General features: G+C 39.1%; 87 protein-coding genes and 1 pseudogene (2 of these 88 only partly in view). 34 read left to right on the forward strand and 54 right to left on the reverse strand.

The annotated features are described in order from the left end of the window. Both ACQY77_RS08205 and ACQY77_RS08210 read right to left on the reverse strand, forming a co-directional pair. Positions 1–135 carry the beginning of a SusC/RagA family TonB-linked outer membrane protein gene (locus tag ACQY77_RS08205; protein ID WP_421938461.1) on the reverse strand. It extends 3,183 nt beyond the left edge of the window, so 135 of the gene's 3,318 nt are visible here — the first part of the coding sequence; the start codon lies at positions 133–135; its stop codon lies beyond the left edge, outside the window. A 237-nt stretch (positions 136–372) separates the two neighbouring features. Continuing rightward, the gene (locus ACQY77_RS08210; protein WP_421938460.1) at positions 373–3,858 is read right to left on the reverse strand and encodes a polysaccharide lyase family 8 super-sandwich domain-containing protein; all 3,486 of its coding nucleotides are present in this window, start codon (positions 3,856–3,858) and stop codon (positions 373–375) included. Positions 3,859–4,357: 499 nt separating this feature from the next. On the opposite strand from ACQY77_RS08210, the gene ACQY77_RS08215 reads away from it, so the two are divergent. The 3 genes from ACQY77_RS08215 (at position 4,358) to ACQY77_RS08225 (ending at position 9,375) form a co-directional block, all read left to right on the forward strand. Next, on the forward strand, positions 4,358–8,392 hold the full coding sequence (locus tag ACQY77_RS08215) for a two-component regulator propeller domain-containing protein (protein ID WP_421938459.1): 4,035 nt from the start codon (positions 4,358–4,360) through the stop codon (positions 8,390–8,392). Positions 8,393–8,483: 91 nt separating this feature from the next. Further along, a complete protein-coding gene (locus ACQY77_RS08220; RefSeq protein ID WP_421938458.1) occupies positions 8,484–8,927 on the forward strand; it encodes a hypothetical protein in 444 nt (147 codons plus the stop codon). A gap of 25 nt (positions 8,928–8,952) precedes the next feature. After that, a complete protein-coding gene (locus ACQY77_RS08225; RefSeq protein WP_421938457.1) occupies positions 8,953–9,375 on the forward strand; it encodes a secondary thiamine-phosphate synthase enzyme YjbQ in 423 nt (140 codons plus the stop codon). A 670-nt stretch (positions 9,376–10,045) separates the two neighbouring features. On the opposite strand, the gene ACQY77_RS08230 is transcribed toward ACQY77_RS08225, so the two are convergent. The 5 genes from ACQY77_RS08230 to ACQY77_RS08250 all read right to left on the reverse strand — a co-directional run bounded on the left by ACQY77_RS08230 (position 10,046) and on the right by ACQY77_RS08250 (position 15,063). After that, positions 10,046–10,477: a hypothetical protein gene (locus tag ACQY77_RS08230; RefSeq protein ID WP_421938456.1), complete on the reverse strand. Its 432-nt coding sequence runs from the start codon at positions 10,475–10,477 to the stop codon at positions 10,046–10,048. A gap of 1,089 nt (positions 10,478–11,566) precedes the next feature. Continuing rightward, on the reverse strand, positions 11,567–12,073 hold the full coding sequence (locus tag ACQY77_RS08235; protein ID WP_421938454.1) for a hypothetical protein: 507 nt from the start codon (positions 12,071–12,073) through the stop codon (positions 11,567–11,569). 132 nt (positions 12,074–12,205) lie between these two features. Continuing rightward, entirely contained in the window at positions 12,206–12,892 is a 687-nt protein-coding gene (locus ACQY77_RS08240) for a hypothetical protein (protein ID WP_421938453.1), read from the reverse strand. A 62-nt stretch (positions 12,893–12,954) separates the two neighbouring features. Further along, complete coding sequence (locus ACQY77_RS08245; protein WP_421938452.1) at positions 12,955–13,983, reverse strand: pentapeptide repeat-containing protein; 1,029 nt, start codon at positions 13,981–13,983, stop codon at positions 12,955–12,957. 243 nt (positions 13,984–14,226) lie between these two features. After that, a complete protein-coding gene (locus tag ACQY77_RS08250; protein WP_421938451.1) occupies positions 14,227–15,063 on the reverse strand; it encodes a LytTR family DNA-binding domain-containing protein in 837 nt (278 codons plus the stop codon). Positions 15,064–15,269: 206 nt separating this feature from the next. Between ACQY77_RS08250 and ACQY77_RS08255 the strand changes: the two genes are divergently transcribed. Beyond that, positions 15,270–15,737: a hypothetical protein gene (locus ACQY77_RS08255; protein ID WP_421938450.1), complete on the forward strand. Its 468-nt coding sequence runs from the start codon at positions 15,270–15,272 to the stop codon at positions 15,735–15,737. 108 nt (positions 15,738–15,845) lie between these two features. Further along, a complete protein-coding gene (locus tag ACQY77_RS08260; RefSeq protein WP_421938449.1) occupies positions 15,846–16,190 on the forward strand; it encodes a hypothetical protein in 345 nt (114 codons plus the stop codon). Positions 16,191–16,221: 31 nt separating this feature from the next. Here the strand turns inward: ACQY77_RS08260 and ACQY77_RS08265 are convergent, their stop codons facing one another. The 3 genes from ACQY77_RS08265 to ACQY77_RS08275 are packed head-to-tail and all read right to left on the reverse strand — an operon-like array spanning position 16,222 to position 21,346. Next, a complete protein-coding gene (locus ACQY77_RS08265; RefSeq protein ID WP_421938448.1) occupies positions 16,222–17,589 on the reverse strand; it encodes a RagB/SusD family nutrient uptake outer membrane protein in 1,368 nt (455 codons plus the stop codon). Positions 17,590–17,600: 11 nt separating this feature from the next. After that, positions 17,601–20,765 carry a SusC/RagA family TonB-linked outer membrane protein gene (locus ACQY77_RS08270; protein WP_421938447.1) on the reverse strand — a complete coding sequence of 1,055 codons (3,165 nt, stop codon included), beginning with the start codon at positions 20,763–20,765 and terminating at the stop codon, positions 17,601–17,603. Continuing rightward, positions 20,762–21,346 (reverse strand): TlpA family protein disulfide reductase, encoded by a 585-nt coding sequence (locus tag ACQY77_RS08275; protein WP_421938446.1) that lies wholly within the window; start codon positions 21,344–21,346, stop codon positions 20,762–20,764. Before ACQY77_RS08275 ends, ACQY77_RS08270 begins: the two co-directional genes overlap by 4 nt. Positions 21,347–21,879: 533 nt before the next feature. On the opposite strand from ACQY77_RS08275, the gene ACQY77_RS08280 reads away from it, so the two are divergent. Then, positions 21,880–22,122, forward strand: coding sequence for a helix-turn-helix domain-containing protein (locus ACQY77_RS08280; RefSeq protein ID WP_421938445.1), 243 nt, complete (start codon positions 21,880–21,882; stop codon positions 22,120–22,122). 86 nt (positions 22,123–22,208) lie between these two features. Here the strand turns inward: ACQY77_RS08280 and ACQY77_RS08285 are convergent, their stop codons facing one another. After that, positions 22,209–23,528 (reverse strand): DUF3887 domain-containing protein, encoded by a 1,320-nt coding sequence (locus ACQY77_RS08285; RefSeq protein ID WP_421938444.1) that lies wholly within the window; start codon positions 23,526–23,528, stop codon positions 22,209–22,211. Positions 23,529–23,837: 309 nt separating this feature from the next. Beyond that, positions 23,838–24,254, reverse strand: coding sequence for a VOC family protein (locus ACQY77_RS08290; protein WP_421938443.1), 417 nt, complete (start codon positions 24,252–24,254; stop codon positions 23,838–23,840). Between the two features lie 158 nt (positions 24,255–24,412). Here ACQY77_RS08290 and ACQY77_RS08295 point away from each other — a divergent pair, with 158 nt between their 5' ends. Beyond that, positions 24,413–25,399 carry a GlxA family transcriptional regulator gene (locus tag ACQY77_RS08295; RefSeq protein ID WP_421938442.1) on the forward strand — a complete coding sequence of 329 codons (987 nt, stop codon included), beginning with the start codon at positions 24,413–24,415 and terminating at the stop codon, positions 25,397–25,399. Positions 25,400–25,611: 212 nt separating this feature from the next. On the opposite strand, the gene ACQY77_RS08300 is transcribed toward ACQY77_RS08295, so the two are convergent. Together ACQY77_RS08300 and rpiA are read right to left on the reverse strand one after the other, a co-directional pair. Beyond that, a complete protein-coding gene (locus tag ACQY77_RS08300; protein ID WP_421938441.1) occupies positions 25,612–26,001 on the reverse strand; it encodes a LiaF transmembrane domain-containing protein in 390 nt (129 codons plus the stop codon). Positions 26,002–26,171: 170 nt separating this feature from the next. Continuing rightward, the gene (gene rpiA, locus ACQY77_RS08305; RefSeq protein WP_421938440.1) at positions 26,172–26,861 is read right to left on the reverse strand and encodes a ribose-5-phosphate isomerase RpiA; all 690 of its coding nucleotides are present in this window, start codon (positions 26,859–26,861) and stop codon (positions 26,172–26,174) included. A 67-nt stretch (positions 26,862–26,928) separates the two neighbouring features. Between rpiA and ACQY77_RS08310 the strand changes: the two genes are divergently transcribed. The 3 genes from ACQY77_RS08310 (at position 26,929) to ACQY77_RS08320 (ending at position 29,182) form a co-directional block, all read left to right on the forward strand. Continuing rightward, on the forward strand, positions 26,929–27,144 hold the full coding sequence (locus ACQY77_RS08310; RefSeq protein WP_421938439.1) for a hypothetical protein: 216 nt from the start codon (positions 26,929–26,931) through the stop codon (positions 27,142–27,144). Continuing rightward, positions 27,131–27,547: a putative toxin-antitoxin system toxin component, PIN family gene (locus tag ACQY77_RS08315; RefSeq protein WP_421938438.1), complete on the forward strand. Its 417-nt coding sequence runs from the start codon at positions 27,131–27,133 to the stop codon at positions 27,545–27,547. The genes ACQY77_RS08310 and ACQY77_RS08315 overlap by 14 nt, the downstream gene beginning before the upstream one ends. A gap of 279 nt (positions 27,548–27,826) precedes the next feature. Beyond that, entirely contained in the window at positions 27,827–29,182 is a 1,356-nt protein-coding gene (locus tag ACQY77_RS08320; RefSeq protein WP_421938437.1) for an ATP-binding protein, read from the forward strand. A gap of 273 nt (positions 29,183–29,455) precedes the next feature. On the opposite strand, the gene ACQY77_RS08325 is transcribed toward ACQY77_RS08320, so the two are convergent. The 17 genes from ACQY77_RS08325 to surE all read right to left on the reverse strand — a co-directional run bounded on the left by ACQY77_RS08325 (position 29,456) and on the right by surE (position 57,759). Continuing rightward, positions 29,456–31,801: a TonB-dependent receptor gene (locus ACQY77_RS08325; RefSeq protein ID WP_421938436.1), complete on the reverse strand. Its 2,346-nt coding sequence runs from the start codon at positions 31,799–31,801 to the stop codon at positions 29,456–29,458. A 70-nt stretch (positions 31,802–31,871) separates the two neighbouring features. Next, on the reverse strand, positions 31,872–33,827 hold the full coding sequence (locus ACQY77_RS08330) for a c-type cytochrome (RefSeq protein WP_421938435.1): 1,956 nt from the start codon (positions 33,825–33,827) through the stop codon (positions 31,872–31,874). Positions 33,828–33,839: 12 nt separating this feature from the next. Beyond that, on the reverse strand, positions 33,840–35,246 hold the full coding sequence (locus tag ACQY77_RS08335; RefSeq protein WP_421938434.1) for a 3-keto-disaccharide hydrolase: 1,407 nt from the start codon (positions 35,244–35,246) through the stop codon (positions 33,840–33,842). Positions 35,247–35,477: 231 nt separating this feature from the next. After that, positions 35,478–37,766: a GH92 family glycosyl hydrolase gene (locus ACQY77_RS08340; protein ID WP_421938433.1), complete on the reverse strand. Its 2,289-nt coding sequence runs from the start codon at positions 37,764–37,766 to the stop codon at positions 35,478–35,480. Positions 37,767–37,804: 38 nt separating this feature from the next. After that, complete coding sequence (locus tag ACQY77_RS08345; protein WP_421938432.1) at positions 37,805–38,476, reverse strand: basic secretory protein-like protein; 672 nt, start codon at positions 38,474–38,476, stop codon at positions 37,805–37,807. 132 nt (positions 38,477–38,608) lie between these two features. Beyond that, the gene (locus ACQY77_RS08350; protein ID WP_421938431.1) at positions 38,609–39,649 is read right to left on the reverse strand and encodes a basic secretory protein-like protein; all 1,041 of its coding nucleotides are present in this window, start codon (positions 39,647–39,649) and stop codon (positions 38,609–38,611) included. A gap of 19 nt (positions 39,650–39,668) precedes the next feature. After that, on the reverse strand, positions 39,669–40,562 hold the full coding sequence (locus ACQY77_RS08355) for a DUF1735 domain-containing protein (RefSeq protein ID WP_421938430.1): 894 nt from the start codon (positions 40,560–40,562) through the stop codon (positions 39,669–39,671). A gap of 21 nt (positions 40,563–40,583) precedes the next feature. After that, positions 40,584–42,083 (reverse strand): SusD/RagB family nutrient-binding outer membrane lipoprotein, encoded by a 1,500-nt coding sequence (locus tag ACQY77_RS08360; RefSeq protein ID WP_421938429.1) that lies wholly within the window; start codon positions 42,081–42,083, stop codon positions 40,584–40,586. A gap of 16 nt (positions 42,084–42,099) precedes the next feature. Further along, complete coding sequence (locus ACQY77_RS08365) at positions 42,100–45,210, reverse strand: SusC/RagA family TonB-linked outer membrane protein (protein ID WP_421938428.1); 3,111 nt, start codon at positions 45,208–45,210, stop codon at positions 42,100–42,102. A 397-nt stretch (positions 45,211–45,607) separates the two neighbouring features. Beyond that, positions 45,608–46,495, reverse strand: a complete 888-nt coding sequence (locus tag ACQY77_RS08370) for an ROK family protein (RefSeq protein ID WP_421938427.1) — start codon at positions 46,493–46,495, stop codon at positions 45,608–45,610. Positions 46,496–46,545: 50 nt separating this feature from the next. After that, positions 46,546–48,813, reverse strand: a complete 2,268-nt coding sequence (locus tag ACQY77_RS08375) for a GH92 family glycosyl hydrolase (RefSeq protein WP_421938426.1) — start codon at positions 48,811–48,813, stop codon at positions 46,546–46,548. 446 nt (positions 48,814–49,259) lie between these two features. Continuing rightward, entirely contained in the window at positions 49,260–50,264 is a 1,005-nt protein-coding gene (locus tag ACQY77_RS08380) for a LacI family DNA-binding transcriptional regulator (RefSeq protein ID WP_421938425.1), read from the reverse strand. A gap of 175 nt (positions 50,265–50,439) precedes the next feature. Then, entirely contained in the window at positions 50,440–52,095 is a 1,656-nt protein-coding gene (locus tag ACQY77_RS08385) for a RagB/SusD family nutrient uptake outer membrane protein (RefSeq protein WP_421938424.1), read from the reverse strand. 11 nt (positions 52,096–52,106) lie between these two features. Then, positions 52,107–55,310, reverse strand: coding sequence for a SusC/RagA family TonB-linked outer membrane protein (locus ACQY77_RS08390; RefSeq protein ID WP_421938423.1), 3,204 nt, complete (start codon positions 55,308–55,310; stop codon positions 52,107–52,109). 180 nt (positions 55,311–55,490) lie between these two features. After that, positions 55,491–56,603 carry a lipid-A-disaccharide synthase gene (lpxB, locus tag ACQY77_RS08395; protein WP_421938422.1) on the reverse strand — a complete coding sequence of 371 codons (1,113 nt, stop codon included), beginning with the start codon at positions 56,601–56,603 and terminating at the stop codon, positions 55,491–55,493. A gap of 33 nt (positions 56,604–56,636) precedes the next feature. Beyond that, positions 56,637–56,909 (reverse strand): stationary phase survival protein SurE, encoded by a 273-nt coding sequence (locus ACQY77_RS08400; RefSeq protein ID WP_421938421.1) that lies wholly within the window; start codon positions 56,907–56,909, stop codon positions 56,637–56,639. 4 nt (positions 56,910–56,913) lie between these two features. Beyond that, the gene (gene surE, locus ACQY77_RS08405; protein WP_421938420.1) at positions 56,914–57,759 is read right to left on the reverse strand and encodes a 5'/3'-nucleotidase SurE; all 846 of its coding nucleotides are present in this window, start codon (positions 57,757–57,759) and stop codon (positions 56,914–56,916) included. A gap of 282 nt (positions 57,760–58,041) precedes the next feature. On the opposite strand from surE, the gene ACQY77_RS08410 reads away from it, so the two are divergent. Further along, a complete protein-coding gene (locus tag ACQY77_RS08410) occupies positions 58,042–60,975 on the forward strand; it encodes an insulinase family protein (RefSeq protein ID WP_421938419.1) in 2,934 nt (977 codons plus the stop codon). A 79-nt stretch (positions 60,976–61,054) separates the two neighbouring features. Here the strand turns inward: ACQY77_RS08410 and ACQY77_RS08415 are convergent, their stop codons facing one another. Together ACQY77_RS08415 and ACQY77_RS08420 are read right to left on the reverse strand one after the other, a co-directional pair. After that, positions 61,055–62,104 (reverse strand): glycoside hydrolase family 130 protein, encoded by a 1,050-nt coding sequence (locus ACQY77_RS08415; RefSeq protein ID WP_421938418.1) that lies wholly within the window; start codon positions 62,102–62,104, stop codon positions 61,055–61,057. Positions 62,105–62,161: 57 nt separating this feature from the next. Further along, positions 62,162–62,347, reverse strand: coding sequence for a CsbD family protein (locus ACQY77_RS08420; RefSeq protein WP_090884810.1), 186 nt, complete (start codon positions 62,345–62,347; stop codon positions 62,162–62,164). Positions 62,348–62,545: 198 nt separating this feature from the next. On the opposite strand from ACQY77_RS08420, the gene ACQY77_RS08425 reads away from it, so the two are divergent. Both ACQY77_RS08425 and ACQY77_RS08430 read left to right on the forward strand, forming a co-directional pair. Next, complete coding sequence (locus tag ACQY77_RS08425) at positions 62,546–65,557, forward strand: SusC/RagA family TonB-linked outer membrane protein (protein WP_421938417.1); 3,012 nt, start codon at positions 62,546–62,548, stop codon at positions 65,555–65,557. A 14-nt stretch (positions 65,558–65,571) separates the two neighbouring features. Next, entirely contained in the window at positions 65,572–66,948 is a 1,377-nt protein-coding gene (locus ACQY77_RS08430) for a RagB/SusD family nutrient uptake outer membrane protein (protein ID WP_421938416.1), read from the forward strand. A 55-nt stretch (positions 66,949–67,003) separates the two neighbouring features. Here ACQY77_RS08430 and acs read toward each other — a convergent pair whose 3' ends face one another. Further along, the gene (gene acs / locus ACQY77_RS08435) at positions 67,004–68,962 is read right to left on the reverse strand and encodes an acetate--CoA ligase (protein ID WP_421942391.1); all 1,959 of its coding nucleotides are present in this window, start codon (positions 68,960–68,962) and stop codon (positions 67,004–67,006) included. 152 nt (positions 68,963–69,114) lie between these two features. Here acs and rpmB point away from each other — a divergent pair, with 152 nt between their 5' ends. From rpmB to ACQY77_RS08465, 6 genes are all read left to right on the forward strand, one after another. Beyond that, the gene (gene rpmB / locus ACQY77_RS08440; RefSeq protein ID WP_090884816.1) at positions 69,115–69,348 is read left to right on the forward strand and encodes a 50S ribosomal protein L28; all 234 of its coding nucleotides are present in this window, start codon (positions 69,115–69,117) and stop codon (positions 69,346–69,348) included. A 44-nt stretch (positions 69,349–69,392) separates the two neighbouring features. Further along, a complete protein-coding gene (rpmG, locus tag ACQY77_RS08445) occupies positions 69,393–69,575 on the forward strand; it encodes a 50S ribosomal protein L33 (RefSeq protein WP_010599807.1) in 183 nt (60 codons plus the stop codon). Positions 69,576–69,657: 82 nt separating this feature from the next. Further along, entirely contained in the window at positions 69,658–69,813 is a 156-nt protein-coding gene (locus ACQY77_RS08450) for a DUF4295 domain-containing protein (RefSeq protein WP_010599808.1), read from the forward strand. 83 nt (positions 69,814–69,896) lie between these two features. Continuing rightward, positions 69,897–70,859 carry a signal recognition particle-docking protein FtsY gene (gene ftsY, locus ACQY77_RS08455; RefSeq protein ID WP_421938415.1) on the forward strand — a complete coding sequence of 321 codons (963 nt, stop codon included), beginning with the start codon at positions 69,897–69,899 and terminating at the stop codon, positions 70,857–70,859. Between the two features lie 63 nt (positions 70,860–70,922). Further along, on the forward strand, positions 70,923–72,254 hold the full coding sequence (gene rimO, locus ACQY77_RS08460) for a 30S ribosomal protein S12 methylthiotransferase RimO (RefSeq protein ID WP_421938414.1): 1,332 nt from the start codon (positions 70,923–70,925) through the stop codon (positions 72,252–72,254). A gap of 136 nt (positions 72,255–72,390) precedes the next feature. Next, positions 72,391–72,900 carry a hypothetical protein gene (locus tag ACQY77_RS08465; protein ID WP_421938413.1) on the forward strand — a complete coding sequence of 170 codons (510 nt, stop codon included), beginning with the start codon at positions 72,391–72,393 and terminating at the stop codon, positions 72,898–72,900. 52 nt (positions 72,901–72,952) lie between these two features. Here the strand turns inward: ACQY77_RS08465 and ACQY77_RS08470 are convergent, their stop codons facing one another. The 4 genes from ACQY77_RS08470 to ACQY77_RS08485 form a co-directional block, all read right to left on the reverse strand. Then, the gene (locus tag ACQY77_RS08470; RefSeq protein WP_421938412.1) at positions 72,953–73,294 is read right to left on the reverse strand and encodes a hypothetical protein; all 342 of its coding nucleotides are present in this window, start codon (positions 73,292–73,294) and stop codon (positions 72,953–72,955) included. Positions 73,295–73,529: 235 nt separating this feature from the next. Continuing rightward, the gene (locus ACQY77_RS08475; protein ID WP_421938411.1) at positions 73,530–74,528 is read right to left on the reverse strand and encodes an NAD(P)H-dependent glycerol-3-phosphate dehydrogenase; all 999 of its coding nucleotides are present in this window, start codon (positions 74,526–74,528) and stop codon (positions 73,530–73,532) included. Positions 74,529–74,603: 75 nt separating this feature from the next. Next, on the reverse strand, positions 74,604–75,941 hold the full coding sequence (locus ACQY77_RS08480) for an efflux RND transporter periplasmic adaptor subunit (protein WP_421938410.1): 1,338 nt from the start codon (positions 75,939–75,941) through the stop codon (positions 74,604–74,606). A 24-nt stretch (positions 75,942–75,965) separates the two neighbouring features. Then, complete coding sequence (locus ACQY77_RS08485) at positions 75,966–77,321, reverse strand: TolC family protein (protein WP_421938409.1); 1,356 nt, start codon at positions 77,319–77,321, stop codon at positions 75,966–75,968. A 74-nt stretch (positions 77,322–77,395) separates the two neighbouring features. Between ACQY77_RS08485 and ACQY77_RS08490 the strand changes: the two genes are divergently transcribed. After that, the gene (locus ACQY77_RS08490; protein WP_421938408.1) at positions 77,396–78,013 is read left to right on the forward strand and encodes a polysaccharide deacetylase family protein; all 618 of its coding nucleotides are present in this window, start codon (positions 77,396–77,398) and stop codon (positions 78,011–78,013) included. A 122-nt stretch (positions 78,014–78,135) separates the two neighbouring features. On the opposite strand, the gene ACQY77_RS08495 is transcribed toward ACQY77_RS08490, so the two are convergent. Beyond that, on the reverse strand, positions 78,136–79,077 hold the full coding sequence (locus ACQY77_RS08495) for an erythromycin esterase family protein (RefSeq protein ID WP_421938407.1): 942 nt from the start codon (positions 79,075–79,077) through the stop codon (positions 78,136–78,138). A 324-nt stretch (positions 79,078–79,401) separates the two neighbouring features. On the opposite strand from ACQY77_RS08495, the gene ACQY77_RS08500 reads away from it, so the two are divergent. After that, positions 79,402–82,167 (forward strand): bifunctional aconitate hydratase 2/2-methylisocitrate dehydratase, encoded by a 2,766-nt coding sequence (locus ACQY77_RS08500; protein WP_421938406.1) that lies wholly within the window; start codon positions 79,402–79,404, stop codon positions 82,165–82,167. A 55-nt stretch (positions 82,168–82,222) separates the two neighbouring features. Further along, positions 82,223–84,502 carry an aconitate hydratase gene (locus tag ACQY77_RS08505; protein ID WP_421938405.1) on the forward strand — a complete coding sequence of 760 codons (2,280 nt, stop codon included), beginning with the start codon at positions 82,223–82,225 and terminating at the stop codon, positions 84,500–84,502. Positions 84,503–84,660: 158 nt separating this feature from the next. Here the strand turns inward: ACQY77_RS08505 and ACQY77_RS08510 are convergent, their stop codons facing one another. The 6 genes from ACQY77_RS08510 to ACQY77_RS08535 form a co-directional block, all read right to left on the reverse strand. Then, positions 84,661–85,092 (reverse strand): DUF2007 domain-containing protein, encoded by a 432-nt coding sequence (locus tag ACQY77_RS08510; RefSeq protein ID WP_421938404.1) that lies wholly within the window; start codon positions 85,090–85,092, stop codon positions 84,661–84,663. 66 nt (positions 85,093–85,158) lie between these two features. Continuing rightward, positions 85,159–86,496 carry a GH1 family beta-glucosidase gene (locus ACQY77_RS08515; RefSeq protein ID WP_421938403.1) on the reverse strand — a complete coding sequence of 446 codons (1,338 nt, stop codon included), beginning with the start codon at positions 86,494–86,496 and terminating at the stop codon, positions 85,159–85,161. Between the two features lie 88 nt (positions 86,497–86,584). After that, entirely contained in the window at positions 86,585–87,979 is a 1,395-nt protein-coding gene (locus ACQY77_RS08520; RefSeq protein WP_421938402.1) for a c-type cytochrome domain-containing protein, read from the reverse strand. Position 87,980: 1 nt separating this feature from the next. After that, the gene (locus ACQY77_RS08525; protein WP_421938401.1) at positions 87,981–88,913 is read right to left on the reverse strand and encodes a sugar phosphate isomerase/epimerase family protein; all 933 of its coding nucleotides are present in this window, start codon (positions 88,911–88,913) and stop codon (positions 87,981–87,983) included. Between the two features lie 64 nt (positions 88,914–88,977). Next, a complete protein-coding gene (locus ACQY77_RS08530; RefSeq protein WP_421938400.1) occupies positions 88,978–90,489 on the reverse strand; it encodes a DUF1501 domain-containing protein in 1,512 nt (503 codons plus the stop codon). Between the two features lie 4 nt (positions 90,490–90,493). Then, positions 90,494–93,232: a DUF1553 domain-containing protein gene (locus ACQY77_RS08535; RefSeq protein ID WP_421938399.1), complete on the reverse strand. Its 2,739-nt coding sequence runs from the start codon at positions 93,230–93,232 to the stop codon at positions 90,494–90,496. Between the two features lie 316 nt (positions 93,233–93,548). Here ACQY77_RS08535 and ACQY77_RS08540 point away from each other — a divergent pair, with 316 nt between their 5' ends. Further along, a complete protein-coding gene (locus ACQY77_RS08540) occupies positions 93,549–94,346 on the forward strand; it encodes an AraC family transcriptional regulator (RefSeq protein WP_421938398.1) in 798 nt (265 codons plus the stop codon). Position 94,347: 1 nt separating this feature from the next. On the opposite strand, the gene ACQY77_RS08545 is transcribed toward ACQY77_RS08540, so the two are convergent. Continuing rightward, positions 94,348–96,162 (reverse strand): MutS-related protein, encoded by a 1,815-nt coding sequence (locus ACQY77_RS08545; RefSeq protein WP_428430128.1) that lies wholly within the window; start codon positions 96,160–96,162, stop codon positions 94,348–94,350. Positions 96,163–96,262: 100 nt separating this feature from the next. Here ACQY77_RS08545 and rlmH point away from each other — a divergent pair, with 100 nt between their 5' ends. Continuing rightward, a complete protein-coding gene (gene rlmH / locus ACQY77_RS08550; protein ID WP_421938396.1) occupies positions 96,263–96,736 on the forward strand; it encodes a 23S rRNA (pseudouridine(1915)-N(3))-methyltransferase RlmH in 474 nt (157 codons plus the stop codon). A gap of 227 nt (positions 96,737–96,963) precedes the next feature. Here rlmH and ACQY77_RS08555 read toward each other — a convergent pair whose 3' ends face one another. Both ACQY77_RS08555 and ACQY77_RS08560 read right to left on the reverse strand, forming a co-directional pair. Then, the gene (locus ACQY77_RS08555) at positions 96,964–97,503 is read right to left on the reverse strand and encodes a DUF5606 domain-containing protein (protein ID WP_421938395.1); all 540 of its coding nucleotides are present in this window, start codon (positions 97,501–97,503) and stop codon (positions 96,964–96,966) included. Positions 97,504–97,569: 66 nt separating this feature from the next. After that, positions 97,570–98,031 (reverse strand): peptidylprolyl isomerase, encoded by a 462-nt coding sequence (locus ACQY77_RS08560; RefSeq protein ID WP_421938394.1) that lies wholly within the window; start codon positions 98,029–98,031, stop codon positions 97,570–97,572. Positions 98,032–98,266: 235 nt separating this feature from the next. Between ACQY77_RS08560 and ACQY77_RS08565 the strand changes: the two genes are divergently transcribed. Continuing rightward, positions 98,267–99,448, forward strand: coding sequence for an asparagine synthetase B (locus ACQY77_RS08565; RefSeq protein ID WP_421938393.1), 1,182 nt, complete (start codon positions 98,267–98,269; stop codon positions 99,446–99,448). A 278-nt stretch (positions 99,449–99,726) separates the two neighbouring features. Beyond that, positions 99,727–100,425, forward strand: coding sequence for a porin family protein (locus ACQY77_RS08570; RefSeq protein ID WP_421938392.1), 699 nt, complete (start codon positions 99,727–99,729; stop codon positions 100,423–100,425). A gap of 56 nt (positions 100,426–100,481) precedes the next feature. Here the strand turns inward: ACQY77_RS08570 and ACQY77_RS08575 are convergent, their stop codons facing one another. Genes ACQY77_RS08575 through lpxK form a run of 3 tightly spaced genes read right to left on the reverse strand, consistent with a single transcriptional unit; the run spans position 100,482 to position 104,335 of the window. After that, the gene (locus tag ACQY77_RS08575) at positions 100,482–102,485 is read right to left on the reverse strand and encodes a putative porin (RefSeq protein ID WP_421938391.1); all 2,004 of its coding nucleotides are present in this window, start codon (positions 102,483–102,485) and stop codon (positions 100,482–100,484) included. Position 102,486: 1 nt separating this feature from the next. Beyond that, a complete protein-coding gene (locus ACQY77_RS08580) occupies positions 102,487–103,302 on the reverse strand; it encodes a purine-nucleoside phosphorylase (RefSeq protein ID WP_421938390.1) in 816 nt (271 codons plus the stop codon). Next, positions 103,274–104,335: a tetraacyldisaccharide 4'-kinase gene (gene lpxK, locus ACQY77_RS08585; RefSeq protein WP_421938389.1), complete on the reverse strand. Its 1,062-nt coding sequence runs from the start codon at positions 104,333–104,335 to the stop codon at positions 103,274–103,276. The genes ACQY77_RS08580 and lpxK overlap by 29 nt, the downstream gene beginning before the upstream one ends. 186 nt (positions 104,336–104,521) lie before the next feature. On the opposite strand from lpxK, the gene ACQY77_RS08590 reads away from it, so the two are divergent. From ACQY77_RS08590 to ACQY77_RS08610, 5 genes and pseudogenes are all read left to right on the forward strand, one after another. Beyond that, positions 104,522–105,703 (forward strand): sterol desaturase family protein, encoded by a 1,182-nt coding sequence (locus ACQY77_RS08590; RefSeq protein ID WP_421938388.1) that lies wholly within the window; start codon positions 104,522–104,524, stop codon positions 105,701–105,703. Positions 105,704–105,806: 103 nt separating this feature from the next. Then, on the forward strand, positions 105,807–106,355 hold the full coding sequence (locus ACQY77_RS08595) for a LytR/AlgR family response regulator transcription factor (RefSeq protein WP_421938387.1): 549 nt from the start codon (positions 105,807–105,809) through the stop codon (positions 106,353–106,355). A gap of 12 nt (positions 106,356–106,367) precedes the next feature. Beyond that, a pseudogene (locus ACQY77_RS08600) lies at positions 106,368–106,511 on the forward strand (hypothetical protein); the annotation flags it as partial. A 127-nt stretch (positions 106,512–106,638) separates the two neighbouring features. After that, complete coding sequence (gene pruA, locus ACQY77_RS08605) at positions 106,639–108,273, forward strand: L-glutamate gamma-semialdehyde dehydrogenase (protein ID WP_421938386.1); 1,635 nt, start codon at positions 106,639–106,641, stop codon at positions 108,271–108,273. Positions 108,274–108,467: 194 nt separating this feature from the next. Further along, the gene (locus ACQY77_RS08610) at positions 108,468–108,722 is read left to right on the forward strand and encodes a hypothetical protein (protein WP_421938385.1); all 255 of its coding nucleotides are present in this window, start codon (positions 108,468–108,470) and stop codon (positions 108,720–108,722) included. 59 nt (positions 108,723–108,781) lie between these two features. On the opposite strand, the gene can is transcribed toward ACQY77_RS08610, so the two are convergent. The 3 genes from can to ACQY77_RS08625 form a co-directional block, all read right to left on the reverse strand. Next, the gene (gene can, locus ACQY77_RS08615) at positions 108,782–109,441 is read right to left on the reverse strand and encodes a carbonate dehydratase (protein WP_421938384.1); all 660 of its coding nucleotides are present in this window, start codon (positions 109,439–109,441) and stop codon (positions 108,782–108,784) included. A 4-nt stretch (positions 109,442–109,445) separates the two neighbouring features. Next, entirely contained in the window at positions 109,446–111,050 is a 1,605-nt protein-coding gene (locus ACQY77_RS08620) for a SulP family inorganic anion transporter (protein ID WP_421938383.1), read from the reverse strand. A 145-nt stretch (positions 111,051–111,195) separates the two neighbouring features. Continuing rightward, complete coding sequence (locus ACQY77_RS08625; RefSeq protein ID WP_421938382.1) at positions 111,196–111,540, reverse strand: hypothetical protein; 345 nt, start codon at positions 111,538–111,540, stop codon at positions 111,196–111,198. Between the two features lie 446 nt (positions 111,541–111,986). On the opposite strand from ACQY77_RS08625, the gene ACQY77_RS08630 reads away from it, so the two are divergent. The 3 genes from ACQY77_RS08630 to ACQY77_RS08640 all read left to right on the forward strand — a co-directional run. Then, the gene (locus ACQY77_RS08630) at positions 111,987–113,528 is read left to right on the forward strand and encodes an acyl-CoA carboxylase subunit beta (RefSeq protein WP_421938381.1); all 1,542 of its coding nucleotides are present in this window, start codon (positions 111,987–111,989) and stop codon (positions 113,526–113,528) included. 78 nt (positions 113,529–113,606) lie between these two features. Next, positions 113,607–114,779, forward strand: coding sequence for an MFS transporter (locus ACQY77_RS08635; protein ID WP_421938380.1), 1,173 nt, complete (start codon positions 113,607–113,609; stop codon positions 114,777–114,779). Positions 114,780–114,782: 3 nt separating this feature from the next. Next, on the forward strand, positions 114,783–115,343 hold the 5' portion of the coding sequence (locus ACQY77_RS08640) for a hypothetical protein (protein ID WP_421938379.1). It continues 30 nt past the right edge of the window; only the first 561 of its 591 coding nucleotides appear in the window; the start codon lies at positions 114,783–114,785; its stop codon lies off the right edge, out of view.

Genomic DNA, 115,343 nt, shown 5'->3' on the forward strand with positions numbered 1-115,343 from the left:
TACTTTAACAGATTGGGCAAAGGCAGTAGATAAAACAATATTGAATAAAAAAATAAGCGAGAGCAATTGGACAGGAAATCGATTGGTATACGATCTCAACTGTTTTAACCTGGGATGATCATAGCGTGTATCCATGTTATTAGTTAGTTATGTTGGTTTATAAAGTTTCCGGGAGAAAAAAGTTCGCAACTATTATTTGGTTATCGTGGCTCTTCCTGGCGGAGCCGCGTCTATTTGGTTAGTCCAAAAATCTCATTTCGGTTGAAATGAGCAGGGGTGGAATTCTTAAAGATTGGGGGTGGAATTCTAAAAAAAAAGCTGGATAACGTTTCCGTTACCCAGCTTTTAAGCAATTAAAGAGAAATTTAAGGATTATTTAAAATTGCTAATCACATTCAGCACGCCTTTCACCAAAGGTGTCTGATCGCCTTTATCAATGATGTAAACATAAGCACCATCTGTCAGCGGAGCACCATTGTATGTGGCATTCCAGCTGTTATCATAATTTTGCCTGCTGTAGATTAACTGGCCATTGATAGAGAACACCTTGACCGAATTCTTTTTATAGTTGTCAATATTCCTGATTAACCAGGTATCGTTACGCCCATCACCATTGGGCGTAACCAGGTTAGCGGGGAAAATCGCAGTGTCATTTGCTAACTTCTGTTCTTCAGCCGTTTTCATACTGGTTAAAGCGTTTTGTAAACGCGATTTCAGGGCAAGCATATCCGTTTGTGCCACCATCATCAGCCCATTGTTCCCTGTGGTATCTACCAGATATTCGATACTTGGCCTAAGGCTTGCATTAGAGGCCTGCTTACTGGAGAATGAACTGTAAACATTGGCGGTTGCCACAATTTTAAAGCTGAGTAATCCATCTCCCGGAATACTCTTAAGCAGGTTAACGATGTCAAAATATACTGTCCCTGCTACCGCATTTATCGTTGTAATTAAACTGTCTGTTCCTGTTGGTTTATTGTTCCAGGTAATTCCTGTTTCTGTCCAGCTGTTATTGTTTACCTTATACAACTGCCATTGGGTTGCAGCGCTCCCCAGGCTGTTGAGTTTGAGCTTTGCTCCTACCACTTTTCCGGCTATGTTATTCAAATCGAACTGAAGATAACTTTCGTAAAACCCATTTTGTGCAGCGAGATAACCTGCATTACCAAAATTAGTATTCACATTGGCCGTTCCGCTTTTAACATAAGCATCGCCAACACCGCCCAATTGCTCAACTTTAGGAGCAGTGTCGTCAATAATTATCTGAGGCACGAAGGCACTCTCTTTTGAACCAAAACCAGCATCTCCTAAAGAATTTACTGTGGTAGCAACCAGTTTCAGTGATAAAAGGCTATCGGGATGCAGGCTATTGATTAATGTAGTGATATCCCAATCTACATAGCCTGTAGTGCTTTGCCCCTGTGCCGTGGCAATCAGATTCTTTTGAGCAGGTTTATTGTTCCAGTTTATTGTGCTTTCGGTCCAGCTGCTATTGGTTTGGTAAACGGCCCATTGACCGGAGCCTGCCTGCGAATTTGCATAACTAACGTATAAATGTAATTTCGCAAGGCTAACCGGGCGTTGGATGCTTCTGGGATCAAACTTGAATATCGCTTCCCGCGAATATCCCGCACCACTCTCCTTTTTTACCACTAACATGGTTGCCGATCCGTAATTGGTTCCGGCATAAGTGCCATCTCTCATATAAGCATCTGCAATGGAATTAAGACTTGATGGCGGCTCTAACGGCAGGCTCTGGTTTAACAAATACCGTGTTGATGCACCCGCCAAATCTCCGGTAGGTAGCGTTGCTGATAAATATCTTGTTCCACCAGCAATACCAGGCAAACTAAAAGTTACATTGATGTTTCCGTTTTGCTGGGCTGGATCGGCGATTGAAAGAAGCACGTTCGCTGTACTTAACTGCTTAAATAAAAGTGCACAAGGTGCATTAACTGTTACCGAAATGGTCCCATCAGTGACTGTGCCTGCCTTGTAAAATATTACCTGCATCATATCTAATCCTAAATGCCTCACTGCCTGCACCGTATCGGAGTTTTTGACAATCTTAATATTCGTACTGTTATAGTTCTGCATTGCTGTAACATCATTGATATTGGGTACAACGATATAGGCATATTTCGCATTCCCAGGTGCAACTCCGTGGTTAATCCACATGTTAAATACTGCACCTGATAAGCTGGTGGTTGACTGCGTATTGTTAATGCGGCTCCAGCTACCAGTTTGCACTTTATTATTAATAGTAATATTGCCTCCGGTTGGAAAGAAATAACCTATCTTATCGTGCAATACCCAGTTAGGAGTAGTTAAAGCAGTACTGGTATTGGAGGCACTATCAATGGTAGCGGTAACTCCTGCATTACTGGTTTGAATATTGCCGAACAACCAACATTGGTTAATACTGGTTACCAGATTTTCTGTTGCCGTGGTCGTAATATTGGTACCCAGGCAAACCACTTCCTGATCAAAAAAGAACCATGTTTTTTTTGCCTTTACGCCATTAAAATCCATATCATAGGCACTGGCACTATATAAGCTGTCGCTTACTCCGCCAACAAAAGCGGTAACTCCGGGAACAGAACCCCAATCTGCTGCCGTAATGGTAGCACCGGCATCACCTGAGAAATCTCTTGCTGTAGTTCCCGGAATTTTGTCCCATTCCCATATGGGATAAATGTTCTGATATTCAGGACCTATCCGCTGGATATTCGTTGCGCCATCTGACAGGAATTTCCCTAATAAGTTCTCTCCGTTCCCTTTTTCTGCTCTTACCGTCCGGTTAGAAACCGTTCGTACTCCAAAGGTATATCCAGGGCGGATATGCAAATCGTAATCGCCCCTGAAATAGCGGTTATGTACCGGTTTAAGCTGATGGGTTCCGGCAGCAACAGAATCTAAAACGACTGTCAATGTCGGATTTACTGTTCTCACATCTCCCAGATAAGCGCTAAATACCCCCGAACTGCGGGAATGGGTAATCCCCGATCCTCTGCTTATCCCCCTGCCTCCGGTATTAAAATCACGGTGACTCCCTCGTCCGGCCTTAACAAAAGTATTCAGGTAAAGCTTATTGAGCATAAGTTTTTTAGAACTGCTTAAGGCATAACTGGTACCCTCTAAAAATGTGGCTATATTATAAGCAGTTTTGATGAATTCGCCACCATACCCATTAATATACAACTGTTTCCCATGTGCAGTAAATGAATTGTCTTCATTCATCCCTTCGGTAAAACTGTAACTAATGCCTTCAAAAGAAAAAGTTGCTGCCGAATCCAGTGTCACGGTATTCTGGGTTAAACATGCCCGATATAGATAATGCAATGATTCATCCGTTGTATTGGCACCATCTCCTTTCTTAAATGTCTTGATTTTCATGCGCGATACCAGCTGGTTTTCGAGTGTGGTACCAATTGGGCTAAGTCCGTAACGCATCAGGATTAATATCTGCCCTATAGACTGTGGGTAATTGATATCATCGTACCACCAGTTGTCGTGATCTGGTTTTAAAGTATACCAAGTATTAAGTGCAAGTACAATGGCATTATAAACCCTTACGCTGTCTTTATAAGTAGAGCCAACCCGGCTGTAGGCCCTCGCCATATCCCTAACCCTACTTAAATGCACACCATTCTCGGCATTGGTATAATTGTTGATATCTGAAAATTTCCCGTCTGCCTGGAGTTTGGTTAAGGCACTGGCTACATTTGCGTTAAGCGTTGCAGTAGTAATTCCGGATTGTATATCTTCGTTTATCCGGGGTAAAATGGTTTCAAAAATAGTCTGACCGAAAGCCATATGGCTTATCAAGATCAAACAGCAAAATAAAAGCTTTTTCATAACTTGGTTTGTTTGAATTAATAATGATCAGCTTCACTTATCTTTTCCGTTTAATACTGATTGAAAAGGGGTAATTTTTGAGCGGTTTGCAATTAAGCTGCAGGCTCATGGGTTGTGGGATAACGGGTGGTAAAGTCTATCCATTTTAATTTTGGTTTAGGTTATAATTGTTTCAGTTTTTTAACAAATTTTTCCCCACTAAGCATTCATTCATCATCAAATGATTGCTCCTTCAAACGCAAACTATGGAATAATGAGCCTTTGAAAAACAAGGCCCTGTATATTTGGTTAGCTCAAATTTGTTTATTAAACGGATATTAAATGGGATAAAATCCTTAATAAGATGGGGTAAAATTATAAATCCCAACTTATTGCTATTTCCTGCAGATAAATGCTACTGTTAAAATCCATATCCAATAGTCTTCCATTTCAATAATTAAAACATAATTGTACTTTTAACCCATTAAAACAACGACCAAACATCCCCAATTTGTTTTACATGAGAATTTTCATCCTATTGCTTCTTTCATTTGCCACCAATGTTGTACGCGCACAGGATAATTATGCATTTAAGCACCTCAATGTAGAAAACGGTTTATCACAAAGTTCTGTTCTATCTATAACGCAGGATGCAAAAGGCTTTATTTGGATGGGAACCCGGTTTGGCCTGAATAAATATGACTCACAAACCTTTAAAATTTATAAACAGGAGCCGAACAATCCCAAAAGCTTAAGTGGTTCGGAATATATTGCGGCTATGTTACCTGCAAAAGACGGTTCGTTATGGATTGGAACTCCACATGGGTTAAACAGGTACAATGAGGCAAGGGATAATTTTGACCGGGTGCTTGCGGATAAAAGCAATCCTACCGCAATCAGCAACAGCCTGATCCATTGTATATTTCAAGACAGTAAGAAGAGGATCTGGGTGGGTACAGGTAATGGATTAAACCTGTTAACTGATCAGGAAAACTACAGGTTCAGGCAATATCTATCACATCCAAAAAGCGGACAAAGGATTTATACAGTTGCCGAAGATCATACCGGAACCATTTGGATCAGCTCATCAGGCGGCTTAATGAATATGCGCATTGTAAATGGCAAAGCGCAGTTTAAATACTTTAAGAATTTTAGTGATGCCATTAACAAGGCAATAGATAACCATGTTACCAGCATAGTTGAAGATAGTGATCATAACCTGTGGATTGGCACTAAACAAACAGGTTTATACCAATGGAATTTAAGAACGGCTAAAATAACGGCTTACACCTATTCCAGCTTAAACACCAATGGCATCAGCAGTAATAATATCCGGAAAATCATTATTGATCAGCAAAACAGATTGTGGATAGGCACCCTCCACGGCATCAACATCTACAACCCCAAAAATCACACTTTTAGCAGTATCCAGAACGAGCCGGGTAATCCAGCAAGCCTGAGTCAAAACTCTGTTTACGATATTTTTCAGGATCGCCAGGGCATTATCTGGATCGGCACTTATTATGGCGGTGTTAATTTACTTTACCCCAATTACACCCCCTTTAAAGTTTACCAGAGCGCCAAAGGGCAAACCGGTTTAAGCAGCAATGTGGTTAGTGCCATTACCGAAGATAACGACCATAACCTTTGGATAGGTACAGAAGGTGAAGGATTAAATTATTACGACCGCAAACGCAATATTTACACACATTACCGCTACAACCCCAATAACAGCACGAGTTTAAGTTCTAACCTGGTTAAATCCATCATTAAAGATAATAAAAACCGAATCTGGGTAGGTACACATCTGGGTGGCCTTAACCTTTTTCAACCGGCCAGCCATACGTTTGTACGCTATACCAGTAAGAAAAATGATGTTTCATCTATCAGCAATGATGAAATTACCGCCATTTTCGAAGACAGTAAGGGCAGGTTTTGGGTAGGTACTAACAACGGCTTAAACAGTTTTAACACCAGTACCGGAAAGTTTGTACGCAATATGATAAATGGCCTCTCGGATGCCGTTTCTTATATTTTTGAAGATTCGAAACATAACCTATGGGTAGCAGCTAACTCGGGTTTATATCAACTTAAAGGAGATGCCAGTCGTTTTACACCGCGAAGAGCAGACCGTCCCAACCTGTTGCCTTATAATAATGTGAGCAGTATTGCCGAAGATAAAAAAGGAAACCTGTGGATCGGCACTTTTCGCAATGGCCTTTTTAAGCTTGATGCCGAAAAGCACCATTATACCCTGGTGGATAAAAAAGCGGGACTGCCCAGCAACAATATTGTAGGCATACTGGAAGATGAGCAGCAAATACTTTGGGTAAGTACCGACAATGGTCTTTGCAGGTTCGATCCGGCGAAAAGAACCTTTAAAACTTACAATGTAAAAGATGGTTTGCCTGGAAATGAGTTTAATTATAAATCATTACTGAAAGATGCCAGCGGAGAGCTTTTCTTTGGTAGTTTAAGTGGTATGATCAGCTTTTTTCCCTCACAGATCAGGGAAAACAAAAGTGCAGCAAAGGTTATTTTTACGGGCTTGAAATTGTTTAACAAGCCTGTACAGATTGATGAAGAAAACAGCGTTTTAGATAAAAACCTGAGTGTCGCTCCCGAACTTACCCTTAAATCAGCTCAAAACGTTTTTACCATAGATTTTACGGTTTTAAATTTCATCAAATCTGATAAAAATAAATATGCCTATAAACTGGTCGGATTTGAAAATAACTGGAACTATGTTGATGTTCCCGCAGCAAGTTATACCAATATTTCTCCAGGTAATTATAAACTGTTGGTTAAAGGCAGCAATAACGATGGCTTATGGGCAAAAGAGGCCAGTGTTTTGAAATTAGAAATACTCCCTCCTTTTTACAGAACCTGGTGGGCCTATCTTTTCTATTTGCTGGTAACCGTTGCAGTTTTGGTGCTTGTGCTCCGCTACCTCCTCGTTAAAGCGCTTCTTACGCAGGAAAAAGAAGTAAACGAGCATAAGCTGGAGTTCTTTACCAACATTTCGCACGAAATTAAAACGCCTTTGACCCTCATTACCGGGCCATTAGACAAAATGATTAGCGATGCGCAGGATGATCCTGCACTGCACCGAAGCCTCCAGCCCATAAAAAATAATGCAGACAGGTTAATGCACCTGGTAAATGAATTGCTCGATTTCAGGAAAACAGAGAGTGGCAAAATGCCCTTGCAGGTTAGCCCGGGTAATCTGGTTAAATTTTGCAGGGAAATTTACCTGGCCTTTCAAAATGTGGCTATTACCAAACATATTGAGTACAGTTTTTATACTGAGGTAGAGGATATAACCATTTACTTTGATAAGGTACAGCTGGAAAAAGTAATGTTCAACCTGCTTTCCAACGCTTTTAAGTTTACTCCTGATGCCGGGGAAATTAAAGTAGCGCTAAAAACAGAAGAGAACCACATCAAAGTACTGGTAAGCAATACCGGAATGGGCATTCCTTTAGAAGATCAGGGCAACTTGTTTAACAGCTTTTATCAATCTAAATCACATACCAGTATTGGAACCGGTTTGGGTTTATCGCTTTCCAAAAGCATCATTAACCTGCACCATGGAAACATCAGTTTTACCAGTAAACCCGCAACGGTAGAAGCAACTGGATTTACCTGCTTTACTTTCCAGTTGAAACAGGGCAAAGATCATTTTGATGCTAAAGATTTTATTCAGGATTATGTTTATTATGATGATGCTTCAAACTACAGTCTAAAACCGGCACTGCAGCCAGAAACCCCGGTTATAACTGAACAGACAAGCACTGAAACTAAAAAACGATATCAAATCCTGCTGGTAGAAGATAATGCCGAAGTTCGTCATTTCGTTAAAAATGCATTGATAGATGAGTATGAAATTCAGGAGGCAGAAGACGGCGTTAAAGGTTTAGATGTTGCCATAGAGCTGATTCCAGATTTAATACTGAGTGATGTAATGATGCCTAACATGGATGGACTGGAACTGTGCCGCAGGTTAAAAACCGATGAGAGAACCAGCCATATCCCCGTGGTTTTGCTCACGGCAAGATCGGCCTATGTCCACCAGATTAACGGTTTGGAACAGGGTGCCGATGCCTATATTATGAAACCTTTTAACCTGCAGGTTTTAAAGCTGAACATTCAAAACTTACTTCAGGCACGGGAAACCCTTAAACAAAAATTCTCTCAGGTGGTAACCCTCGAGCCTAAAAACCTGATCATTAACCAAACCGATCAGAAATTTTTAAATAAGATTATCCAGATAATAGAAGACCGGATTAGCGATACGGAATTCGATGTGCCCACATTGGCAACAGAAATTGGAATGAGCCAGCCGGTATTGTACAAAAAGATACGGGCTTTAACCGATCTTTCTGTTAACGATTTTATTAAATCTATCCGTTTAAAACGTGCAGCTCAGCTTTTGGGTACAACCCGGAACATTGCAGAGGTTGCCTATAGTGTGGGTTTTAACGATCGTAAATACTTCAGCCTAGAGTTTAAAAAGTATTTTGGCAAAAGCCCAACGGAGTATATTCAACAATAAGTACATTCATTTTAAAACAATTTTAGCTTTATATCCTTTTTATTAATGAGTATGGGTTGCTCAGATCGGGGTTAAATTAATTCGCTAAAAGATGAAAATATTAAAAGCATTGCTCGCAGGCTTCGCCGGATCGGCAGCCTTAAACATCCTTCATGAAACGGTAAGGCGATTCGATTCGGATGCGCCACGCATTGACCTGATCGGGGAAGAGGCGCTTTACCGCTCTTTAAATAGCCTTAACATTAATGCCCCTACGGGTAAAAACCTTTATCTGGCTACCCTGGCAAGCGATTTCATCAGCAACGGAATTTATTACAGTGCCATCGGCTTTGCAGGAAAGAAAAACTTATTTCTTAAAGCTGCTGCATCTGGCTTAACGGCCGGCTTGGGTGCCGTTAACCTGCCCGATAAAATGGGTTTAGATGATGAACCGGTTACCCGTTGCAATAAAACCAAAGTACTTACAGTAGCCTGGTACCTTATTGGTGGATTAGTTACCGCTGCAGTATTTAGTAGTTTAACCCGGAAAGGTTAATTTTGCGCCATATCAAACCTTATTCATGAACATTTTCCAGCAAACACTCTCCCTTCGCGAAAGAAGAAGGGGTTTCCACATCATCACCACAGAAATTGAAAATGCTCTACCCGAAATTGCGCAGTTGAAAATGGGCATGTGCCAGGTATTTATCCAGCATACTTCGGCATCTTTAACCATTAATGAAAACGCTGATCCAACTGTAAGGGTAGATTTTGAAACCTTCTTTAACAAAAACGTACCCGAAAATGATCCTGATTATGAACACGATTATGAAGGATCGGATGATATGCCGGCACATCTAAAATCATCTTTATTGGGAAGTTCGGTAAGCATTCCTATCCGCAATGGCCGTTTGGCATTGGGAACCTGGCAAGGCATTTACCTTTGCGAGCACCGCAATCATGGCGGGCAGCGTAGGTTAGTGGTTACGGTTTGGGGAATGTAAACGGGGCTTATGGTCACGCCAATATTGGTTTGGTATTAAGTTTAAGCTTTTACAAATTTATATGCGATATAGCGATAAGCGGGTAAGGCCAATATCTAAAACCTGAACATGCGCAGCCAGAGAATGGAGAAATCAAGAAAAGATGGAAACCTGAAAAGTATAAACCCAAGGAAATAAAACTTGTATAACCCATACGGGAATAAGAAATTTAAGACTATAATCAATGTCAAACTAATTCAACTACCTGTATAGCTATAAGAGAGTAAGACAATCTATCCCAGGTTGCAGCCTCAACCGATATTGAAGCATAGATAAGCCATACTTGAGCCGTAGTAAGTCCACATCAAGTCCACCTATAACATACTAAACCTAGATAAAAGGTGGACTTCGGTGTATTCTTTGGATACTTTGCGATCCTTTAAAAAACGGATTTATTAAATATACGTAAAATGCAGTCAATATGGAACTGCATAATATACCATAGAGAAATTATCTCAGGAGCAGAGTGCAATAGCGATACTGAATTGACATCCTGAGGCATGATGGATCTGAAGGCGAAGAAATACCGACCAGGGAAAGTTTGCTAAGCAAGATAGCCTTTCCCAATAATCTTATTGATTAAACGTACTGCATAGATCAGCTACCCAGCGAATTATAGCAGGGGGTATAATTATAAACGATAATCCTGACTTTGCGAAAAGTCCGGATCTTGTTTAAGTTCTAGTTTAAATCCTGTAGAAAAAAAACTAATCCTACCAACATTTGTGTTCACAACATATTCATGTTCTGTCATTAAGCCATTTGGAGTACTCCTTTCTTTTTCTCTGAATATATCTTCAATGATCAAATCAGCCATATCACCAAAAGATATATTTATTTCTAGGGATGAAACGTTATAAAAAAAAAGCATTGCTGGAGCTACCCAATAACCATTAAAGTTTTCTTCCCATTTATAGATGTAATCAATAGACATGCTAATCGCATAATCCTGATGTTCGAAAAACAGCGCTCGAATTCTGTTATCATGCCATCCAAGGTCATTAAAGTCCCTTTCATTCCAAGTATATCTATCTGGATTCATGCTTTTAGCTATACCTTCCATATTGTTTGTATACAGTGTCCATCCAATAATTAATTCGTGATCGCTTATCTTCACTCTCCCTCCCTCTCTGCTTTAAGTATTACACAGAATCACTTAACCCTGTTGAAAAACAAGGTTTACAGATCGGAGTAAAGTGCATACCTACCTGTATACATTAGCTTTGCGAATGCATCCTTTAAAATTTAGGTTTATTAAATGCGATAGACGAAAACTTATACCAGAGAGGAAGTTTTAACGCTAGCAGCATTATTATTTCTGTAATAGTACAAAAAAGTTAAACAGAGACAAAGTGATATTAAATTTACGCCTAAACTAGAAAAGTCGGAATCAAGGAATTTAAAATTAAATGCAAAATTAAAATTCTCGAACAAAACACCTACAGTGAGTAATTTACTTACATTTTCCATTTGAACATAGCAGATTACTTCCAAACCTTGATTATAGTTAAATTGAAATCCATTAAACGTAATATAAATTACCTGAAAAACACATATCCAAAAATTTAACAGCACCTGTTTATTTTTGATATTGGATGTATTATTTAAGATCAAGAGGTTATTAATAATTGATGCCAGTATTACTCCTCCACACAACAATACAGATGTCCAACCGATAAAATCGACAATTAGCCCCTGAATCAAAATTGCAAACAAATAAAAGGCACTTATTAAACCAGTAAGTAAAACATATACACAGCTTGCCACTACTATTCTTTTAAAGCTCATTACCTATTTATCAAATCTTTTTTGAATGTACTTTTTTTCTTTTGTCCATTTAGCCTGTTATTGTTCATGTGTTCCGTAAGATCACTTAAATATCTTTACAAACAAGCCCTGCAGACTGAAATAAAACCTCACAAATATAGGTGTTGCCGCATATAGTTGAGGCGCATTGGGAATCAAGAGTGATTTTAATGACCACTGAAATAGCGAACTCTTAAGCCAGCTGGGAAATGTTAGCACATACTTGCAACAATAGAGGCCTCCTTTGGAAAAAATAACAACAGACAGCAGCTAAAATAACAAAGTCCTAAGTTATATACTTGATTTATTGGTCACGAAAAGTGAACGCTTAAACCAAGGCTTCTGGTCAATAGGACTTTGCCAATCGATAGAAGTTTTCCTTTACAATTATCTTTTCTTTTTCTATGGGCAGTTCTAAATCCGGAACCAGTAAGCTTGTTACTGTAAACCGCCTACCATCTTTTAGATGTATATAGGAATGGTTATAGCCCTCCCATGTAAATATAAAAGACCTTCTGGCCGCTTTGTTCCAGGACATGGAACGCTGAACATAATCTATATCATCAAAGCTAAAAGTTGTTGACTTACTATTATGGTAAATCGTTATTTGTTTCTTTTGGTCAAAATATTCAAATACATCGCCAAAATTTACAATATAGTAGTTAATATGAATGATCAAGGCCGGTAAGGCTCCAACAAAAAAGATTAATATTCCAGTCCAATTAAATGACTCTATATCCTCGTGTTTAATCCAAGACATGAAATAAGGGAAAAACACTCCTATCCCTATTACTAAAAGTATTCCCCATCCGTTGTTAATATGATTGCTAAAATTTACCCTGTATCTTTCCATTTTTTTACTTCCACATTGTGGCATTAATTATTGAATTTCCTGTAGATTTTTCTCGTTGCAATTTAGTCTCGTTCTCAGTAATTGTCTTGATAAACAAAGTCTCCAAACCCGAATAAACATGCATACTTACTGCTAACCTTTATTATTTATATAACTTGAAAAATCAAATCTGCCACTCATCAATTCAGAAACAAAACCCTCTATACTTTCGAATAATGCATCTATTTCATAAGGATCATGAATCATTCCATATACTTTTCCTAAATTATCTACAGAAATATAGTTTCCGTCCCCTAAATCTTTAATTACGAAATAATCTTTATCATGAATGCTGATCTTAAATGTATTTTCAATGTCTAACCTTGCCAGCACTTCAGGGTCAGTATTAATGAATAGCTTATCTACATTATGCTTTTCCTTATTAAGGAAGTTTTTTTCTTTAACATGAGACATAGAGATTCTATCTAAATCCAAAACTCTGGAATCACAATCGAGACGATAGCCTGCCAACATGCCTTGAACAATATGCAACTCAACAATTTCATTTTTGTCTGTAATTTTATTCCAAACCAATATATCCTTAATGATGATAAGATTTGGCAATTCATGATTGACATATTGATGCTCTAAATTCGCATTGAGCAGAATAGTGTAAGTTTTTCCCTTACCCAAAATGTTTGGTTCTTTACCAATTAAAAATTCAGCATTAATCTGGTGCAATAGATACTCATATTTGGTTGGTAACTGGCCAACTATTTTGTCTAGGAAGATGAGATCATCCCTAGATATTTTGCTTTTGTTTTTCAGGAAACCGAACATTTTACTTCCATAATAAAAAAGAAAAAATATTTAGAACAAATACTAATTTGAGTGTATACATATCAATTAGCTAAATTAGTTTGCTTATTTACTAAATCTGACATCAAGTCAAAAAAGCGAAACCCAAGTCCATCATGATCTTTAAGGATCTTTTTATCAATAACATCCGCATCCTGCTCTTGCTTATCTTTATTAAAAAAGATACTATCAATTAGATTTAATCCTACCCTTTTACTGTCTCCTACCCATTCTTTTTCGATTCTTTCTGCAGCCATAGAATAGATCGACTTGATATTTTTGATTAATAATAGATTATCGTCTTTAGGAAATTTGCACTTATCTAAATTTATGCCATTCATGAAAGAAACACCATACAAATCTGCATCTATAAAATCAACGTTATCCATTAAATTTGGAAAATTATGTGGAGTTACGCGATTGAAAAGCCATAAAATTGATGTTGTAGCTGCTTTCGAATATCCTCTGAACCAACATGAATTTACTTTACCTACAAATTTAGTATTTCGTATCCGAGCCCCATCAAAATTGGTTGCATGTAAATTACAATCTTCAAACAAGCAATTATCGATAATAGGAAAGGTAAACACACATTCGTTTAGTTTCGATTTAATAAACTTACAATTCAAATAAGAGCCAGCACGTTTACCAACATTACTATTCATGAACGAGTATGAAAACTCTACGGATTCAAAATGGCACATATTAAAATCGCAGTTGTAAATAGCTATCTCCCTGGCCCTTGATCTTAAAAACAAACAATTGTCTATCTGGCACTCCTGTAATACGCTGTGACTAATATCTGCATAAGTAAAATCTATATCGCTAAATGCATAATTCTTTACATTAAAAGAACCTGTAACAAGATTGATTTGATGTTTCGAATTGCCAAGCTTTTGCTGGTCCACTATATAACAAAGTGGGGCTCCCCTTAAATCCCAGCGATTTTCATGTTTATTTAAATTTAAAACTGTTTCAAGTTTCCTTCCCTTAGCAAAAGCCTTTAAAACATTACTTAGCAAAATGCTCCCTTCATCAGAATACCACCGATTAATAAGTTGCGTTCTTCTCATTTTCAAATTTAAGAAAACAGCCCTTTATTACCACTTCCTTATTTGGCCACCTGTCTTCCCATATTTTTTAATTGTTGTAAGATCAGCGATTTCATCAAACTCTGAGTCTGCAGTTAAAATATTAAATTTTCCACTATAATTTGTTTTAAAATCCTAAATATCATAATTAGCTTCAACACTAACTTATTTCGTTAATTACACTGAAACCTACAAACAGCTGATGTATTTTGCCAGCAATTTTCCCTACCCGGCTCCCCCACTAAACCACCGCTTAAAAGCTACTGCCCTTCTTTGGCTTACTGTAAGCTGTTTTTCATTTAAAACATGAAGCGTTATTTCAATCGTATTTGAGCTTCCTTTTCTAAGCGATTTGATAAACTTTCGCTGAACAATATATCCCCTCTGTATTTGAAAGAACTGCGCCTGATCCAATAATACCAGACATTGCTTCATTGATAAACTACAATAATATTTGTTGCCTTGCTGATCAAATACAAACACATCACGATCATGCACTTCTATAAACACAACCTCATCAGTTGCAAGGGGAAGTTTAAGATTAGGTTTTAGCAGATTATGAAGTGAAAGTCTTTTGTCTTTTATTACTTCTTTAAAATATTCAAAATGCGTTCTGTAAAGGTACAATACCATATAGTATAAATTGAACGCAATGAGTAGCCACCTCACCAGGGGCAAATAATACCTCAGATAGGCCGTTTGCTCCAGCTGGAGATTAAATGCATGGAAGTACAACCGGGCCAGTAAAGAAGCCAGTAAAGTCATCAGCCACACACCTAACACCAGTTGTGCTCCCAACCGATATGGTAAAAAAACTTTCCAGGGCAAAAAATAATCCAATAACCGGGTTATGAGATATACTCCGTTGGCAAGTAAAATAGCAATAATGAAACTACCCAGTAATGAAATATAGTAATAAGGCATAGCCAATAGCTCCGCTAAGCTCTCGGGCTCTCCATAGCTAACCACTGTATGAGCAGCAACTAAAGCTAAAAAGGTTCTTAACAGATAATCAGAGTAAGGCACCGCTGTTCCCTTCTGCCTTAAAAAATAGGTATCCATAAAATCGCGTAAGCACAAAGATATCAGGCATCCCTGGCACTAGTCGGTTAAAAACGACTATAAAGTTGCGGTCCTATCGCTCAGTCGTTAATCATGATATCGCTTAGTGTAAATTGGCTATACAAGTCTGAAAAGCAGGTATTTTTCAGCCATACATTTGATCACCGCGGAAATAACTATTTAAACCAAAAGCTAAATAACGAACGATGAAAAAATTTCCTTTCCACGCTACAGGGTTACAAAAGTGCCTAGCCAATTACTACAATGAAGGCGACGAACAATTACAGGCACAGGCCATGTTATTGAAAAATGATTTCAAAACCTGGCTCATCACACATTTTGAATTTACCAACAGGCAAGTCAGTTACCTCCATTCGTTAAACCATGAAATGATTGATTTTTTGGCAAACAACTGCAGTTATGCTTTTAAAAACAGACTGCCCATAAACCTAATCAGGGACGTAATTACAGCTCCGTATGATAATGATCAGGGAAAACTGATTCGCCCTACAAGTAATCTTCTCGCTATCGCAGATGGCAAAGGAAGCTTTAAGGCTTCAGGAGAATTGTACATAGAAATAAAACACTTGGAAATTAATGCTCTTCAGCAAGACAATGCTGATTTTCCTAATGCCTGGATATTTAAAGAAGGAGGTGAAGCGCTAACATTGTGAAACAGACATTCCCTTTTGCTTTTCAGAAAAGAGAAAGGAGTTTAAAATCAACTAAAAAACAAAACCTTTTTTGCTTGCTTTTTCAACGCAATAAAGCAAGAACAAATCATGAAAAATATTGCAAAACTAAAAATCACTGTCATTGCATTGATTATCGGATTAGGATTAGTCACCCTGCACAGTGCATTTAAAACCGAAAAGAAAACCGGGTATAAATACTGGAGATTTGATTCAAATGATCCATCAAACATTCGTGTTGCAAACGAATATACCTTGATCTCCAATCCGCAAGGACCAACTTGCGATAATGCTGATGAAATACCTTGTGTTTTAAAAGTAGATGAAAGTATCGATACCCGTATGGAGCTCGGCACTTATTTGCAGAACACCACCTTATTTCCTGATGATGAAGACATAACCTCATCTGCAGAATATACAAAGTCTGCCAACTAGCGTAAAGAAAGCGCAGTTTAACTGCGCTTTCTCATCTCAGATTCTGACTGATTCCCGCTAAAGATATGATATCTTCGGGAATAGCCAGGGCATAGTTTAAGCTGTTGGGCATTAAGGTTATTGTTTCTCCCCCAGCAGTCCGGCTTAATACAATCCCATCTCCCTCCGCGTTCCAGCGTTTAATATCTGTCCATCTAACCGACCTGAATACCAACTCTTTTCGCCTTTCTATTTTTATCCTGGCTAACAATAACCTGGCATCGTTAAGCTGCAAAGGTGTAAACTTGCCTGTTTTATACCTGTTTTTAAGCAAGCGATTAAGGTCTGCCAAAGCCTCATTTATCTTTCCGTTCCGCACATGGCATTCGGCACGGGTTAAAAGCAGTTCATCTGTAGCAATACCATTAAAATAACCTGTGGTACCGGCATAATATCCTTTAAATATAAAATCCGCTCCACTCGGTTTAAAGAAAACGGTTTTTCTTAGATCGTCATTTTCGTATAAGCCATATAGTTCAGGATTAATCAATGCCCTGGTTTGAGACAGCGGCCCGGCACCACTGGCCCTGCTTTCAAAAATCACTTCTGCATTGAGTTGTAAAATCGGAAAACTTGCAGAAGTACTCAGTTTATTAAAGTCCATGAGCTCAGCATGAATCTGAAGGCAGCTATCCGCATATTTTCCGGCGGTTGTGTAATCATGCAACTGGAGCATAACCCTACTTAAGATACCATATGCCGCAGCTTTGGAAGCCCTTACCGGAGTGCTTGCTTTTGCCGGGAGCTTAGGCAAAACCTCACGCAGGTCTGCAATCACCTGTCTATAACTTTCAGCCACACTCGCCCGCGTAGTTTGTGCATTAAAATCTGCCTTTAACCTTAAGGGTATTCCTAAATCTGTATCGGAACTGGAGGGTTGATAGGCTAACGTCCAAACATTAATGATGTTTAGAAAAGTTCGTGCGCGCAGAAACTTGGCTTGCGCCGAAATAAAATCCAGGGATACCGCATCTACTCCTTTTCCTCGTTTTTTATCAACTGCATCGAGAACCGTATTGCAAATGTTAACCACATAATAAGCATCCTGCCAGGCATTGTTTTTAAGACTGAAAACCTTCGAGCCTCTTCTCATATACAAATTCCGGTCATATTCGTCACGGGCATTATAAACAGCATCAGTTAAGAAATAATCATCCGCACATATATTATCTGCTGCCGGATCTTTATAATTTACCCGAAGATAATAATCAAGTAAGCCTTGCATATCTTCAAGGGTTTCTACTGTTGCCAATTTTTGGTCGGGCTTTTCATCCAGGAATTTTTCACATCCCGTCAAATTCAAAATGGCCAGGATTATTAATAATCCGCCAATTGGAAATAAACATATTTTTCTTTTCATCTTCTGATCATTTAAAAGTTAAGTCGGCCGCCAATTGAGAGTATCTTAGCCGGAAGGGTTGATGATGGAGATAAATACTCAGGATCTATATTCAAATGATTGGCACGCCATATGACCCCCAAATTACTCGCATTCAAATACAATTCAACTGTACTATCCTTGCCTTTGAACCATCTTTGCGGGAGTTTATAACCCAGATTAATGTATTGTAGCCTGAAGTGATTTCCTTTTTCTACAAGTTGTTCCGAACCACTGTAAAAAGCATCTCTAGAGCTTACATTAGGATATACAAAAGCCGGTACAACGGTATTTAATTCATCACCAGGTTTTTGCCATCGTAATGCAAAATCACTATGTCCGGTATCGTATCGGCCAAGGCCAGTATAACTGATGGAAGGTCTTCTAAAATAATAACCTAATTTATAACTGATACTGAAGCTCAAATTGAACTGATTAAGGGAAATTCTGTTCTGAATATTACCATAGCAGGTAGGTAGTGCCGAACCGTGAAAGCGCAATTCATCAACCTTTGTTCCCGAAGTAGTGATGCTTTGATAATCTTTACTTGGCTCACCCTTTAAAACCCCTACCGGATCGCCCTTTGCATCTAACCCCGTGCTTTTAAACGAATATATGCTATAAACCGGTGCGCCCACCATACCGCTAACCCTGGCGGTATATCCACTAATAAAGTTTCCTGCATTTTCACTGGCAGCAAAATAATTCGTAATCCGGTCCCGATTAACACTCAGGTTAACTTGTGTACTCCATTTTAAGGCGCCAACCAGGTTTTGGCTGTTCAGCTGAAAGTCAATCCCGTGGCCCCTCATATTGGCTACGTTTCTGATCAGGTAAGGCCCAACACCTGTTGTATAATCAATTGGAAAGGCAGTAAACAGGTCTTTACCGCTTTTCAGGTAATAATCGAGGCTTCCACTTAACCTACTGTTGAGTAAAGCAAAGTCGATCCCAAAATTTGTGGTCCTCACAGTCTCCCATCTTAAATCCGGGTTCGTATGGCGTTCAATTTCTGCCCATTGGGTCTGGGTGAAAGGCGATATCCCGGCAAAGGCAATGGTAGTGATTGCAGTTTGCGTAGGATCCGCATTTCCGCTAAAACCATAGCTCGCCCGCAATTTTAAAAGACTGACGGTCCCAGGTTTAAAAAATGATGCATTAGAAACTATCCATCCCAATCCTGCTGACCAAAGCGGTTTCCATTTTTTATTGGTGTTTACCCCAAAAAAGTTCGAAGCATCTCTCCTGGCACTTCCGTAAAAAAGATATTGCGATTGATAAGTATAACTCAAATTTGCGTAAGCGCCTAAGAAACGGGTATTGCGCTGTTGCATACTTCTTGAAGAGGGGATATTGCTATAAGAACCGGTGATGTAATTTGGATACTGATTTACGTAATCTACATTCACATCGCTCAGCAACTTGGGATCATACCCGTAAACTTCCAAAGCCTCCGTCCTGCCTATAAGCTCGCGCCGCTCTCCTCCTGCCATAAAATCTACTGCATGTACCCCCCAGGTTTTGTTATAATTAAGCTGTAAACGTAAATCCTGGGCTTTCAATAAACCATTTGACCTGTAATCAATTCCACCTTTTGGCATCGGATAAGTAATCACATTCCCATTAATCTGGCTGAAACCGTTTACCATGTTTCGTACCGCATAACTATCTATTGTCTGTAAAAATTCAGTACGCGATGATTGCCGCTGAAAACGATAATTCACAGAAAATTTAAAATCCTGCAACTGGTAGCTTAAGCCTGTATTGACGTTTAAATCGTCAACTCTCCCTTCCGTTGTGCTGTACTCATAATCCGTTAGCGGATAATATTTCCAGTCCAGTAACCTGGCATTTAAATCTTTGAGGTAACTTAAGCGATAGTCTCTTGCCACAGGCAAGGGATTTCCGGCATCATCAGCGAAACGCGCATAAGGGTAAATCCCACCCTGATGCCCTTGCACTGAACCGTATTGAGGTTTGCCACTTTCATTATCATTACCGGAGTATTGGAGTCCAAGTTGAAGCCCCAGCCCCTTCAGCACCTGCAAATTAAGGGAATAGCGTAGGCTTAACCGTTTATTAAGTGCATCCAGATAATCGCGTTCATGATCATAGCCTGCAGAAGCGAGCCAGTTTGCGCTTAACCCACCAGCACTCGCCTGTACAAAATATTGTTGCGCCCTGGCCGTTTGATAAAAATATTGGGTAAAATCGTCTCTTACATCCCTTGTTTTGAATGCATCAATCATCTTTTGCTTTTCAGCCTCAGAAAGCGAGGAATTGTACATCACTTCCACCACCGGACTTACACCTACGCGATTCACATCATTATAATCGTTTTGATATAATCCCTGATTAAACAGAAAACGCTCCACTTCAATATAATCGCTACTGCTCATTTGTGGCAAGCGATAAAGCGATGGCGCGGGACTAAAATTCTGCATAACTGATGCGTTAATCTTCAATGGCTGCTGGTTCTTACCTTGCCTGGTACTAACCACAATCACGCCATTACCGGCACGGCTTCCCCATATAGAGGTAGCAGCAGCATCTTTTAATAAGGTTATGCTTTCAATATCATTGGGATTAATGGTACTTAAATCTCCTTCATAAGGGAAATTGTCCAATACAATTAACACATCCCCTGGTCCACTAATGGTACTTAAACCCCTCACGCTTATTCGGCCACGGCTCGCACTCTCCCGATCAATACTTAAGCCATTACCCAATGCTTCTAAACGTTGCAAAATATTTGTACCCACCTGCTCTTGCAAACTATTGCTTGTAATCTGTTGATATGAACCGGTTAGCCGCTCCTGCCTCAGCCTTTGATAGCCCGTACTAACGGTAACTTCCTCCAGCTGCACACTTGCAGGTAACAGTCCGAATTCATAAAACTTACCATTCATGATGATAATGGTATCGAGTCTTTTATAGCCCAATGAAGAAATAACCAATTGATGTTTTCCAGCAACAAGGTTGGTTTTAAAATAACCATTGCTATCTGTGCGAAACTTCAAAAGGTCAATGCTGATGTTGGCAGACAATCGCTTCTTGGTGTTTTTGTCAAATACCCGACCTTCAAAACTGGTTTGGGCACTTAGCTGTCCGGCTGTGCATAAAATGAATGCAAAAATGAGCTTATATATTTTCTTCATTTGTGTTTTGAATTACGTTTATTAATGATTTGATCGAGCAGATTTCTGCGGTCTAAACAGGCCTCGATATTAGAAGGGGAAAAAAATTCTGATCCGCCAATGGCTCTCAATTGCCCTTTTTCTATCCACACATAATGTGGGATAACTGCATGTGGGAAAAGTCTGGTTAATACGGTATCGGCAGTGATCGTACTTAGACCGTTTTGATAGGGCTGCAATCTCGAAACTATTTTTTCCTGCAGGTCGCCCGTATTGGCGGCATTTACAAGTACAATGGCCAATCGCGATTTATTAACCCGCTGAATACTGTCTGCAAAAGCAAATTTTTTAATGCAAGACCCACACCAGCTGGCCCAAAAATCCAGTATTAGCAATTTATCTCGGTAGCCACTTAAATTCCCTTTTTGCAATTTGCCTTCAAAATAGAATTGATGCTGCCGCATCCAGAAGGTTTCAGGCATTTTATCTCCAATTCTCAAGGGAGCTATCGAATCGGAAAGCCTATTGATCCCTTCAGCCTTCGCAATGGAAAAGCATAGCAAGCCCATGGCGATAACTATCGTCGTTTTTTTAAACATCATTTGAGTTTTTGATTGAGAATAGCCCTAAAAAGAGCAGTATTATCCGATTAGCTTTCTAAATGATCAAACAGATACTGCTTCATCACTTTATGTTCAAAGAAAGCTTTAAAAAACCTACGGTCCCCCTGCTAAGACTTAACGCGATCCTATGATGCAGGGGGTGTAGGCAATCAAACAAACCTAAACAGGTTGCTTAGGTTTTATTGCAAATAACCGATCAAATGGGCAAGAAATAGTACAGACATCATGGGATTGAATAGAGATAATTACAACAATAGGGCTAAGCGAATATTCAGCTTTTAAACTATGGAAATCTGCTTGTCTTGGGTTCATACTTAACGCATTTTACAAGGCTAAACACAGATTCGTCATTGGGGATATGAACCTTAGTTTTACAGCTTCAATCTGGGAATTTGAAACCGCTAGACTCTTAAATATTCTTTAATAATTTTTCGTTGCTCAAACATAATAAAATATTTAAAACTAAACAAATATGTTTAGTTGTTTTCTTGAAAATATTTTGAGTTTGCAGCATGACTGAGTTAAACCTTTTTAAAATCAATCTGGGAAAGCGCATCGCTTTTTTAAGAGAGCAAAGAGGTCTTACCCAGGCACAACTCAGTAGTTTCATTAATAAAGATTTTCAAAGCCTGAGCAGAATAGAAAACGGTAGAACCGGTATTTCTGCTTTTGCTTTAAAACAGCTGGCCGATGCCCTTTCGGTTACCATGAACGAAATAGTAGATTTTACTGAAATCCGCAGCACAATAAAATAGTTAACCAGCTACTTATTTTCTAAAAATACAGGCATAAAAAAAGCCTGAATAATCAGGCTCTTAGAGGTTAATTTATAGAGAGTATCTTATTGTTTTGTTTTTATCCAGGCAGATAGGTCATTAATTAACGTTTCGGACACGGAAGCGGGAATTTGGTATTGCGCCATCGTTCCTTTTTCAGTCTGCGGACTTAACAAATGATTAAGTTCGGGGTAAAACTTAACCAAAACATTCTTCTTTTTACCTAAAGCAGTATTCCAAAGATCAAAGTCTGTTTTATTTACCTGAAAATCATTTCCACCCTGAAGGATATAAATTCGCTGTTTAAGCATTTTAGCCGTATTAACCTGATTATAATTATTTAAATCTATCCAATAAGACGCAGGTAAGCCAACAATAATCGAATCGCCTTTTAAGGTAGGGCTCAATTTGGTAATTCGGCTCTTATCTATCTCTGCAAGGGCATCTGTTAATTGCTTTTTACCCGCAGTTGTAGTATCTTTTGTCAATTCGAACATGTATTTGTTCTGGTCTACTATAATATCACTTAATTTTCTTGCTGGTGCAGCAGCAAGTATTATTCCGGCAATATCTGGTGTTGCCAAAGCAATTTTTGGTGCCAACATCCCCCCCAAGCTATGTCCAAATACAAATATCTGTTTTGGGTTTGCTCCTGAAACAGTTCTTGCTAAGGCAATTGCAGCGGCGGCATCGTCTAAAACCTCCTCCTTAACGCTGAAAGATTTATAAAATTCCTGCGCATAAACCAAGGTACGTTTTACATAGCGAACAGAGCCTATTCCTTTTGCAGCTAAACCTGTAGCCAAATCTTTAAATGGCTTGTTTGCTCCAACGGTTTCATCCATATCGGCCGGACCTGAGCCATGCACCATTACCACAACTGGAAAATTCTTAATATTCTTTGGGCTTGTTATAATTGCGGCAAGCTGATGCCCGGGACTATTGAGGTAAACAGATTTTTCTGCATATAAATTGGTATCAGCATATACAGGTTTTGCGTAAGCAGCAGCACTTTTTCCTGGTACCAGAAATAAGCCCACTATCTTTTGGGTTTTATCAAAGCCAAGCAGAAAATTCTGATCGCCGTTTGCAAATTTTCCCTCTACAGTTACGGCAAAAAATTCGCCTTGCGCTTTACTCTGCACCGCATCGAACGAATTCGCTTTGCCATATTTTGTTCCTAAATCTGTCCACAGTTTTTTAAGATTATCTTCTGTTACCTTACTCTTCATATTATCATCGAACCGTGCATGGGCTTCAGTAAATTTCTCTTCTTGCAACAGCTTAAAGAAATCGCCAGCACTATTAAACAATTGAATAACATTTTGAGAAAAGGCAGAAGTACTCATCAAGAGTACAATAATCAATAGGAAATGTTTCTTCATTAAGGTTAGAAATAGGATTGGTTTACAGTGTATTGATCAAAGTTAACAATATTTAATTCTCTGAAGCGTATTTTTAAACTAAACGATTAGTTTTAACTTTTTTTAACATTTTAGAGAATTTGAAGAGGTAAAAAGCACTTAAAAGACATGAACGATTCCCGGCTAAGAAATCCCGGATTAAGATTGCTTTGGCTTGCACCTACCCGGCCTCGCAAGAACGCCCCGGATGATTTATACTTTCAACTTTACACTTTCAACTTTCAACCTTACACTTTCAACTTTCAACTCCATCCGCCCAACTTTCAACTCTTATCCTTTTCGGTCATAGCTCAGCAACCAATGATTACCAAATTTATCGGTAAGGTTACCAAACAGGCTACCCCAAAAACTCTCTACAAGTGGATGTGTAGCCTGTCCTCCTGTTGAAAGTTTTTGATAATAATCTCTTACTTCATCGGCTGTGCTGCAATTAAGCATCATAGAAATTGAATTGCCCTTAATCAATCCCTGCTCATCAACCAGATCGGTTCCCATAATTAATAAACCGTCTTTAACCAATGCACTGTGTAATATGCAATCACCAATTTTGCCGGGCAAATTCTCTGCCAATGGCGATTCGGCTATGGTTTGGAAACTTAACTCCCCTCCCAGGCAATCATGATAAAAAGTCATGGCTTCCCGGCAGTTACCACTAAAGGTTAAGTAGGTATTTATACTAACAGCCATTCGTTTTTTTATTGAAGTACACTTACTACAACAAAATTACGGGGCAAGACCAAAATCTCCATTGTGTAGAAACGACAATTGCAGGGGTTGTTTACGACAAAGCACAACACTATATTTGTATAGATGGACTAACCCCATCCTAACCTTAATCTGTTCAGATGAAACATGTATCTATCTTGGTTCCCGAAACAGCGGTAATTGAAGCCATAGCTGATCCACGCTATCTTTTTACTGCAGTAAATGAATTTTTACAGGCAAGCGGTAAACTACCCTTGTTTAAAGTGGAGTTGGTGGGGATGACTAAAGAAATCAGATTGAATAACAATCTCTTTTCTGTTCATACAGATAAGCTTCTAGAAGATGTTGCCCATACCGATCTTATTTTTGTTCCGGCCATAAGCGGAAACATGGATTACGCCTTAGAAATGAATAAAGGCATGTTACCCTGGATTGTAAAACAACACGCAAAAGGCGCTGAAGTGGCTTCGCTTTGCATGGGGGCCTTTTTATTAGCATCTACTGGCTTGTTAAAGGGAAAAAAATGCTCTACGCACTGGCTCTTTGCAGCACAATTCAGGGCCTTGTTTCCAGATGTGGAACTGGTTGATGGAAGTATCATTACCGATGCCCAGGGAATCTATTCGAGCGGTGGCGCTAATTCTTACTGGAATCTGCTCTTATACCTGGTAGAAAAGTATACCGATCGGGACACCGCCATATTAGCCGCCAAATATTTTGCTATCGACATTGACCGGGAGAGCCAACTGGCCTTTATGATGTTTCAGGGACAAAAAGGGCACGAAGATGAGAAAATTAAACAAGCGCAGGAATTTATCGACCTCAACTATCAGGAAAAAATTACGGTAGATCAACTGGCAGATTTGCTTGCCCTGGGACGCAGAAGTTTTGAGAGGCGATTTAAACAGGCCACTAAAAATACTGTAGTCGAATACATCCAAAGGGTTAAAATTGAAGCTGCAAAGCGCAGTTTCGAGTCTAGCCGCAAAAATATTACAGAGGTTATGTTTGATGTAGGTTATACAGATACGAAATCTTTCAGGGATGTTTTTAAAAAAATTACCGGTTTAACACCCATTGAATACAGAAATAAATACCACAAAGAGGTTCCGGTGCTAATGGCATAATCCAATTGCCCTAAAAAAAATAAAAAAAAATTATAGCCAACACAATAAAGCCGAAAAATATCGTTTATATATACGAGAGCGTTAATTTAGATGACGGGGACACTGCTTAGGCGGGGTCTCCGTTTCTTTTTTTATAGGGTATTGCAAAAAGAAAAAGGGATACTTGTTCAAATAAAGCATCCCTTTTAATCTATGATGGGGTTAAGAATTTTCTATTTTTGAAACGACGCTGAGTCTGCAGCTTGTTTTTGTTCAAATGGAGGGAAATGATGTACCTTCTTTGGTTTAAGGATGAAATATAAGCCCCAGCCAATTAACAGCATCGGAACAGTGATCCTGGATAAATGAAAGTCGAATAATGAGATATCCCTCAAGGTGAAAATACCACCAATTATGACCATGGCTATCCAGCTTCCGCTTTTGAAATCGTTGCGATATCCAAACCACAAACCAATTGCTAACAGAATTGTGTGCCAGCTAAACAACCAATGTGGCAGATCAAAACCGCTGTTTCTTAATAAAAAGATTGAACCTATTGCAATGATTGCAATGCCTAAACCAAGTTGTTTATCTGTGTGGTGTTTTTTGATTAGATTTTCCATGACCGTTTGTTTTTATATTCAAATGTACCATGATTAGGAAAGCAGGAGAATGGCTTTTCCTTTAACAACTTTCAATTGTCGGTAAATGAAATAAAATGGTCGGTGAAAAAATTGACCTGTTTTATGGAGCAGATAAAATACCGGTGAAATTCCTTTTGATTGTGAAAAACCTAATCAAAAATGATAATGTGGCTTCCCTGGCTCATAATTACCTTTTGGGTGAGACCGATAAATAATCCGTGCGCCAATAAACCATCAATTTGGTTGAGGGCAATAGCCAATTGATCTGGAGCAGCAATCAGACCAAAATCTGCATCAATGATGTAATTGCCATTATCTGTGATAAAATTTTTATTACCAGCTTTTCTCAGTCTGGCTTTACCGCCAAGCGATTCGATCTGATCAAAAACATATTGATAAGCTAGAGGAATTACTTCTATTGGAACGGTAAAAGCACCCAGCTGTTTAACTTTTTTAGTGGTATCGGTTATGATGATGGAGTTCTTACTTAGTGAAGCGATAATTTTCTCCCTGAACAGGGCACCTCCTCCGCCTTTAATCAGGTTAAGGTCTTCAGTAAATTCATCTGCGCCATCAATGCTGATATCTAATGAACTTACCTGTCCAAGATCAACGATTTCTATTCCGTAAGATTGAGCAAGCTCGGCCGTGCGGATGGAGCTGGCAACGGCTTTAATCTTTAATCCTCCCTTTACCATTTCGCCAATTTCCCTGATGGCAAATGTAGCAGTAGACCCTGTACCCAACCCAACAAAATCTCTGTCTTTTATAAAAGCAACTGCTGCCCGGGCAGCAGCTAATTTTTCAGCATCTTGCTCATTTTTATCGATTGGCTTCATAAAGTAAATATAAATAAGATATTCATCTCATAAATAGAAAATTGATATGTTTTATGTAAATTTGGTTATGAACACAGTTAGAATAGATATCTTAAATCCAAAGGCTGCTAAGCTCTTAAAAGATTTAGCAGATTTAAAACTAATTGCAATTAAAGAGGATTCGGGAAGTAGCTTTGAAAAGCTTTTAGAAAAACTTCGGTCTAAAGCTGATTCAGCCCCTAGCCTTGATGAAATTAGTTCTGAGGTAGCGCTTGAGCGAAAAAAGCGCTATGAAAAAAGATAAAATAAGCGTAATTATTGATACGAATCTTTGGATTAGCTTTCTCATAACCAATGATTTCTCTAAACTTGATGAAGTTCTTTTTTCACGTAAAATTATTCTAATTTTTAGTGAAGAGCTCAGAGATGAATTTCTAGCTGTTGTTGGCAGACCAAAATTTAAGCGATACTTCTCTTCCAGCAATATTAAAAAAGTATTAAAAGTTATTGATGAATACGCTGAGATTGTATTGGTAAAATCTAACGAGGATGCTTGTAGAGATTTTAAAGATAATTTTTTATTATCGCTAGCTGTGGATGGGAAGGCTGATTATCTATTAACCGGAGACAATGATCTTTTAGCTTTAAATCCATTTAAGGATACCCATATAGTTACCTTCTCTGCTTTTCTTGAAAAAATTAAATAATCTTACCCCCTACACAATATTTCCTTTTTATCACGTTTATATATACGAGAGCGTTAATTTAGATGATGGGGATTCTGCAATAGTGGAATCCCCATTTCTTTTTTTCTCTGTCTGGAATTAAAGTTAAATCAATGGTTCTTCTCAACCTACTCAACTATATTTTTTGTATAAATCAGCACCAAACACCCCTGACTTTGTTACAAAAAAAAGGAAAAATACCCCTGACTTTGTTACAAAAATTGACGATATTTGGGTTGACTTTGTTACAAAACACGCCCTATGTCTTTTAAAAGAACTATAGAAGCTAATCTATTTCAATGGAAAGAAAGCTTGAAAAGAAAGCCGCTCATTATAAGGGGTGCTCGCCAGGTTGGAAAAACAACTTTGATTAAAAGTTTTTCTGAAAGCTATTCAAGAACGATCATGTTAAATCTTGAAAAACCCGCTCACCGACGCTATTTTGAAGATTTTGATGATGTTCAAAGTATTATTGAAGCTTTGTTTTTAGGCCATGGGATACCATCTTCAGAAATTAATAAAACATTACTTTTTATTGATGAAATTCAGGAAAGCCCAAAGGCCATACAGCTTCTGAGGTATTTTTATGAAGAAATTCCTGCACTTCATGTTATAAGTGCCGGTTCATTATTAGAATTTGTCCTCCAAAAAGTTGAAAGTTTTCCCGTTGGCAGAGTAGAGTTTTTATACCTCCACCCGCTGAATTTTGAAGAATATCTTCGTGCAAATAATAAAGCAGAACTCGTAAAATATCTATATCAGGTTCCCATTAAACCCGTTGCACATCAATTATTAATAGATGCATTTCATCGCTATTCCATTATTGGAGGCATGCCCGAAATTATCAAGATAGATCAGGAACAAAAAAATCTTTCAGATCTTCCTATGGTGTATGAAAGCATATGGGGGACGTATAAAAATGACGTGGAGAAATATACTTTGAATGATACTTCGAGGCGTATAATTAATCATATTATGAACACTGCGCATTTGTTTCTCGACAAACGCATAACATTTCAGGGATTTGGAAATTCTAACTATAAATCAAGGGAAGTTGGTGAAGCTTTTAGGATTTTAGATGATGCTAAAATAATTCGGTTGATTTATCCCTCCACAGATATTGAAGTGCCTATCATACCAGATTTAAAAAAGTCGCCCAGATTACAGTTTTTAGACACAGGATTGATTAACTATACACTGGGGATACAAGCCGAGATGCTGGCGCTGGATGATTTGAGTTCAGCCTACAAAGGAGCAGTAATACCTCACCTCTTTACACAAGAGATAATATCTTTAGGAAAAATTTCAGAACACAAACCTAATTTTTGGGTAAGAGATAAAAAACAATCAAGTGCAGAGGTTGATCTTTTATATCCTTATAAAAACTTAGTCATTCCAATTGAAATAAAATCTGGCAGTACTGGAAGTTTGAAGTCATTGCATCAGTTCGTTGATACAGTTTCACATCCCTATGCTATCCGGGTGTATGGTGGGCAGTTCAAATTAGAAAGATCAGTAACTCCAAATGGAAAACCTTATCTATTGCTTAACATACCGTATTATCTAGGGACACGTATTGCTGAATGTGTAACATGGTTGATTGATCAAACTTTATAATACCTATTAATTGTAGTCCCATTTACCGCTCGTAGCGTCAACCTAAGATCAAAAAACCGGTAACCAATCCTCAGAATGTACAAGTAACCAATCTGCTTGAAAATGAGTTGAATTGAAAAAACAATAGACCCATTGCTTCAGCATTCGACTCAGTTTCACTACATCACTTCCGTCGAAACAAGCTCTTATTCAAACCATTATACTAAAAAGGTAAAAGCCCTGGGGTTATTATCCAGGGCTTTCATTTATTCAAAAATTTTTCCTTCTATTTTTCTAAAATCTTCCTACCAAACTCAATCCGTAAGTTTTAGGATTTCCCAGGTGTGCTGCGCCAAAATCATAAGCATAATCTACATAGGTTTTGTTGCTCAGGTTTCTTCCCCAAAAAAACAAATCAAATGTTTTGGCTGAGAAACCTACTTTGGCATTGTAGACATTATAGCCTTTCTGCTGAATGTCATTGCTTAAATCGAAAAATTGATTTCCTGTAAATGCCCATTCGCCACGTGCGATAACATTTAGTTTATAACGTGTATCAATCTCGTAAGCATATTGCAAAGCCAGCATTGAAGTTACTTCCGGGGTATAAATCTGTTTGTTACCACTTAAATCAACCATGGCGCCGCCTTTTGAGAGGTTGAGCGATTGGTATTTTGCATCGGTATAACCAAAGTTATAATCTACATTCAGTCCCTTTAGGGGTCTTGCAGAAAGCTCTATATCAAAACCCTTGCTGCTAAGTTTTCCGGCATTACGCGTAGTGGTAACAGCATCGGGTAAAATTAAAATCGGAATCTGCGCATCTGTTACCTGAATATAGAAAGCGGCAACATTCACAATCAATCGTTGATCGAAGAAAGTATTTTTGCTTCCCAATTCTATGTTGTTACTGTATTCTGGCTTATAAGCATCCAATGGCTTTACGCTCGGATCAGAGGCCAATTGGGTAATTCCTCCTGCGCGATAACCGCGACTATAACTCGCATAAATTTGATTACCAGAGGCAAGCATATAACTTAAACTCAGTTTTGGAGAGATGGCATGAAAATTGGCTTTAGCAGAAGTATCGCTCCGGGTAACGATTGGATCCATTCCTGGAATCAGGTATTCTCCGGAGGCGCTTAGTTGTTTATACTCATAATCATATCGCAATCCGGCAGTTGCAGTCAACTGATCTGTTAACTGATAGGAAAGCTGACCAAATGCGGCTAAACCTGCGCCTTTACCTGAATTGATATTTACAGCAGTAGTAAATGGCTCTGCGCCCATGATAGCCCCATCAGCACCGAAATAAGTTCCTTGCTTAACCGGGTTCTTTTGGTAAAAACCATACAAACCGCCCAACCATTTTAATCTGGAAGTACTGGCAGCCGCTGAACTAAATTTGATTTCCTGCGTATACACTTCTACCTTATTCCAATCTTTACCATAATCGTTTACAATGGCTACCGCATCTAAAGGAGAGAAATCTCCATCAATAGGTTGTTTGTAATACCGGTAATTAGATTGATAAGCCGTTTGTGAGCTGAAGTTAAAATGCTCACCGGTATAATTGGCAGATAACGATGCATTGAATAAATTATCAACCATTTCAGTTGTGGCATTCTGACTTAGTTTAAAAGGATTTGCTAAGGCATCATCAACCGATCCAGCTAAAGGAAAAGTTCCGTTGTTCCTGTTCTCATTATGCTTAACATTTAGCGTTAATGAAAATTTAGATGAGGCCAGAAATTTCAAATAATAATTACCTAAAAAACCTTGAAGTTTATCAAAAGGAGCATTGTTAAACTGATTGGTATAAAAACCATTCTGCTTATTAAATAATCCCGCAGCACCGAAAAATAACTTGTCTTTAACTAAGGCCGTTCTAACACCTGCACTGTATCGCTGCTGCCCAAAGTTACCTACATCTACACCAGCAAAACCTGTAGTGGTATTACTGGGTTGTTTAGTAATGATGTTGATTACACCACCCATCGCATTTCGACCATATAGTGTTCCTTGCGGGCCACGGAGTACTTCAATACGTTCCACATCAAATAAGGAGGCAATGTAGGTATCGAGTCCAAACTGGTTTACTCCATCAATATAGGTAGCAATTGCCGGATCATAAGAGGTGGTACCAATACCCCTGATAGAGGTTACGTTTCTGCCATCGCCCGGATTACTGCTGTATAAATTGGGTACAATAGCCGATAAATCGCGGGTATTTACCAGTCGATAATCATTCACCTTTGCTGCTGATAATGCAGTAATACTTGCGGGGATCGACTGAACTTTTTCTTCTATTTTCTGGGCAGACACTGTAACCTCATCTAATTTCGAACTACTTTCTTGCAGTACAATCTCTATCGATTGGGTATTTACCGTTTTAACCGCAATGGCATAGCCCAATGCGGTAACTTTCAGACTAAGCTTTCCGGCAGGTACTCTTGCAAACTCAAATGTTCCATCGGCTTTGCTCACAACGCCTAAGTTGGTATTTAATACCTCTACAGATACCTGTCCCAGCGGTTCATGCTTACTATTTGTAATCCTTCCCGAAAGGGCATTTTGCTGTGCATTCGCTGCAAAGCAGGTTAGTAAAAATACGTTTACTAACAATAAAATTCTCATCATCTTCTTACAACTATATTCAAAAATAAAGCGGTCGGCGTTTCCACCAACCGCTTAAACAAACTAAACTAACTTATTTTAAGGTATTGATCCATGCGGCAATTTTGTAGGCTTCGGCCTTGGTAACCTGTGGCATTGGAGGCATCTCAGTTGAATATCCAGGCCAGTTTTGTGGCTGTGGATTATGGATTAACTTAAAAATCTTCTCTGCACTATAGTTTCTTTTAGCAATTTCTACAAAGGGAGGACCAATCTGTTTCTTGGTGGTATTGTGGCAAGCCAAACAGGTATTTTTGGTAAGTAAGCCCTCTACTTCTTTGTAGGTTGGCGCCTTAGCACTTACAGCAGTTGTTTTAGCTGGAATAGCTTTGGCATCTGCCTTTTTTCCGGTTGCTTTAGCCGGAACAGTTGCTTTCTTTGCAGGCGTTGGCGCCAAAGCTTCAGAATTCTTAGTGCTCACCTCATTCATAGCCAGTTTGGAGCCATCAGGAATCTGGTTTAAGGTATAATAAGCCACCGGATGAATTAATGAATAAAACCCGTCCTGCGACCTGATGCCATCTAAGGTTAGGGTATGAATATAATACTGACGCAGATTCTGAACGATAATTCTTGCTTTTAATCCGTCTGCTGAAACCTTAACACCTGCGATTTTCAATTTTTCGGTATTTACAGGAGGGGAACCATAAACCGGATGATATTTGTAAATAAAGCTCTCTGCATGGTAAGAAGCTAAATCCTCAGCAGATTTACGGTCAACAGGCATGGTGAATTCTACTTCAAAACCATCAGGCATAGCCTTAACCGTTTTCATTTCGAAAGGCATTTTGTTATTGTAAACCAGTCTTTCTAAACCTTCATTCGCATCACCAGCTGATCCCCAGCCGCGATTGGTTTCACCTACAAATAAGGATCCGTCAGTACCCCAGGCCATTCTTAATACGCCCGAACGAAAACCCTGGCGGAACATAAACGCTGCACCTTGTTCTTGTCCTTTTACCGTTTCTAAGAAAACCCTCGAGATGATGCTCATCCCCTGGTCGCCTACCAAAATTTGTCCGGCAAATGGACCAAATGTATTTTCAGGAATTTTGATTGGCTCTGAAGAAGAGATTCCCAAAATACCATAAGGTAACCAGGCTGATGGTAAACGCAGTTCAGGAAAATCCTTTTTCATTTCGAACAAGGTTTTGAAAGTTTCATTTACCCTGTTTTCTGGCTTTATATAACGTCCTTGCTCATTTTTGATCCGGCGTTCATCCATTTTAGAATAAAAGAAATCGGATTGCAGTTTTACAGGTGAATCAGATCTGCCTGTCCACCTTAAACTGGCAGGATGGCCCATAAAATCACCTCTGTTTACTTTCCAGATTCCTCCGGATCCTACCCAATCGCCCTGGTTTTCGGTAAAATAAAATTGACCATCAATGGATCCGATACCTGCAGGAGACCGAAAACCCGCTGCATAAGGCTTCATTTTACCATCTTCGGTAATGTTCATTGCCCAACCTCTCATCGGAACGCGGCTTTCAGCCCGCCACCATTCTTCATCTCCAAAGGCAACGTTTCCGGTAACCATAAATGTACCATCGGGCATTAACACCGGCCCAAAACTATACTCATGGTAATGTCCGCTTAAAGGCCAGGCATAAATGGTTTCATAAACGTCTGCCTTTCCATCCATATCTTTATCTACCAATTTGGTGAGTTCGCCACGTTGTGCTACGTAAATAGCACCATTTTTATAGGCTATGCCCAATATTTCGTGTAAGCCATAAGCAAACTTCTTAAAATAAGGGCGGGCGCTGGTTGGATTTTCAACAATATATACTTCTCCCCTACGGGTAGAAATACCTAAACTTCCATTAGGAAGGGTAACTAAACCACCCACCTCTAAAATGGGGCCTTCAGGAACCCTAACTTTATTTATTTTAAAGAAATCCTCTTCTTTCGGAGTTTCCTGAGCATTAAGTGCAGTAAAACTGAAACTCAATGCCAACATTGCAAGTGTTTTAAATGTATGTTTCATGATCAATCAGTTTTAAAATAATAAAGAATAACTCAACTTATTTCCAACAGGTGCAACCAATTGTTTTTGGCCATCAACAGATCTGATAACGGGTTTAGCTACTCCATCAGCCAGTTGAATATAGTATGACTTATCTCCGATGAGGTACATGCCTTTTCCTAAATCTTCGATGTTTTCGGCCTGAGCCAATAGAAAATATAGATCCGAAGTTCCTTTTTCGAGGATGATATCCCGAGTTAATCCTTTTCCATTTTCCATTATCTTAACTGCATCAGTCACCTTGTTTCCGTAGATTTCGTATTTGAACTCCGGACGTTCCTGGCTATCCATTACATAGCCCTTTGGTTTAAAACCTGTACCTGTGGTATCGGCAATCCAGGCACCCTGATTGTTGGTTAATTTAGAAATGGCTAAAACCGGTTTTTGGGTAAAGCGGGTTACGCTACCCAATGGACGCGATGTTCCGTTCCCACGGCCATCCCACATTGGCGTAGCATCAATGAAACCACCGTGCCAGCCATGTAATAATGTTCCGTTGTCTAAATCATAGCTAAAAGCTAATTTTTCTGGCCCACCTACCGAAATGGCATGTACAGAGCGTACCCCACGAACAACATCCACAAAACTGCGGATCATGGTATTGGCTGGTGCATCAATGTAAATTGGATCAGCTCCAGAACCCTGGTTTGCTTTGGGGATTTCTGTTAAAGGGGTAATCTGAATGTTTTTAAAAGCTACAGTTCCGTGGTCTCCCTGTAAGCGTAACGGCCCGGTTGCTTTCTCTGCTGAGGCCGCACCTCTGGTGGCACCGAAAAGTTCTACATTTTCATGGATGGTAACCCCATTTAATTCAATGCTTACAAATTTCGCATTCAAAATTTTATTCCCTGCAGCATCAAATTTGGGCGCCTGAAATATAATTTTAATGTGCTGCCACAAGCCAGGGGCCTTACTTACATTTTGACGCGGAGCAATTCCGCCGAAACCTTTTTCGCCTTCAGGCTTAGCATCGTCCCAACGTTCATAAATACCACCATTGTTTGCTGAAGTCGCATTTTTTAATCCCCAGGCATCATCAATCTGGATTTCATAATTGCCTTGCAGATAAATGCCCGAATTGGTTCCTTTCGCAGTCAGGTAATCTAACTCTACAGCAACATCGCCATATTCAGCTGCTGTATACAAATCGGCCCCGTGTTTTTTGGAAGTGGATTGGTTAAGCAGAATGCCTGTTCCTTTAAGGTTTTTAAGTGTACTTTCAGTATTAAGATCGGCAAAAACGTTCTCTACTATAGTCCAGGAAGCAGCTGGTGATTTAAAAGCAGAGAGATCGTTAAGCGCAATGCGCTGACCGAAAGACAAGAAGGTTGAACAAAGCAATAATGCTGTTCCTCCCGTCTTTAAGACGTTGATTTTCATATTTGGTTGGTTCTGGATCAGCCTTAGTTAGGGGCTAATAGTTTTTATTAAAAAGAGGCTGTATCATAATTTGATTATCATCCTAACTGGTCTTGATGTCATCCTGAGCCTGTCTGGTGTCATCCTGAGCCCGCCTGGTGTCATCCTGAGCCCGCCTGGTGTCATCCTGAGCCTGTCCCATGTCATCCTGAGCCTGTCGAAGGATAATTTTACAATACAGCCCCTATAATTTTATTTTTCTGTAGATAAAGAATAAGGGAAATCAGCAGGATTAGACCCTCTGGTTTTATTAGGTGTTGCACTCATGTTAAAGTTCAATACCGCACCTTTTTGAAGACCACTATGGCTAATCCAGTTTTTAGAATATGGTTTACCGTTCATTAATAAAGATTGAACATAACGGTTATTATCGCTGTTGGCAGCAGCATTAATGTTTACTGTTTTACCATTTTCTAATGTAATGGTTACCTTTTTAAACAAAGGAGCGCCCAATACATATTGATCTGTAGCTGGTGTTACCGGATAGAATCCCATTGCTGAAAATACATACCAGGCAGAAGTTTGTCCATTGTCCTCATCGCCGCAATAACCATCTGGCGTAGCTTTATACATGCGGTTCATGGTTTCTCTTACCCAATATTGCGTTTTGTAAGGTGCGCCACCATAATTGTATAAGTAAATCATGTGCTGAATAGGCTGGTTACCATGTGCATACTGTCCCATATTGGCAATCTGCATCTCCCTGATCTCATGGATTACACCATGATAAGCACTCTCATCAAATACCGGAGACATAGAGAAAACAGAATCTAACTTGGTGACAAATTTCTCATGGCCACCCATTAATTTAGCTAATCCGTCAACATCCTGGAAAACAGACCAGGTATAATGCCAGCTGTTACCTTCGGTAAAGGCACCACCCCATTTAAACGGACTGAACGGGCTTTGGAAAGTACCATCCTGATTTTTCCCACGCATCAGGCCTGAAGCCGGATCGAAGAGATTTTTATAATTCATCGATCTCTTTTTATAGATATCGATCTCTGAAGCAGGTTTACCCAATGCTCTTCCCAATTGATAAATGGTAAAGTCATCGTAAGAATATTCGAGTGTTTTAGCCGCATTTTCGTTCTTTTTCACATCGAACGGAACATAGCCCAATTCATTGTAATATTTTACACCATCACGGCCAACAGCTTCCATCGGGCCTTCGTTGTTGGCACCGTGTTTTAATGCTTCCCATAAGGTTTGAATATCATAACCTCTTAAGCCTTTAATATAGGCATCAGCTACTACAGAAGCAGAGTTATTGCCTACCATGATGTTGGCATATCCCGGGCTGCTCCATTCTGGTAACCATCCTCCTTCTTTATAATCGTTAATTAAGCCTTGTTGCATCTCTTTATTAATAGATGGATAAACGAGGTTTAAGAAAGGATATAATGCACGGAAAGTATCCCAGAAACCAGTTCCTGCGAACATGTAACCAGGCAATACCTGACCGTTGTATGGACTCCAGTGTACAATTTGGTTTTGTGCATCCACTTCATATAATTTGTTCGGAAAGAACAAAGTACGGTACAAACAAGAGTAGAAAGTACGGGTCTGATCGATAGTACCGCCCTCTACGGCAATGCGGCTTAAAGTTTTGTTCCAGATGGCTCTGCCTTTTGCCTTTGTAGCATCAAATCCATCGGTACCTACTTCTCTTTTCAGGTTTAATTCTGCTTGTTCAAAACTAATGAATGAAGAAGCTACCCTTGCAGTAACCTGCTCTCCTTTAGCTGTTTTGAAGCCAATAACAGCTCCTGTATGATCGCTTTCCAGCTCCAGTTCTTTTTCTTTAAGGTCTTTTCCGCTCCAGGTTTTCGCCAGCTGAAAATCTTTGTTGAAATAAATTACGAAATAGTTTTTGAAGTTTTTAGGGAGCGGGCCACGTGCATATTTGGTAGTATAACCGATGATCTTGCGTTCAGCGGGAATAATTTTTATGTAAGATCCTTTATTTTGCGCATCTACAACAACATAAGAACTATCTGTTTTAGGGAAAGTAAATCTAAATTGTGCTGCTCTTTCTGTTGGGGTAATTTCTGTAGTTACATCTGCATCAGCTAAATAAACACTGTAATAGTAGGGCTTTGAAACCTCTGCTTTATGGCTAAACCAACTTGCGCGTTCGTCATCCGTAAACTTTAATTTACCGGTAACAGGCATAATAGCAAATGCGCCATAATCATTCATCCAGGGAGAAGGCTGATGGGTTTGTTTAAAGCCGCGGATTTTATCAGCATCGTAAACGTAGGCCCATCCGTCGCCCATCTTACCTGTTTGCGGTGTCCACATGTTCATCCCCCAAGGTAATCCAACTGCCGGATAAGTATTTCCATTAGATAAGCTAGGCTTAGATTGCGTGCCCATTAAAGGATTGATCCAATCAACAGGATCCGTAACCTTACCCACGGTTTGGGCAAAGCTGGTCGAGGCAGCCAAGCTCAAAAAGGCGATAAAAAGTTTTTTCATTTTAATGTGTTTCAGTTTATGTGTTTTTTGGGATTAATTTAAATGTTGGGTTGCTGAACATAATCTGCCCAAAGTCCATCCAGATCCTTACCTGTTAGTTTTGCCCAGATATCTTTAGTGTATGTATGTTCTCTTAATGACTCATCAACCGCTTTGATTGTTCCTGCTTTTACGTTTTTTTCTATCCAGGCGAAAAAACGTGCGGTAATGCGGTAACTGTTTTTATAAGAATGTTCGGGTTTCAATGCCGGGAGACTCCATTTGGCACCTTCATTATCCACGCCAAATTTATATCTGGCATAATCAGCAATTCCTTCTGTTAACCATCCTGGCCCAACACTTCTGCCATAATCCTGAACAATATGCATCACCTCATGGGTTACCACATCAATATCTTCAGGATGCTTTTCCATCCATAGGGAACTATAGGTTACCTTTCCGTTAGCCGTTGCCGCCACCCCTTTATACGCGGTATCCACAAAAAAGGTTACGCTTTTATCGGTACCCGGATTATATTCTTTAGCAAGCTTAGGGTAGACTTCAAAAAAAGTTTTGATTAAGCGCTTTTTCAACTTCGGATCTAAAGCAGCAAAATTGCTTTCGAAAGTTAATGTGTAACCATTTTTTTTGATCTTTTCCTGCGCGGCAGCAGGTTTAGACTGAATTAAGGCAAGCAAGGCCAAAATAGAGAGGAAAAATATTTTTTTCATGATTGTTTGTTTTCCGGCTTTGGTTAGGTTATTCTTTTGCAAAATAAAAATAATTATGTAAAACGTTTTAGTAAATCGGATATTTTTTTCATAACATTTTTGTTTTATGCCCAATAAAGCACTCATAGCCAATTATTTGCTGCTATATTTCAGTTCAACTACTGGATTTTTACTGTAGTCATCCCACAGCTGATCGATGGTTTTTCCGGTTAGGCTTACCCATGATTGTTCGGTATACTGATGTGCCCTCAACTGACGGTCTAAATTAGCGATAAGTCCGGGTTTTACCTGCGCTTCTAACCAGGCGAAAAACCTCGCTGTGATGCGGTAACTATTTTTATAGCTCTGCTTTTCGTTGTAAGCGGGCAAGCTCCATTTAGACCCAATATTGTCCACGCCATATTTATAGCGCACATGATCTGCAATTCCCTCAGTTAACCAAACGGGCCCGGCGCTGTAGCCATATCCCTGCACAATGTGCATGGTTTCATGGGTAACTACATCTATATCTGTAGGATGTGCCTTCAGATAACCCGCGCTGAAAAGAATTCTGTTTCCACTGGCTTCTGCAACAGCTTTATAAGCCGTATCTACTACGAAAAGTACATCGTGTGTAGATTTATCGTTAAAGGTTTTTACCAGGGTAGGATAAATTTCAAAATAAGTATCGATCAGCTTTTTTCTCAACGCCGGGTCCAGATTGGGATCCTTACTGATAAAAGTTAAGGAATATCCTTTCTTTTTATCTACACTATAAGTATTCCAGTTCTTCTTAAATGCCTCGAAAAGTGCCTTTTCTATATTCTTTTGAGATTTATTTTCGGCCCATTTTTTATTCACCAGAATCTCGCCTGCTTTACCGGCGACATCGGGAACTTCATTTGTAAATGCTAAAGTTACATGCCTTTTGGTTCTGTAACCATCTGCCTGCGCAAATGTTGGATAAACTTTAAAAAAGGCAGCTTTAAGCTTGCCATTCATTTCAACATGCGAAGCGCTATCGGGATCGTTGATGGTAATCTGATAAGATCGTTGCGCAAATCCACTGATTGAAAGTGTTAATAGCGCCAGTAATGTGGTTTGTTTAATCATTTTATATCTGGTTTTTAGTTTTAAAACAATTTCCCGGATAAGGAAATAGCGCATGCTAAAAATAACATGCGCTAAATACATTATGCAGAAAGGATTATCATTAAGGTCTCAATCCGGTATAAGTTAAGGTATCAGTTGCCGACCTCGTTGCCGGACTTGTACCCCATTTAAATGAAAGGTAGAAAGTTTTGGTTGCCGGATCGTACCTGTTATCATAAGCTGGATCGTTTTGTAAGGTAGCATTGCTAGCACTCGTCATGGTTACTTTGTTGGTAGTTGGGTTAACATTGATTTTTAAACCGTCTATCCCCGCAACACCACCACCGTTAGACCAAACCTGACTAAAATCCAGTGCATTTGCACCATTGGTAACCAGGTCTTTGCTTAGTCCTGAGAAATTGCCGGTTAAAACAGGATCACCTTCTCTAAATACATAGCCCTTGAAACTGTATACGCCATCATATTTATTTCTTACTGCAACCTTAATCACTACCGAAGCAAAGTTCTTGCTGATTACCTCTCCGGAAGCATCGGTAATGGTTACAGGGAGACCATAGGTAATATCCGGGCTGAGTAAATTACTGACAAATTTCACCGGAACCTGAACCCTTCTTTGTCCTGCAGGAATAGTGATTGTAGAAGGCAAAGAGAAAGCCGTTGATGGCACAATGGTTACCTTAGCATCTGCATGGGCTGCATTATAATTGTCAATCATTGCCGGATTAACGGCCAGTGTAACTTTAATATCTGTTGTTTTAGTAGTGGAGGCTGCGTAATTGATATAAAATACATAATCACTTGCAGCATCTTTCTGAACCAGCGAAGTGGACAGGGAGTTCACGCTTCCATCGCCCATTGGCGAACCTACCGGAATTTCTACCACTGGTGTAGTACTTGAAAAATCAGGCTGTTCATTTTTATTTTTCAGGCAAGAAGTTAAAACCGTTACGCTTAGCATAAAGGCTACTCCTTTCAGTATATTTTCTTTTTTCATCTTTTTCGAATTTCAGTTTAACTATTGTACATCCCAGAAAATCCTGGTCGTAAATTGGTTAATAGTACCTTGTGCAATCACATTTGAGGCATTGGTATTATACTCGCGTTGTGGATAAAGCATCCTTACCGGAATTTTTCTGGTGGTTACTGTAGAAGCGATAGAAATTGGCATATCTGCAGGGAGTTCCAAACGTCTGTAGTCTGTCCAGGGCTCAATGTCATTTGTACCATTCATTGCTGCCCATTTTTGCTTAATAATTAATGCTATTTTATTGGCATTGGCATCCCAATTGGCTACCGTTTGATCGGTAAGATAGGTATCCGCTTCAGCTTCAGTTAATCCTAAATAAATGAAATTGGCTTTAACTGCGGCTTCATAATAAGCCCTTGCATCACCTGCAATCCACCCTCTTTGTGCAGCCTCTGCCTGAATGAACAAACTCTCGAAATCAGTCATAATAGGCTGATCCTGATCAAAAGATTTCAACACGCCTTTTCCGATACTCGAAACCGTTGCAATGGTTTGATCGAAATTTACTTCCTGCCCCCATACTAAACTCACATAAGTACTCCCTGCGCCATCATTAATCGTATTGTAAAATTTATCTAACCTCGGATCATTGTTATTTCTTAAAAAATCCATACCGTAGGTACTGGCCAACATGTAGCCATGGCTTGCAGTACGGGTTCCATCTACTCCATAGCCATATACTGCCCAGAAAGGATTCTGTTTTCCAGTGGTATTTAGGTATCCAGGATTGTTAAAAATACCTTCATCAGTTTCGATGTAGCCGAATCCGTTTGCAGTAATTTTTGCGATTTCCGCTTTGATGTAAGCTTCTCTCCCCGGCATTTCAGACTGACGAAGTAAAATTCTCAATTTCAGTGTATTGGCAAACTTACCCCATTTTTGAAGATCACCTTTCGCATAAATATCAGCAATAGCATCTGCAGGAGCCACTGTTGCTGTTTTAAACAAGTTAGTAGCCGTATCTAGTTGTTTTACTAAATCTTCATAAATATCCTGCGCCTTGTCATATTTAGGATTCAGGAAGTTTACAGATTGATTGGCCTGAGTGTAGGGAACGTTACCATAAAAATCTACCAGATATTGATAGTCCCAGGCCTTCATGGTTTTGGCTACCCCCACAAAAAAGGTTTGACCAGAAGCTTTACTCTGTTTTTCCAAATAAGCATAATCCGTTAAATTATCATAAACGTTTGCCCAAAGCGTTGTTGATCCGCTCCAGTTAGTGGTAAAGTTATACGACCTTTCTTCATACCATCCGGAAACACCTCCCGGCGTCATCCAATAGTTCATCCATAGGGCAGCAAAACTATAGAAGATTGAGCTACCTGTAGTGGCCGCAGCTGTATTGTTTAATGCCCCGGTTAAAATTAAGGCGGGTTTAACCGCTGTTGCATTGTTCGGATTATCATTGATATCCAAATATCCTTTCTTACAAGCACCCAGTGTTAACACCAATGCTGCAAGCATATATATCAGTTTCTTTTTCATGTCTTTCCTTTAATGATTAAAAGCCAATGGTTGCTGTAAATCCGTAAATACGGGTTGGAGGCGTTTGGTTCAGGTTGTTCACTCCCTGTGCGTTACCGGTACCCACGTTGATCTCAGGATCGGTGTAAATGTTATCGCTAGGCCTGAACATGAACAGGTTTCTACCTACTAATGCAATGCTCGCATTCTTAATAAATTTGGCATGTGCACCTAACCACTGAGAAGGAACCTGGTAAGCCAGGGATAGTTCTCTGATTTTCCAGAATGCCGCACTTGAAACGTAGTTGGATGCTGTATTTGTTCTGATTCCATCCGACCAGAAAGAGCCGTTCCCTTGTATTGTAGTTACATTCGTGTTAGGAACATATACACCTGGTGAAGTTTGAATAACAGAGTTTGGATAGATAAAACGTTCACGTCCTGCCTGTGCAGAAGTATAACTGATACCTGAAAAATCTAAGGTACTGGCCATACCACTATAGAAAACATTCCCACTGCGATATTCGGCTACACCAGATAAGGTGAAGTTTTTAAAGGTAAAACTGGTGTTTACACCTAAAATATGACTTGGATTGGTTTGTCCGAAATCCTTATTAATTGGATTTGAAATTGGCAAACCCGTATTCGCATCCACCACCACACGTCCTTCAGGATCGGTTTGATAAGTACTTACCTGCAAAGTTGGAAAACTTTGTCCCAATACAACATAGTTATTATCACCAAGTCCGATTTGAGATAAATTACCATACAATCCCAGTACTTTATTGGTATTATAAGAATAGTTAACACCTACATTCCACCTAAACCCATTAGACAGGCCGATAACAGGTGCTGCATTTAAGCTAAACTCAAAACCTTTATTTTCAGACTCACCCGTGTTAATTACCGCACTGGTGAATCCTGTAGTTGCAGATAAATCAATACCGTTTAAAATTTGTTGGTCTTTGGTATTCTGTAAATACACAGAGGTTTCGAGGGTAATTCTGTTATTTAAAAATCCGATATCAAAGCCAAGCTCTTTCGAGATGGTAGTTTCAGGCCTTAAATTCGGATCATAAACCTGATTATCAAGCGTATAACCAGCAGTATTTCCATAAGGAAAACCTCCGGCAGGATTAATAATGGAAATCAGTTTATAAGGGTCTACCTGAACTGCTGACACCTTTGAAATACCTCCACGCAGTTTTAAATTGCTGATTACTTTGCTTTCTTTTAATGCTGGGATGACATCTGTAAGTGTTGCAGCTACATCTACTGCAGGATAAAAGAAAACACGGTTATCTTTTCCCAATCTGGAATCCCATTCATTTCTTCCCGAAATGTGAACGGTAAGAAAATCATTGTAAGTGGCCGTTAAATCACCAAATACCGCCAACTGGCGAGAGTTTCGCTCCAGTTCAGATCCAACAATCTCTCCGGTACGGTTACTTAAATTGAAGAGATTATCTACAACCAGGTTATTGCCTTGCGCAGACATGTATTTATAGTTTTTCTGTATTACCTGTGCCCCTCCAATTAAAGTAAACTTAAATTGATTGAAGGTTTTGGTAGCTGTAGCTAAAAAATCTCCGGTGTATCTACTTTCGAATTCATTGTAATCGCGAACAGAAGATCTGTTGTATTGAGTTGCTGCAACGCCTTTACCAGAATCGTGGGCAAAATCAGAATAGGTGTAAGCATAATTGGAATCTTTACCTTGCGAATTTTTCGTGCTTAAACCACCCCGTGCCATTAAACTTAACCAATCAAATGGTTTATAGGTTAAAGAAAGGTTACCCAACAAATCATCCCTGCGCTCTTTGTTTCTGTATTGTTTTAATCCAAAATAAGGGCTGATATAGTAATCGTTATAGAAATCATTTGGATTGCCATATTTAGAATCCAGGTCGCTATATTCTGTTAGCGGAATATTACCCGGGGTATTGATTACATTGTTATATACCTGATTGGTACTCTTATCATAGTTTCTTTGCGTGTAGTTGAATGAATAATCAGCCAGGAACTTGCCAATCTTTCTTGTACCGTTAATGCGGATAGCAGTTCTGTTAGATTTATCGCCCGGCACATAACCTTTGCTGTTTACCCTTTGTGCATTAATATAAGTTGTACCGTTTTCATTTCCGCCAGAATAAGAAATATCATTCTGCTCATCAATACCGGTTTCAAAAAAACTTTCCTTTTCTCCATCTTTATAAGTGTAAGGAACCATTTGGTAAGTACCGTCCTGAAGAATGCGGCCTACCGGGCGTAAGCTACCATCAAAACGATCGCCAAAAGTTTGATTTTCGAATGGCGTATACTGCCCAAATCCAAAGTCATCCTGTGTAGTTCCACCACCAAATTCGGTTTGCATTTTAGGAAAGTATGATAAACGGTTCATTAAAGTAGAGTTGGTGTAAGTAACAGAACCACCATCGGCAGAACCTCTTTTTGTACTTACTATCATTACCCCGTTAGAAGCATCAGAACCATAAAGTGCAGCCGCGTTTGCACCCTTCAAAATATTCACGCTTTCTATATCATTCGGATTGATCGAATTTAACTGATTAAGCGGAACAATAACTCCATCGAGTACCAAAAGCGCCTGGTTGTTTCCGGTAAATGAGCGGTTACCACGAAGCACCACCCTTACCTGATCTCCGGCATCAATCTGGTTGTTGGCCTGAGAGATCTGTAAACCTGCAACTTTACCCGATAAACCGGTAGCTAAGTTGGTTGGTCTGCTGGAAGTTAAAGCTTTTCCGGTTACCTGTTGTGTGGCATAACCAATTTCCTTTGGCTTACGTTTGATTCCCAAAGCAGTTGTTACGGTTACTTCACTCAGGGTTTGCGCATCTGTTATCAACTTAATATTGATCAGAGCCTGGTTACCAACTGGAACATCCTGAGTAATGAAACCAATATAAGATAATTGAAGAACATCATTTGGAGCGGCGCTAATTGTGAATTTTCCATCAGCCCCGGTTACTGTTGCTTTTTTAGTGCCTTTAATCAACACACTTACCCCGGGGATTGGTAGCCCGTCATTGTCGGCAATCACTTTTCCCGTTATGTTCTTACTCTGTGCATTAGAAACGCTAAGCCCCCAATACAAGAACATGAACAAACTAAGTACTAGTTTTTTCATAGTTTTTAAATAGTTGTTAGTTAATAATGAATTATAGGTTAATAAAACGCTTAGTTCAGGCCAAAAAAAAACTGCTACCCGTTAGAGAAGCAGAATTTAAGCAATAAAAGATTTGGCTGACTAAATCGTTTTAGTCTCCAATTATAGAGATTAAAATAGAATTAAAAAAGTAACATCGCTATTACAGGCCGTAACAGCCATAAATTCAGGGAAAAACACCAGAAAAAACCACCTAAAAAATTAAAATCCGATGAAATATTCAGCTATCTCATCGGATTTTACACTACTATTTAGAAAGATTATAAAAAAATAGCTAAAAGATCTTATCTTTTTTACCACTTAAATTACCTAAAAGAGCTCTTTTCTTAAAATAATACTTATGTGCTAATTTTTTATATTAATGTTCGGCTTGCTGGATGAATGTATCGTTACAGCTGGCTGCACCAATGAGTGCTGCATGTTCCTTTAGCTCTGATATCTTGATCTGTGTGTCAATATCATTTCCCCGTAATGTAGCCACCAGCTCAGGTGCAAACGCATCAAACGACTGGGCAATATTTCCTCCGATAATTACAGTATCGATTTTATTTTCTCTGATAATCGGAATGAGGAATTGTGCAAGATTATTTCCAAACTCCATAAAAACACGGGTAGCTAAATGATCGGTTTCAATTAAGGCTACCAGTTCCTTTACGCCGTCCAATACTGTTCCACTTAACTGTTTATATCGTTTTACAAACCATCTGGTAGATAAATAATCCTCTGCAATTCCATCAAGAAAAGGTGAATTCCACAAATCTGCATCCTCAGCTTTATGGTTAATGCAAATAGAGGAGCCTAAACCAGTACCCAGGGTTAAACCCAGTACATGGGCATTTCCTTTAGCGGCACCAGCAAATACTTCTCCTTGTAAAAAGCCGGCGGCATCGTTTATAAACTGAATATTTTCGGCCGGAATTTCCAACCGCTTAGCCAACTCCACTTTAACGTTAAATTGATAAAGTGATTTAAATTTATCCTGGTCTTTAATGAGTGAAATCCCCTGCTCATAATCAAATGGTCCAGGCATCGCAATGCCCACATAACGGGAGCCACTTTTAATATTTCCAAAGGCATCAGCAATAATATCGCACCATGCGGCTAAAATAACTTCTTTACTCTCCTGTGAATTCACAGGGCTACGCTTAATGGAATCCCTAACTAAAGTTCTTGTACTTAAATCTACCAAAGCGGCCGTAATGTGCGAACCACCTATATCAACACCTAATGCAACAGGCTTTTCCATTCTTTATCTATTTTCTTATGATCTATTTTTTGGGTATAAACCCCTATTATTTACTTACTTAAAGAAAAAGGTTTATCTTCTTCCTTCAGCCCCCTGTTTAAAGCTGGCTTACTGTCCATCTCCAACTTCAACTCTCCTCCATTTATCAAATCACTGTGTTTAAGGTAGTTTTTGGTAAACACCTTCCCATTCAGTTTGGCAGATTTGATGTAAACATTGCTGTTGTTGTTGGCAGGCGCATTAATGACGAATTTTTTTCCATTTTCCAGGTTGATGGTGATTTTCTTAAATGCCGGACTACCCAGCACATATTCCCCGGTTCCGGGTGTAACACTGTAAAAGCCCAGTGCGCTCAATACATACCATGACGAAGTTTGTCCCTGGTCTTCATCTCCCGGATAACCGTTCTCAGTTGCATCATATAACTTCCTCATTACTTCGCGGGCATGAAATTGCGATTTCCAGGGTTGGTTGGCATAATTGTAGAGATAAACCATGTGTTGAATAGGCTGGTTTCCATGTGCATATTGCCCCATGTTGGCCATTACCATTTCAGTCATTTCATGAATCATCCCTCCATAACTACCTACATTCACTTTATTGGGTTCTGAAAAAACGGAGTCCAGTTTCGCTACAAAATTTTTATTCCCCCCCATGAGGTTAATCAATCCTTTGGTATCCTGAAATACCGACCATTGCCAGTGCCAGGCATTACCTTCAGTAAATGGTCCGCCCCACTCCGTTGGATCAAAATTTGGTGCCCAAGCCCCAGAACCATCCTTTCCGCGCATGAAGCGTGTACCTGGATCGTAAACATTTTTATAATTGTACATGGGTTTGGCAAAAACATCCATATAATGCTGATCACCAGTCATTTTTGCCAAAGCATAACCGCAATAATCATCATAGGCATATTCAAGGGTTTTAGCCGTAGCTTCCCTGTATTTTGGATAAGAAACATAGCCCAGGCTGTTGTAATCTTTAACACCATCCCGACCATTTGCGGGGCCCCATGGCCCTTTATTCATGGCTTCATGGTAATAAGCATCCAGGGCTTTTTTCGCGTCAAATGTTTTAATTCCTTTTGCCCAGGCATCGGTAAGTAAAGAAATGGCATGATTGCCAATCATACTTCCGGCTTCGCTTGGAAAAGACCAGGAAGGCAGCCAGCCACATTGATCGTAAGCATCAAGCAAGGCCTGCACATAACGGCCCTGCATTTCTGGCTGAACAAGTGTATTTAAAGGAAACTGAGCTCTGAAGGTATCCCAAAAACCAGTGTCGGTAAACATATAGCCCTGGTGTACCTTTCCATCGTATGGACTAAAATAATAGGGATTTCCCTTTGCATCCAATTCATAAAATTTCCTTGAGAAAAGGCTTGCCCTGAAAAAGCAAGAGTAAAAAGTCTCCATATCTGCTTTAGACCCTCCCTCTACTTCTATTTTTCCTAAAGATTTATTCCATACCGCAGCTGCTTTAGCTTTGGTTTGTTCAAGCGTTTGATCAGCACCAAGCTCAGTTTTAAGGTTCAGTTCAGCCTGTTCTAAACTAATATAAGAAGATGCAGTTTTAACCTGTACTACCTCTCCCGGATTGAATTCAATAAACGCTCCTTTACCTAAACCTTCGGCAATTACAGAATCTGCATTAACCGTATTTTTTCTGTTCTCCCAGGTACCAAAAGACCTGATCGGCTTATCAAATTTTAATACAAAATAACTCTTCCAGCCTTTTTTAAATCCTTCCCCATTATTTACATAACCGGTTATTTTATTCTCTTTCGGATAAATGTGTACCCCACTCATACGAGTATAGCCATCTAAAACTAAAAAACTTCTTTTTTGCTTTGGATAAGAAAAACGTAAATGTGCGCCACGCTCTGAAGGCGAAATTTCGGTAGTAACCTGGTTATTAAATTTGACTTTGTAGTAATTGGGTTTGGCAATTTCATTCTCGTGGCTAAATTGAGCTTCACGTTTATGCTCATCAACTACCAGCTCATCGATCATTGGCATCAGTGAAAACACCGCGTAATCTCTGGTCCAGGAGCTGCACTGGTGTGCTTGTTGAAATCCTCTTATTTTATCTTTAAAATACTGGTATTTCCATCCATCTCCATTTCTACCGGTTTGAGGTGTCCAGGTGTGCATTCCAAAGGGTAAAGCAGTTGTAGGGTAAGTATTTCCGCGGGTAAGCTCATGTTTAGAATTTGTTCCCTGAAGCGTATTTACATAGTTTACCCAATCTTTCTGCTGTGCCCAGGAGCTTGAAGAAGCCAGGCAGAATGCCAGGGAGATGATGCGTTTAAGTTTCATTTGTGTGTTGAAATATCTTGCTCACTGATGTAACCTATTCATCAGTGAACCTTTCGGTGTATTAAAATGCTCGTTTTTTATTATTTGTGGCAAACTGCCCATAATTCTATTGGTCTAAACCATAAGAATTAATTTTCAAATCATCTTTAACTAGAACTGAAGGAGGATAGGAAAGCATTTGTTGTTGGAAAAGCATGCTGGGCTGGGATATAACTGTCCGTAGCTTGGGGATGAAAGTTTCTCATAATTGGTTCATTTGGCTTAGTTTTTCTTAAAACGTTTTACCAATCTCATCCTAAAAGCTGATCCAAAAAATGCTTCTGAATTCGTTGCTATCTAATCTCTTGCAAAGGCATCTAACGTAAAACGATTTACCAATCCAATATTAGATAATTTTATACCATATGGAGAAATAGAATAGTAACTTTTAAGTTACAAACAAAAAACTAATTTCTAATGATGAGCTTAGCAGGGACAATAATCTGCTTGTTCTCTGCTTTTGTTTTCTTAGATAACTGACTCAGAACAAGTTTGATCACATTTTCTGCAATTTCTTCCAGCGGTTGCTGTACGGCCGAAATCCGGGGAGTATGCAATTCAAAAGCTTCATGGTCATCATAAGCAATTACGGCAAAGTCATCGCCTATTTTCTTGTCGATTTCTTTAAGCACTTTTAATCCACTTATGGCTAAATAATTGGTTGCAAAAAGCACAGCATCTATTTTTTGGTTCAGAAACAAGCTTTTAATTTGCTCCATCGTTTCTGCTTCATCCTGGTTGAAGTGAATTTTAACGACTAAATTTTCATCATAAGCCAGGTTATGGTCTTCCAGTGCTTTTTTATAACCTTCCAAACGTTCGGTAATTTGCTGCACGTTAATATCAGTAGTTACCAATGCAATTTTTTTCTTACCCTGCTGGATAAAATTTTCAATAGATTGATAAGAAGCATTAAAATGATCTGCTCCAACATAACCTGTTTTTACGTCAGGCAAGTTCCGGTCGAACAGAATTACCGGTGTATTTTCTGCCAGCAGCAGATTAATGTCTTCTTCAATTCCTTTTGTTGGTGCAATAATGTATGCATCAACTTTACGGGATTTAAACATATTGATAAGCTCTTTGGCTTTATCGACATTATTTTCGGTACTTGAATAGATAATTTTATATCCTTTTTTGTAGGCCTTATCTTCAATTAACCTTGCAATTCTTGAAAAAAAAGAGTTCGAAATATCTTCAATAATCAAACCTATAATGTTGGAGTTACCTGTTCTAAGGCTTCTTGCAATCTGATTCGGTTTATACCCACTTTCCTCAATAATCTTTTCCACTTTCTCTATTACCGCCTCACTGATAGATTTTTCTTTGGCCTTGCCATTAATGATAAATGAGACTGTGGTAATGGATACGTTAGCTTGGGTGGCGATATCTTTAATAGAAAGCGATTTCATCTATAAATATTGTATTTAAATTAACCAAATCTAATAAAAAATATAGTTTTTCTAACCCAACACTTAAGAAAACTGTAAATCGGGGTAATTATATCGTTTTTATTACTGAATTTTCTGTGCTTACATCAGCTAAAATAAAAAAAGGTGCTCCAATGGAGCACCTTATATTTAAATTTTAATAGCCAGGATTTTGAGCCAGTTTTGGGTTCAAATCACGCTGACGTTGTGGTATTGGAAATAAATTTCGAATAGCGCTTGAAGCCGTATGATCCCACCAGGTTCCGCTCGTAAATTTTCCGAAACGAATCAAATCATCTCTTCTGAAACCTTCAAAAATAAATTCTCTGCCCCTTTCCGCTAAGAGTTCGTCCATAGTAAGCGTAGTTGTGGTATAAGCCTTAGAGGCCCAGGCAGTATCGGAATAAGCCCTTTTTTTACAGGCATTAATTAAATCTACGGCTTCTGGTGTTGCCGTACCATTATTTTTTCGCATTAAAGCTTCCGCTTTGGCAAAATAAATCCAGGTTAATCGGTACACATTCCAATCGGTATTGTTGTAGTTGGGGTCAGGCTCTACCTTTACACCATTAACTAGCCCTGGGATTGAATTACCCAGCTTATACTTATTAAAACGTACACCACTGTTTTCCTCCCCTTCACTCATATTGGATACCGTAGAGCCCTTGGAGTTTCTTTGAATATTATCTACAAATTCCAATGGTTTACCTGCATACTCAACTGTACCCTGCACTGGTGTTACCCCATCGGCAAATTTTAATTGTTTACCAATAAGCAGCCAATTAAGCTTACGCTGATCTTCTACCTCGTAAGTACTGTAAACGCCTGGCACCAATACAATACCATCGTTACCATTTCTACCACCACCATAAATATCGCGTTGTGCAAAATGATAAAACTCCCCTGTCCAGGAAGGTTCAAATTTCGCACGGGTAAAATCATAAGCAATAGAAAATATGACTTCCTTCGACAAATCGTTGGTGTTCTTAAATTGATCGGAAATGTTTGGATCGAGGGCCATGTTTCCGTTCTGTCCACCCCCTTCATTATTAATTATCTTATCGGCTGCAGCAATACAATCGTCCCACCTGGCTGTACCAGACCACACTTCTGCATTCAGGTAAAGCTCAACCAACATGGCATATCCACTCGCTTGTGACATTCGGCCCAACTGCGCCCTTGAAAGTTTTGGAACATTATTGATGTTATCCTTGATCTCCTTCTCCACGAAATCAAAAACTTCTTTCCGACTGGATGTTGATGGATAGACCGGATTCAGCGGATCTGCAGGTTCAGTTTGAATAGGGACCCCACCAAAGAGATCCATTAATTTTAAGTAATGGAATGCCCTTAACAATTTCAATTCCGATAGATAAGAATCTTTCTCTTGCTGGGTGATGCCCATAGCAGAGATATCTCTTGAATTGATCTGTGCTATTGGATCATTACAATACCCTACACCAGCGTACATGAGCGACCAGGCATTATTCAACCCCGCTTCATCTACCGTCCAGGTATGGTAGTGCAGCCTTTTCCATTTACCACTATCTTCGCCATGAGGTCCTTTTGTTGGCCAGGCCAACTGATCGGCAGACAGCTCAGCAGGGCGCCACCAACCATCTTGCTGAGAGGGCGTAACCCAGGCATTTGCATGGGTGTAAGGGCGTAAAACGGCCGATAAAACTTCATTTTTATTGGAATAAAAATTTTCAGATGGTATCTGATCATATGCATTTTCATCAAGCTTGGTACAAGCACTGGCTAAAGCCATAAAAATTAAAAATGCAGTATATATTATTGATTTGTTCTTCATTGTTGTATTGATTAAAAGCCTACATTAACCCCGAAAAGGAAGGATTTTGTACTTGGGTAAGCGCCTCTGTTGTCTACTCCCGGACCTAAACCTGTATCCTGAATAAAATCAGGATCGTTACCCGAATAGCCTGTAATGGTTGCCAGATTTTGCCCGGTAGCATAAACCCGCAGGTTACGGATGAATTTTGATTTGAGTTTGAAATTATAGCCCAGTGTTACCTCATCCAGCTTAACATTGGTTCCACTCTCTAAATAATAATCAGAGTACATGTAGGTATCATTAATCTGGCTGTACTTGCCAAATGCTTCCCGCAGATAGTTCTTGCCCGAAACGTATGGATTTCCATAAGTTAAAGCCGTTGTATTCAAGATATCGTAATCGAACTTACCACGTAAGAAAACCCTTAAATCAAAGTTTTTATAAGATAAGTTGGCAGTGTATGAGGCATAATATTTAGGAATCGCATTTCCAATTGGTGCAAGATCCGTCATGCTGCGATCTTTTGAATAGTTGATCTGATCGTTGTGAACTGCCTGACCATTTTTATTAAAGAATAACCACTTTCCATCAGCATCAAATCCGGCAAAACGCTTGCCCCAGAAAACCCCTACATCTTCTCCTTCGTAAGTGGTAATGGCATCACCTAAATCGCCTGCACCACCTATAGCACCAAAGGTTCTGTATTGAACTTTAAAAGTGCCATCCGAATAAGAATTCAGTTTATTTTTAATGGTACTGCCGGTAAAGTCCATGCTAAAGGTTAAATCCTTGGTTTTAATGGCCTGATAAGTTAAAGCAAGCTCAATACCTTTTGAAGAGATATTACCTACATTGGCATAAATGGTATTCTGAATATAAGGCGGCTGAGGTGTAGTATATAAGTCCAGAAGATCTTTAGTTGTACGGTCAAATACATCAATGGATCCGCTTAACTTACTGTTAAACAAGGCAAAATCAGCACCAATATTGGTTTCGCTTTTACTCTCCCATTTAAGAAAAGGATTGGGGTTTCTTCCTGGACCATAAGTTTCTCTGTACGCAGCATCAGGATAAAGATATTTACCTCCTGTAGTTAACAACACCCTGGAAGCATTATTGGTAAAACCAGAATTACCTGTTACCCCATAACCTACTCTTAGTTTTAAATTGTTCACCCATTTAACATTTTCCATGAATTTTTCTTCTGTCACATTCCAACCCAATGAAAGTGCCGGAAAACTTCCCCATTTGTTGTTATCGCCAAAGCGGGATGAACCCTCTCTCCTCAGGATAAACTGAGCAAGGTATTTATTGTTAAAAGCATAATTGATACGGCCAAAAAACGCAATCAGCGTATTATCATTCTTAAAACTTCCCAATCCGGCCTTACCATCTGCCAGGGCCTGACCGGCATTCATATTATCTTCATTGAACTGATCGTTTAGGAAACCCCTGGTATTTGATTTTGCACCCTCCTCAATATTATAGCGATAGCTATAACCTGCCAATACGGTAAAGGAATGCTTATCGATTGTTTTATTATAATTTAGTGTAGGTTCAAAGGCAAAACCCTGAGATAAGTAATTGTTTTTGAAGGCGTAGCCGCCACTCGGATAATCGCTGTTTTCTACGGAGTTTTCGCTTCCCAGCTGAGCATAACCACCGTCTATGTAACTATCTCTTTGGATTGATCCGAAAACAGAGGCTTTTAATCCTTCTACGATATCTAAATCGGCTTTGATATCTGCTGAACTGGTTTGTTGTTTACGGTAACTGGTAGTTTGATATAACCGCGCAAATTGATTGGTACTCTGGGTATCAAAATAATAAGAACCATCAGGATTATAAATGGGTTTGGTAGGGTTCTCTGTAGCATACTCTTCCCAGCCACTGCCGGTAAGTTCATTATCGAAAAAGGAAATAGGTGATCCACCGGCCAGCAAATTGGCTTTATTGAAGTTGGTAGCCAGGTTAAGCTGGATATTCAGCTTATCATCTAAACCTTTCTGATTAATATTTAACCTTGCAGTATACTCTTCCCTGTCGTTTTGCAAGGCAATACCCTGTAAATCACGGTAGTTTAAACTTGCACGATAGCTCGTTTTGTCTGTACCGCCCGACAGCGATAAGTTGTGATTATGGGAAACATTATCATGATTGATTAAGCGGTCATATAAATCTTCATTGCCGCCATAATCTCTTCCTGAGATTTCTCCCGATGTGAGTTTTTGCCTGAACTCATCAGCGGTTAAAAAGTCTAACCGGTTTTGGACAAACTCTTTTCGCAGGTAAGAGGAGTAATTAAATGTAGGAGGACCGGCTTTACCTTTTTTAGTGGTAATCAGGATTACCCCTGCGTTTGCACTTGTTCCGTAAATGGCGGCTCCTGACCCATCTTTAAGCACGTCGACAGACAGAATATCATCCTGCTGTAGCAGATCCGGATTTCCACCTGGAATACCGTCAATTACAAATAGCGGACTGGCACTTCCTGCAAGGGAGACTACTCCCCTTAATTGTACACTCGGACTGGAATTTGGGTTAGAACTTCCCGATCTGGTGATGTTTAAGCCTGCAACCTTTCCTTGAACCAAATCAAGTGCACTGCGCGCGCCACCTTGCCTGAACTGGGCTGTATCTACGTGTGCAACAGAAGAAGTAACTTCCTTGGTTTTTAAAGTACCATAGCCCACAACAACTACTTCATCCAGTTTTTCTGCTTCTGAAGGGACAAGGTTAACCACCAGGGGAGTATTTCCAGATCCTGCCGGAACTGATTTGGACTGATAGCCAATGTAGCTAAAAACCAGCACGTCGGTAGCCGCGCCAACTTTTATTGAAAATTTCCCATCTCCCTGAGTTACAGACCCTCCCTGTTTACCTTGAACTTTTATGCCCACACCCGGTAAGCCGAGTTTCTTTTCATCTAAAACTATTCCGGTGATGGTTTTCTGCCCAGCTGTATCGGTAGGTTTGGCTGTAGCAGTTTTTGGCGCTGTTGTTGTTGGAGAAGCCGGGGCCGGAGCTGGGATGGAAGACCCCAAAGGATTAACCGGTTTTTTAACGGTATCTGCAGGAACTTTCTTAGCAGTATCCTGTCGTTTACTGGTATCTTGCTGAAAATAAAAGGAGCTAAATTTGCTCGTTTCTCCTTTCATTCCTGCAAACACCTGGGGGCTAGAAATTAGGATCAGGCATAGGAAAACCGCGATCCTGGGTAGAATGTTTTTCATTGGCACTCATTAGTTTTAAGTTTATAATTCAGTTAATGCAATGCAGTACCAAATTCCAGAAAATTAATGAGGCGTAAGAATTAATTGTATAGGTAATGGATTTCCGCAAAACGATTTAGTAACGCTTTAAATGCGGTTTTGTTTTAAAAAAAATAAAATTAGCTGATTTTAGACAAAAATTTATCGATCAGAAATGAGGTATTTACAGATGGATTTGGCCGTTTTTTCGGATGCACCCGGACTACCCATTAGCCGCAAAAGTGCATCGTAATCCTGCAACATTTTCAACCTCCCCTCACCTTGCAAAATGACTGATAATTCTTGTTTTAACTTATCTGGATTACAGTCTTCCTGGATAAGTTCTGTTACTATTTTTTGATTAACAATGAGGTTAACCAAAGAGATAAATCTGATTTTTACCAGAAGTCGTGCAATCGCTATAGAAATTGTTCCTCCTTTGTAAACCACTACCTGTGGCACTCGAAATAAAGCAGTTTCTAAAGTAGCCGTTCCTGAAGCTACAATTGCCGCATGGGCATGGTGCAACAAATTATAGGTATTATTAAAAAGTAATTTAACTGGCTTATCGCCTATAAATTTATTGTAATATGAACGATCAAAAGTTGGCGCTCCAGCTACCATGAAGCTGTAATCAGGAAATTGCGTTACCATATCCAGCATTACAGGCAAGAGCCTGTCTATTTCTTGCTTCCTGCTCCCAGGTAAAAGTGCGATGATTTTATGATCAGACAGCTGATGGGCAGGGATAAAATTATCATTGGGAGTAAACTGGCTAATTTCATCTAACAAAGGATTACCTACATACTCCACAGTCATGCCCCATTCTTTATAGAAATCTACTTCAAAAGGTAAGATACAAAACATCTTATCCACTACCTTTTTTATTTTGAGCACCCTTTTTTGATTCCAGGCCCAAACTTTTGGAGAGATATAGTAACAAACCCTGATTCCGGTGCTTTTGGCAAATTCTGCGATTTTAAGGTTAAAACCAGGAAAATCAATCAGAATCAAGACATCTGGTTTCCAGGCTGATATATCATCCTTACAAGCCTTCAGGTTTTTAAAAATTGTTCTCAAATTTAAAATTACCTCAGTGAAGCCCATGAAGGCCATATCGGCATAATGCTTAACAAGTTCTCCTCCCTCCAGCTCCATTTTATCTCCACCAAAATACCTAAAGGTGGCATTATTATCCTCCTTTTTTAAGGCTTTCATTAAATTGGAACCGTGTAAATCACCCGATGCCTCACCGGCTACTAAATAATACTTCATTTAAGAGAAATAAAATGACAGGACTTTGGAATCTTAAAAAACTTTATACGCAAAAAATACAAAGGCACACAAAAAGGTTGCCGCCAGTATTCCCCGACCAATATTTTCTTTATTGTACTTAAAAAAATGTTGCAGCGTAAAGGCATTTATTCCAATTCCTGCAATGTACAATAAATCGGCTTTGGCAAGATAATGCACATGATTAATGATGTACCAGGCAATGGTGCATCCAATCAAAGGTAGAATCAAGCCTATTGCCAAACCAACCCATACAGTATTGGGGAGTTTTCTAATAAAATTGTTCATCTACCTAACCTAAATTTAGTCCATCAGGGGCAGAAATTGTATTTTTCGATTCTGAAGAATCGGAACCTGCAACCTTACCGAAATCCCAGCTATTAAGTTGTTGTATAGCATGATGTGCTGTCAAATCAAATTGAACAGGTACTACAGAAACATAATTATGCTCTAGGGCCCACACATCAGTATCTTCACCTTTATCAAAGTTTTCAAAAACCCCTGTTAACCAGTAATACGGGCGTTTATAAGGATCTACACGCTCCTCAAACTCTTCCATCCATTTGGCATTGGCTTGCCTGCAGATCTTAATCCCTTTTAACTGATCGCCCTTTGGGAAGTTAACATTCAACAAAGTTCCTTCGGGCAAACCATTGGCCAACACCTGCTCTGCAATCTGCTTTATATACTTTTTGGTATGGCTAAAATCAGCATCGGCAGCAAAATCATCAAGAGAAAAACCTACAGAAGGTATTTTTTCAATAGCCCCCTCAACCGCAGCAGACATGGTACCCGAATAAATCACATTAATAGAATTATTAAGACCATGATTAATCCCTGACACGCACAAATCTGGCTTTTTACCTTTAAAAATTTTATTGACAGCAATCTTTACACAGTCAACCGGTGTTCCACTGCATTTGTACATTTCTACTCCCGGATATAAATCCACCCGATCAAAACGGATTGGTTTACCAATGGTTATGGCGTGCCCCATTCCACTCTGCGGACTATCAGGAGCCACTACTACTACATTTCCAATCTCCTGCATCACTTCCATCAGGTTTTTAATCCCTGTTGCCGTAATGCCATCATCGTTTACCACTAAAATATTGGGTTTTGTACTTTGCTTTGTCATGTCGGTAAAATTACAGATAATAATTAAGTAGCAAGAAGAAAGTAGCAAGATTGGTGTACGATAAGCCCATTATCTAAGGACTAAATACGATGTACCAACGACTGTAAGAAAGTAGCACCAATAAGCTAAAATCACCCATTCCTGTCTTTTTAGTTAACATTTATCAAAAGCATTTCATTCCCAAACAGAAAGCATATATATTTGAGTAAACAACTTATTAACAATGAACCGGGTAATGTATTCTGTCATGCCCTGATTTCATAATCATAAACCAAAATTTCAATGAAATTCAAACTATTTACTTTAGCTTGCTTTCTAATTACAGGTTCGATAGCCCAGGCGCAAACAACCTATCAATGGAAAACAGGGACTTCTGCTGGTTACCCTTACAAATATGTAACCAACGACCCTACCAAAACCCGTTTTTACACCTTAAAAAATGGACTTACCGTTATTCTGTCGCAAAACAATAAAGAACCGAATATTACTTACAAAATGGCCATTAGAGCTGGCAGTAACACTGACCCCCGAACCAACACAGGTTTGGCACATTACCTGGAACACCTGTTGTTTAAAGGGACTGATAAGTTCGGGACATTGAACTACGCCAAAGAAAAACCCTATTTGGATAAGATTGAGGCACTTTACGAAAGCTATAATAAAACCACGGATCCGGCAAAGCGTAAAGAAATTTACAAGGAAATTGATAAAGTATCTGGAGAAGCTTCCAATTATTCTATTGCCAATGAGTATGACAAAATGATGAAAGCGGTGGGTAGTGGATCAACCAATGCCCATACTTCTGTGGAGGAAACGGTTTATGAAGAAGACCTGCCCTCAAACGCAATAGATAAGTTTTTGGCGATACAGGCAGAGCGATTCCGTAATCCGGTTTTCCGTATTTTCCATACGGAACTGGAAGCTGTTTACGAAGAAAAAAATATAGGGATGGACAATGATGGTCGTAAAATGTATGAGAAAATGCTTTATGCCCTTTTCCCAACGCATAACTATGGTCAGCAAACCACGATCGGAACCATTGAACACCTTAAAAACCCTTCTTTGGTAGAGATCAGGAAATACTATAATAAATATTATGTTCCGAACAACATGGCTTTAATCATGTCTGGAGATATTAATTATGATGATCTGATCAAAAAAATCGATAAAGATTTTGCTTATATGACTGCTAAGCCGCTTTCTCTTTACAATCCGGCACCTGAAAAACCATTAACGAAAGTACAGAAAGTTGATATTTATGGTCCAAGTGCCGAAAGTTTATATATTGCTTACAGAGGTTTTGCACAAAACACCCATCAAAGTTTATTGTTGGATTTGATTGGCAGTATCTTATCCAACGGCAAAGCAGGTTTAATGGATATCAACATCAACAAGCAACAAAAAATGCTTCGTGCCGGTGCCGGCTATAATCAAATGAAAGATTATGGAATTTTTATTCTTTCAGGATCTCCAAAAGCAAGCCAGAGCCTTGAAGACGCTCAAAAATTACTATTAGAACAAATAGAATTACTCAAAAAAGGTGAATTTGATGAAAGTTTAATCAAAGCAACAGTAGCGAATATCAAACTAGCCGAAATTCAAGCCTATGATAATAACGATGTACGTGCTGATGCAACTATGAATGCTTTTATCCAGAACCGGGCAACAGAATGGGATAAAATGCTTTCTGCAACGGATGCCATGGCCAAAATAACCAAAAAAGAGATTGTTGATTTTGCTAACAAATTCTTTGTTGAAAATTATGTGGCTATCCTAAAACACAAAGGAGAAGATAAGAGCATTATCAAGGTAGAAAAACCCATCATTACAGCTGTAAAAACCAATACCAATGAGGTTTCTCCATTTACCAAAAACATAATTGCGGCTCCGGTTAAGCCCATTGCACCTAAGTTCCTGGATTACAAGAAAGATTTATCCTTTGGTAAGGCGTCAATTGCAGACGTAATTGCAGTTCAAAATACAGAGAACGGCATTTTCCGCATGACTTATCGCTTTGATATGGGAGCATACAATTACAAATTATTGCCTTATGCTGCACAATATTTATCTTTTTTAAGTACAGATAAATACACTGCTGAAGATATCAGCAAAGCCTTCTATAACATTGCCTGTAATTATAGCATAACGGTTAATAATGATGTAACAACCGTCTCAGTAAGTGGGCTACAGGAAAATTTTGATCAGGCAGTTGCCCTTGTTGAAGATGTACTAACCAACTGCAAGCCTAACGAAAAAGCACTGGAAGATTTAAAAGGCCGCATCTTAAAATCAAGGGAAAACAATAAACTCAACAAATCTGCAATTTTAGGTGGTTTAATGAGTTATGCGCAATATGGTGCCGATAATCCATCGAACTATGGATTGACCAATGATGAAATCAAAAATATGAAATCGGCCGATCTAATTTATATGTTGCATAACCTCAGTAACTATAAGCACACCATAACTTATTACGGACCTAAAACGCTGGCTGATTTTTCTACTGCTATTACCAAAGCTCATCCATTAGCGAAAGAATTTACACCTGCCGCACCAATGAAAAAGTTCGTGTATACTAAAACAGATTCTAACAAGGTTTACTTTGCCGATTATGATATGGTACAGGCAGAAATCCGGTGGGTACGTAACAGTGGTTTATATGATCCTGCTAACGCTGCTAAAATAGATCTTTTCAATAATTATTTCGGAGGAGGAATGGGCTCTGTAGTATTTCAAACCATCCGTGAATCGAAAGCGCTGGCTTACTCTACCTTCGCTGTTTACTCTTCACCAAATAGTAAAGACAAAGAAAACACCGTAATTGCATATGTAGGCACACAAGCTGATAAAATGAATGATGCTGTAGCGGGAATGAACGAATTGTTGACGGTTCTGCCTGAGTCTGATAAATCATTTGCATTATCAAAAACGAACTCGTTAAATGGTATCGAAACTTCCAGGATTACCAAAGATGGCATCATTTATTCTTATTTTGCTGATCAAAAATTAGGTTTCGACCATGATTCCAGAATTGATCAATATGCGAGCTTAAAACCCCTAAATTTTGACGATGTGAAAAAATTCCACCAGGAAAATTTAGCAGGCAAGCGCTATAACTATTGTGTAGTAGCCTCAGAGAAAAAAATTAATGTGGCTGATTTACAAAAATTCGGACCTGTAACTAAATTAAGTCTCGAACAAATTTTTGGTTATTAAAACAAGATAAATAGATCGTGTCAAAAGCGGATCCCAACTGGGCTCCGCTTTTTTGCTTTCTGATTTGTCTATCAGAGCCTTATATAAAAGTTAAGGTTTTTAATATTTCTTCAATGGAAAATATGGCAGCACAAACCACCTCATCTGCCGCACCATAATAAATAATCAGTTCATCTCCGTTTCTGATGTGCCCGTTGGTAAAAACAACCTGTCCGAAAAAACCTGTAAGTTCATAATCAGCTTTAGGTATCATAATAGGGTCAATGGTTCTTGCCAATACTTTTGAAGGGTCTTTGAGGTCTAGTAAAAATGCACCTAAACCATAATGGTGATCACTGTTTGCTCCGTGATAGATTTCCAGCCATCCCATGCGGGTTTTAATTGGTGAGGCTCCTGCGCCTACCCTTGCACTATCCCAGAAACCTGGCCGGGTTTGGAGCAGGCACTGATGATTTCCCCAATGAATACCATCAGGAGATTCAGCAAGCCAGATATAATTACCGCCCAAATCTACGCTGCTTGGACGGTGAAGGGCATAGAACTTATCATTAATTTTCTCCTCAAAAATAGCACAGTCTTTATTGTGCGGAGAAATGATCATTCCGTGATTTTTGAAATTTTTCCAATCGCTGGTTGTTCTTAAACCCACCCCTACTCCGTGTGCCGAAACAGCTGTAAAAGTAAGGTAATAAATGCCTTCAAGCTCAGTTACCCTACAGTCTTCAATGCCAAAAGCTTCATTTACACCTTCTCCGATTAATAAGGGATAACCTTCGGGTTCGTAGAAATGAATACCATCATCACTGCAAACCAAGCGAAGATGAGAAAGGGTAGTGAGGTAATCGTTCCCCTTGTAATGAATTATGCGTGGATCATGGGTATCCAGCTCAGGATCATCCAGTGCAATTTCCAGTATTTTGATCCCTTCATCACTCAATATGGGAAAAGAGATATACCCTTCCCGCTGATGCGGCCTTTCTGCCACCCTGATTATCAACCAGGTTTTATTATTAAAAGTAAAAACGCCGGGATTGAGTAAACACAAAATTTCTAATCCCGCTACACTGGGAGATAAATCTTTGGGAGATAAAAGTGGATTTTCTTTAAACCTGATGGCAATATCTTTCATTTTATTTTTAATTAAAACGGGCGTCCAAAAATTGAACGCCCGTTTCGTAGGATTATACTACAGCGAGTTGATCCATTTTACCAGCTCATCCCTTCCTTTACCTGTTTTTTGTTGAAGTTTCCCTAACAACTCATCGTCCTGTCCTTCTTCATGTTTTAAATCATCATCGGTTAAATCAGCATAAGCTTGTTTAACTTTTCCTTTGATCTCATTCCACTTTCCTTTAATTTCTAACTTATCCATAGGTGTAAAATTTTGTTTTAGAATCCATGTATCTATGTATTTCAACAAAAGTCTGGTGAAAAAGTTTAAAATCTATGAGATTACACCTTGATTTACACATTTCGTAATCTATTTATCAATGCAATCTGACTATTTTTCATTATATTAGAATATCATTCCTATTACAAACAATCATTATTAACTAAACTTGAAAATTTGATGAAAAAACTACTCTTAAGTATGATTTTATCTTTCGGGTTAATTTCATTTGCTTTCGCACAAAGCAGGGTTATTAGCGGAAAGGTCACCTCAAGTAATGCCGAACCCATTCCAGGGGTAAGCGTATTTGTAAAAGGCACACCATCCAATGGAACACAAAGTGATGCCACCGGTACATTCAAACTCAACGTACCAGAGAATGCCAAAGTATTAGTCTTTAGTTTTATCGGTTACAAAACCAAAGAGATTCCAATCACCAGCTCAAATATCAATGCTGTTTTAGAAGATGAAGCCTCTAGTTTGAATGAAATTGTAGTTGTAGGATATGGCACTCAGAATAGAAGGGATGTTACCGGATCTATAGCCAAAATAACAGCGGCGGACATTAAAGACGTGCCGATTGCCACAATCGAAAGCTCTTTACAAGGTAAGGCTTCAGGCGTATTTATCAACTCGAGCAGTGGAAAATTGGGACAGGCATTGCAAATCAGGGTAAGGGGTATCTCATCTATTTCAGCAAGTAACCAGCCATTATTTGTAATTGATGGTGTTCCAATAGTTAGTGAAGCCCTTGGAACATTTACAGAGCCCGACAACCCTTTAGCAGCTATTAGCCCTGATGATATTGAATCTTTAGAGGTTTTGAAAGATGCGGCTTCGGCGGCAATTTACGGAGCCAGGGGTTCTAACGGGGTAATTCTCATCACCACAAAAAAAGGGAAAGCAGGTCGTACTAACGTGAACTTAAGCTATTATGCCGGATTTAGCGATCCAACCCGAAAAGGAGAGTTTTTAAATACCCAGCAGTACAAACAACTGATGGAAGAATCATTTAAAAATTCTGACTACGATGGTGGCTCTTATGCTAATTCTTCAGAATTATGGGAAGATTATACCGGTACTACTGATTGGGATAATCCTGCAAGCAGTAATTGGGTAGATGCAGCTTTCAGAAGGGGACACACGCAACAATATAATGCCAGCATAAATGGGGGAAATGAAAAAACACGTTTCTTAATTTCTGGAAATTACAGTAATAACGACGGGATTATTGTAAGCAACCGCTATGTACGTACAGGCGGAAGGCTAAGTTTAGATCATAGCATTTCTAAAATCCTTGATGTGGGTGGGGCAATAAATATATCCAAGGTTGATAACTACCGGATTCCGACAGACAATGCATTTTCCAATCCTTTACAATTAAATGCATTACCTCCTATTCAGCCTATTTTTGATAGTTCAGGAGAGTTAAACAACAATACTGTTTACTACAACTCCCTGATCGACATTGCGAATGGCAGTAACCTTTCTACTACTTACCGCACTTTTGCCAATGCTTACGCCAGTTTGAAAATCACACCTGATCTTGTTTTAAGAAGTGAGTACGGATTTGATTTTAACAACTTAGAAGAGGAGCAATTTTTAGGTTCAAAAACTCAGGATGGGGGTGGTACAAGTGGTTATGGAGAAAACTTTGCCGCAAAATCAATCAATTTCAACACCAATAACACCTTAACTTACACCAAGGTATTTGCTGAAAAACACAGTTTAAATTTGTTGGGAGGATTTACGTATCAAAACACAAAATACAGATCTTTAACAGCAACAGGAACTATTTTCCCATCGGATAGCTTTACTAAAATAACCAGTGCAGCAGTTACTACAGGAAGCTCATTTGAAGAGGCCTATTCATTTGTTTCCTACTTGGCAAGGGCAAATTATAAATATGACGAAAAGTATCTGCTTAGCGCCTCAATCAGAACAGACGGTTCCTCACGCTTTGGTGTAAACAAAAGATATGGAACTTTTCCTGCAGCTTCAGTAGGCTGGATTGTTTCTGAAGAAAATTTTCTAAAAGAGAGCAATGCTGTAAGTTTACTTAAACTCAGGGCCAGTTATGGTTTAACCGGTAATGCTGAAATTGGAAACTTTGCCTGGAGAACCTTGTATAGTGGTGTAAACTATGCCGGTACTGCCGGAACGCTTCCAAGTCAGCTGGGCGACCCAAATCTAACCTGGGAGAATACCGCCAACTTTAATGTGGGTTTCGATTTGGGTTTATTTAACGATAGGGTAAGTTTTACAGCAGAATATTATAAGAAAAAAACCACCGACTTACTGCTGAATGCACCGATTCCTGCAACCAATGGTTTTACCACCATTTACAAAAATATCGGAGACATGCAGAACAAAGGTTTTGAACTTTCACTCAACACCAAAAACTTTGTTGGCGAATTTAAATGGAGTACCTCTTTCAACATTTCTTTCAATAAAAACAAAGTACTAAAACTGGTAGATGGACAGCCTATTTTTACAGGGGGAAGGTTTCTTGGCCGTGTAGCAGAAGGCGAACCACTTGGTTATTTTTGGGGTAAAGCTTATGCCGGTGTGGATGCGAGTAACGGAGATGCACTTTATTATGTTGATGCGACAAGAACAGCTACAACAAACAGCTACAGTGCAGCGCAAGATCAAAAACTAGGCGATCCAAATCCTGAATTTTTTGGTGGATTGGGGAACCGTTTTTCTTATAAAAACTTCGATCTGGATATCCAAACGCAATTTGTAAAAGGAAATGATATTTATAATATGGCAGGAGGATTTCAATCAGCCAACGGCGATTATTTTGATAATCAAACCCTTGATCAGATGAACTATTGGACACCTAATAACAGAGTAACCAATATTCCACAGCCACGTTTTGGAGCTTCTAACGGGACCAGGCCTTCTTCCAGATACATCCAGGATGGTTCATATTTCAGGATAAAAAGCGTTGTTCTGGGTTACAATGTTCCAAAAACCTTTTTAACCAAATACAAAATTGAAAGCTTAAGACTATATGCCTCGGCTTTAAATCTATTTACCATTACAGGTTATAACGGCTACGATCCTGAGGTGAATACACCAGCCTCGGCCACCAATGTTCAGAGCAACAACATCCAACTTGGCCACGACTTTTACACACCACCGCTAGCCAGAACGGTAACTTTCGGTTTAAATATTGGATTTTAATTAACATCAGAATTATGAAAAATTATAATAAAATTATCATACTGGCCACCGCTCTTCTTTCCATTAGTTTCTACTCTTGTAAGAAGCAACTGGAAATCGAGCCAAAGCAAAGCATCTCTTCCGATGTTGCCCTTTCTACACCCGCAGATGTTCAAAATGCGTTAATTGGTGCATATACCGTTTTAGCTACGGGAGATTTATACGGAACAAATTTGATTTTTATTCCTGATTTATATGCTGGCGACAGCTACTTAAACTGGACAGGGTCCTTTAGCACCTATCGGGATATTTCTAATAAATCAATCATTTCTACCAATGTAGATGTAACCAGAACCTGGGTGTCGGCTTATAAAGCCATTAACGTAGCCAATACAGTAATCAGTGCGTTAGGCGTAATCAAAGATGCAGACACCAAAAATGCCGTAGAAGGTAAGGCTTTGTTCATCAGGGCAATTATGCATTTTGAATTGGTAAGGCTTTACGCATTGCCCTATGATGCAGCAGGCACGAATACCAACTTAGGTGTACCCATCATTACCAAAGCAGTTTTAAATGCTGATGATATCAATACCACCACTTCAAGAAACACGGTAGCAGAAGTATATACAGCTGTGGAAAACGATCTTAAAAACTCCATCACCAAATTGGCTGCCGAAGATGAAAAGTATGCATCTATGGCGTTTTTAGCCAGGGTATATTTGCAGGAAGGAAAGTATGCACTTGCAAGAGATTTAGCTAACGATATCATTACCAATAGTCCTTACTCCTTAATTACTGCTTCGTTAGAAGCACCTTTCAGAACCAAAAATTCTGATGAAGGTATTTTTGAAATTGCTCAAAATGAGCAGAGTAATGCCGGAACTTCAAACGATGGCCTGGCAACTTTTTTCGCCAGTTACGAAAATTCCACAGGTGGTAATGTTGGTCGCGGAGATGCCAATGTAAATACTACTTTTTACAATTCATTTGAGGCAGGTGATAAAAGAGCAACAGAGATGATTTATACTGGAACTGGTGCCAAAAACGGTCTGTTCACCAAAAAGTGGTACTCATATTATGATAACATCCCCGTTTGCCGGATTACAGAGCAGTATTTGATCCGCGCGGAATGTAATTTTAGATTAGGTACAGCTATCGGGGCAACTCCAGCAGCAGATATCAACGCGCTCAGAAACAGAGCAGGCCTGGGAAATATTACTCCTACCCTGGCCAATATTTTAAGCGAGCGCGAAAAAGAACTGGATTACGAAGGTTTCAGGATACACGACTATAAACGTACCAAAAGAAACATCGGTACACTTACCTATAACGATGCTAAACTGGTTTTCCCTATCCCGAATAGAGAAACCAGTATCAATAAAGGGCTTGTTCAAAACCCGGGTTACAATTAAAAATAAAAACGGCCTTCTGAAATTTCAGAAGGCCGTTTTTACCTTATTTATTTTTTTAAAGCTTCTTCGCTGCTTCAATAATTTCCTCTACAACGTTCGGATCCAGTAAGGTTGAGGTATCCCCAAGGTTGGATGTATCACCTTCAGCAATTTTGCGTAAAATCCTGCGCATAATTTTGCCCGATCTTGTTTTAGGTAATCCCGATACGAATAATATTTTATCTGGCTTCGCAATCGCACCTATTACACGGGTAACGGTTTGCAAAATATCTTTTTTAGATAAATCAGCCTCACCGTGCATCTCAGGATAAATTACGAATGCATAAATGCCTTGTCCTTTAACATCATGAGGATAACCTACTACAGCACTTTCAACCACACCAGCATGCATATTGATGGCATTTTCTACCTCTGCGGTGCCAATTCTATGTCCGGAAACGTTTAATACATCATCTACCCTGCCGGTAATTCTATAGTAACCATCCTCATCTCTCAAACAACCATCACCTGTAAAATACATGTTCTCGTAAGTAGAGAAGTAGGTTTGTTTGCAGCGTTCGTGATCGCCATAGGTGGTCCTTAAAATACCTGGCCAAGGGAACTTGATGCAAAGGTTGCCACTTACACCGTTGCCCACTAACTCATTGCCATTTTCATCAACCAATATTGGCTGAATACCTGGCAAAGGTAGCGTTGCGAAACTCGGTTTGGTTTTAGTTACAGTAGCAATTGGCGAAATCATAATCCCACCGGTTTCGGTTTGCCACCAGGTATCGGCAATTGGCGCTTTACCCTTACCTACCTTCTCATCAAACCAGTGCCATGCTTCTTCATTAATTGGCTCCCCAACAGAACCTAAAATCCTCAGAGAGCTCAGGTCTTTTCCCTCCAAAGGTTCATCACCAAAGCTCATTAACGAGCGGATTGCAGTTGGAGCGGTATATAAAATATTAACTTTATGTTTATCAACAATATCCCACAACCTGGAAGCATCCGGATAAGTAGGTACACCTTCAAACATTAAGGTTGTTGCTCCCTGAGAAAGCGGACCATATACAATATATGAATGGCCGGTAATCCAGCCAATATCTGCAGTACAGAAATAAACTTCTCCAGGCTGGTAGTTAAATACATTTTTGAAAGTATAACCGGCATACACCATATACCCACCGCAGGTATGTACAACACCTTTAGGCTTTCCTGTTGAACCCGAGGTATAGAGTATAAACAACATATCTTCTGCGTCCATCTCCTCGGCTTCGCATACCGCATTAACATGCTTTACTTCATCTTCCCACCATACATCACGTCCTTTAAGCATACTTACAGGGGTACGTACATGGGTAAGTACAATTACTTTTTCCACTGTAGGACAACCAATCAGGGCATCATCTATTACATCCTTTAACGGAATAGGTTTTGCGCCCCTGTAAACCCCATCAGCAGTTATCACCAATTTACAAGCAGCATCATTAATCCTGTCGGCAATTGATTTAGCAGAGAAACCTCCAAATACCACTGAATGCACGGCTCCAATGCGCGCACAGGCTAAAACAGCAATAGCCAATTCGGGCACCATAGGCATATAAATACAGATGCGATCTCCTTTTTTTGCACCATTGCGTTTTAAAACATTTGCAAAACGACAAACATGCTCATGCAACATCGTATAAGTAAGCGTTACTGTATCATGTTCAGGATTATTTGGTTCCCAGATAATGGCCGGTTTATCTCCATTTTCTGCTAAATGCCTGTCGAGGCAGTTTTCGGTAATATTTAATTTCGCACCTTCAAACCATTTAATATCTGGCTCGGTAAAATTCCAGGAAAGAACTTTAAACCATGGTTTACGCCATTGAAAACTTTGGGCTACTTCGCCCCAGAACTGTTCGGGTTTTTCTATACTTTTTTGATAATCTTCTTCGTACTGCTTAAAGGATGTGATTTGCATTGCTCGTTTATATGTTTTGGTTTTAGTAGCGGCTAATTTAAATAAATAATGTTTAGCATAAATATTCAAACCGTATCAAAATGAATACTGGCTTAAGTTTTTAAAAATATATTAAATTTTTTAGACACACTATTGTCTTTTCCAATTATTATTCAGATATTTGCACACTCTTAAAAAAATTAAGCGACGATATTTAACAACTATATTTACAAGTCATGTCAAGAGTTTGTGATTTAACAGGAAAAACGGCAATGAAAGGTAATAACGTTTCTCACTCGAACGTTAAAACTAAACGCAAGTTTTATCCTAATTTAAAACTTCAGAAATTTTATATCCCTGAAGAAGACCGTTGGATTACGTTGAAAGTTTCTACTTCAGCGATTAAAACCATCAATAAAGTGGGTATTAGCGAAGCGATCAACCGTTTCGTAAAAAAAGGATTTTTGTAAAAAACATTAACTGTTGAGATTAACAGTTTACAATTTATAATAAAATGGCAAAAAAAGGTAACAGAGTTCAGGTTATTTTAGAATGTACTGAGCACAAAGAAAGTGGCATGCCAGGTATGTCTAGATATATTTCTACCAAAAACCGTAAAAACACTACTGAGCGTTTAGAATTGAAAAAATTCAATCCGGTATTGAGAAAAGTAACCGTACATAAAGAAATAAAATAATTGAATGATAGATGGATTGAATGATTGGGTTTATTTCATTCATTCAGACATTCACTAATTCAATCATTAAAATTATAAGAACATGGCAAAGAAAGTAGTTGCAACCCTTAAAACAGGAACAGGTAAAGAATACTCGAAAGTAATTACAATGGTTAAATCACCTAAAACTGGTGCTTATTCATTCAAAGAACTTATCGTACATAACGACCACGTTAAAGATGCTATTGCATCTAAATAAGGTTAATATTTTTTAATATTAAAAATATTAAAGGCCGTTCCGCTTTAACCGGAAGGGCTTTTTTTGTTATATAAAATTTTCATATGGGCCTATTCGATTTTTTTAAGAAAAAAGAAACTGCACCCGAAGCGCAAGAAGCACTTGACAAGGGTTTAGAGAAAACAAAAGATGGCTTTTTCAGCAAAATTACCAAAGCTGTTGCCGGGAAATCATCTGTAGACGATGAGGTTTTAGATAATCTGGAAGAAGTTTTAGTCACCTCAGATGTTGGTGTGAGTACAACTTTAAAGATTATACAACGCATTGAAGAGCGCGTTGCTAAAGATAAATACCTTTCTACCTCTGAGCTGAATTTCTTACTGAGAGATGAAATCCAATTGTTACTCTCTGAGAATAACAGCAATGATTTCCGTCAATTTGAATATGGCGACCACAAGCCTTATGTGATTATGGTGGTTGGTGTAAATGGGGTGGGTAAAACCACTACCATTGGTAAACTGGCCCATAAACTTAAAGAAGCTAATTTTAAGGTTGTTTTAGGTGCTGCAGACACTTTCAGAGCCGCAGCTGTTGACCAGATTAAACTTTGGGGTGAACGCGTTGGTGTTCGTGTGGTTGCTCAGGCAATGGGTTCTGACCCTGCTTCGGTAGCTTTTGACACATTACAATCGGCAGTTGCCAATAAAGAAGATGTAGTTATTATTGATACCGCAGGCCGTTTACACAATAAAATTGGTTTAATGAACGAACTCGGTAAAATTAAACAGGTAATGCAAAAGGTTGTTCCTGGCGCACCCCACGAAATTTTATTGGTTCTCGATGCTTCTACCGGACAAAATGCTTTTGAACAATGTAAGCAATTTACAGAAGCAACTGATGTAAATGCATTGGCCATTACCAAATTAGACGGAACAGCAAAGGGTGGTGTCGTGATCGGCATTTCTGATCAGTTTAAAATCCCTGTAAAATATATAGGCGTTGGAGAAAAAATGAATGATCTACAGCTCTTTGATAAAAAAGAGTTTGTAAATAGTCTATTCAAATAGCCTTTCGCTAACAACAAAAGATAAACTCCAGCAACAAGCGTTTGTAGCAAGATTAAGTGTAAGATGAATACGAAAGTAGTAAGAACTAAAGCAACAGCAAAACAACCTAAGGTTAACGTAATCACCCTGGGCTGCTCAAAAAACATTTATGATTCTGAAGTCCTCATGGGCCAGCTAAGAGGAAATAACCTCAATGTGGTACATGAGGCAGAAAAGGTTGGTAAGGATGATATTGTAGTGATCAATACCTGCGGTTTTATTGATAATGCCAAACAGGAGTCTATCGATACCATTCTACAATTTAGTGAGCTTAAAGAAGCCGGAAAAGTAGGAAAAGTAATTGTTACCGGTTGTTTATCCGAACGCTACAAACCCGAACTGGAATCAGAAATTACCAATGTTGATGCTTTCTTCGGAACCAATGACCTTCAGAATATCCTTCATGAATTAGGTGCCAACTATAAACATGAGTTGATTGGTGAACGTTTATTAACCACTCCATCTCATTTCGCTTATTTTAAAATTGCCGAGGGCTGTAACCGTCCATGCTCTTTCTGTGCCATCCCCTTAATGCGCGGAAAGCACTTAAGCAAGCCGATGGAAGAATTAGTTAATGAAGCGAAGATCTTAGCTAAAAACGGCACTAAAGAGCTTATTCTAATTGCTCAGGATTTAACCTATTATGGTTTGGACCTTTATGGCACCCGCAAGCTGGATGAATTAATGCGCCGCCTTTCTGATGTTCCGGGGATTGAGTGGATCAGATTGCAATATGCCTACCCTTCTGGATTTCCAATGGAAATTTTAGATGTCATGAACGAACGTGACAATATCTGTAAATACCTGGATATGCCGCTTCAGCACATTACGGATAATATGCTTAAATCTATGCGAAGGGGTACAACTAAACAAAAAACCATCGATTTAGTTAACCAGATCAGAGATAAAGTACCTAATATTGCCATGAGAACCACACTAATCTGCGGTTATCCTGGCGAGACAGAACGCGACTTCGAAGAGATGAAAGAATGGGTAGCTGAAACAAAATTCGACCGTTTAGGCTGTTTTACTTATTCTCATGAAGAAAAAACACATGCGCATACTTTGATAGATGATGTACCAGAAGAGGTAAAACAAGAACGCGTGGATGAAATCATGGAAATCCAGCAAGGTATTTCATTCGATATCAACCAGGAAAAAGTGGGGCAAACCTTCAAAGTTCTGGTAGATAAGAAAGAGGGCGACTTCTTTGTTGGCCGGACAGAATTTGATTCACCTGAGGTAGACAATGAAGTACTGATTGACGCATCAACCGGTTATGCTGCCAATGGAAGCTTTGTTCAGGTTAAAATAGATCGTGCTGAAGATTTCGATCTTTACGGAACAATTATATAATATTTCCAAAAGGAAATCTAAAAATCCTGATAGTACAACACTATCGGGATTTTTTATGCGCTGTAAATTCAAGCTTAAGGTGTAGCGTTTGTTAACAATCAATCGTTTATATTTGATAAAAACCAGATATTCTATTATGAAAAAAATTCTAATTGTGCTCTTAGTGCTTTTTATCGCTAATGTTGGCTGCAAAAAAACAGGAATTGACGGCGGAGGTTTATGCGCCTGCTCACCTATTGAAGGAACTTATTTGAGTTTGGTCATTAAAAATGCCAATGGAGTAGATTTACTCAACCCTGCCACAGCAGGATACTTTGATAAGGCTCAGATTCAACTCTACACTAAAGATGCCAATAATGCGATCAAGCAACTTAACTTTCAGATGAGATACCCCTTTCCGTCTACATCAAAGACCAGCCTAAATTTCTACCAGGTAAGTTCGTACGAAATTATAGGGCTCGCCAAAAGTATTGACAACACTTTTTATCTGAAATTAGGTAATGATAAGTTGTATGAGATTAATATAAAATTGACTGCTGATAACCGTTTTATCGAAAAATTACTAATCAATAAAGCAGAGGCTACAAGAGAATTACCCACTGAAACAGATCCCTATCTGCGTAGTATTTTTACAATAAAAATATAAACCTTAATCTTCAAGTAAAAGGCCCGATGTTTTTCATCGGGCCTTTTATTGCCTATTTTTTAGGTTCTGGTCTGTTTTTAATCTGGCTTGGTTTTAACCAAATCTTAGCACCTTTTGCATTTACATAATACTTTTCATTTTTCGAGTTGATGTAAACATTTGATCCATCCGGTGCCATTTTACCTTTCCAGGTCTTATCTGTCACTTTTGCTTCACCTTTCACTGCTACTTCTGCGGTTTTATTTCCTACAGATTTGGCTCCTTTTCCAATCGCTTTACCAGTTTTATCTAAAGCTTTACCTACCTCTGTTTTCTTTTCCTGAGCATTTACGCTGAAAGTTAATCCTCCAAAAAGCGCTAAGGTTAATAACCCAACTGCAAATTTCTTTTTCATATGTTCATTATTATTAAACGGTTTCTAAATCTATAGTACTTAAGAAGTTCTACTATTTAGAGATATAACATATGCAAGATTCTTTTGTTTGCTTGTGCTGTCAAGAGTTCATAGCCGAACAGTGAGTAGTAAGAATGAAGTAATGGTTTCTCCCGATAATTTATACTTGATTCTTGGTACTTGATACTTGGTACTAACTACTTTATACTAAATACTCAATACTAAATACCTGACACTAGTTAAGCTTCTCGGCCAACAGCTTCATCTCAATGATTGGTGATCGTTTTTCATATAAAATACCATGAACGGCCTTACAAATGGGCATATCTACACCATATTCCTGATTTTTGAGGTACATACATTTCGCGGCATAATAGCCTTCGGCAATCATATTCATCTCCAGCTGAGCGGACTTTACCGTATAACCCTTGCCTACCATGTTGCCAAAAGTACGGTTACGGCTAAATTGCGAATAGGCGGTAACCAATAAATCGCCTAAATAAGCAGATTCTTTTATGTCCCTGTTAATTGGATGCACTGCATCTACAAAACGCTTGATCTCACGGATGGCATTACTGATCAATACAGCCTGAAAATTATCACCATATCCTATTCCATGACAGATTCCACTCGCTACAGCATAAATATTTTTCAATACTGCCGCGTACTCTGTACCATAAATATCATCAGAAACGTTGGTTTTTATATATCGGGTATTGAGGAAGGAAGCGAATGTAGATGCCTTTTCTATATCCGTACAGGCAATGGTAAGGTAGGATAACTTTTCAAGCGCTACCTCCTCAGCATGGCAAGGGCCACTTACTACTAAAATATCATGATAGGGAATTTCATAACGCTCGTGAAGGAATTCACCGATAATCAGATTATCTTCCGGAACAATCCCTTTGATTGCAGAAACGATCTTTTTCCCTTTAAGGTTAGCTGGAGTAATACTGGCCAGTGATTCTTTCAAAAAAGCTGCCGGAACGTTTAGGATAACATATTCAGAGCTGGCAACGATATTCTGGATATCCGAAGAGATATTGTTTTCATTTAGCTTTAACTCAACCGAGCTAATGTAATGCGGGTTATGCTTAAATTTTTTGATATGCGAAATGGCTTCTTCATTGCGCATCCACCAGAAGATTTCCTTCTCCGTTAAATTATCAGCAAGCATCTTTACAATGGCAGTAGCCCAGCTTCCGCCCCCAATCATTGCTATTTTAGGTACCATGTTTATAAAATAAAAATCCCGGTTTAAAAGTTTTAAACCGGGACAATTTAATTATTTAATATGGTTATCACTAGCCTACTTTTTAGCGTCTTTGCTAAAGAGTTGGTCTTTAGAGGTTTTTTCTACTATCATTCCATCTTTTAATTTATTCTGGATGGCAGAGTAAGGACCGGTCACCACTTCCTGGCCAGCTTTTAATCCTGAATTTACAATAATAGACTGATCATTCTGAATACCCGTAGTTACTTCTGTTTTCTTCACTTTTTTGCCTTTAGCATCATAAAGGTAAACGAATTGTTTAATCTTCTTGTCGTTAAGTTTAGACTTCTGTTTATCGGCATCCTGTCCGCCTTCGTTATTTCCTGCATCACCGGTTTTCCCTGCATCCGTAAACACTGCCTGAATAGGTACGGTTAGACCGCTTTTAGATTCACTTTCGATATCTACAGTAGCCGACATTCCCGGACGGAAAATAGACTGCTGCTTACCGGCCAGTGTTTCGTTGATTCTGATTTTAACCGAAAAGTTAGTTACCTGATCTACCGATGAAGTTGTAGTAGTTCCAACTGCAGTGGATGAGCTCGCAATTTCTGTAACCACACCATTGAATTTTTTATCAGAATATGCATCAACATCAATTGAAGCTTTATCGCCAACCTTTACGCGGGTGATGTCATTTTCATTCACATCAACGTTTACTTCCATTGATGAAAGGTTTGAAATACGCATGATTTCTGTACCAGCCATCTGAGAAGTTCCTAAAATACGGTCTCCCAACTCAATGGATAATTTAGATACTACACCATCTACAGGAGCGTAGATAGTTGTTTTTGCTAAATTGGCACCTGCTTCTTTTACATTTGCACCGGTTTGTTCCAATGTAAACTTAGCACCGGTAACATTTTCTCTGGCACTTTCTAAATTTGCCTTTGCAGTTAAATAAGACGCTTTTGCGGCATCAAACTCCGAAGCTGAAATAACCTTCTTGTTAAATAACTCTACATTTCTTTTGTATGTAGCCTCGGCATTAACAAAGTTTGCTTTATTTTGAGCCAATTGTTGTTGAGCAGCAGCTACACTTGCTTTTTGTGCATTGAATGTTGCAACAGTTCTGTCATAACCCGATTGTAGTACATCAGGTCTTACTTTACACAATAACTGACCAGCCTTAACAATATCCCCTTCTTTTACCTTCAGTTCCACTACCTCTCCAGAAACTTCTGAACTGAGTTTAACTTCCGTTTCAGGTTGGATTTTACCACTTGCAGTAACCGTTTCTATTACCGTTTTATCTGATGCTTTTTCTGTAGTAACTTTCTCGGTTTTCGTTCCGCCGATAACTCCGGTAACTTTAAGTATCAACAGTAAGCCAATAATAGCCCCCACGGTAATTAATATATGCTTCAGTTTCATAATGTATTTTATTTCTTGATTGGTTTAAAAAGTAATTTCTCGGCCTAAATAATAATCAATCACCTTGGCCCTGAAAATTAAATCATATTTGGCCAGGATAAAATCAATTTCTGCCTTATTTCTATTGGTTTGTGCAGTACTGTAATCTAAAGAGTTTACTAATCCCACACCATAACGTTGTTCTATTACATAAAAGGCATCTTTTTGTGCCTGGAATGCATTTTGAGTAGATCTGTAACGGCTTTGTGCAGCATTTAAATCGGCAACAGCCTGATTGATAACTTTTATGAGGTTATTTTTCGCCAATTGCTCGTCGGTAATGCGTTGTTGCAATACAATCTTTGCCTTTCTTACATTTGATCGGGCATTGAAACCATTAAAAATTGGAATGGAAATATTCATGCTGATAAACTGTCCGAAGTTCTCTGACAATTGATCGTGGAATGATTTATTAGGGAATAAGGGATTGGAATTAAACTGATAATAATAAGCAGAACCCAAGCCTGCTCCTAAAGAGATTTGTGGATAGTACGATGCTTTTGCGATGCTGATGGCACGATCTGCGGCTTTAGAGTTTAAACCGGCTAATTTAATATCCGGAAAGGTATTTAATGCCTGTTGGTAAATATCGTTTGGAACATATTTAGTTTGCACATCACTCAGCTCAGCAACATCCGGGGCTTTCACAACGAAAGTCATCGGAGGTTGAATTTCCATTAACTGGCCTAAAGTAAGGTAGGAAACGGATAGCTGATTCTGCGCATCGGTTAAATTCAGTTCGGCAGTTGCAGCCTGAGATTTTGCCTGAGAAATATCTGCCAGTGTTTTGTTACCTACATCTAATAAAGCTTGCTCCCTTTTTAAGGTTTTATTGGCAACATCGAGTTGCTGCTGAGTAGCCTTAACCTGATCCTGATTATTCAGAACCTGAAGATAAGCAGTAACCACTTGCAAAATCAAGTCATTTTTTACTTTCTCTACATAGGTTTGATCAGCAGCCAATAAAATCTTATTTTGTCTGATCTGATTTATTTTGGCACCGCCACCGAAAAGCGAGACATTGGTACTTACGCTCGGGTTGAGGTTATAGTTCTGCGTATTCTCAAATAAACCGGAAACCTGTTGACTCCGTCCCCATTGCATCGACTGACCAATACTACCACTCAGTGTAGGCAGCAGCGCATTTTTAGATTGTCTTAAGGTTTCATCGCTTACAGCGGCACTAAAAGCAGCTTGTTTAATGTTCAAGTTGTTCTTCAGGGTATTTTCTACAGCTTGTTTAATGGTAATTACCTCCTGGGCATTTGCAATCTGATTAAAACTGAGCGTTGAGAGCAAGACAACACCTGTAAAAAACTTATTCTTGGTAAACATCTTCATAATTTATTTTCAAATCTATATAAACGACTTTAATAATTTCAATCTATACAGGCATTTATTACCTTTGGTATTAAATGTACCTGATTAAATCACCGCTTTTACTTAAATGGTATTACCCATCACTTTTGTGGCATAAAGCCCGGAGTGAAAAAGTCATTTATCTGACCTTTGACGACGGACCAATACCCAATGTTACAGATTTTGTATTAAAAACTTTAAAAGCATTTCGTTCAAAAGCAACATTTTTCTGTATTGGCGATAATATTGTTAAAAATCCGGATGTTTATGCCCGGGTAATCAATGATGGTCATGCCATCGGTAATCATACTTTTAATCATTTAAAAGGCTGGAAAACTGATGATCAAACCTACATTGAAAATACGATGGCCTGCCAGCAACTCACCAGAACCAACCTCTTTCGCCCACCTTATGGCAGGATTAAAAAAAGCCAGATCAAAGGGTTAAAAGCTGCAATTCCAGATCTGCAAATCGTGATGTGGGATGTGCTCAGTGGCGATTTCGACCTTAACCTCTCTCCCGAAAATTGCTGCCAAAATGTGATCAAACATGCAGAAAACGGATCAATAATTGTTTTTCATGATAGTTTAAAAGCATTTGATCGTTTAGAATATGTACTTCCCCGGATACTGGCTTATTTTACTGAAAAAGGCTTTAAATTTTCAACACTGTAAGATGATCCATCTATGTGCCAAAAATGAAAAACAACAATGCAGAGGTGTTTCGGGCATTTATTAGGTGTTATATCATTTCGGAATGTTCGGTTTTGAACATTGGTGTCCAAAACCGAACAGGATCATTCCAGCATAACAGAAGCCGTTGTGGTTTTGAAAAAAATGAGTGCATCAAAATCATAAGCAAGATTTACCGGTATTGCGTAAGGCTTCATCAAGTTCGCGTTAATGTGGGTTATCGTGTTTTTTACACTAGAGAAAGGACTGCTTTTACTCAGATAAACAAAGAAATCATCAAACTTTTGGGTTGAGAATAAGGCAGAAAAATTAGCTTGAGGAACTTCCAGCGAATGTTTTGTGAAGGTTGAAGAATTGTACTCATCAACAGAAATCACTGTAACTGTTGCCTTATAGGTATCGAATGCAATATTGAAGAATTTTTCGCCATATCTTTTACCCAAAAAATGTCCAAAGGGCTTGTACCCTTGCGTAGTATCTTTGGAAAGATGGACATTATGACCCCAAACAATAAATTTTCCTTTGGCTTTGGTTTGACGATATATGAGATTTTGGGCCATTAAACTATCGCGTGTAAAAGGATCGGTATTTTCAACATTGTCAAAGCCAAAAACCTCTATTTTTTTCCCTTTTGTTCTTACATTATAAGTTTTAATCCATTCGAAAAGGTCATAAAATGATTGCGTTCTGTACAGCCTGAAATCAGTCATAATCGTTTTTAAATTCCCGGTCCCGGAAAGCACATATTGATTCACTTTTTCCATCCAATCTCCCGGAAATTCGAATCCTATCTGCTCATAATTTTTATTGATAATGAGGTGTTGTACAATTTTATTTTTTTCTCTGAAAAACTCTTCAGTACCATGAGATGCCTCGGCTAAGCCAAGCACTTCATTACCCACTAATTTGGCATCCAGTTTTTTCAAATAATCCGATTTCAGATCAACGATGTTCTGGCTGAGCCAATTTTGGATTTCCGGAGCGTTTTTTTGAGCCTGAACGCTAAAAGACAAGAGTAAAAGCAAAGAAGTATGAATAAGCCTCATAATATTTTTATTTTTTAGATGAGATCAGACAGACAATTCCATAAATCTATTTTTTTTGTTCCTAAACTGAGATATCCGGCTTAAAAGTGCTTTCTAGAACAATCCAGATAATACTGTGACAAAGGCATAGTTTAGAACAATTCCAAATTACGTAATCGCCTGCTTAAATTGTATTTAAAGGTTGTTTTTTGTATTTTTGTTTTAAGCAAAAAACCGATTTTTCCGCTTAAAAGCCGCAATAATTCACAAAAACAGTATTCTTTTGTAATAATGCAGGTGTATAACTTGTAGCACTGGTTTTAGCAAAAGAATAAAATATCTAAGATGAGTATTTATAACGATTATATCCAGGAGATTGAAGACAGAAAAGCTCAAGGTCTTCATCCTAAACCTATTGATGGAGCAGAATTATTGAGTGAAATCATCACTCAAATCAAAAGTGTAAACAATTTTAACAGAGAAGATTCTGTTAATTTTTTCATATACAACACCTTACCGGGTACTACAGGTGCGGCGGTCGTAAAAGCACAATTCTTAAAAGAAATTATTTCAGGTGAAACTGTTGTTGCAGAAATTACACCTGATTTTGCTTTCGAATTGTTGTCGCACATGAAGGGTGGACCTTCTATCAAAGTTCTATTAGACATTGCTTTGGCAGATAATGGCGATAAAGCTAAAAAAGCCGCGGATGTACTGAAAACACAGGTTTTCTTATATGATGCCGATACTGATCGTTTGAAAGACGCTTATAGCAATGGAAATGAAATCGCTAAAGAAATATTAGAAAGTTATGCTAAAGCAGAATTTTTCACAAAATTACCTGAGGTAGCTGAAGAAATCAAAGTTGTTACTTTTATCGCTGGTATTGGCGATATTTCTACGGATTTATTATCTCCAGGGAACCAGGCACACTCTCGTTCGGATCGTGAATTGCATGGTAAATGCATGATTACTCCAGAGGCTCAGGAGCAAATTAAAGCATTGCAAGCACAACATCCGGATAAAAGCGTGATGCTGGTAGCCGAAAAAGGCACCATGGGCGTAGGCTCTTCACGTATGTCGGGTGTAAATAATGTGGCACTTTGGACAGGCAAGCCATCCAGCCCATATATCCCATTTGTAAACATCGCTCCAATTGTTGGCGGTACTAATGGTATTTCGCCAATTTTCTTAACAACAGTTGATGTAACTGGTGGTATTGGTATCGATCTTAAAAACTGGGTAAAGAAAACGGATGAGCATGGCAATGTTGTTCGTAACGAAAGCGATGAACCTATTTTAGAGCAGGTTTATTCTATAGAAACCGGTACTGTTCTTACCATTAACACCAGAACCAAAAAATTATACAACGGCGATCAGGAGTTGATCGACATATCAAAAGCACTGACTCCTCAAAAAATGGAGTTTATCAAAGCTGGCGGTTCTTACGCCATCGTATTTGGTAAAAAAATCCAGACTTTTGCTGCTAGAATCTTAGGAATCGAGGCTTCTCCAGTATTCGCTCCGGCGAAAGAAGTATCTATCGAAGGTCAGGGTTTGACAGCTGTAGAAAAAATATTTAATAGAAATGCAGTAGGTTTAACACAAGGTAAAATTTTACATGCCGGTTCAGATGTTCGTGTAGAAGTAAACATTGTAGGTTCTCAGGACACAACAGGTTTGATGACCGCTCAGGAATTAGAGGCTATGGCTGCTACAGTTATTTCTCCTATTGTTGATGGCGCTTATCAATCTGGTTGCCATACCGCATCTGTTTGGGATAAAAAAGCACAGGCAAACATCCCTAAATTGATGAAGTTTATGAATGACTTTGGTGTGATTACTGCCCGTGATCCTAGAGGCGAATATCATTCAATGACCGACGTTATTCACAAAGTTTTGAACGACATCACCATTGATGAGTGGGCAATTATCATCGGTGGTGACTCGCACACCCGTATGTCTAAGGGAGTGGCATTTGGTGCGGATTCTGGTACAGTAGCACTGGCACTGGCAACCGGGGAGGCTTCAATGCCAATTCCTGAATCAGTAAAAGTAACCTTCAAAGGTCAAATGAAAGAACACATGGATTTCCGTGATGTTGTTCATGCGACACAACTGCAAATGTTGCAACAATTTGATGGCGAAAATGTATTCCAGGGCCGCATCATTGAGGTACACATCGGCACTTTATTAGCCGATCAGGCCTTTACCTTCACAGACTGGACAGCAGAGATGAAAGCAAAAGCATCTATCTGTATTTCTCAGGACGATACCTTAATTCAATCTTTAGAAATTGCCAAAAACCGTATTCAAATCATGATAGACAAAGGTATGGACAACCATAACCAGGTTTTACAAGGTTTGATCAATAAAGCAAACAAAAGAATAGAGGAAATTAAAACAGGCATCAAACCAGCTTTAACACCAGATGACAATGCAAAATATTATGCAGAAGTGATTATTGATCTGGATGTCATCAACGAGCCAATGATTGCCGATCCAGATGTTAATAACGCAGATGTTTCTAAACGTTATACTCACGATACAATCAGAGATTTAACTTACTACGGTGGTGATAAAAAAGTAGATCTTGGTTTCGTAGGTTCATGCATGGTACATAAAGATGACTTGAAAATTGTTTCTCAAATGTTGAAAAACGTAGAAACTCAAACCGGTAAAGTAGAGTTCAAAGCACCATTGGTAGTTGCAGCCCCTACTTACAACATCATCGATGAGTTGAAAGTGGAAGGCGACTGGGAATACCTGCAAAAATACTCTGGATTTGAATTTAGTGATGCCTTACCGAAGAGTTCTGCAAGAACGGAGTATGAAAACATCATGTATTTAGAACGCCCGGGATGTAACCTTTGCATGGGTAACCAGGAGAAAGCAGCTAAGGGCGATACCGTAATGGCTACCTCTACCCGATTATTCCAGGGTCGTGTTGTAGAAGACAAGGAAGGTAAAAAAGGAGAGTCTTTATTGGCATCTACGCCAGTAGTAGTTCTCTCTGCTATTTTAGGTCGTATTCCAAGTATTGAAGAATATAAAGCAGCAGTAGCGGGCATCAACTTAACAAAGTTTACGCCTATTTCTACGAAACAATAAGGTAGTGTAGCTTGTTCAGCACGTACAATTAAGAACATTTAAAAATTTAACTATTATGGCTTTTGATATAGACATGATTAAAAAGGTTTACGCTAATTTTGGTAGCCGTGTTGATGCGGCCCGCAAAATTGTTGGCAGACCTTTAACATTATCAGAAAAAATATTGTATGCTCACCTTTGGGATGGAGATCCTAAAAAAGCATTCTCTCGTGGAACTGATTACGTAGATTTTGCACCAGACCGTGTAGCGATGCAGGATGCAACAGCTCAAATGGCTTTGTTACAGTTTATGCAAGCTGGCAGGCCTAAAGTTGCTGTGCCTTCAACGGTTCACTGTGATCACTTAATCACCGCAAAAGAAGGTGCTGCAATTGACCTTCCCCATGCTAAAACGGAGAGTAAAGAAGTTTTTGATTTCTTATCGTCTGTATCAAACAAATATGGCATTGGTTTCTGGAATCCGGGTGCCGGGATTATCCACCAGGTAGTTTTAGAAAATTATGCTTTTCCAGGCGGGATGATGATCGGAACCGACTCTCATACCGTAAATGCCGGTGGTTTAGGTATGGTTGCTATCGGTGTTGGTGGTGCTGATGCTTGTGATGTAATGGCAGGCTTACCCTGGGAACTTAAATTTCCTAAATTAATCGGCGTTAAATTAACAGGTAAATTAAACGGCTGGACCGCCGCTAAAGATGTGATTCTTAAAGTTGCTGGTATCTTAACTGTAAAAGGTGGTACCGGTGCTATTGTTGAATATTTTGGTGATGGTGCAACCTCTATGAGCTGTACTGGTAAAGGTACCATCTGTAATATGGGGGCTGAAATTGGTGCAACTACTTCAACTTTCGGCTACGACGAAAGCATGGAACGTTATTTACGTGCTACAGACAGAAATGAAGTTGCTGATGAAGCCAATAAGATTAAAGCCTATTTAACTGGTGATGCAGAAGTGTATGCAGATCCTGAAAGTTATTTCGATCAGGTAATTGAAATTAACCTCGACGAGTTAGAGCCCTATTTAAACGGCCCTTTTACACCGGATTTAGCTACGCCTGTTTCACAAATGAAAGTAGAAGCAGAGAAAAACGGCTGGCCTTTAAAAGTAGAGTGGGGATTAATAGGTTCTTGTACCAACTCTTCTTACGAGGATTTATCAAGAGCAGCTTCCATTGCTAACCAGGCCATTGCTAAAGGCCTAACCACTAAGGCTGACTTTGGTATTAACCCGGGTTCTGAGCAGGTTCGTTATACTGCAAACCGTGATGGTTTCTTAAAAACTTTCGAAGATTTGAATGCAACAATCTTCACCAACGCTTGCGGTCCTTGTATTGGTATGTGGGATCGTGTAGGTGCAGAAAAGGCAGAAAAAAATACAATCGTTCACTCGTTTAACAGAAACTTTGCTAAACGCGCAGATGGTAACCCAAATACTTTTGCTTTCGTAGCTTCCCCGGAAATGGTTGCAGCAATCGCCATTTCAGGTAACCTGGCTTTCAACCCTTTAACTGATACTTTAACCAATGATAAAGGCGAGCAGGTTAAATTAGACCCACCTACTGGTGATGAATTACCTACAAAAGGTTTCGCTGTGGAAGACGCTGGTTTCCAGGCACCTGCTGAAGATGGTTCTAAAGTAGAGGTTTTGGTATCTCCTACTTCTCACCGTTTACAACTATTAGATCCATTTACACCTTGGGAAGGTACAGACCTCAAAGGCTTGAAATTATTAATTAAAGCTAAGGGAAAGTGTACTACCGACCATATTTCTATGGCTGGTCCATGGTTGAAATTCCGTGGTCACCTGGATAACATTTCTAACAACATGCTAATCGGTGCAGTTAACTACTTCAACGATAAAACCGATAATGTTAAAAATGATTTAACTGGCGAATATGGTCCTGTTCCTGCAACTCAACGTGCTTACAAAGCTGCTGGTTTAGGTTCAATTGTAATTGGTGATGAAAACTACGGTGAAGGCTCGTCTCGTGAGCATGCTGCAATGGAGCCTCGTCATTTAGGTGTTCGTGCTGTATTGGTAAAATCATTTGCCCGCATCCACGAAACTAACCTTAAAAAACAAGGTATGTTAGGTTTAACCTTCGCCAACAAAGAAGATTATGATAAAATCCTGGAAGGTGATACCATTGATATTTTAGGTTTAACTGAGTTTGCTCCAAACAAACCGTTAACCTTAGTACTACACCACCTGGATGGCACTACTGAACAATTTGACGTTAACCACAGTTATAACGACCAACAAATTGAGTGGTTCAAAGCTGGTGGGGCATTAAATATTATCAGAGCTGAAGCTGCTGCTAAGGCTGGGCTTTAATAGTCCACAGTCTTTAGCTAATAGTCTAAAGTTAAAATAACAATCCCGTTCTAAGTAAAATCAGAACGGGATTGTTTTGTTATATAGGTAAGAATCAATACAGCATATTTTTGCATACGCTTTACACCGCAATCATCAGTTGTAATAATTATAAATTGTTACTCAAACTCGTGCCCACAAGTGTAACAGTGATAACACTTGTTTGCGCCAACCGGGTAAGTAGCGGTTAAAAAGGCGAGGATTTTAGACCATAAAGTAAATTTATTCTGTGTAGCCATACCAAACCCCACATTACTTGATCCGCATTTCTCACAAAGAGTTGTTTCACTTGTATTCACTTCATTTTCCCGGCTGGTATCCTCTACCTCTAAAACATTTTCTTCTGCTAAAAGCGCGTTGATCTGTTCTACATCCCGTTCAAAAACAATCAGTTTTACTCCTCCTATGGCCTGATTATAAAGCGGATTAAGTGTTGCTACGTTTTCATCAGCCAGGAAACAGGCAAAGCCGCTGTCTTCCAGTCTGGCTTTGATAATATTGGCTTCGATTGGGTTATAAAAGGTACTGTAAACTATGGTTCTGTCGTTCATTCAGATGCTCATTAATTATAATTATGACATCAATATACAATAATTGTTACAGCTAATCGGTTGACCCTAATGTTCCAGAAACTCCTTCCACCAATAGCCTGATTTTTTAATGGTCCGCTGCTGTGTTTTAAAATCGTTATACACCAGGCCGAACCGCGCATTATAACCTTCAGCCCATTCAAAGTTATCCATCAGTGTCCAGGCCATGTACCCGGTAATATTAAGTCCTTCATTTTTAGCTTTCAGTAAAGCTTCCAGGTAAAGTTGAAAGTAGTGGGTTCGTTCAGGATCATGTACCTCATTATTAATCAACTTATCATGATAGGCAGCACCATTTTCGGTTATCATGATATTCTTTATATCAGGATAGGAAGCAAACTGTTTGATGATGTTGTAAAAGCTATCGGCATTGATCTCCCAGCCCATAGCCGTATGCGGCTTTTTTCTGCTTTTAGCTTTTACCTCCCAAGCCTGGATAACAGGAATAAAGGCATTATACTTTACTGTTAGTGGAAAATAATTCTGAAGACCTATAAAATCAAAATCAAACTTCATGCGATCGTTTTGTCGCCAGGTGCCATACTCTAACTGAAATTTTTCTAGAACATCCCAATCTGCAGTTGGAAAGCCCATGCCCAGTGCAGGCTCAATAAAAAAACGGTTTATCAGACAATCTACTCGCTTCGCTGTGAGAATATCATTATCCCTTTGCGTATAAGGCATAATTTCTGAGCAGGAATAAGTAGTTCCAATGTTGGCCCTATTAACCTCAGCGCGAATAATTTTTCCGCCATCACCCTGTGCCAGGGCAGTATGCAGCGCAGCAGAGAAAAAATTCCCTAATCCGGTTTTGCCTGGTGCGTGCACACCAAGCATGTAACCCAGTGAAGTAAAACCGAAAGGTTCATTCAAAATGATCCAGTTTTTAACCTTATCTCCATACTCTAGCGCGCAAATGCTAACGAAGGTATTGAAAGCAGAATTGATGCTAAAACTGGTCCAGCCACCCTCATCTTCCAAAGCCTGGGGTAGGTCCCAATGATAAAGGGTAACATATGGTACAATTCCATTGCTCAAACATTCATCAATAAGGTTGTGGTAAAAGCGGATTCCTTGTTGGTTAACCTCTCCCCTGCCCAGTGGTAAAACGCGCGACCAGGCAATTGAAAATCTAAATATCTTAAAGCCTAAAGCCTTAACCAATGCGATATCTTCAACATAGTGATGATAAAAATCACAGGCCTGATCGGGTCTATGCCCATTTTTGATTTTACCGCCTTTGGCAGCAAATACATCCCAAATAGACTTACCCTTACCATATTGTTCTGCAGCTCCCTCTATTTGAGCCGCAGCCGCAGCAACTCCCCAATGAAAGTGTGAACCAAAATCGCTTGCCTTTATCATATCAAATTATTGCTAGCATAAGTTGCAAGTTTAATATTAACAAATCATTAACGAAAAAACTAAAGATCTGTTGGTTTTGCAATTCCGGTTACGGAGCTTTAAAATTCATCGTATCCTGAGCAATTTTGGGAATCGAATAATTTCCGGTGTCTAAAATTATTTTGGGCCAATTTCTTTTAACGCTGGCAAAATCTGCTTTATTAATTTTAGTTTGATACAGATACAGAAACTTTAATTTTTTAAGCTTTTTTAATTGATTAAGGCCTTTTAAAGAAATATTGGTTCCCACTAAACTTAAAGATTGCAACTGATCCAGGTCTTTGAGTTGAGCCAAGCCATTATCCGTTATACCAGAATAGTTTAAGCTCAAGCGGGTAAGGTTCTTGCAGTCTTTAATGGCTAGCAAGCTCTCATCATTTACTTTCCCATTCTCCATTTTAAGCCATACCAGTTGTTTTTTAATCGATTTTATTAATTCCTGTACTTCTTTACCCATTGATTCGGCATTTACAAAATTCGCAGACAGGTAATTCGTGTGCTGGGCCACCGGAACCACCATAATGCCCAATGCCGTAAATTTTTTCAAAACTTCAGGGTCTGCAGCACTAATCTCTTCCGAAGGGATTTCAGTTATTTTCGCTTCTCCTTCCTGGGTGCCACCTTTCTCTAAACCTGCCAGAACTGGTTTTATCGCTTCATTTTGAGGAATATCTTTAAATTTCTTTTTAAAATCAGCACCGTTATCTATCCACCATTTCAACAATTGGATTTCATTGGCGGTAAGCTGGGGCTTTTCTTTTGGCGCCATGTGCTCATCACTATTTAAAGGAAGCAACAACCTCTTAATCAGCTCACTGTCATCCGCTTTTCCCCTTACCAGTGTATGACCTTCTTCTCCGCCCTTTAAAATATATATTTCCTGATCCAGCCGTAATTTACCTTTTTGCTTCTCTGGTCCATGACAACTGTAGCATCTGTTTTGAAAGAGTGGTTGAATAGCTTGCTGGTAAACATAAGCCTCCTGGATATTAGGTATAGCCTGTATGGCTGGCCGAGCCATTCCTCCTCCATTTTTAAGTGCTAAGCTAAGGTAATCTGAACCGTGGGTTAAAGAACCTCCCAAATGCCCTGTAATGGACATCAAAAGAATTAATATACTGGCAATTACCCCTAATATGAGGTTAGATTTTAGCTTACTGTACATCATCCACAAGCCTATGGATAATACAGCAACGCCAATCCCCAGCCATTGATGCATATTTACCAGCTGACCTTCATAATCTCCACTGTTGGCTAACAGATAGCCTGTTATACAAGAGATTACCGCGCTAAGCGCCCCAAACAGTAACATGATTGGGATTGCCGGTTTTAAGCTGATAAATCTTGCTGTGAATGACAAAAGAATGAATACACAGGCTAACAGTAATATCCCGATGGGGAGATGAACAAAAACCGGGTGGAAACGCCCAAAAAATTCTAGCATATTACTGGTATCTCTTTCTTAATAAATTCATCATGTAAACATTAATCGCCCATTGATCTGCCACTGGCTGACGGGTATAAGGTAAAGTAGGCATATAGTCTGGTGGGCCAAATTCAGTTAGTATGGTCATACGTTCTCCTTTTTCTTTTTTATAGGCGATTACTTTATCCCACCAGGTCAAATGGGCTTTCACTGTATTTTCCCATTCTGGAGCCCTGGGATCATTCACCTGAGGGCCTTCCGGATGTCCGATTCTGGAATGTATATGATCCACACGCTGAAGGAGAAAATCTATGGTTTCTTTCTGGTCACTAAGCAAACTTTCGTGAACGGTACACCAATGGGAAATGTCTAATGTTAAACGCAGCTCCGGATGTTTTTCTGCAAAATTTCGGGTTACAGGAGCCGCAAACATCATCCTCCCCCTATGGGTTTCATGATAGATTTTGATACCTGTAGCCTTAGTTTTTGCAATCGTGTAGTCAATAAAATGTTTGTTTTGCTCATATGTAAAGTAGTCTTTGCCTGAATGGCAATTCACATACAAGGGTTTTTGATATGAGGTTGCAGATATAGCATCCAGATTCTTCTTAAAAAGGGCTAAATGGTCGGTTGCATTAGCTTGATGACCACCGCATAGGAAACCAATTTGTAGGTCATGCTTTTTTACAGCTTCAAATAAGACCTTCTGATCTTCGGCTTTTTCAGGCCACCAAACCTCTATCCCCTCGTATCCGGCTTTCTTTGTTTCTGCGCAAAATTCATCACGGGATCCTTCAAAACCCCAATCGGTTTGCATAAAAAATAATTCATAACCTGCCTTTGCCTTACTGCCTATCCATTCGGCTGCGCTGCTATGGGTAATTGGAGCTAAAAATGAAGCGGCCGTGGCTACTGCTGTATGTTGTAAAAATTTTCTTCGGGTTGGAGACATTGTAGAAGAGTGAATGACTAAATGATTGAATTAGAGAATGAATGATTGAATAGCTGAATGCGGGTTAAGTGATGATTTCCGAAATAACCTTACCAGCTACATCAGTTAACCTAAAAGGCCGGCCCTGGAAAGGATAGGTAAATTGTTCGTGATCAAAACCCAATTGATTCAATATCGTAGCCTGGATATCAAATGCATCTACCTTTCCACTTATGGCGCTGTAACCGATTTCGTCTGTCTCACCATGTGTAAAACCTTTTTTAACACCTCCACCTGCCATCCAAATGGTAAAAGCTTCGGTGTGGTGATCTCTTCCTTTAAAAGGATTCTGAATACCATTTCTGTTTTCCATCATCGGTGTCCGTCCGAATTCACCACCCCATACAACTAATGTCTCTTCCAGTAAGCCTCTTTGCTTGAGATCGAGCAACAAGGCAGTAATAGGCCTGTCAATGGTTCTGCATTTATTCTTCAATCCGATATTTAGTGAGTTGTTGGGATTGTCACCATGGGCGTCCCATCCCCAATCAAACAATTGAATGTAACGCACTCCCTTTTCCACCAATTTACGGGCTAAGAGCACATTATTGGCAAAGCAGGCTTTTCCAGGCTGCGTGCCATACATTTCATGAATGTAAGCAGGCTCGTTATTAATATTCATGACCTCTGGTGCTGATATCTGCATGCGGTAAGCCATTTCATATTGCGCAATGCGCGAGAGAATTTCCGGATCATTGTATTCCTGATATTGCTGCTCATTGGCTTTATTTATAGCCTCAATGGATGCTTTCCTCAAATTACGGTTCATCCCTTCAGGATCTTTAATAAAAAGTACCGGATCACCCTCGCTACGGCATTGTACGCCCTGATATACCGAAGGTAAAAACCCGCTTCCCCAAACACTTTTTCCAGCATCCGGAAAACTCCCACCGCTGGTAAGCACCACATATCCCGGGAGGTTTTGATTTTCTGATCCTAAGCCATAAGTGACCCAGCTGCCCATGCTTGGCCTGCCCAAACGCGGTGAACCCGTATGAACAAGCAGTTGAGCAGGCGCATGATTGAATTGATCGGTTTTAACCGCTTTCAAAAAGCTAACCTCATCTACCAAAGTAGAAAAATGAGGAAGGTTATCACTTACATAAGCACCCGATTGTCCGTGTTTGGCGAAATTGGCCTGGGACCCCAGCATTTTAGGAACCCCTGTTATAAATGCAAATTTTTTCCCTGCTAAAAGCGAAGGCGGGCAATCCTGTCCATCCATTTTCATCAGTTCTGGCTTATAATCAAACAATTCCAGTTGTGATGGTGCGCCAGCCATATGAAGATAAATGACACTCTTTGCCTTGCCTACCAAAGGTGGAGATTTTGGCAATAGCGGGTGTGCCGGATCGTAGGCAATTTTAGTTTGCTGACTTGAAAAAAGATTGCCACAGCTGCCAAGTAATGAGCCCATGGCTAATGCGCCTAAGCCCATGGCACTTTCCTTTAAAAAATGCCTGCGCGAATGCAGCTTCGCATTGGCTTCCTGTGCTTCTTTTATTAATCTATGCGCGTTTAACTCGTCTCGTGTCATATCATTAATTTTTGGTAATCACCTCATCCAGATTAAGCATCGCATTGGCCACCAGTACCATTGCGGCATCCTCTGGTTTATGCTTCTTCTTTTTATCGCCCATAAATGCAGAAACGCTCGATTGATCTTTCTTAAATTCATTTAATGCTTTCACATATAAATCTTCAAAAATCTTTAGCCTGTTGGCTGGAATTGCTTTAAAAAGCATTAATTCATATCCTTTTGAAATTCTTTGGCTGCTTGTATTTCCGCCAGCTTTCTCCATTCTGGAAGCGAGCTTTCTGGCTAAATCGATGTAAACACTGTCATTTAGCGTAACAAGCGCCTGTAATGGTGTATTGGTGCGAATCCGTCGCGGACTACAAACCACTCTTGATGCACCATCAAAAGCTATGGCAGAGGGATATGGAGCAGTCCTTTTCCAATAGGTGTAAATCCCTCTGCGATACTGCTCTTCTCCGGCACTGGTTACCCACTTGTCACCATTGTAAGGTGAAAACCAAATCCCTTCCGGTTGCCAGGGCATTACAGGTGGCCCATACATTTTATTACTCAGTATACCGCATACCGCGAGGCTTTGATCTCTTAATTGCTCTGCACTCAGTCTGATGCGTGAGCCACGTGCATAAAATTTATTGAATAAATCTTTCTCCTTCAATTCTTCCGATACCCGGCTATCCTGACGGTAAGTTGCCATCATCACCAATTCTTTGAGCATTTTTTTAACACTCCAGTTGTATTCATACATAAACTGATAAGCCATATAATCCAAAAGTTCCTGATGAGTAGGATTCATACCCTGGGTACCCATATCTTCTAATGTCTCTACCAGTCCGGCGCCATAAAGCTGTTCCCATAAGCGGTTAACCATTGTTCGGGAAACTAAAGGATTTCGCTTATCCGTTAGCCACATAGCCAGCCCCATTCTATTATCAGGTGCATTTTTTGGCATAGCGAAGGTCAAAGAATTGGGAACACCAGCTTTAACTTCCTTTCCTTTAGATGTCCATGCACCACGCTCAAAAACATAGTTTTTGCGTTTCATGCTCAATGGATTCTCAACCATAACCGGAGTAGTAGGTACCGGTGTATTCATCAGGGTTAAGAAGATATTTTGATGCTCCGCATATCCAGGCTTTCCTTTTCCCGGAAATTGTTGCGTAAAATGAAACCAATCAAAATATACCATAAACTCGTCCGGATTTTTTACTGATGGATTGGTATATTTCAGGTAAATATCTCTGATACCCTGCTGCTGAGCGAAATCAATCACCACATTTTCATACCCCTTTGTTTGAGCCAATTTCCAGGATTTAATAACCGGTCCGTCAGGAGATCCAGAATGCAGGCTTAATGTGCCGTTGGGTTTACTGCAATTGTAGCGCATAATCAGTTGGTTTACCTGCTCCAAATCGACCGATTTTAGTCTTGCAGATGAACTATTTTTAAAGAACAAAGCAATATTATGGTTTCCGATTACCGAATTAACCAACTGGTCTGCAGTTGTAGAATTTATTGCCGGTTGTCCTGTTTTCAGAAACAAACTTATCTCTTCTGCTCTTTTTGAACCTGCTACTGATTTAACCCAGGCATTTAGTTCTTTGAGCTTAACACTGAGACTATCATTAAAATTCCTGAACAATGGATATTCTGCCGTAACGTCTTCATCTCTGGTATTGTTAAAATACGACATGAATTTATAATATTCATCATGCTTAAAGGGGTCATAAGGGTGGCTATGGCACTGTACACAAGAGAATGTTGTACTCATTAAACCTTCCCAGGTTGCATTTACACGATCCAATACAGCAGCGGTTCGAAATTCTTCGTTATTGGTTCCTCCTTCGTCGTTCGTTGGTGTATTTCGGCTAAAAGCTGTGGCAATATATTGTGCATCCGTAGGGTTAGCATATAAATCTCCTGCAATCTGGTCGGTAATAAATTGATTATATGGCATATCCTGGTTAAAAGCTTTGATTACCCAATCTCTATAACTCCAGATATTCCGGTTAGGATCGCTTTCATAGCCTTTGGTATCAGCATATCGTGCAATATCCAACCACATCGATGCCCAACGTTCTCCAAATTTCGACGAGGCTAATAAGCTGTCCACTAATATACGATAGGCCTCCGTTTCATTCTTACTGGTTAAATAAAATTTAGCCAGTTTGGCCGATGGATAAGTACCGATAAGATCCAAACTCAGTCTCCTCAGCAAAGTAGCCCGATCAGCTGCAGCAGATGGCTCTAACTGGTTTTCTTCCAATTTCGCCAAAATAAACTTGTCCAGGTTGTTTCTTGTCCAATCATTTTCAATATCGGGCACTGGAGTGGGTTTCACACTAACATAAGCCCAGTGATTCCCCCATTTTGCCCCCTGTTTAATCCATTTACTAAGCAGGTCTATTTCTTCGTTATTAAGCGCCGGATGTTTATAGGGCATGCGTTCTTCCGGATCATTAGATTTTAAACGTTTAATAAATTCGCTCTGCTCCGGATCGCCGGGAAGAATGGCAGGCTTACCGCTCTTGGTATTGGCCAAGGCTTCTTCCCTGAACAACACACTAAATCCTCCCTGCTGTTTTACTCCACCATGGCAAGAAATGCATTTTTTGTTTAAAATAGGTTTTACCTGAGTATTAAAATCTACTGGTTTTTCCGGAGAGAAAAGAGAAAAAGCGATTAAAACGAATGCCACCAAAGTAAAACCTGATGCAAATAGTATTTTCCTTTTTAATAACATTTATTGGTTTCGAATTAATGTTGCACTATGCAAATACGATAACACACCGCAGCTTTAGCTGGCAGTTTAAAGTGGTTAGGGTAAGCATATTTGGTTAGTAATTATTTTTGTTTTATTCCCTTAAATCAAATATCATGAAAAATGACAGTCATAAAAATGTATTAATTTGCCTAAAAGATGGATTATATTACTTAAATTATATCCGCATATTACCATTTGATACAGCAGTATGAACAAGCAATTCGTTAAAAAAAAAGATGGTTTTGAATATCAAAAAGCAATTATTATCCCCAAGAGTGTATTAACCAGATTATGTATGAAAAATGATATCATACGAAACCTATACATTACAGATATCGGCTATTATTCAAAGGCATTGAATCATTATTGCAAAAGGATCAATGGTGCAGATCAAAATATATTAATCTATTGCTTTGAGGGAAAAGGAACTGTAGAATTGAAGGAAAATGTATTTCAGATTGAAGCAGGCAATTTTATAATCATCCCGGCAAAAGTAGCTCACCTCTATTATGCGGATAATGAGTTACCATGGACTATTTATTGGATTCATTTTGCTGGACCGGGAGCTGATGCTTTAGTACAACAATTACAGCATTATAAAACATTTACAGGTTTTGGAGAGGAGAAGAAAGTAATATTTGATAGGGTTTATAATCGCCTGGAAAGGGGATTTAGCAGGGAAAATATGATTTACTCCAACCTATGCTTTCATCAGTATCTGGCGGAGTTCGTTTATTCTGATAAACAACTGGAAGAAAATGACAAACCTGGAAAAGATAAAATAGAAGAGGCGATAGATTTTATGCGCAATAATATTGAGAAAGCCCTCGACCTGAAAGAAATAGCCCAGGCCATATATTTATCACCATCTTATTTTTCTGCCCTGTTTAAAAAGAAAACCGGAAGTTCTCCCATCGATTACCTCAATCAACTCAAAATTCAGGAAACTACTCAATATCTGCTCTTTACCAATTTAAGGATCAATGAAATTGCATTAAAAATTGGAATCAGCGATCCCTATTATTTTAGCAGATTGTTTGCAAAGATTATGGGAATTTCACCTAGAAAATATCGCGACAAGCATCCCACATAGCTTAATCCAAAGAAAGGCCAATCTGCTTTAACAAGATCCCTGCATTAAAGGTAGAGCAAGGCCCTTGTTTAAGCTTGTAGTCAAACTTCATTTCTCCATCAATTAATTGAATATCGAAATGGAAATTCCTTAACGTATCCGGATGTTTTTCTTTTAAATCAGCCAATTGCAAATCATGTGTAGCAAACAATGCAGGTGTTTTTTCTGCAATAAGTTTCTCTACAAATACCTTCGATCCAAGATACTTATCCCTGCTGTTCGTTCCACGCAGCATTTCATCAATTAATACCAGGGTGCTTTTATCTTTAACAACATGATCTAAAATCATCTTCAAGCGATTAAGTTCTGCCTTAAAGGTTGAAGTACTCTCGTTCAAAGAATCTTTAATCCGCATATAAGTATTTAAAGCAAAAACAGCGGTAGACATTTGACTCGCACAAACCGGAGCTCCCGCGTAAGCCATCACCAGGTTAATGCCTACCGTTCTTAAAAATGTACTTTTGCCTGCCATGTTTGAACCGGTTACTACATCCACAGTTGGCTTGGTTTCAAAGGCAAAGTCATTACTCACACGTTCCTGAAGTTTAATTAAAGGATGTCCTAAATCTGCGGTTTTCAATTCAAAAGTTTCGGCAAGTTCAGGAAAAACCCAATCTGGCTGGTTGTAGGCCAAAGTGGCAATGGAAATGAGTTCTTCAAAATCGCCCAGATGATTAAGGGCTGAAACTACATCTTTACTGCATGATTGATGCCATTTAGCCAGACTGATGCAACACCTCAAATCCCAAAGAAATAAGGCATTTAAGATTCCGCCTACAATCAGGTTTAAGCGGGCATCAAAATTCTGAATAATTTTAGACAGGGCCTTTATTTCTTTACTAACCGGAATTTTGGAATCAAATAAGCGTAAAATGTAGGCACTCTTCCAATCTATTTTCTCTGTCCAGCGGATAGCCTCTGCATAACCATTCAAAAGATTTGAGCCACCTCCAAAACCATAAAACACCTGATTGATCTTCGCGTTCAATAAAACATTCCAGCCCATATGGATGACCAAAAATAAGACAAGAATATTCCAGAAAGCACCGCTGATGAGGATACCACCTAAAATTAAACCCAGGGTAAGGAATGGTACCAACCTCACATAGAACCTTAAAAATACAGGTCGGACAAATTCTAGCTTTTGCCCCAGCTGACTGGTAAGCTGTGTTTTAATTAGTTCGATCTGGTTTACATCATGACCATGAAGATTTGCCCTGAAACTAAAAGTATCATCAATTTTAGCCGCCACTTCTTGTATTGCAAGCTGCCTTTCCCGAATGGTGTTAACTGGGTTGTTGTGCGCAAGTTGCATTGCCAATACCTCATTTCCACTTTTAGTACTGCACCTGTTAACCAAGGCAAAAAGGGATGACGAACCGAAGATATCCAGGTCCGATGTATAAGGATGCAACTCAGATTCGTATTTTGCTCCATGATCGTAACCATTTGCATGGCCCCGGATCACATTAGACTCATTCTGATAAACCCAAAGCAATTCTTTTTGGTACGCCACTGCAGTATCCAGCTGACTTTGTTTACGTACAATAATGGCAAAGGCAATAACCGGTAAAACTAAAGCAATCTGGATCAGTGCCCGCCAGCCATCATTTTCAGAGCGCAGCAATAACACGAATAAAAAAATCTCGAGCAAAAACAGGCCAACTCTATAGTAAGAGAGCTTATCTATTAACTTTTTTAGCCCCGAAATATGATTTTCAATTTCACTTATTTTTTCACTGTATTTAGCTAAAATCTGTTCTGATGTCATTAACATATCGCAAAGGTTATTCCTTGGGGTATCGATTAAATTGTTTTTTTAACAAACTATTCTCTAAGTTTGGATCTCAAAAAAGCTAAGATAGGGAAAATAATAGATGAAGATCACGCTTATCGCCATCGGCAAAACAGAAGACAAATATTTAATTGAAGGCATAGATAAGTATATCAATCGCTTAAAGCACTACATTAACTTTACTTTTTTAGCCATTCCGGATGTGAAGAATGTTAAAAATTTAAGCGAAGCCCAGCAAAAATCAAAAGAGGGAGAGTTATTGCACAAACAAATCAATAACAGTGATGTTGTAATTTTACTGGATGAAAAAGGAAAAAAGTATACATCGGTAGGATTTTCTGAATACTTGAATAAACAGATGGTGGGGAGTGTTCAGCATTTGATTTTTATTATTGGAGGCCCATATGGTTTTGACGAATCCATATATAAAAGGGCAAATGGCTTAATTTCTTTATCTGATATGACCTTTTCCCACCAGATGATCAGGTTATTTTTTGTAGAGCAGTTATACCGTGGATTTAGCATTTTAAAAGGGGAACCATACCATCATGCCTAACAGATATGGATTTTGGTATCATTTATCATCATTAAAATAAAAGATTATGTTATTAGATAAATATAAGCGGACATACCGCTATAAAAGCAATCAAAGCGGAAACGATAAAGCGCTATGGATCAGCATTATAATCTCGCTCGTTATCATCGCGGTACTTTGGTACTTTTTTTAGCATAAAAAAACGCATCCGGTAAAACCTGATGCGTTTTTATCTTAATCAAGAAAACTTAAACGCCTTTCTTGCTTGTCATGTTTGCTTTTTTAGCAGGAGCAGATGTTTTGGTAGTTGCCTTTGCGTTTGCTGGTTTAGCAGCTGCTTTCGGTTTTTTCTCTACTTTTTCTTCCGCAAGTTTGGCTTCTGCCTCGGTGGCTGGTGCTGCCGGAGCTTCCTCTGTAAACAATGGCAGATCTTTAAGCAGGTTATACCAAGAAATGATCTTCTTCATATCCGAAGCATACACCTTCTCAACATCGTGATTAGGTGCTACTTCATGAAAAAATGAACGCAAAGTTGTACCATCAGCTTTTACATCTGGAGTACTTCCTTTTGCCGAGATCTTATTAAAAATATCTACCAGTTTAATCTCTTCGTCTTCACCGTAAACTGTAATGTCTTCCAGTGATGCCAATTTAGTATTGGTCATATTGGCTACAATTTTATTTTTAGCCTCATCAAGGCTCTCTAAAATATAACCAACTTTATTCTGACCTACCAGCTTGAATAAACCTGGTCTGCCTGAAACGGCAACAATTCCTCTTAAGTTCATAATTTATTATTTTGAGAATGAAGTGAAGATTCGATATTACATCAATCCCCAGCTTCAATCCAGTTCTTAGTCTTCTAAAACCTCAATATTTAATATTTTGTCGCCCTGACGGATATCATCAACCAAATCAACATTTTCAACAACCTTACCGAAACAAGTATGGTTACGATCTAAATGTGCTGTATTGGTTCTGCTGTGGCAGATGAAAAATTGTGATCCACCAGTATTACGGCCTGCATGTGCCATTGATAATACACCACGATCGTGATATTGGTTATCACCATCTAACTCACAATCTATTTTATATCCCGGACCACTAGTACCTGCCAGGTGTGCTTTTGCAGGGTCTTTTGAATTCGGACAACCACCCTGAACTACGAAGTTAGGGATTACCCGGTGAAAGGTAACTCCATCATAAAAGCCTTCTTTAGCCAGTTTTTTAAAGTTTTCAACAGCTTTCGGTGCATCATTATCGTAGAATTCTACGGTCATATCACCTTTTTCAGTTTTTATTATCGCTTTACTCATATCAATACGTTACTAATTATAGTTTTTAATCAACCTTAAAAAACATTGCGTTTTCAAAGTAGAGGGCAAAAATAACAAAATTGTGTAACTTATAACATCAATAAATTTTTCTAAGTAGTTTAAATGCGGTATTTTAGTGTTTTAAGCATCTGCCATTTTGATAAAGCAATATTATATTCTTATATGCTGTATCCTGTGCTCACTGGGACTCAGGGCCTCTTCTCTATTAATCTATATGGATGAAGAGCAAAAAAATCATTTAAAAGCATATGGTATAGCCTACTGGACTATCAGTAAGCAGGTTGAAGTAGATTGGTTATTAAACTATCGTGGCGGTAGTTTCCTGATCAAGTACAACAAGACAGTGGAGGACGAGTTAAAAATCAGGGGTGTTTCCTACGAGGTGATGGCTGATGGAAAGGTAGTGAACCTGTTAAATGAAATCAGTGATCCATCTGTAAATATGGAAATGGTAAAATTGGAAAAAACACCTAAAATTGCCGTATATTCTCCAAAAAGTAAGCTTCCCTGGGACGACGCTGTAACGCTCGTATTAACCTATGCCGAAATTCCATATGATGTAATTTATGATGATGATATTATTCAGGATAAATTAAGCAAATACGATTGGCTGCACCTTCATCATGAAGACTTTACAGGACAGTTTGGTCGTTTTTGGTCATCTTTCAGGTATGCCAGCTGGTACCAGGAGGATGTTAAAAACCAGGAAACTCTTGCAAAACGCCTTGGCTTTAAAAAAGTTTCAGAAATGAAACTTGCTGTTGCTAAACAAATTAAAGAATACTGTGCTGGTGGGGGCTTCCTTTTCGCCATGTGTTCCGGAACAGATAGTTTCGATATTGCCCTGGCGGCAGAAGGGACAGATATTTGCGCACAGATGTTCGACGGCGATCCGGCCGATCCGAATGCGCAGGCTAAGTTAGATTTTAACAAAGCTTTGGCTTTCCAGAATTTCAGGCTGGATAATAATCCAATGAATTACGAATTTTCTGACATTGATGTTACACAAAACAGGGCTTTGAACCAAAGCAATGATTTTTTTAGTCTGTTTGACTTTTCGGCTAAATGGGATCTTGTTCCTACCATGCTTACTCAAAATCATGATAAAGTGATCAAAGGTTTCATGGGGCAAACTACTGCCTTTAGAAAAAGCCTGGTAAAACCCAGTGTTACAGTTTTAGGCGAAAATAAAGGTGCTGCAGAGGTTAGGTACCTGCATGGGGAAATTGGCAAAGGACAATTTACCTTTTATGGCGGCCATGACCCAGAAGACTATCAACATGCTGTTGGCGACCCACCTACCGACCTAAACCTTCATCCTAATTCTCCCGGATACAGGTTAATCCTGAATAATGTACTTTTCCCCGCTGCAAAGAAAAAGCCTCAAAAAACATAAATTTTAACTTCTGGCATATCTGCTAACTTCAGATATTTTTTGCCTATGCAGGCAAGATTCCTTTTATCTATACAATAAAACAGTATAAAACTGCTCTTGGCAAACTTGTATGCAAAGCTTTTATAAGGCAAAAAAAAGCACTGTAAACCAACAGGTTACAAACTCAAGATGTAACACAAATAATACTTTGGCACAGCTTTTGGAAATAGGACAGTAATTAACAACAGGTTCATCCCTGATTTTTTAACAACAAGATTCTTTACCTAAAGAAAAATATTATGAAAAAGTTACTATTTGGTGCTACAGCACTTTTACTTACTACAGGTGCATTTGCACAAACTACTATGAGTGGAAACGATGCCAGATTCGGTTTAAAAGCTGGTGTTAACTTATCGAGATTTCACATGAGTAACAACGATGCATTTAACGACAATATGAAAGATAATGTTGGCTTTAATGTTACTGCTTTTGGAGATTTCGGAGTGGGCAATAACTTCTTCATTCAACCAGGTATTTCCCTGCAAAATAAAGGAGCTAAAGTAGAATCTACCTCTACTGTAGGTAATACAACCACTACCATTTCAGGTAAAACAAACTTAATGGCTATTGAAGTTCCGATTAATGCCGTGTTCCGTATCCCAACAGGTGATGCTGGTGCTATTCAAATCAGTGCTGGTCCTTATGTAGGTTTTAACATTTCCGGCAAAAACAAGGTTGAAACGACCGTTACAGGTGGTAATGCTGCCGGATCAACTTCATCAGAAACTGACCTGGATTTCGGAAGTTCGAGCGATAAAGATTTTGGAAGTACTGACTTTGGTGCCAACTTCGGTTTAGCTTACAGATTAAACTCTGGCTTTGTTGTGGGTGCTAACTATGGTTTAGGCTTAACTAATCTTACTCCAAAAGATAACAGAGTAAATGACAACAAGTTAACTAATCGTGTGTTAGGATTCTCAGTTGGTTATTCATTCTAGAGATAACAAAGTTAAAAAGAAGGCCTGTTGATTTACTTCAACAGGCCTTCTTATTTTTAATCGTAAAAGTTCCAATAGACACCAAATTTGAGTAAGGCATCCTGCATAGGATATCGGTTAACGGTATAATATCCTTTCTGAAATAGCCCCTGATTTACAAAATCATATTTTACGAATAGATTTGCCCTTTTTAAATTGGCTTTCAAAAACACATCGGCAATGGGTTTGGATTGAAAAGTTACGGGATTTTTCTCATCAATGTAAAACTGTGCTGTTGCAGGAGAATAAAGGTAATTAGCATATTCCGAATTATACCGGATATCTACCCCAATATCAGCTTTAAGTACCTTGAAAAACGTATTCCTGAAATAAATACTGTTATACGTATAGAATTCTGGTGTCCTCAGAATAGCATTTTTATCCGTTTTCTGATAAGCAACGTAATTCTCCATCATAAACTTGCCAAAGCTCCACTTCTTGGCTACATCTATCCTGATCAGGCTGATATCAGCAGTTTCTTGTTTTGGCAAAATGGCGTTGCTTCCGTTAGAGTCATCATGCGTAAAATAAAGGTAGTTGCTGGTTAGGTAATATTTCGCGCCAGCTGTGAATCCATACTTATCGTTGATATAATTGAAAGAAAGATTGGCAATCTTAACATTCTTAAAATCGTTACTGATCCATTGGTAGTGATTGCCTCTGTAAGTCTGAAACAGCGCCGATGGACTCTGGTTTTGTGCATAAGCACCCAGTTCCAATCGTCCAATCTTATCACCTAAAAGTACCCTGCTCTTGGCTTCATAAAGGTAATCGCCACCATTTTCACCCTGCAAAATCTGTTGAACATCTAAATTAAAATCAATATTGCTATTAAAACGATATCCCGCAGCACCCAAAACAGTTATATTTTGGTAAGAATAATCTGTAGTAAGATAGTTAGTCCCGTCAGATTTGATTCCCATAAACCGCTGATTGTAGTGGTCGTGACGTATTCCGGCATCAATTTTCAGTTCATTCTTAATTACGGTAGAATTTTTGGCCCTTAGAAAGAAACTGTAGATGAACTCGTTTTTTAAATGTTGAACATGGGTAGAATCGTTGGTAAAATTGGGATCTGCAAATCCCTGGGGCAATACATTGTAAGGATCAGCCTCATTTTTATAAAAATCGTAACTGTTATTGTCTAACTGAACCGTATAAGTGACCTTATTGGTAGGCAAAACCGACGAAGCTTTAGAAGAGCTGTCTATCCTGCCTACATAGTAACTCTGTTTTAAGAAGAGTATATTTTTCCGGTAGAGATTTCTGCTGCTGGAGAGCTTAACGGCTTCAGCGTCCCTTGCAATTTTGGTATAGGTATCACTAAAGATATTTGCTTCCACTACTCCGCCGTTCTCGTAAGCGCGCATGGTATTGAATATGGCCGAAGCCCACATGTTGTAGCGTTTATTAGGTGACTGATACCAGGAGAAGAGCGCTACGTTTAAGTTATCTCCCCGCTGTCTGCTGTAAAAACCTTTAGAATCTGCCCGGTTAAAATTTACCCCAACATTCCAGTTTTTTTTGATATTCTGGGTATGTATGGCTCTAAAAATCTGCTCCTTCTGCCCTGCACTTACAAAGTATAAACTTGTAAAAGGTGTTCTAGCCTGATAAAAAATAATATCTTCAGGTGTTAACGCATAATAATCCAGCGAATGAAATCCTTCATCGTAACCAATCCTTCTACTGGGTTCATATAATAACGGACGTGCAGATAGTCCCATGTTTCCATTACTAATCGTTGGATGTTGTGGTTGAAGCAGTGGACTATAGTTTTGAATATTCACAGTAGAAGTATCCAAGGGCAACAGTATGATGCTGTCTTTGCTCAAAGATAACTTGGTGTATTTAATGTATTTTGCCGTAAAAACAACAGAGTCTTTCCCTGCATCTAGTTTTTTACGCACCGAATCCATTTCTTTATTGGCCCCTACATCAGTTTTCAAATCTTGCGCAAAAGCACGATTGATCCCCGAACCGATCGATAGCAAAAAAAAGATATAAAGAATTTTCTTCATCTTAAAGCTCAGCGATTAAACGCGTTAAAATTTCTGTCATTTTAGGTTCTGCCTTAGCTGCAGCTTCTAATATTTCATCCAGATTAAAAGGCTGTAAATCTTCTGGAAAGCCTTCATCTGTTAAAACGGAAATGGCAAAAACAGGCAAACCAGCATGATTGGCAACAATTACCTCCGGAACAGTACTCATCCCAACGGCATCAGCGCCTATTAATCGCAAGTATTTATATTCTGCTTTAGTTTCTAAGTTTGGCCCGGAAACCGCAACATAAACACCCTTATGGCATTTTACGTCTACTGTTTTAGCTATATCCATCGCTTTTGCAATGATTGAGCGTTTGTAAGGTTCGCTCATATCGGGAAAACGGGGGCCTAACGAACTTTCTATAATTCCGCGTAATGGATTATCTGGCTGAAGGTTGATGTGATCTTCGATAATCATCAGATCACCTTTCTTAAAATCGGGATTAAGTGATCCGGCCGCATTAGAAACAATGAGATTCTCAATACCTAAACCCTTCATTACCCTCACCGGAAAGGTAATTTGCTGCATGGTATAGCCTTCGTAATAATGTAAACGGCCTTGCATAGCAATAATTTTCTTTCCGTTAAGTGTTCCAAAAATTAACTTTCCGCTGTGAAATTCTAATGTAGAAATTGGAAAGTTTGGAATATTAGAGTACATGAGCTGGTGTTCAACTTCAATTTCCTTTACTAAACCACCTAAACCAGTACCTAAAATAATGCCGATTTCAGGCTTGAAATTTTCAGTTTTACGTTTTATATATTCAACGGTTTCTTCTATTGCTCTTAACATAGTTCAAAATAAGTTCATCAAAGGTAATCTTATCTTCCTCAAATAATTCAACCTCGATGGGTAAATAATATATCGGTAAATTTACCAGTAAATCCTCAAATCTAGTAGCTCTTAAACGCTGGCTATCCTTTTCTGTTGTGATGATGATTTTTTCTTTTCGATCTTCCCCTTCAAAAGCGGCCTTAAATTTTTTAATATCATCTGTAGTAAAAGCGTGGTGATCAGGAAATTCCTCGTGTTTAATATCTTTTGTATACTTACCTAACTCTTCAATCAGGGGGGATGGATTGGCAATTCCAGTAAGCAGGAAAATCTGATAATCTGTAATTGTTTCCAGCGAACGGCTATCCTTCTGCATCAGGTGCTGAAGCTGACCGTATTTTAAATAGGAATGCAAAACGGGTTGGTTTTGATTGGGTTGCAGTTCATTTATTGAAGCCTGTTGAGCTACATGCAACAAGGGTACCGGAGATTTAGTAACCAGTAAAACGTCAGCTCTTTTACGCGAAGAAAAAACATCTCTCAAATTACCCGCAGGAAGTAAAAACTGTAAAGTACCTAACTTTCTGAATTCAAAAAGTAAAATGTTCAAGCCTGCCCGTACAGCGCGATGTTGAAAAGCATCATCCAAAATAACAACCTCATGGTTTTCTTTTAATTTATTGATCCCTTTTACCCGATCTTCACAAACAGCAACGGTTACCTGACTGAATTTCTGATAATATTGCAAAGGTTCATCCCCAATCGTATCAGCAGTAGCGGTAGCATCTGCCACTATAAAACCTTTAGTTTTCCGACCGTAGCCCCTGCTCAGGATAGCTACTTTATATTCTTTTAACAACCGAACCAAATATTCGGTAGTTGGTGTTTTTCCAGATCCGCCTACGGCGAGATTTCCGATACAAATTACAGGTAAATCGAATTTAACTGAGTGCATAAGCCCCCAATCGTAAAGCTTTTTACGAAGAATGATTGCCATTCCGTAAATTAAGGAGAAAGGAAGGAGTAAAAGCCGTAAGTAATTTAATAGCATACTGAGTGTTTCAAAAGTACAGATTATTTAAAAAAGAATGGCATAGTGATGAATGCCCCTTTAAAAGCAACCCCAGGATGTAAAAAAGGTTTGACTGATTTGTACAAGGAATAGTTTTATGGAAATCAGTTACACTATTCTAATTTTTCCGACATAGCCTATAACCAGCAAATTGGGAATAAACAAATGAATTTTCTTATTATTGTTGCTGATCAACCTATCATTTTAATGTCTCAGAACAAACGCTTAGTAGTCGGCCAGGGCCAAATTAGTGGCTACATTTCTATTTTTTTAGCTGTTTTAGTCTTATTGGGAATCCTATGTTTTCATTATCCCGAAAAATTAACTACACCAGAATTCAGGGAAATTTATACAAAAGAAAGCATGGAAGTAATGATGCTTGGTGGTGTAATTGCATCCTTCTTCTTTTCTGCTTTAAGCCTTCTTTTGAGTAAAAAAGTAAAATGGGCTTACCCCGGATTTCTGCTTGCGGCTTTAGCTGTGATATTGGGTGCCATGAGTGTTGAAGGCAGAGATGTGGCTAAATCGAACTGGCATTTTGGCTTAGATTGGATGATTTTAGACCTTCTGTTAATGGTTGCTATTTTTGTTCCCCTCGAATTATTTTTCCCTAAAAACAAAGAACAAACTAAATTCCATTCAGAATGGCGAACAGATTTAACCTACTTCGTTGTCAGCCATTTATTTATCCAGTTTTTTGGAATCATTACGCAGAAACCTGCTATTTTATTCTTTGGCTGGATGGGATTAGATAAACTTCATACCTGGGTCCAGGGCTTACCATTTTTAGTTGCGCTATTTCTGGCCTTCTTCAGCACCGATTTATTTCAATACTGGGCACATCGTATTTTTCATAGCCGTGTTTCGCTATGGCGTTTTCATTCTATACACCATTCCACACAAAATATGGATTGGCTTGCAGGAAGCCGCACGCATTTTATAGATATCTTTTTTACCCGGGCAATGACCTTTATCCCACTTTATGTTTTAGGTTTTTCATCAACAGTATTCAATGTTTACATTATTTTTATTGCTATTCATGCCGTATTAATTCACGCAAACACCAGAATCAATTTCGGTCCCATCAAATACATTTTCACAACCCCTCAATACCATCACTGGCACCATTGTGAAGACCCGAAGTATTACGGACATAATTTCGCGTCTATATTTCCTTTTATTGATATGATTTTTGGCACTTATCACCTTCCCGGTAGTGAGTGGCCAGCTGGCACAGGTGTTCACGAAGGATCTTATCCTAAAGGGTTTGTTAAGCAATCCATCTATCCTTTTACTAAAAGTCCGTTCGATACCGATTTAAATATGGAAGAAAGAAGCGATAGATAATTCTGGATAATGAGGTAGAACTGACGAAGTTGTAACCTAAATAGCAAAGGAAAATTCTTATGGTATCGGAGTAAGTCGGATTGCAATGTCAAACCTCTGCCGTATGATTACTTGCATTATAGTAGACGACGAAGAACATTCAATAGCCATTATACAACACTATGTCAGGCATATTTCGAACCTGAAAACACTAGCCATATTTACTGACCCGGTAAAGGCCTTTATGTATCTGAATGATAACCATGTAAACCTCGTTTTCTTAGACATCTATATGCCTGAAATGTCTGGCATTGACCTTATTCATACGGTCAATAACCGAAATTTGAATTTCGTCCTCACCACGGCATATAAAGACTTTGCAGCAACTGGATTTGACTTAAACGTAATAGATTACCTGGTAAAACCGATTGCCTTACCCCGGTTTTTGCAGGCCATTTCTAAAGCTCAGCAACTCATTCAAATCAACCAAATCAATACACCAACCCAACCTTCAGCAGACGATTATTTCCTGGTGAAAACAGAAGCCAAAGGGAAGATGTTGCAAATCAACATTGATGAAATCGACTTTATGGAGGGCATGAAAAACTATGTAGCCTTTCATCACCGCGGCACCAGAACACTTGCCCTGATTACAACGAAAGATGTAGGGTAGCGCTTACCAAAAAGCCATTTTATCCGCGTGCAAAAATCGTTTATTGTTGCTGTAGATAAAATTACTTCCATTGATGGAAATCGAATTATTCTTAAAGGTATTACTGCAGAAACCTTAATCGTCGACACTACAGAAAGGATTTTATGGACATCATGAAGCAAAAACTATTTAGCTAGAAGCATCTTCAAACATAATCAAACGTTTGCCCGATTTTCTTTACAGAAGAATAGATTTGCCTAGCTCAAAAAGCCTTATCTTTGCACAAATCATAAAAAATAACACTATGCTTAAAGGATTTTTTAACGTACCTGTTCCGGTAAACGAACCTATTTTAAATTATGGCCCAGGCAGTAAAGAACGTGCTTTATTAAAAGAAGCATTGGCTGAGGCCCGTTCGCACCAACAAGACATTGCGATGTACATTGGCGGCAAACAGGTTCATACCACCAAAAAAGGTAAAGTAGTACCTCCTCACGATCATCAACATATATTAGCACAATACAGTATTGGCGATAAAACCCATATCAAGCAAGCCATCGATGCTGCATTAGCCGCTAAAGAAGATTGGGAAAACCTGGCCTGGGAACACCGTGCTGCAATTTTCTTAAAAGCTGCCGACTTAATTGCCGGAAAATACCGTTATAAATTAAATGCTGCTACCATGCTGGGGCAGAGCAAAAATGCTTACCAGGCAGAAATAGATGCCGCATGTGAATTAATCGACTTCTTGCGTTTTAATGTAAGTTACATGGCCGATATTTATAAGCAACAACCACCTGTTTCACCTCGTGGAAGTTGGAACCGTGTAGAACAACGTCCTTTAGAAGGTTTTGTTTTCGCGCTTACGCCATTCAACTTCACTGCAATTGCCGCTAACCTGCCTGCATCTGCAGCCATGATGGGTAATGTAGTAGTATGGAAACCTGCTGATACGCAAGTATATGCTGCCAACCTTTTAATGGAGATTTTCCGGGAAGCTGGTGTACCTGATGGTGTAATTAATTTGGTTTATGCAGACGGACCAGAAACTGGAGATGTAATTTTTAATCACCCGGATTTTGCGGGTATCCACTTTACAGGTTCTACTAAAGTATTCCAGGAAATCTGGAAAACCATAGGAACCAATATCCACAAATACAAATCTTATCCACGTATTGTAGGCGAAACCGGAGGTAAAGATTTTATCCTGGTACACCCATCTGCTCAGGTTGATATTGCTAACACCGCAATTGTGCGTGGTGCATTTGAGTACCAGGGTCAAAAATGTTCTGCTGCCAGCCGTGTTTACATTCCTGAAAGCCTGTGGCCAGAAATTAAAAAATCAATGTTGCGCGATATCGCTACCTTCAAAATGGGTGGAACAGAAGATTTCAGCAACTTTATCAATGCCGTAATTGACGAGCGTTCGTTTGATAAGCTGGCGAAATATATCGATCAGGCTAAAAAAGATAAAGGTGTAGAAATCATAGCTGGTGGTAACTACGATAAAAGTAAAGGATATTTCATAGAACCAACAGTATTAGTGGTTGATGACCCTAAATATACGACCATGTGCGAAGAGCTGTTTGGTCCGGTATTAACCGTTTATGTTTATGCTGATAAGGATTTTGATCAGATTTTAACCATCATCGACACCACTTCTCCATACGCTTTAACCGGTGCATTAATCGCCCAGGACAGGTATGCGATTGAGAAAGCAAGCCATGCTTTACGCAATTCAGCAGGTAATTTTTACATCAACGATAAATGTACAGGGGCAGTAGTTGGCCAACAGCCATTTGGTGGAGCCAGAGGTTCAGGTACTAACGATAAAGCTGGTTCAATGATCAACTTGTTACGTTGGGTTTCTCCTAGAACCATCAAAGAGGTTTTCGAATCACCAACAGATTACCGTTATCCATTCTTAGCAGAAGATTAGGATATTGATTCACTAGGCATTGGATCATTTGAAATCAGTGCTTTAACACATTAAAAAGCATCTTTGGGCAACCGAAGATGCTTTTTTTTTAAAGCAAAAAACTCATGTGCCATTCACCGGGCTCGTTAACATCAGTTTGTGCAAACCAAACCCATTTTACAATGTTCTATTGATGTAACCAATTTAGAAAAAAGATGAAAAAGGAAGAAAATAAAAACCTTGCTGATGAAAAAGCAACCCAAAATGCAGAGACCTCTAACCTACCCTCCAACCAGGTTCCAAGGCATCGCAGTAACGATAAAGAACAGGAAAACGTTGTAAAATCAGATGCCAATGGAATATCCAGAGATTTTGGATTTGGCGATTTCGGATCAGAAGAAGCTCGTGCAGATGCCGAAAAAGGCAATCCGGGAGAAGCCGGAAATATGCCCAATACCGAGAAAAAATAAAAACCCCAACATCCGTTGGGGCTTTCCTAACAACTAAAAAAACAACATCTTAAAAGATGTTATAAACTCACTTTAAAAGCCGGCGGAACGCCGTCAATGCCCGCACAGGTTACCTCTAAATCTTTAATTAAACCTGTTTTCAAACTGTACACCCATGCATGTACAGAAAGCTCCTGACCATTAGCCCAGGCATTTTGTACAATAGAGGTATTGGTTACATTCGCAGCCCCCTCAATGGCATTAAGCTCTACTAAGCGGTCAAACTTTTGGTTTTCATCAGTAATGCTGCTCAACTCACTTTCGTGAACACGATATACATCACGGATATTTCTCAACCAGTTATCAATAATTCCAACTTGCTTATTACCCAAGGCTGCTTTTACACCTCCACAACCGTAATGGCCGCAAACAATTACATGTTTTACTTTCAATACATTAATTGAATAATCCAAAACCGAAAGTAAATTCATATCAGTATGCACCACAACATTGGCAATGTTACGGTGTACAAAGATATCTCCCGGCTTAGTATTGGTGATCTGATTCGCTGGAACGCGGCTATCAGAACAACCAATCCACAATACTGGTGGAGCCTGACCCGCAGAAAGTTTATCAAAAAAATCCGGATCTGTCTGGATCATATCTTTAACCCAATCTTTATTACCTTCTAATAAGCCTGAATACGTAATATCTTTTGTTTCTATAGTTTTTGCGCACATAATATTAACTGTTAATTTCTTCTACAATTTTATTGGTTAGCTTCGGAACCGTATAATGTTTTTTAATGTTTTCAAATGTTACAATGATACCTTTTGTATAGGCATTATGTTTGTAATTGTTAAGGGTTTCCAAAACATCCGGATCGATATACCTGGAGTTTGTACCATCAATAATTACATTGGTTTCGTTTGGTATATTCGTTAAAACTACCTGTATCGCTGCTTTGTTTAAAAAGGATACTTCTTCTGCCAGTTTGATTCTGATGTGCTTTTTATCGCCCTCATTGGTAATGCGATAGAAAAACGGATTCCGCATATTGGTACGCAATAAGTAAAATACCGATACCAGCATACCTACAGCTACACCTTTAAGTAAATCGGTAAATAGCACTGCTAATACGGTTACAACAAATGGCACAAACTGATCCCAACCTTTGTGGTACATGTGCTTGAACAAACTGATTCTGGTTAACTTATATCCTGTCATTAAAAGGATAGCTGCCAAACAAGAAAGTGGGATCATATTAATTACCTGTGGAATGAACAAAAGCGATAACAATAACCACGTGCCGTGAAAAATAGCCGACATTTTGGTTCTACCACCTGCATTTACGTTCGCAGAACTCCTTACGATAACTGCTGTAAGGGGTAATCCACCTAGCATACCGCTGGTCATGTTACCCAAGCCCTGAGCAACCAATTCTCTGTTAGTTGGAGAAACACGTTTAATAGGATCAATCTTATCAACGGCTTCGATACTCAATAACGTTTCTAAACTGGCAACTACAGCAATGGTTGCAGCAACAATATAAACATCCTTATTGGCCAATGCAGAAAAATCAGGCGTAGTAAAAAGGCCAAGAAATTCAGAAAAGCCATTCACAACAGGAATTTTTACAATTTGATCTGCCCTTAAAGCATGTGAAGTTCCGGCAAAGAGTAATGTTGCAACCACGCCCAATACGACAACCAGTAATGGAGCAGGAACGATGCTTAACTTTTTAAATTTTGGCCAGATAATTAAAATAGCGATTGACAATACACTGATAACTACTGCAGCCAAACTAAAATGACCAAGTGCAGCAGTAATGGCTGAAAACGTATTTTCATGATCTTGCTGAAAAAAGCCCTCATCACCGCTAAAGTTGGAATCCACACCTAAAGCATGCGGAAGTTGTTTTAAAATCAAAATCAAACCAATTGCAGCAAGCATTCCTTCAATAACGCTGGATGGAAAATAATTCCCAATTGTTCCTGCTTTAATTAGGCCAAGAATCACCTGAAAAACCCCGGCAAGTACTACCGCAAGCAAGAAAACCGGATAGCTTCCTAAAGAGGTAATAGCGCCTAAAACAATTACGGTAAGCCCTGCTGCAGGACCACTAACGCTCAACTGCGAACCACTTACAGATGATACCACAAGCCCACCTACAATACCGGTAATTAAACCGGCAAATAAAGGCGCACCAGAGGCCAGTGCGATACCTAAACAGAGTGGCAAGGCCACTAAAAACACTACAATACTTGAGGGTAAATCTTTTTTAAGATTCTTTTTTAAGAAATATTTCTTCACATCCGTACCTGAACTGGACGGCTTAAACTTTTGCATAACGATATAATTATCTAGTAAATTTTAACGAATAAATCGTGATGTTTAAGATTACCGCGCAGCATCAAAAATTGCCCGCAGCAAACACCAGCCCCATCAGCATATTAATGAAAATGACGACAAGGGTTAAACACCAAAAAAAAGACTAAATAAAGTTGGGTGGAGGGGTAGGAACAGTAGGGTGATATGGATCAACATACCGCTTAAAATGCTCAATAAAGCTACTCTTTAAAAAGAAATGTCCAGAAGAAAACTCGTAAGAAATTACTGGATGATGAAGTTCTACCAATTTAAAATCGGTAAATTTTGCGGTGTCTTTGGCGGAGTCTTTTCCGCCTTCATGCTCTAACTCGATTTGCATGATTACGGCATTCATAATATCCTTATCCAATGTTGTAAAAAATACAGGCGCACCCGATATACACATCTTCGCCATGAAGATGCCCATAAATGCGGCTACGATTATATATCTGTATTTTCTTAAAAACATAGTGTTTTTCTAATCTCGTTCTAATCTACTATTACAAAAATAAGCGCATAATTGGTTTTTCAATGCATGAAGGTGTAAAAAAAATGCAATATAAGTGAAAATTAGACAAGGAAAATAGCTCAAACAACTGATTATCAATAATATTAATAACAAAAATAAACTAGAAATATTCTAAACAAGGGATCACTATCAGTATATATTAAGGTAAAAAATCATGTTATTTTAGGCAAAAGGCCTCTATAACGCGGGTATTCTACTCACATCCAGAGCTCCAATACTATCCAAAAGAATAAGATATTGCATCAAAGGACTGAGTTATAATCAAGGTGTTTTTAAGGAACAGTTTTTCAATTCCTGATACTAATGCTGAAAGAATGGTAGCTGTACAAACAATGATACTTGTAATACCGCCTGTAATTTTTAAATTTAAAATCTAAAGTATCTGTATGGAAAAGAAATTAGCCTTATTGCAAGATAAAATCAAACAAGCCAAATTAGGTGGTGGACAAGCGCGAATTGATAATCAACATAAGAAGGGCAAGCTTACAGCAAGAGAACGCATTCACTTCTTACTAGACGAGGGTAGCTTTGAAGAAATTGGCATGATGGTTACACATCGCAGTACAGATTTTGGAATGGAACGCGAAAAATACTCGGGTGATGGTGTAATTACCGGCTATGGTACAGTAAACGGACGCTTAACCTACGTTTTCTCTCAAGATTTCACCGTTTTTGGCGGTTCATTATCAGAAACTCATGCTGAAAAAATCTGCAAACTAATGGATATGGCCATGAAAAATGGGGCACCATTGATTGGCTTAAACGATAGCGGTGGCGCCAGGATTCAGGAAGGAGTTGTATCTCTGGGTGGCTATGCAGATATTTTTTACCGCAATGTGCAGGCTTCGGGTGTCATCCCACAACTTTCAGCCATCATGGGGCCATGTGCCGGTGGTGCGGTGTACTCTCCAGCCATCACCGATTTTATCCTCATGGTTGAGAACACTTCTTACATGTTTGTAACCGGGCCAAATGTGGTTAAAACAGTAACCCACGAAGAAGTAACTTCTGAAGAACTGGGAGGAGCCAATACCCACGCAACAAAATCCGGCGTAACCCATTTTGCCTGCGCAAATGAAATAGAGGCCATTAACCATGTTAAAAAACTCTTAAGCTATATGCCACAAAACTGTGAAGAGACTCCGGATTTTCTGCCATACGAATCTTCAGATGAACTCCGAACAGCGCTTGATACATACCTCCCTGAAAACGCAACACAGCCATATGATATGCGAGACATTATCAACGAAGTGGCAGATCAGGAAAGCTTTTTAGAAGTCCACGCCGCTTTTGCCGAAAATATAGTGGTTGGGTTTGCCCGATTAGCCGGTAGAAGCATCGGAATTGTAGCTAACCAACCTGCTTATCTGGCAGGGGTTTTAGACAGCAATTCTTCAACCAAGGCCGCACGTTTTGTTCGTTTTTGCGATTGTTTTAACATTCCTTTATTGGTTTTTGAAGATGTTCCTGGCTTTTTACCAGGTACTGACCAGGAATGGAATGGCATTATCAGCAATGGGGCTAAACTTTTATATGCCTTTAGTGAGGCCACAGTTCCCCGTATTACCGTTATTACCCGAAAAGCATATGGTGGAGCGTACGATGTTATGAACAGTAAACACATTGGTGCAGATATGAATTATGCCTGGCCAAGTGCTGAAATTGCAGTAATGGGGGCAAAAGGTGCTGCCGAGATTATCTTTAAAAAAGAAATTACATCTGCCTCAAACCCACAGGAAAAATGGTTGGAAAAGGAAAAATTATACTCTGATATTTTTGCAAATCCTTACCGCGCAGCCGAACGTGGTTTTATCGATGAAGTAATTGTACCTGCTCAAACCCGCATAAAGTTGATAAAAGCTTTTAAGATGTTAGAAAATAAGGTGGTGAATAGCCCAAGAAAAAAACATGGAAATATACCTTTGTAAGTGTAGGAGATACTGATAATGGATTGACGAAACTCGATCCGCTCAAATCTATCCTTAATCATCCCATCTTACAAACCTATGTTAAAACGAATAGACATCCTCATTATGGCCTTTTGTACAGGCCTTATTGTTGCTAACATTTATTACTGCCAGCCGCTGGTTATCCTCATCGCCGATGATTTTCAGCTAAGCGAGAGCAATGCCGGCCGGATCACTTATCTCACACAAATTGGATATGCCCTGGGTTTATTCCTGCTGGTTCCACTGGGTGATATGTTTGAGCGTAAAAAGCAAATTTTAGTGATTACTGTGATGGCCATTATTGCATTATTGGTTGCGGCCGTATCTAAGACTTTCCTGCTGCTCGAAATGGCATCGGTATTGATTGGAGCCTGTTCCATAGTCCCCCAGCTTATCCTGCCTCTGGCGGCCAATTTAAGTTCGGATGAGAATAGAGGTGCCAATATCGGAATGATTATGAGTGGTTTATTAGTAGGGATTCTTGCTTCACGTGCGGTAAGTGGAAGCATTGGTTTTTGGCTGGGATGGAGAGCAATGTATTACATTGCGGCGGCAATCTGTGCCTTACTGCTTTTATTAATGGCTAAACGTTTTCCGAAAAGCTTGCCTGCCTTTAAAGGTACCTACAAACAGCTCATGGGCTCTATGTTTGGTTATATCAAATCGCAGCCCGCCCTAAGAGAAACTTCACTCATCAATTTCTTTGCTTTCGCCATTATCAGCGCATTCTGGACAACCATGGTATTGTTTTTAGCTAATCCACCTTTTAACTTTCAAACCTTACAAATCGGCCTCTTTGGCATTGCAGGTGCTGCCGGCGCCTTAGCCGCCCCCCTGGTTGGCAAGTTGAGTGATGGTAATAATCCGCGTAAAAACCTGATGATTGGATTTATCATGCAAATCATTAGCATGGCTATGTTTTATTTCACCGGCGCTAATCTCTTTGTATTTGTAGCGGGCATTATTTTAATTGATATTGCCCAACAAGCCATCCATGTAACTAATCAGACCAAAATTTACACCTTAATTCCCGAAGCCAGAAACAGGCTAAATACAATTTTTATGTCGGTTAGCTTTATTGGAGCCAGCTGCGGCTCTGCTCTTGGCTTATGGCTATGGGGTCAGGGAGGCTGGAATCTTTTCTGCTATGGAATAACTGGAATTATCGTTCTGAATATTTTAATTTATTTATACTATGGTCGAAAACAAAATATTACTAAAATCCAATAGCTTATGATTACTAAAAACGCTCTGCAAATTTTCTACCTCATTTTAATCTGCACATTTTTCTCCACAAAAATAAGTGCACAAGACAGTATCAATACCAGTTCAATAACAGTTAGATCACTGAACAAGTTCAAGTTGTATCTGATAGGTCTTGGTGTGGAGCGGGAACAGAAAATCACAAAATCATCCACAGTCTATTTCGGGCTCGCGATAGAAAGTGTTGTACCCTTCTTTCCTCAATCACCTCCCAATTCAAGCGATATACTTCGGATTAGCCATGCCATAAATTTAGCTCCAATCTATTATATTGGATTTAAAAAGTACTACAATTTGCAGGAAAGAGCAAAAACTGCTAAAACAACCGCAAATAATAGTGGTAGCTTTTTCGGTTTTGAATATGACCTGATTGCACCTATACTGATTAATAATTTGTATACCACGCATTATGTTAGTTCCTTCTCTCCCATATGGGGATTTCAAAGAAATACATTGAAGCATACCAATATCGAATTCATGATTGGTCCCTCATATCAAACTGACTATAATCGCCACCGAATATCTTTATTA

It is taken from the genome of Pedobacter sp. (assembly GCF_965279535.1).
Classification (GTDB): Bacteria; Bacteroidota; Bacteroidia; order Sphingobacteriales; family Sphingobacteriaceae; genus Pedobacter.

Bases quoted from the DNA above. Each gene is read 5' to 3' on its own strand.
- ACQY77_RS08210 (WP_421938460.1), bottom strand. From the start codon at position 3,858: ATGAAAAAGCTTTTATTTTGCTGTTTGATCTTGATAAGCCATATGGCT.
- ACQY77_RS08215 (WP_421938459.1), top strand. From the start codon at position 4,358: ATGAGAATTTTCATCCTATTGCTTCTTTCATTTGCCACCAATGTTGTA.
- ACQY77_RS08220 (WP_421938458.1), top strand. From the start codon at position 8,484: ATGAAAATATTAAAAGCATTGCTCGCAGGCTTCGCCGGATCGGCAGCC.
- ACQY77_RS08225 (WP_421938457.1), top strand. From the start codon at position 8,953: ATGAACATTTTCCAGCAAACACTCTCCCTTCGCGAAAGAAGAAGGGGT.
- ACQY77_RS08230 (WP_421938456.1), bottom strand. From the start codon at position 10,477: ATGGAAGGTATAGCTAAAAGCATGAATCCAGATAGATATACTTGGAAT.
- ACQY77_RS08235 (WP_421938454.1), bottom strand. From the start codon at position 12,073: ATGGAAAGATACAGGGTAAATTTTAGCAATCATATTAACAACGGATGG.
- ACQY77_RS08240 (WP_421938453.1), bottom strand. From the start codon at position 12,892: ATGTTCGGTTTCCTGAAAAACAAAAGCAAAATATCTAGGGATGATCTC.
- ACQY77_RS08245 (WP_421938452.1), bottom strand. From the start codon at position 13,983: ATGAGAAGAACGCAACTTATTAATCGGTGGTATTCTGATGAAGGGAGC.
- ACQY77_RS08250 (WP_421938451.1), bottom strand. From the start codon at position 15,063: ATGGATACCTATTTTTTAAGGCAGAAGGGAACAGCGGTGCCTTACTCT.
- ACQY77_RS08255 (WP_421938450.1), top strand. From the start codon at position 15,270: ATGAAAAAATTTCCTTTCCACGCTACAGGGTTACAAAAGTGCCTAGCC.
- ACQY77_RS08260 (WP_421938449.1), top strand. From the start codon at position 15,846: ATGAAAAATATTGCAAAACTAAAAATCACTGTCATTGCATTGATTATC.
- ACQY77_RS08265 (WP_421938448.1), bottom strand. From the start codon at position 17,589: ATGAAAAGAAAAATATGTTTATTTCCAATTGGCGGATTATTAATAATC.
- ACQY77_RS08270 (WP_421938447.1), bottom strand. From the start codon at position 20,765: ATGAAGAAAATATATAAGCTCATTTTTGCATTCATTTTATGCACAGCC.
- ACQY77_RS08275 (WP_421938446.1), bottom strand. From the start codon at position 21,346: ATGATGTTTAAAAAAACGACGATAGTTATCGCCATGGGCTTGCTATGC.
- ACQY77_RS08280 (WP_421938445.1), top strand. From the start codon at position 21,880: ATGACTGAGTTAAACCTTTTTAAAATCAATCTGGGAAAGCGCATCGCT.
- ACQY77_RS08285 (WP_421938444.1), bottom strand. From the start codon at position 23,528: ATGAAGAAACATTTCCTATTGATTATTGTACTCTTGATGAGTACTTCT.
- ACQY77_RS08290 (WP_421938443.1), bottom strand. From the start codon at position 24,254: ATGGCTGTTAGTATAAATACCTACTTAACCTTTAGTGGTAACTGCCGG.
- ACQY77_RS08295 (WP_421938442.1), top strand. From the start codon at position 24,413: ATGAAACATGTATCTATCTTGGTTCCCGAAACAGCGGTAATTGAAGCC.
- ACQY77_RS08300 (WP_421938441.1), bottom strand. From the start codon at position 26,001: ATGGAAAATCTAATCAAAAAACACCACACAGATAAACAACTTGGTTTA.
- rpiA (WP_421938440.1), bottom strand. From the start codon at position 26,861: ATGAAGCCAATCGATAAAAATGAGCAAGATGCTGAAAAATTAGCTGCT.
- ACQY77_RS08310 (WP_421938439.1), top strand. From the start codon at position 26,929: ATGAACACAGTTAGAATAGATATCTTAAATCCAAAGGCTGCTAAGCTC.
- ACQY77_RS08315 (WP_421938438.1), top strand. From the start codon at position 27,131: ATGAAAAAAGATAAAATAAGCGTAATTATTGATACGAATCTTTGGATT.
- ACQY77_RS08320 (WP_421938437.1), top strand. From the start codon at position 27,827: ATGTCTTTTAAAAGAACTATAGAAGCTAATCTATTTCAATGGAAAGAA.
- ACQY77_RS08325 (WP_421938436.1), bottom strand. From the start codon at position 31,801: ATGATGAGAATTTTATTGTTAGTAAACGTATTTTTACTAACCTGCTTT.
- ACQY77_RS08330 (WP_421938435.1), bottom strand. From the start codon at position 33,827: ATGAAACATACATTTAAAACACTTGCAATGTTGGCATTGAGTTTCAGT.
- ACQY77_RS08335 (WP_421938434.1), bottom strand. From the start codon at position 35,246: ATGAAAATCAACGTCTTAAAGACGGGAGGAACAGCATTATTGCTTTGT.
- ACQY77_RS08340 (WP_421938433.1), bottom strand. From the start codon at position 37,766: ATGAAAAAACTTTTTATCGCCTTTTTGAGCTTGGCTGCCTCGACCAGC.
- ACQY77_RS08345 (WP_421938432.1), bottom strand. From the start codon at position 38,476: ATGAAAAAAATATTTTTCCTCTCTATTTTGGCCTTGCTTGCCTTAATT.
- ACQY77_RS08350 (WP_421938431.1), bottom strand. From the start codon at position 39,649: ATGTATTTAGCGCATGTTATTTTTAGCATGCGCTATTTCCTTATCCGG.
- ACQY77_RS08355 (WP_421938430.1), bottom strand. From the start codon at position 40,562: ATGAAAAAAGAAAATATACTGAAAGGAGTAGCCTTTATGCTAAGCGTA.
- ACQY77_RS08360 (WP_421938429.1), bottom strand. From the start codon at position 42,083: ATGAAAAAGAAACTGATATATATGCTTGCAGCATTGGTGTTAACACTG.
- ACQY77_RS08365 (WP_421938428.1), bottom strand. From the start codon at position 45,210: ATGAAAAAACTAGTACTTAGTTTGTTCATGTTCTTGTATTGGGGGCTT.
- ACQY77_RS08370 (WP_421938427.1), bottom strand. From the start codon at position 46,495: ATGGAAAAGCCTGTTGCATTAGGTGTTGATATAGGTGGTTCGCACATT.
- ACQY77_RS08375 (WP_421938426.1), bottom strand. From the start codon at position 48,813: ATGAAACTTAAACGCATCATCTCCCTGGCATTCTGCCTGGCTTCTTCA.
- ACQY77_RS08380 (WP_421938425.1), bottom strand. From the start codon at position 50,264: ATGAAATCGCTTTCTATTAAAGATATCGCCACCCAAGCTAACGTATCC.
- ACQY77_RS08385 (WP_421938424.1), bottom strand. From the start codon at position 52,095: ATGAAGAACAAATCAATAATATATACTGCATTTTTAATTTTTATGGCT.
- ACQY77_RS08390 (WP_421938423.1), bottom strand. From the start codon at position 55,310: ATGAAAAACATTCTACCCAGGATCGCGGTTTTCCTATGCCTGATCCTA.
- lpxB (WP_421938422.1), bottom strand. From the start codon at position 56,603: ATGAAGTATTATTTAGTAGCCGGTGAGGCATCGGGTGATTTACACGGT.
- ACQY77_RS08400 (WP_421938421.1), bottom strand. From the start codon at position 56,909: ATGAACAATTTTATTAGAAAACTCCCCAATACTGTATGGGTTGGTTTG.
- surE (WP_421938420.1), bottom strand. From the start codon at position 57,759: ATGACAAAGCAAAGTACAAAACCCAATATTTTAGTGGTAAACGATGAT.
- ACQY77_RS08410 (WP_421938419.1), top strand. From the start codon at position 58,042: ATGAAATTCAAACTATTTACTTTAGCTTGCTTTCTAATTACAGGTTCG.
- ACQY77_RS08415 (WP_421938418.1), bottom strand. From the start codon at position 62,104: ATGAAAGATATTGCCATCAGGTTTAAAGAAAATCCACTTTTATCTCCC.
- ACQY77_RS08420 (WP_090884810.1), bottom strand. From the start codon at position 62,347: ATGGATAAGTTAGAAATTAAAGGAAAGTGGAATGAGATCAAAGGAAAA.
- ACQY77_RS08425 (WP_421938417.1), top strand. From the start codon at position 62,546: ATGAAAAAACTACTCTTAAGTATGATTTTATCTTTCGGGTTAATTTCA.
- ACQY77_RS08430 (WP_421938416.1), top strand. From the start codon at position 65,572: ATGAAAAATTATAATAAAATTATCATACTGGCCACCGCTCTTCTTTCC.
- rpmB (WP_090884816.1), top strand. From the start codon at position 69,115: ATGTCAAGAGTTTGTGATTTAACAGGAAAAACGGCAATGAAAGGTAAT.
- rpmG (WP_010599807.1), top strand. From the start codon at position 69,393: ATGGCAAAAAAAGGTAACAGAGTTCAGGTTATTTTAGAATGTACTGAG.
- ACQY77_RS08450 (WP_010599808.1), top strand. From the start codon at position 69,658: ATGGCAAAGAAAGTAGTTGCAACCCTTAAAACAGGAACAGGTAAAGAA.
- ftsY (WP_421938415.1), top strand. From the start codon at position 69,897: ATGGGCCTATTCGATTTTTTTAAGAAAAAAGAAACTGCACCCGAAGCG.
- rimO (WP_421938414.1), top strand. From the start codon at position 70,923: ATGAATACGAAAGTAGTAAGAACTAAAGCAACAGCAAAACAACCTAAG.
- ACQY77_RS08465 (WP_421938413.1), top strand. From the start codon at position 72,391: ATGAAAAAAATTCTAATTGTGCTCTTAGTGCTTTTTATCGCTAATGTT.
- ACQY77_RS08470 (WP_421938412.1), bottom strand. From the start codon at position 73,294: ATGAAAAAGAAATTTGCAGTTGGGTTATTAACCTTAGCGCTTTTTGGA.
- ACQY77_RS08475 (WP_421938411.1), bottom strand. From the start codon at position 74,528: ATGGTACCTAAAATAGCAATGATTGGGGGCGGAAGCTGGGCTACTGCC.
- ACQY77_RS08480 (WP_421938410.1), bottom strand. From the start codon at position 75,941: ATGAAACTGAAGCATATATTAATTACCGTGGGGGCTATTATTGGCTTA.
- ACQY77_RS08485 (WP_421938409.1), bottom strand. From the start codon at position 77,321: ATGAAGATGTTTACCAAGAATAAGTTTTTTACAGGTGTTGTCTTGCTC.
- ACQY77_RS08490 (WP_421938408.1), top strand. From the start codon at position 77,396: ATGTACCTGATTAAATCACCGCTTTTACTTAAATGGTATTACCCATCA.
- ACQY77_RS08495 (WP_421938407.1), bottom strand. From the start codon at position 79,077: ATGAGGCTTATTCATACTTCTTTGCTTTTACTCTTGTCTTTTAGCGTT.
- ACQY77_RS08500 (WP_421938406.1), top strand. From the start codon at position 79,402: ATGAGTATTTATAACGATTATATCCAGGAGATTGAAGACAGAAAAGCT.
- ACQY77_RS08505 (WP_421938405.1), top strand. From the start codon at position 82,223: ATGGCTTTTGATATAGACATGATTAAAAAGGTTTACGCTAATTTTGGT.
- ACQY77_RS08510 (WP_421938404.1), bottom strand. From the start codon at position 85,092: ATGAACGACAGAACCATAGTTTACAGTACCTTTTATAACCCAATCGAA.
- ACQY77_RS08515 (WP_421938403.1), bottom strand. From the start codon at position 86,496: ATGATAAAGGCAAGCGATTTTGGTTCACACTTTCATTGGGGAGTTGCT.
- ACQY77_RS08520 (WP_421938402.1), bottom strand. From the start codon at position 87,979: ATGCTAGAATTTTTTGGGCGTTTCCACCCGGTTTTTGTTCATCTCCCC.
- ACQY77_RS08525 (WP_421938401.1), bottom strand. From the start codon at position 88,913: ATGTCTCCAACCCGAAGAAAATTTTTACAACATACAGCAGTAGCCACG.
- ACQY77_RS08530 (WP_421938400.1), bottom strand. From the start codon at position 90,489: ATGACACGAGACGAGTTAAACGCGCATAGATTAATAAAAGAAGCACAG.
- ACQY77_RS08535 (WP_421938399.1), bottom strand. From the start codon at position 93,232: ATGTTATTAAAAAGGAAAATACTATTTGCATCAGGTTTTACTTTGGTG.
- ACQY77_RS08540 (WP_421938398.1), top strand. From the start codon at position 93,549: ATGAAAAATGATATCATACGAAACCTATACATTACAGATATCGGCTAT.
- ACQY77_RS08545 (WP_428430128.1), bottom strand. From the start codon at position 96,162: ATGTTAATGACATCAGAACAGATTTTAGCTAAATACAGTGAAAAAATA.
- rlmH (WP_421938396.1), top strand. From the start codon at position 96,263: ATGAAGATCACGCTTATCGCCATCGGCAAAACAGAAGACAAATATTTA.
- ACQY77_RS08555 (WP_421938395.1), bottom strand. From the start codon at position 97,503: ATGAACTTAAGAGGAATTGTTGCCGTTTCAGGCAGACCAGGTTTATTC.
- ACQY77_RS08560 (WP_421938394.1), bottom strand. From the start codon at position 98,031: ATGAGTAAAGCGATAATAAAAACTGAAAAAGGTGATATGACCGTAGAA.
- ACQY77_RS08565 (WP_421938393.1), top strand. From the start codon at position 98,267: ATGGATGAAGAGCAAAAAAATCATTTAAAAGCATATGGTATAGCCTAC.
- ACQY77_RS08570 (WP_421938392.1), top strand. From the start codon at position 99,727: ATGAAAAAGTTACTATTTGGTGCTACAGCACTTTTACTTACTACAGGT.
- ACQY77_RS08575 (WP_421938391.1), bottom strand. From the start codon at position 102,485: ATGAAGAAAATTCTTTATATCTTTTTTTTGCTATCGATCGGTTCGGGG.
- ACQY77_RS08580 (WP_421938390.1), bottom strand. From the start codon at position 103,302: ATGTTAAGAGCAATAGAAGAAACCGTTGAATATATAAAACGTAAAACT.
- lpxK (WP_421938389.1), bottom strand. From the start codon at position 104,335: ATGCTATTAAATTACTTACGGCTTTTACTCCTTCCTTTCTCCTTAATT.
- ACQY77_RS08590 (WP_421938388.1), top strand. From the start codon at position 104,522: ATGAATTTTCTTATTATTGTTGCTGATCAACCTATCATTTTAATGTCT.
- ACQY77_RS08595 (WP_421938387.1), top strand. From the start codon at position 105,807: ATGATTACTTGCATTATAGTAGACGACGAAGAACATTCAATAGCCATT.
- pruA (WP_421938386.1), top strand. From the start codon at position 106,639: ATGCTTAAAGGATTTTTTAACGTACCTGTTCCGGTAAACGAACCTATT.
- ACQY77_RS08610 (WP_421938385.1), top strand. From the start codon at position 108,468: ATGAAAAAGGAAGAAAATAAAAACCTTGCTGATGAAAAAGCAACCCAA.
- can (WP_421938384.1), bottom strand. From the start codon at position 109,441: ATGTGCGCAAAAACTATAGAAACAAAAGATATTACGTATTCAGGCTTA.
- ACQY77_RS08620 (WP_421938383.1), bottom strand. From the start codon at position 111,050: ATGCAAAAGTTTAAGCCGTCCAGTTCAGGTACGGATGTGAAGAAATAT.
- ACQY77_RS08625 (WP_421938382.1), bottom strand. From the start codon at position 111,540: ATGTTTTTAAGAAAATACAGATATATAATCGTAGCCGCATTTATGGGC.
- ACQY77_RS08630 (WP_421938381.1), top strand. From the start codon at position 111,987: ATGGAAAAGAAATTAGCCTTATTGCAAGATAAAATCAAACAAGCCAAA.
- ACQY77_RS08635 (WP_421938380.1), top strand. From the start codon at position 113,607: ATGTTAAAACGAATAGACATCCTCATTATGGCCTTTTGTACAGGCCTT.